Raw genomic sequence first — 89,810 nt, forward strand, 5'->3', positions numbered from 1 at the left:
CGATCGGTTGAAGACGCACGCGCTGCTGGCCGCAGAGGTTCCCGAACGGCTGCCGCAGCTGGTCGCCGAGGCCGATGAGGTTCTGAAGGCGATCGTCACCTTCTAAAGGCTCGTTGGTTCAGGCGGCGCGCGCGCCTGACAGAAAGGCTTCGTGCGTCGGCATCGCCTGGACCCCCCGATGCATCAGGTCGCGCATGCGGCGCAGCGATGCCCGGGTCTCCTCCGCAGGCAGCAGGTCTGCGGCGGGATCGTGATCGTGCGGCTGCAGCCCCTGCCCCAGCATCACCGCCACCCAGCTCGCTTCGCGAAAAAGCTCCCCTGGTTCCAGGATCACGCGGCCGAGGTTCGCGAAGATCTCCATGCGTTGCGCGAGGCTGTCCGGCACGGCCATTCCCCGCATCGTGCGCCAGAACGGAGTGTCGTCGCGCCGCGTCTGCTTGTAGTGGAGGATGACGAAGTCGCGCACCGCCTCCGTCTCACGTCGCATCAGGTCGTTGTAGAGATCGACTTCTGCAGGAACGAAGCCGTTGGCGGGGAACAGCGACATCAACGTGGCGATGCCGCGCTGAATCAGATGGATGCTGGTCGATTCCAGAGGTTCGATGAAGCCCGAGGCAAGACCCAGAGCTACGACGTTGCGGTGCCAGCTTAGCCGCCGCCTGCCCGTGGTGAAGCGCAGCGGGCGCGGGTCGCCAAGTGCGGGGCTGTCGAGCCCATCCAGCAGCGCCCGCGCCGCGCTATCGTCGTCGACGAACGCGCTGCAGTAGACGTGGCCGTTCCCCACGCGGTGCTGAAGCGGAATGCGCCAGCGCCATCCGCCTGCCCCCGCGGTCGCCCGTGTGAACGGCGCGGGCGGCGCGACCGCCTCCGACGGCACGGCCAGCGCGCGATCCATCGGCAGCCAATGCGACCAGTCGAGATACCCGGTGGCCAGCGCCTCCTCGATCAAGAGGCCTCGAAAACCGCTGCAATCGATGAACAGATCACCCTCGATGACGCGAGCGTCGTCGAGCACGAGATGCTTGACGAAGCCGTCCTCCGCGGCGAGCCGCACGTCGACGATCCGCCCCTCGCTCCGCTGGCAGCCTTCCGCCAAGGCGAGCGTGCGCAACAGATCGGCGTAGAGCGCAGCGTCGAAGTGCAACGCATAGGACATCTTCGACAGAACGCTGCGTGGGTCGTCGCTGGGGCGGGTGAAGCGGCTCGCATAGGCCGCCCGGGCCGGAAGCGAATAGTCCGTCAGCCGCCCCTCGCGCAGGCGCAACCAGTGCTGGTGAAACGGAACGCCTGCCAGATCGGCACCGAAACTGCCGAAGGGGTGAAAATAGCGATCGCCAAGCTGGCCCCAGTCGCGAAACTCGATGCCGAGCTTGTAGGTGCCCTGCGTCGCGCGGATCAGTGCGTCCTCGTCGAGGCCAAGCTGCGCGTTCAGTTGCAGGATCGGCGGTATCGTCGCCTCGCCGACGCCGACGGTTCCGATCTCCGACGATTGCACCACCGTGACGGCGAGCCGCTCGCGCGGAAAGCTTCGGCATAGCACGGCTGCCGCCATCCACCCCGCGGTACCCCCTCCGACGATGACGACGCGCCGCACAGTCCTGTCGTTCATGCATTCCCCCCGCACCCGATCTGCGTCGCAACTCCATAGCTGACCCGTTCAAAAAAGGGCGGCCTCGTGCAAGACGCACGCGGCCGCCCAGAGGGGGAGCTTGTGGAGGGATCACCGCAGCAGGAAGCGCAATCGCAGCGAGACACGGCGGTCGTTGATCTGATAGTTTCTCAGATACTGGGTCTGGCCCTGATAGCTGTAGTTGACCGAGTCCGTCAGATTCTGGCCATCGAGGGTGACAGAGATCGCCTTGTTGAGATCGTAGCTGATCGAGGCATCGAGCGTCCCGTAAGATTTGAAATAGATCGGCAGCGTCTGAGCACCCGTCTCGGATACCGAGTCGAGATACTTGCTTCGCCAATTGTAGGCGAGCCGGGCATCGATGCCGTATTTCGAGTAGAGGCCGATGATATTGTAGCTGTTGCGGGACAGATTGATCAGCGGCACGCTGGTCTGCGTGGTGGATCCGATCGAGCCGACCGCGACCGTTCCAGCGTTGCTGTCCGCGAAGGTGTAGTTCGCCTGGACGCCGAGCCCCGACAATGCCCCCGGCAGGAAGTCGAAGAACTTCTGCCCGCCGATCTCGAAGCCGCGCACTCGGCCGCGCGGGACGTTGGTGACGGCGCCGACGTTGAATTGGACCACGCCGACGTTGGGGATCGTCTCGGTCCGCGCAAAGGGGCGGACGTCGATCAGGTCGCGAAGATTTTTCTGGAAGCCGGTGAAGAAGACGTAGCCGGTCTGCGAGAAGTACCATTCGAGCGCGCCATCGTAGGACGTCACTCGCTCCGGCTTCAGGTTCGGGTTGCCCGATACGCTGCCGTTGCCGGCATAGGGATTGGAGACCGCATCATAGGCACCGCCGTTGACCGTCGTCGGGGTCGCCCCCGTACCGGTGTAGTTCGGCGACAGGCTGAAACTGGGGTTCAGCTGCGTGAAGGTGGGACGGAAGATGTTCTTGGAGAAGGCGAAACGAGCTTGCAGCGCCGGGGTCACCTTGAGCCGCAGGTTCACGCTCGGCAACCAGGCATCGTAATCGCGCGACCCGTTGAACGGCTCCACGATCGAGGTGGACGTCGGCGTCGTGCCGCCTGTGGTGCGATAGCTTAGCACCTGGAAGCCCTGGCCGCTCTGGCTCGTGCGGACGTAGCGCAATCCCACGTTGCCGTCGAACCCCATCGTGCCGATGTCGGTCTTGAACGCGGCGCGGAGATAGCCCGAATAATCGTCTTCCGACACGCGGCTCGTCGTCGACTGGGCGGGGTTGTCGAGATCGCCGAAGGCGATCGTCTGCCCGCTGATCTGGCCGATGTGAGCAAAGGCGCTTTCGGGATGAAGCGCGTCGTAGAGGTTCCACTGCAGAATTGGTCCGAACACGCTGTTGGCTCCGGCGCCGCGCAGCAGCGTCGCCTGCCCGGGATTGTTCTCGACGTATTCGGGATGCCCAGCTGCCGTATAGCAGTTCGCTGCGGTAGAGTAATTAGCGCAAGTCCCGCCGATCGTGGTCCAGTTGTTCACGTTCGTATCGCGATTGACGGCGCGTTTGCCGCTGTACCGCACGCCGGCACTGATCGATTTGAGGAAGCTGCCGTCGTCGAAGTCCCACGTCAGGTCGGCCCGCGGGCTGTTGCCGATGGCCGTGTTTCGGACGCGATCCGGCTGCACCGCCGTGAACCCGTAGTTGGCCGGGTTGGCAAAGAAGTCGGAACGCTGACCCGTGACGGGGTCTGTGGCATATTGAGTCGGAAACGATCCGCGGTTGTCGAAGGTGTAGTTGTAGTCGCCGGTGAACACCCCCGCTACGCCGTTGTTGGCGGTAAACGGCGTGAGGTAGAGATTGAGCGAATCCTGATCCACCTTGGCGTCGATATGCTGGTAGTCGAGGACCAGGTGCAGACGATCGCTGACATCCCACTTGACCCCGGTGGTGAAATCCGTGGTCCGCGTCTTGCGATTGGAGCCATAGGTCACAGACAATCCGCCCGGACCGCGCAGCGAGCCTGAGGTGGCGACGCCGTTGTCGACGGTGAAGGTTCCGGTCGGGACCGCATTCTCGTCGGACGAGAAGTACGCGACGCCGGTATCGCGGAACTTGTAGTTGGTGTTCAGGACCTGCGCATAGGCCTCGACGTTGCGCGCCGGACGCCACTGCAGCACGACCGATTCGCTCGCGCGGCGGCGGTCACCTTGCGCGACGTTGAAGCCGCCGCCCTTCTGGACCTGCACGTCCTGCGTTTCGAAGCCCGGCACGAGGCCGGGGCGTGTGGACGATCCGTCCGGCGCGGGATTGTTCGGACCGTGCCAGTAGTAGGGTTCGACCTGATCGAGATCCTGTCGAAAATACGAACGCTGTGCGGACGCGTTGACGAGAAGACCGATTTCGCCGATCCCCGTCTCCCATCGGTTGCTGTACAGGCCGGACACGCCCCACCCGTTCTTCTTGGCAAGATCGTATCGTGTTCCTGACACGGTTGCCGAAAGCACCTGCCCGGACGTGTCGAACGGCTTGCGGGTGCGCAGGTCGATCGTGCCGCCGAGCGACCCTTCGATCATCTCCGCCGACGGATTCTTGTAGACGTCGAGGCGGGAGAGGAGGTCGGGGCCGATTTCGTCGAACGCCAGGCCGACGCCGCCATTGGCGGTGAAGATGTCGTGGCCGTTCAATTCCGTGCGGACGTCGCTCAGCCCCCGGATCGCGACCACGCTGCCTTCGCCGAGGTTGCGCTGGATCTGGATGCCCGAAATGCGCTGGAGCGATTCGGCGACATTGGCATCGGGGAAGCGGCCGATGTCCTGCGCCGTGATCGAATCGACGATCTGCTCCGCGTTGCGCTTCACGGCCTGGGCGCTCGCGAGGCTCTGCCGCAGACCGGAGACGACGATGTCGCCGGCCGTGGCGTCCTGGGGAGCCGCCGCATCCGCCGGTTGCGTTGCCGGCGCCGCCGGCGCCGCATCCTGCGTCGCCTGCGCCTCGGCTGTCGCCGCGGTCAGCGCCACCGCGATGGCGAGCGCCGAACTTACCATCGAGACGCGGTCGTTACCCCTCATTGCCCTCTCCTTTATGCCCGCAAGACACGGATCGTTACAAAGAGGCGTATCACGTATCCTCACATGTGAAAACTGATTTTCTTATATAATGTCCGACGAATGCCATGGGCGTGCATGCGCATCGAGCGGCAGGCAGGCCTTGCAGCCGACAAGAAAGACAAATATGAAAATGCGCTCTCGCAGGGATAACGATGGGAGGGATCGCGCGAATGCCGGGAATAGTCCGCGTCTCGCGTCGAGCGGGGTGACCGGATTGAGCCTGCGCAGGCTGGCCTGGCCACAGCGCTGTCAAACACGGACGAACGTCGATCTGAAAAAGAGGTGGGATCCCGTCTTGATGAAGCGGACGGCGGCACCGGCAAATCGCCGGATCGGTCCGCTGCTCGATGAAACCACGGCAGCGTGAGCCAAGCATCCGCGCAATTCAAATCGGACAAAAGCTTTCAAAGAGGCAAGGGAGGATCACGAGGATGAAGATCAGCAAGCGCGAGTTGCTCGGCGGCGCGGTGAGCGCGACGGTGGCGACGGCGGGGCCGGTTCGCGCGGCCGAGCGGATCATGCCGCGGATCGCACCGGGGCCCTTTGACCCCACGACCACGTCGTTGAGCGACTATGACACCCCGGCATGGTTCCGCGATGCGAAGTTCGGCATCTGGGCGCATTGGGGTCCGCAGGCCGTGCCCGGCCAGGGCGACTGGTACGCGCGCTTCATGTATACGCCCGGACACCCGCACTACGATCATCACGTCAAGACCTACGGCCACCCCTCGGAGAAGGGCTACAAGGACATCCTCCCCTTGTGGACGGCGGAGAAGTTCGATCCCGAGGCGCTGGTGGAGCGCTACCGCGCCGCCGGAGCACGCTACATCGTGTCGATGGGCGTCCATCATGACAATTTCGACCTGTGGCGATCGCGTCATCACCGCTGGAATTCGACGCTGATGGGGCCGAAGCGCGACATCGTCGGCGAGTTGCAGGCGGCGGCGAAGCGGCGAGGACTGCGCTTCGGCGTGTCGGAGCATCTCGGGGCGAGCTACACCTGGTGGCATCCCAACCATCTCTACGACCAGTTCTGGCCCAAGTTGGGCGTAAGCTACGACGGCGCCGATCCGCGCTACGCCGATCTCTACCATGACAACCGCGACGAACCGTTCGTCAACACCCCGGCGTCCTGGTACACCACGAACAAGGCCTATCAGGCGGAATGGCTCGAGCGGATCCGCGATCTGATCGACAGCTATAAGCCCGACCTCATCTATTCCGATGGCGGACTGCCCTTTGGCGACACCGGCCGGCAGATGCTGGCGCACTTCTACAACACCGGGACGAAGCGCGGCGCCGTCGACGTCGTCTACACCTGCAAGAATCTCGGCTCGGGGGAGTTCAGCGACGCGTGGTCGACGCAGGACGTCGAACGCGGCGCGCTGACCGGCATCAATCCCAAGCCGTGGCAGACCGACACGTCGAACGGCGACTGGTTCTACAAGCAGGACGACACCTACAAGTCGGCGGCACAGGTGATCTCGACGCTTGCCGATGTGGTCAGCAAGAACGGCAACCTGCTGCTCAACGTCGTGCTGCTCGGCGACGGCAGCCTTCCGCCGCAGTCCGAACAGCTGCTCGATGACCTTGCCGCATGGATGAAGGTCAATGGCGAGGCGATCCACGGTACGCGTCCCTGGTCGCAGTTCGGCGAGGGACCGACGCAGGGGAGTGAGGGCGCCTTCTCCGAAAAGGCGGACTACGTGGACGGCGACATCCGGTTCACCACTCGCGGCAAGACGCTGTACGCGATCACGCTGACCGAGCCCAAGGGGCGCATCGTCATCGCGTCGCTGGGCGATCGGCCTGGCGTGGCGACGCCGCGCGTCCGCCAGGTCCGCCTGTTGGGGCATCGGGGGGCGGTTCGCCATAGCCAGACGCCGCAAGGGCTGGTGATCGACATGCCTGCCGCGCTGCCGTCGCGTCATGCCAGCGTCGTGGCGATGACCCTTGCCTGATCGCGCACCGGCCCCGCGCGCCGCCACAATCCTGCACCTGCATGCCCTGACGCGCCGCCGCGTCATGACGACGTGCGCATTCGTCGCCGGGGCGACGGTCGTCCCGGGTGCGCCGGCGTCCGCCGCAGCGGTACCCCAAAGCGAGGCTCCGTTGGTCCCGGGTCGGAGCAAGCGGGAGCAACTGCTGTTCGACAGGGGCTGGCAGTTCGCGCTTGGGCATGGCTCCGATCCCGCCCGCGACTTCGGCTTCGGCTTCGGGCAGGCCGGCTTCTCGAAGACGGGCGACTTCGACTTCGCTCAGGTCGGCTTCGACGTGAAGGGCTGGCGGTCGCTCGATCTGCCGCACGACTGGGCCGTCGAACTGCCCTTCGTCCGCGACGAGCAGGGCAGCGGCGATAACCAGCTTCGCTCGCACGGCTTCAAGCCGCTCGGACGACGCTATCCCGAGACGAGCGTCGGCTGGTATCGTCGCGAGTTCGAGATACCGGCGCACGACCGGGGCCGGCGGATCTGGATCGAGTTCGACGGCGCGTTCCGGGATGCGATCGTCTTCGTCAACGGCTGCTTCATCGGGCGGCATGGGGACGGTTACACGTCGTTCCGCTTCGATCTGACCGACTTCCTCCGATATGGGGCGAGCAATGCGATCGCGGTGCGGGTCGATGCCAGCTACGGCGACGGCTGGTTCTACGAAGGGGCCGGCATCTACCGCCACGTCTGGCTGCTGAAGACCGACGCGGTACACCTGACCCGCTGGGACAGTGTCGTCCGCACGACGCTGTCCCACGACGCGGCAGAGCTGGCGCTGTCGGCCAGCGTCGAAAACCACAGCCAGCAGCCGGTGGCGGCGCGGTTGCGCTGGATCGTCCGCGACGGGTCGGGCACGACGGTGGCGACGGCCTCGACGCCCGTTCGAAGTGTCGCGCCGGGTGCGCAGTGCGCGTTCCAGGCCGCTACGGTGATCCGCAACCCGGAGTTGTGGGCGCCCGGCCACCCTGCCTTGTACACGGCGACGGTCAGGGTGGAGGACGACACCGCCATCCTCGACGACGAGGTCGTGACGTTCGGCGTGCGCACGACGCGCTTCACGGCCGACAAGGGGTTCTTCCTCAACGACCGCCCGCTCAAGATCCAGGGGATGTGCAACCATCAGGATCATGCCGGCGTCGGCGTCGCTTTGCCCGACCGATTGCAGGCCTTCCGGCTCGAGGTTATGCAGAGGATGGGGTGCAATGCGATCCGCTCGGCGCACAACATGCCGACCCCCGAACTGGTCGAGGCGTGTGATCGAATGGGACTGATGCTGGTGCCCGAGGCCCGGTGGATGAGCGCGTCGCAGGAGGGGCTTGCCCAGCTCGAGACCATGGTGCGCCGCTACCGCAACGCGCCGTCGGTGATCCTGTGGTCGATCGGCAACGAGGAGAACACGCTGCAGGGCAAGTCGGCGGTGCTCGGGGCGCAGATCGCGCAGACGATGGTCACCAGCTGTCATGCGCTCGATCCGACCCGCATGGTGACCGCGGCGGTCAATGCGGACAACGAGACGGGGCCATCCGCCGCCGTCGACGTCATCGGCTTCAACTATCATCGCGAATTCCCGGACGCCTTCCACGCCCGCCATCCGGGCAGGCCGGTGATCGCCACCGAGGATGCCAGCGACGTGGCCACCCGCGGCGAATATGCGTTCGACAAGAACCGGAACGTCGTCAGCAATTTCGACGGCAAGGAACCCTGGGACAAATCCCCGGAACATTGGTGGCAATTCTACGCCGGGCGGGATTGGGCGGCGGGCGGCTTCGCCTGGACCGGGTTCGATTACCGCGGCGAACCCTCGCCATTCGGTTGGCCCTCGGTCAGTTCTAACTTCGGCGTGGTCGACCTGTGCGGCTTCCCCAAGGACTATTTCCACTATTATCGGGCGTGGTGGAACGCGTCGCCTGCGCTGCATCTGTTCCCGCACTGGACCTGGCCGGGCAGGGAGGGTGAGCAGATGCCGGTCTGGGTCTATTCCAACCTCGATGAGATCGAGCTGGTGCTGAATGGAACGAGCCTGGGCATCAAGCGCGTGCCGCATCTCGGGCACGTCGCCTGGAGCGTGGCTTACGAACCCGGCGTGATCGAGGCGCGGGGGCGGCGGGGCGGCAAGACCATCATGGTCGAGCGACGCGTCACGACCGGACCCGCGCGCTCCCTTCGCTTGACGTGCGACCGGAGCAGCATCAGCGCCGATGGCGAGGACGTCACGGTCATCACCGCCGAATGCCTCGACCATCGCGGGCGGCATATCGACATCGCGCAGGACGTGATCCACTTTCGGGTGAGCGGCGCGGGCACGCTGCTCGGGACCGGCAACGGCGATCCGAATTCGCACAATAGCGGCAAGCAAAGCGATCAGGCGCTGTTCAACGGGCTGGCCCAGGCGATCGTCCAGTCGAACGGCGCTCGCGGCAGCATCGTCGTCGAAGCTTCGACACCCGGCGCCATCCTCCCCGCCCGGCTTGGCGTCCGCACCGTACCCGCTAGACTGCGCCCCCAGCTATGACGGCGACGATCGGCGGCGGCACCGCCGTCGATCACCGGATGGCGACGAGGGAGCTGTAATGACGGTGACGGAGCCGGATCGCCGACATCTGCTGACCGGCCTGGGCCTGTTGTCGCTGACGGCGGCGGCGGCACCATGGCGCGCCCTCGCCGCCGCCGCAATATCCCCGGTGCCGCGGGCGCGCGTCATCATCGACAACGACTTCTCCGGCGACCCCGACGGGCTGTTCCAGCTCGCGCATCACCTCCTCTCGCCGTCTGTCGCAGTTCCGTTCGTAATCGGCTCGCACATCCACGCCGGCGACTTCCTCGATGGCTCCCCGACGCAGGGCGACAATGCGGCGGCGCGCGCGCGGACGCTGATCGCGATGATCGGGAGCGGTCATCATCCGCCGGTATTGGCGGGGCGCAACACCGCTCCTCCGCCCGGCGCACCACCGCAGGCGACCGCGATCACCCGGCGGATCCTCGCCGAGGCATGGCGAAGCGATACCAAGCTACCGCTCGTCTATGCGGCGGGTGCGGGCCTGACCGAACTGGCGGAGGCGGTGCGGATCGACCCGGCGATCGGTCCGCGCATCCGTCTCGTCTGGATCGGTGGGCGGGAGTGGCCCGATCTCACCGGCGGCGTGCCGTGGCGTCGTGACGCCGAATACAATATGACGATCGACGGGGCTGCCGCGCGCACGCTCTTCAACGACAGCACGGTCGAGATCTGGCAGGTGCCGCGCAACGTCTACCGCCAGATGCTCGTCTCGATGGCGGAGTTGCGCGCAGCGCTGCGGCCCGCCGGGGCGGTGGGAGCGTTTCTGCTCGACGCGCTCGAGCAGGTTCGCAGGCACCAGGACGACCGGCTGGGCGAGACGTACATCCTGGGGGATAGTCCACTGGTCACGCTGACCGCGCTGCTCTCGTCATTCGAGCCCGACGCCTCCTCGAGCGACTACGTCATCCGGCCTACGCCGATCTTGAACGAGGATGGCAGCTATACGCGACGAGCCGAAGCCCGCCCTATGCGCGTCTACCGCAGCATCGACGCCAGACTCACCTTTGGTGATTTGTTCGCCAAACTCGCGATCCATCGATGATCATACTTCTATTTCCACAATGTCGAACGTCAGCGTCTTACGGCTACAGCTTTGATCGTCAGCAACCTCCTGCATATGCTACGCGTTGCTGCAACCGCTTGCGAGGATCGCCTCGCGATTGCCTCGCAGGGCCGCCGAGATGGGGAGATTGCCGCCTATAAGCTTTCAGGACAGGATGCATGGCATGTCGATTTGAACGCGACCGCTGATTCGAACGAGGACGGTGCTTTGAGATTTCTTGCGATTTTAGCACTGCTTGCTTCGCCCGGGACAGCGCATCGAAGCAATCATCCGCCGAAGGGGTCGACAGAACAGCGCGCGCTGTTTGAGAAAGGACAGGCGGGACAGAGCGATTTCGAGCAACGGCTTTTCGTCGAAGCCGGCTTTACGCCCCTCGCTGATATGGCGTCAGAGAAGCGAGCGGTCATCAGGGCACTTTTTGAAAGTCCATACAGAATGCTGCCTGTCTCGGGTGTAGAGATTGAGCGGGGAGCCGGTGGCAGCGTTACACTGACGATGATCGGTCGCGCCGGTCCGATCGCGTCTTCCCCCCTGCCAACATCGACATGGTCGCGCCTGATCGGCATGCAAGCAGATCTTTTCGAGCCAAGGCCCTATGTCCCGTGGGATCCGCCCCAGGCAGGCGAGAAGCCCCCCGCGCCGCCACCGATATGTCACGGTTGGACCATTCGCTTTGGCAAGTCCGACGGGCCTGGTCTGGGCAGCGCAAGTTGGGGAACATGCGGCGGCGATGCGCAGTCAGGAGCGGACTTGGCCCGAGAGATAGCGAAGGTAGCAGTTGCGACACGCCCAGACTGCAGGTTCAGCACGACGGATCCATTCGGATCATTCAGCGAATGCTTCTCACCTCATCGGTGACGATGGGCTTTGACGCGGCGGCTACGAAGGAAGGTCGACATCAAATCGGACAGCTGCCATCGAGCGTTAGCAGTCAGGCTGCCCCGCTGCTTAGCGGCTCGCAACCAGTCGTTCTAGGTTGCCTTTTTCCTCGGAGGTCATGTCGGGCGTTGGTCTCAAAGCCTGCAGTCGTTTTGCGTCACTGATTCCGTTGCAAGCTTCTAATTGCTAGCTTCGCCGCAAAAGCGATTTCGACTTACCGCGACCAGCCGTCGCATAGATGACGTTCCACATACGCCCCCGCTCATCATCACGCCGGGCGGTTTGCTTTGGCCAGGTCGGGCCAGCGTTCGAGGATCGCGCTGGTGACGCCGTTGGTCCATCCGAAGCCGTCCTGCACCGGATATTCGCCGCCGCCACCGGGGGTGCGTCGCTCGACGTTGTACTTCTCGAGCATCTTGCCGGTGTCCGCATAGGCCGCCCCGACCGTGCCGATCCAGCGGGATGCTATCTCACGCGCCAGCGTCTCGTGTCCTGCCCGCGCAAGGCCATCGATCGCGACCCATTGCAGCGGCGCCCAGCCGTTGGGTTCGTCCCATTGCAGCGGGGTTCGGACAGTCGTGGTCCGCAATCCGCCCTCTGCCAAAAGCGCGCTTTGAGTTGTCTCAGCTACTCCAGCTGCCTGCGTCGGGGATGCAAGACCGACGAATAGTGGTTGTAGCGTCGCCGCGCTCAGCACCGCCGTCGGCTGCCGGGTCGACAGGTCCCAATCCGCATAGCGCGATTGCGCCTGCTGCCAGAGGTAGCGATCGATGGCCGTCTTGCGGCGGACGGCGCGACCGGTGAAGTCGCGGCTGCAACCGGCATCATCGGCTTGCGCGCACCGTTGCGCGATCCGCCGTTCCATCGCCCAGATCAGGCTGTTGAGATCGATCGGCACGATGTCGGTCGTGTGGATGGTGCCGAGCGACTGCGGATCGCGCAGCCAGCGGGATGAGAAGTCCCAGCCGCTCTCGGCGCCCGCACGCAGATCACGATAGATTGCTGCCGCTGGTCGCCCCTGCGCTTTGGTCGCTACTGCCAGATCCTCGGCGAAGCTCTCGTCACGCGGCGTATCATTGTCGTCGTAATAGCGGTTGAGCTCGGAGCCGTCGGGCATCCTGACGACCCGCAGACATGCCGCCGCCGTCGCGACACAGCCCCTGCCCCGCATCCAATAGGCATATTCGCTCCGCAGGGCACGCAGGCGGCGTGCCTGCACCGCCGGGTCGGCAACCTCCGACAGATCCAGCATCAGCGCATAATAGGGCGGCTGTGACCGGCCGAGATAATAGGTACGGGTGCCGTTGGGGATATGGCCGTAGCGTTCGATCAGATCGGTGAAATTGTCGATCATCGCCTCGACCAGCGGCTGCTGGCCGTCGGCCTTCAGCCCGAGCATCGTGAAATAGCTGTCCCAGTAGTAGATCTCCTGGAAGCGGCCGCCCGGCACGACGTAAGGCTTGGCCAGCGACAGCGCCGAACTGCCCGGTTGGCGCTCGAAGGGCTGCCGGACCAGCTGCGGCCATAAATTGCGCACGTGCTCGCGCAGATCGCCCCGATCGTTTTCGCCGCGCACGACGAAATTGGCGAGGACGAACGCCCGCAGCGCCGCGCCATCGGGTTTGAGCCGGTTGTAGTCGGCAAGGATCGCCGCGGCCGCGCGCTTGGGAACGGCGTCGGCGAACGTCTTGCCGTCGGCGAAGACATGCTGGGTCTGCACGGCGGCGAACAGCGGTCCGTACAGCGTCGCGGGGCTGGGTTCAGCGCCGTGAATCGGTGTCGCGGCGAGCGCCAGCGCCGCCACTGCATAGAGGATCTTGCTCATCGTCGTCCCGTTGAAAGAGACCGGCCGGAGCGAGCGTGACCGCGCCGGCCGGCAGGGGAGGAACGTCAAAAGTGAAAGGCTGCGGCGAAGCGGACCGAACGCCCGACGATCGGGCGGGCGAGGATCACGCCGCTGCCCTGCGTGCCGATCGTCCTGGGATTGCCTTCGGTCAGGCCAATTGCGTTGGTCAGGTTATCGCCGAGAACCTGGAACTGCACCTGGCGGTTCAGATCGAGGGTCAAGCCGGCGTCCAGCTTGTAATAGTGCGGTAGCAGTTGCTGGTTCTGGACGTCGGAGAATCGATCGCCGACATAGCCGATCGTCGCGAACGCGCCGGCCTTTGCCTCCCCGCCGAGCCGCACGTCATAGGCCGGCGTCACCCGCCATTGCCATTTGGCCTGACGCTGAACACGATTGCCGGTCAAGTCGGTCGCACCGCCATCGGTGAAGAAGTCGCGGTATTTCGCGTCCAGATAGGTCGCCGATCCGCCGATCGAGAACCCCGCAAAGGGCCGCACTTGGCCTTCAAGTTCGACGCCCGTCGCCTTGGCGCCACCGATCGACGCGATCGGCGCACCGCTGGTGATGACCGTGGTCGCGAGTCCCTCGAAGCGATTGTGGAACACCGTCGCATACAGGTTGGCGATGCCCGTCGTCACCTTGAGGCCGCCTTCGTAGCTGTCGACGCGCGGCGCGACATCGATGCCGTCACGCAGATTGTCGAAGAACGGGAAGCTGTTGCCGCGGCTGTAGCGGACGAAGACGCCGACCTGACGGGTCAGATCATAATTTGCACCGCCGGTCCATGACCATGCGTCGCCGCGGTAGCGGATCGTCCGAAACGTGCCGTTCAGCCGGGCATCGCCGTTATCGTAGAGCGTCAGGACGTTGCCATCCAAACCGCCGGCGGGCAGCGCGCCGGCCAGATTTTCCAGCGTGCCGTCGACGGAGTGGTGCTGATAGCGGATGCCGCCATCGAGCCGCAGCCGGTCGGTAAGCTGCAATTCGTCGACGGCATATCCAGCGACGTCGTCGCCCTTGTAGTCGGCGTTGACCTTGAAGGTCGAACCGCCGGAGAAGCCGTCGCGGGTGACGATCGCACCGTTGGTCAGCGTCATGTCCAGCCGCCGGGCATTGGGTTCCGCGGTCAACAGCAGCGAATTGCCGAGATTCCAGCGGTCGCGCGACGTGTAATGCGAGTAGTAGACGCCGCCGGTCAGCGTGTTTCGCCCCGCCTTCCATTCGAGGGCGAAGTCGTTGACGAATGCGTTCAGCCTCTTCTGCACGGTCCAGACGCCCGCCTCGACCACAGCTTGGTTCGGCGATACCGCGCCGCCTCCGGTGACGTAGTTCAGAGACCGGATCGTGCCGCCCTTCGCTGCGGCATAGGCGGTGGCACTGACCGGCGCAGCGATCGGCACCAGCCCGGTCGTATCGGCATCGCCCTTCAACCAGCTGGCGCGGTCGCGCACCGAGATGCCGCTGCCGAGATTGTACTCGAAGTTGCCGCCGATGTTGCCGATCCGCGCGCCGCGGCCGTCGGCGAGATCGACCCGGCTGCCGTCGTTCCTGACGGTGATGCGCGTGTCACGCCCCACCAGCGTGCCGGTCCCCGCATCGAAACCTGCATACTGACTGATCTTTTCGCCATTCTGGACGACCGGGATCGGCAACAGCCACTGGCCACGATCGTCGAGGTAACGGCCGAACAACAGGATCGACCCGTCTCCGAAATCGTGCCGGATGTTTGCCGTCAGCTGGCCGCCGCGTTCGGCCTGGAACTGCGCGTCGCGGATACCGCGCGAAACGGCATAATGTCCGCCGATCATGTAGGTCGTGTTGGCGTCGATTGGACCCGACACGTAGCTGTCGGCGCGAAACTCACCGAAGTCGGTCGCGGAGAGCTTGAACAACCCTTCCGGCGTCTGCTTGCCCTCACGCTGCACGACGTTGATCGTCAGGCCGGGCTGGCCGTTCGAGAACAACGCGCCGGTGCCGCCACGGACGGCCTCGACGCGTTGCACCGTCTCGTCGATCCGGATCAGCTGAGTGTTTTCCAGGAAAGACAGCGTCGGAGGCGGGAAGAACGGCACGCCTTCCGTCTGGAAGGTAACATATTCGGCGTCACCGCCCGACGGATAGCCGCGCACGAAGATGTTCGCGCCGGTCTTGCCACCGGACGACTCCGTGCTGACCCCCGGCACAGCCCGAAGAACCTCCGCGGTGCTGGCGGTGCCGAGCCGTTGGGCCAGCGCGCTATCGATCGTCGTCACGGCATAAGCGGCATTCTGGCGGCGTGTCCCGCCACCCGCCGTACCGACGACGACGATGTCTTCCGGCTGGTCGCCCTCGACGGGCGCGGCGTCGGCCGAGGCCACCTGTCCGGCCTGGGCCGGGGGTGACGACGTCGCAGCCGCCTGCGCCGGGGGCGCCGAACGGCCTTCGGCCGTGATCAGGTATGCACCACCGGCGGTCATGCGGTATCGCAGGCCGGAATGCTTCAGCAGCGTCGCCAGTGCACCGTCCATCGTCATCTGGCCGCTGATCGCGCGCGCCTTCTTGCCGCGCACCAGATCGGGTGAAAACAGGATCTGCTGTCCGCTCTGGCGCGACAGCGCGAGCAGGGCGGTGCCGAGGTCCTGTCGCTCGATGCGGATGCCGACCGCCGCCTGCGCCACGGCACCGAACGATGTGCCTGCAATTCCGATTGCCAGCGTCGCCATCATCGCGCCGCGCAGCACCGCCGCCTTCTTCGCCTTCATGCTATCCACCCCTTGTCAGTCGACCCTCCACCGGGATCGATCAGGGGGTAAAGACGCCTGCATTCAAGAAACCCGAACCGACCGGCTAAAAAAAAGTCAGCGCCGATAGCCGATCTCGATCTCTCCCGTTGCGCGCTCATGGATCGTGACAGGAAAACCCGCTGTCAACGCGCCGATGAACGGGGCAACTTCGCCGGTACGGAACGACCCGCTGATCCGCAGCGCGGCCGCGCGCGGATCAGTGATCCTAATGGGCTGCGACCCGTATCGGTTCATCTCGGCGACGGCGGAGGCAAGCGTCTGGTCCGCGAACGTCAGCCGCCCTTCGCTCCAGCTGGCCAGCGCCGCTGCCCCGCCAGGCGTATGCCGGATCGAGACGCCGGTCGGCGAGGCGACCAGCACGTCGTCCACGGTCATGGCGGTGGCAGGTCGACCGGTCCTTGCCGTCGATGCGACGCTCACCTTCCCCTCGATCAAGGCGACCTGTGTCGCGTCGGATTCGAGCCTGACATCGAACTCGGTGCCATGCGCAGTCACCTCCTGCCCTCCGGCCACAACGACGAACGGCCGGCCCTGGTGCTTGGCAACCTCGAACAGAGCCTGACCCCGATCAAGCAGGAGGCGCCGTGCGACCGTATCGTATGCAAGTCGGACGCGGCTGTCGGTGTTGAGGGTCAGCCGCGATCCGTCAGGCAATGTGACGGCCAGGCGCTGACCGACGTCGGTCCGGTAGGTCGGGTTTGGGGCGCTCACGCCAGGACGTCCGTCGCTCGGAACCGTCAGCCAGGCCAGCGGCGCGGCGATGACCGCGCAGGCCGCCGCGGCGAACGCCCAGCGGCGATACGTGCGCTGATATGGCCGATTGCGCACCGCCCGAGCGATCGTCGCATGCCGCAGACCAAGCAGGTCGGGATGGTCGGCCAGCGCGACGGCGCTGCGCCGAGCGTCGTCAACGGCACGCCAAGCCGCCTCATTGGCGGGATCGCTTCGCCATTCCGCGAACGCCTGTCTTGTGGCATCGTCCGCGCTGTCGAGCCGGCCCGCCCAGGCGGCAGCGCTGTCGAAGCGGGGATCAGTCACGACGCATGGCGTCCAGCCGGTCGGCGACATGGGCAAGCGCTCGTGCCTGATGCTTTTCCGCGGCACGTGTAGAAATGCCGAGGGACCGCGCGACGTCGGCCATCCTCCACCCTTCAAGCATCCTCAACACGAACACGTCACGGGTCCTTTCGGGCAGCTCGCCGAGCGCCTGCCGAATGCACTCGGCCGTCTGCTTTCCTTCCAAGACGCGGTCCGGCCAGATATCCGAACCCTCGAGGTCAAGGTCGTCCAGCGGCATGGTATCGCTGTCGACCCTGGTCCTGCTCCGCCGCGCCCGATCGCGCAGGACGTTCGCGGCAGTCACGAATATGAAACTGTCGGGCTCGCGTATGCCCCCTGGCTCGGCCATGCGGCTCAGCCGCAGGAACACTTCCTGGACGAGATCGGGGACATCATGCGACTGCACTACCCGCCGTTGAAAGTAGCGGGTCAGGGGACGGCTGTAGGAGGCGACGAGGTCACGCAGCGCCGACAGACGATGATCGCCATCCGTTTCTTGTTTGTAACCGCCCACCGCCGGCAGGATGATGATCTCGGTGACGAGGTCAAGCCTGCCATACGCAGCACTCGGATGCGGCCGTTCGGCTTCGCCTCCTCGGCTCCTGAGTTCCGCCGTTCGTCCATTATGCAAAACGCAGGCTTGTAGCAGCAGCCCTTACTGGACGAGGCGAGATAGAAGAGGATAGCGGACATGAGCGCGCAAGCTCGCCGCGGAGATCGACGCTCATCTCAAGGAAAGTTGATAGCCTAATTAATAGGGGCACGAGACACTTGCCCTCATGGGCATATGTCGTATCCACAGATCATGAAAAAAACCAAAGGAGCAAGAAGTTGACCGATCATGATCAAGTCGAGCCAGGCGTCAGCACCGTAGAACTCGCAACCGAATTGACTGTCGCATGGCTTAGCAACTCCAATAATCGGGTCAGCGCTGATGACGTTCCCGCCTTTCTGGCCAAGATGCATGAGACGGTGAACGGGTTGACGGCGGGTGGCGCCACGGGCGGTGAAGCCGAACCGGCGCAAGAATACACGCCCGCGACGACGGTCCGCAAGTCGCTCGCTTCGCGCGATCACATCATCTCGATGATCGACGGCAAGCCCTACAAGACCCTGCGGCGCCACCTCGCGACTAACGGCATGACCCCTGACGAATACCGCAGCCGCTACGGCCTCAAGGCTGACTACCCCATCGTCGCTCCGGCATACTCGGAAAGCCGTAGTGCGATGGCCAAGACGATCGGGCTGGGCCGTAAGCCGAAGCAGACCAATGCCGCGAGGGGCGATGGAAAGGCCAAGGCAACGAAGGGGAGCAGCGCCAAGGCGGCGGCCAAGGCTCACCTCGGCGGCAACGAGGACTAACCTCCTGCGTCGGGTTCGTGGGGCTCCGGAGCTTCTGCCGCGTTGAGCGCAGGTGATCATGAGGGAGTGGCGCTGCCATGCGCGCTCGCGAGATGTTCGAAGCACCTCCGAAGCTCCGCTCATGCAAGCCTTGCGGAATATGATGGAATAACGAGCGCCGGCTTGACCTATGGCCAGGATGGGGGATCGGCGAAGGCCGATCCCCTTTTGAGGCGCCAGAGCCAACCTGGGGTGCGCTCACTCGGGATGTCGAGATGACGTTGGCCGACACGTTGCAGACCGAGCCGTGGCAGACCGAGGCCGGCATCGGCAATTGCCACTATGATCGTCAGCTGCTGACCGACCACGCCTGTTGCTAGCCCGCGATGATGATCCCGCTGTTCATCGATATCGTCGGCAAGAACGGCAATCTGCTGCTCAGCATCCCATTATCAGGTCGTGGAGCGCACGACGCCGACGACGGCCGAGGCCTTCTCACAACGATGCTAAATCGAGAATTGTCAGGTGAGGGTGACAGGTTCGATTAGATCCCATCGGTTGCCATAGAGGTCCTCGAAGACCGCCACGATGCCATACGGTTGATGGCGGGGCGGCTCGACGAACCGGATGCCTCGCTGGGAGTAAGCGAGATGGTCACGGGCAAAGTCGTCCGTTTCGAGAAACAGGAACACTCGACCGCCACTCTGATCGCCGATCGCTTCACGTTGCCGGTCACCGACAGCCCGCGCCAGGAGCAGTCCGCTCGCCGCGCCGTGCGGTGCAACCACCACCCACCGTTTCCCGTCTACCAGCGCTATGTCGTCGCGTAGCTCGAAGCCAAGCTTTCCGACGAAGAATTCGATGGCGGTGTCATATTCGTCAACGAGGAGGGTGGTCAGGTTCAGGCGCTGCGACATACGGTGAAAATACCCTAATCCGGATACCGAGCCAACGCCCTGACGTGCGCGCCTGATTGTTATCAGCCAGGGATAGAGTCCGGCTCTTTCATGATGGTTGGTTGAGGTGATGGGAACGTTGATGGGCGATGTCCCCGACCGCAAGACCATCATGAACAGCGATCGCAGCCCTCGACCTGTCCTTGTCGGACGATGAAATCGCAAGGCTGGACGCACCATACATTCTTCCGTGTAGTGGTCGGCTTCTCTTGATTGGGAGATGAGACCCAAAAGACGACATTCTTTCATTCGTCGTCTTGCGCTGCCCATTTTTGGACATCTGTTCATATTCGCCCGCTACCGCGACCGGCGATGGCGGAAATGGCCAGAAGTGGGGCATTTCCAACGTTCGGTTGCGACATTCCGAACGGCAGCTTGTCAGAAGAGGATCCTCGCTCAGCGCTGCTGCGCGCCTCAGACAGCTCGAAAGGCGGACGCAAACAAGGTCATCGGAACTCAAAGCGCATCTATGTAGATGCGCGTCCGGCGGAGACCAGGTGCCGTCTATGGAGAGGGGTGAGAACACGTTCTCGACTTCTCCGTCCCATTGGCATAGCCTCTCCTCAGTAGAAGCGTTCCGTACAACCGCCGACTCAGGGGGGTGAGATGGGCGACGACGCCGAGACGGCCGAGATATTCGGCGGACCTTGGACGATACCGACGATGGAGAATGCCGGCGCAGTGCCGGTGCTCGAAGCCGATCCGCCGAAACGACCGAACGATTTCATCATTATCCCGGGGGCTCCACGCCGCGAGGGGGTCAACGCACCCTCCTCCGCGCCATGGAAGGGCGTGGTGCTGATGAAGTTCACCTTCAGAGGGAACTTGATCCGGGTTGGGACCGGCTTCTTCATCGATCGGCACGTCCTTCTTACCGTGCGACACAACCTCGACCCTGCCAACTTCGACCAAGCCGGATTCTGGCCGGGGTTAGACGCCCAGTCGAACCCCGCCGCACGACCGCTGACGATCAAGGCTAACGCTCGTCACGACCGGCTCGACCTCGCGGTGCTCATCACCGAGGAGGCGGCGGATTGGCACTTCACCGCCAATGCCGCGCCACCCGCACCGCCCGCCAAAGCGACCCTTGCCGGCTACGCGATGCCGTATCCGGACGGTACCCCACAGCTCACGCAAGCGTCCGGCGAGGTTGCATACGGCGGCGGCGACCTGCTCGCCTATAGGATCAACACGAGGCCTGGCGACAGCGGCGCGCCGGTGTTCGACGCGGGAGGCGGAGTGGCGCTCGGGATCCATAGCGACCCGCCGCTCGGCTCGGCGACAATGAACGCCGGGATACGCTTCACGGCCGGCGTGGTGGCCGAGATCCACCGTCTGACTGTGCTTGCACAGTCGCACGCATGAACAGGGAGACGTCGGAATGAGATTTACGATCGCCGCAGTGCTCGCGTCTGCGATTGTTCTCCCTGGATGCACTCAAGGCCTCCCTGGTCTGCGGCCGCTCAGCTACGCCTCCGCCGGCGAGGCACGGATCTTTCTTTCCGAAGAGGCCTGCGTACACGACGAAAACGGCAAGGAGTTCGCCGGGCTACTAGCGGCGGTGGCCACCACCGCAGCCTCAGTGCTGCTGGAGAACTTCGGGACCGCGCTCAAGAATGGTGCGGCGGGTGGCGCCCTGCCAACGGTAACGGCGACACGCAACATGACCTTGGAGCCGGGCCGAATTCCGAGATGCATCACCTTCATCCGCGGATCCTTCGATGCAGGAACGGGGAAGACCCAGAAAGTAGACTGGGAGAGGGCGCTCGGGTTCTCGGCCACGGCACAGCCCGAGATGCAGACGCGGCTCGCCAGCCTACATGTTCCCGACTTGTACCGACTCGACCACTTTATCGAATTTAGGCTCGTCGAGGCACCCGAGCGAAGGGCGCTCACCTACTTTCCCGTCTTTACGCTAGTCGCCAAGTCGCTGGACGGTTCAGCCAAGGGACGGCGCGACCTCTCCATAAACGTGAAGTTTAGTCGGCCCGGTGCGCAGGATGCCGGTGGGCCGGTCCTGCTCGCCGACCGCAACATCGGCCAGCGCTATGTTCTGAAGGTCGATCCGGGCAGCGGACGCGCCGACTACGAGGCGCCCTGGTTCACGTTCCCGAACGGGCTCGTCCCGAAAGAGGTCGTTACCACGGGTGCAGGCGTGGGTACCGATGCCGCGGTCACCGCTACGCTTCACACCGCCGGAGGTATCACGGCGGGCTCAGGTTTGGGAGGCGCGGGCACGAGCCCGCCGCCTGCGACGAGTTCGCAGCTCGTCGACCCTTACTCCACCACCTCCACCGCGATCCCGGTGACGGTGACTGTCACCGTCGTCGAGACCCGACCCACGAACGAGGCGCTCGCCTTCGTCGCGTCGGTCTTCAATGGCGTGCGCCCCCAGATCAGCTCCGCGCTCGGTCCGATCCTGAGTTCAGACGTCGCGGCGACGGAACAGACGGCCGACCTCATGGCGCAGGGCGAATACGCGACCGCTCTTGGCGCCGCCAAGACCGCGCTGATCGCCTATTGCGAGACCGCCAGCACCGCCACCGACGCGGCGGGCCGAAGCGAGCGGCTTACGCGTTCCGCGGCGGCGCGTGCTTCGCAGCTCATGGCCAACTCCGCAGCGATCAAGACCGGCGCTGCCCTGCCCTTCACCTCGATCGTAGTAATCGGCGATGGTACAGTCGACGCGACAAAGGCCGTCGGGTGCACGGCCTGACGCTCGTAAACCATTCCGGCGGAACCTCGCGTCGCGGCCGCGCACGGGTCACTAACTCACGAGCAAGGAACGTCGGGCGTCATTCAGTCAGCCGAATCGGTCCGGAACCGCGTCGAGCCGCCTGAGGCCCTTCGAACCTTCCGCGTTCCTCGCCCAAACCTCCGACGTCGAGCAACCTAGAGTGGTCGGCGTCGCGAGTCACACAACCCGCCGAAGTCCGACTCAGATCAAACCTGGTCAGTTATGCGCACCTACACGCCTCCTGAAAGCTTCCGTTGGTTCAGGTGACATCCTATAGCTGGTCTGGGCCGTTTGCTGACCGGCGGCTTTGTCGGCGGCGATCTCGATACTGAACCTTCAATTGCGGTGATTTCAAGCTGCTTAAAGAGGACAGTAGGCAGGCCGCCGCACATCCCGTCGACGAAACCAATCAGAACGTATAGAGAACTATACCTCGTGAGTCCGTCCTTTGGTGAAACGGTTGACGATCACAGACCATGACGCCTTGAATCGCGTAGAACGCCAGAGAGATGGCGTTAGCGAGGTGAGACAGCTCGTCGTCAGACACATTGTTGAGGCAGAACTCTATTTCGGTTTGGTCGCGGCGGTTCACGCGGATCGTTCGGAAGCCGCCTCCTTGGAACAGCTTCGCAGCCTCGTCCGCGGTCTCTGATCGCACCCGAATCCGCGCGCCGATCAGCCTCTTCGATGGTGGTCTGCCCGGCATGCATGCCTGTATGAAGGCGGTCTTAAAGCCTGAAAGTGATGACGTGGACGGAGTGGTCGATGTCGAGGATGGTCTTCTGCAAGGCTGCCGACGATGGACCGAGCTTCCCAGCCGGATCGATCACGCCTCAACGCCTTCCAGCCGGCCACTCGACCGTCGCCTCCCGGCCCGTGTCGTCCTCCGGGCGCCGTGCTTGGAAAACCGCCGGGCTTCAAGAAGCGGGGACGCGTGGTAGGCTGCGTCGTCCACGTCCCGGAGCACACGCATGCTCGAAACGCTCACCGTCCTACCCAAGCTGATCGACGCGTTCATCGCCGGCGTCGTGGAGTTCTTCTACCGCTTCGTGACGGGGGTCCTGCGGATTGATGCGGCGCCCCTCCGCGCCGCCGTGGCGCTGCAGGCGCGTTCGAAGGCGCTGAGCTCTAGGACCATGCTCTTCCTCAGCGCCTGTGTCTGCAGCGCTGCACGCTTCGTCACTGTCCCGAATCTCGGCCTGCTTCGTCGCGAAGCGGGGATGGGCGCCGTCTTCCCCCTCATCGTGGTCCTCTACGTGCTGTTCGATCTGGCCAGCCTCGCCGCCGCGCAGATCCTGGGTGGTCCTGCGAGCAGCCGGCGTGCCGCGAGATCGCTGATGCGCTACGGCTTCGCCGCATCGCTCGTCTCGACAGGCCTCGTCGCCCTCGTCCTCCAGTGCTTCATCGTTGCGGGCATGATCGACCTGCAGGCGTTCCGCGACTTCGCCGAACGCCGGGGGGCGATCGGCATCGTGGCCCTCGTCGCGGGAATGGTCCTGGTGGCGTGCGCGAGCTGGTATCAACCCGCGGTGATCGCGATGTCCCTTTCGGATCGTCGACGGACATCGACTGGGCGCAAGCGGGGCATCGCCATCGGCACGGGGCTGTCCGCCATCGCCTTCTGCTACCTGCTCTACGGCCTGCAGATCGCATCCGCCCGCGTGGACGGGACGCTGGGCGGCAGGATATCGGCTCGGAACCTCGTCTGCGAGATGGATGACGGCGCCGTCCGGGTGATCGGAGCGATCTTCAACGAAAGGATCAATCCCGCCGCGTTCTCCAGACGCTCGCTCTGGCTACGCATCGCACCGGAGTTCGCCCGCGGCAGCCGAGCCTCGGAGGCGATGAAGGTCGGTCACTTCGACGTCGCGCTGCGGAAGCTGGACGGCGACGTGCTGCTGCTGAAACCCGGCGAAGCGGCCGTGTTCAAGGCGCAGACCACGCTGGATCCGGCCCGTGCGAACCGTATCGGCCGGAGGACGGGGGCCGCGGCCTGCATGCTGACGCCTCGCAGGTTCGACATGCCGGACCTGTTCGACTCCGCGATCGCCGAGATGGACATCCTTCCGCCGAGCGAGGATGCGGAGCCGGCCTTCTACGGCGAGGTGCCGCGTTACGATCCACGCCGCGGGGCGATGCCGCGACTCGATCGGCGCCGCCGATCGGAGACGCCATGACCGCGTCGCCCCCCTCACCGCTCGAGATCCTCTATCGTCAGTAGCTGCAGCCCGCCCACCATCCGCCCGCCTGACGGCTCGAACACGGGGTCGACCGCCAGCCGCATGCCCGAGGCAACGACGTACCGCATGGAGGCGTCGAGTCCTCGTCCGTCAGCAGCGATACGGTCTCGTAGGCCGCCACTTGGACTCCCGCCTCTCGACAGTTGGTCACCTTCCTCGCTAGGCTTAGGGGGTCGGTGCTCGCGAGGACGAAGGCGTCGTCGCCGATCCACGTGCCATCCTGCGCATCCCGAATTACGATCACGGGCGCATCCACGATACCTTAATGAAGGGGGTTCGGACCACGAAGATGCGATCACCTCGAACTCCGTAGGCTTGAGCGGCACGTTCAAGCTTCTGTGCGGCGCCATGATCAACTCCAGGCGTTCGTGCCGCCGTCCGCCGATCGATCGTCGTGGCGGAGCAGGGCCCACTTTTTTTTCGAGCGGGTCATCCTACTCACCGGACAGGTGTGGCTCAGATCGCGCAGATCGCAATCCGGCGCTAACGCTCGAGCGAGGCGACGTGCTCCACGACCGACGCTATGAAGGCCCGGAGGCGATTCAGACGCCTCAGGTCGCGATGATATCCCATCCAGATGTGCCGCATCGGCGGTTCGGTCGGGGTCTCCAGTCGCCGCAGATCCATCATTCCGTCTCCGACGACCCGAGGAAGCGCGGCGATGCCGATTCCATGCGCGCAGGCGCGGCTCTGCACGTTGCGGTTGTTCGATCGCATCACCGGGGTGGCGTTGGGGAAGACGGACTGAAGCCATTCTATGTCGGGGAACCTTCCGGTCGAAGTGTCATGGGTGATCAGTCGGAAACCCGAGCCGTCTCCGGCGATCGGTTCGGGCGCGCCTGCCGCGACGTAGGCGGCATAGGGCAGGTCGGCCAGACGTCGCTGTACGATGTCCGACCCGTCGAACGGCACGATCCTGAACGCGACGTCGGCCTCGCGCTGCGCGAGGTTGAATAGGCGCGTGCCCGTCAGGATCTCTATCTCGACGTGGGGATAGGCCTCGGCGAACCGAGCCATCGCGGGTGGCAGCACGTAGGCGCCGAACCAATCGGCCGAGGACACGCGCAGACGTCCTTCCAGGCGCTGCTCCTCTCCGGCCAGCCGACGCTGCATAGACAACGCCCCCTCCTCCATCTGCTCGGCGAGCGACAGCACCGCGGAGCCTTCCTCGGTGAGGACGAGGCCTTCCGCCGTCCGCTGGAACAGCGTCTGGCCGGTCGCACCCTCCAATGCACGAAGCCGCCTCGCTATCGTCGGATGGCTCACTCCTAGCGCTCGGGACGCGGCCCCGAGCGAGCCTGCCCGCGCCGCGGCGAGGAAGATCCTGACGTCGCTCCATTCCATACCCGACCCCTTACGATTACGTTTGGAAGGAGGACACAATAGTCAGTACCCTGACGTTTTGGAAAGGCCTAGCGCGTGTCATCGGGCGTCGACGTCGCGACCCGGGGAGAACTTGCATGCGCTTCTGGGAAGGAGTTCCGGTCCCCACCGTTCGACGCGGCCACTTCTGGATAGCCGGCGAGCGGTTCGAACTAGACGGGCGAACCTGCCAACGCGCGCCTCTGTTCGCGCAGTGGGAGGCGCCAGAGGTCGTGACGCGGCCCCATCCCGTAGTGCTCGTGCACGGCGGCGGCTACCAGGGCACGGAGTGGCTCGACACGCCGGACGGGCGGCCGGGCTGGGCTCAGCGGCTGGTCGAGGCTGGATACGCCGTCGTCTTGGTGGATCGACCCGGACATGGGAGATCGCCTTATCACGTGGAGACGCTCGGCCCGATGGGCCCGCCCTTTTCCTACGAGTCGGCCCGGAGCATCTACTTTCCGGACGGCGCCGGGGACGCCCATACCCAGTGGCCCCTCGGGCGGGATGACCCGGCAGCGATGGACGCCTTCGTCGCCGGCTATGGTCCCCTTCCCGCCGACCTCGCGGTTTCGCAGGACGTCGATGCGGATCGACTCGCGCGTCTACTCGACCGCGTCGGCCCCGCCGTGCTGCTGACCCATTCGGCGTCGGGACCCGTCGGCTGGACGGTGGCGGATCGGCGGCCGGACCTGGTCGTCGGCATCGTCGCGATCGAACCCATAGGGCCGCCCTTCGCTCGGATCCCGAACATCGGATCGCTCGAATGGGGCCTCGCAGCCGTTCCGATGAACTACGATCCACCGGTATCGACGAAGACCCGGATGCGCGAAGCGGCTCCAGGGAGCCTGTCGCTCCCGAACCTGCGGGATCTGCCGATCGTCGCGGTGACCGCCGAGGCGTCCGCCTTCGCCGCTGCGAGCGCGCCGACGGTCGCCATGCTGCGGGAGGCCGGCGCGGACGCCGAACTGCTGCATCTGCCGGACCATGGCGTCCACGGTAACGGACATGGACTGATCTTCGAGAGGAACTCGGACGACGCGTTGCAGCCCGTGAGGCGCTGGCTCGAGCGGCGCTTCGAGCGAACCGACCAGATGGAAAGAGGAGAATGACGATGGACGTGGGATTCGTTGGTTTGGGGGCCATGGGCGGCGCTATGGCCGCCAATCTCGTCAAGGCGGGGCACCGTGTCCGCGCTTGGAACCGTTCGGGCGATCCGAGCATCGACGGTCTCGAGATGGTGGCCACGCCAAGGGAAGCGTTCCAAGGCGACGCCGTGCTCACCATGCTGTCGGACGATGCGGCGATCCGTGAGGTCCTGCTCGATGGACGGGTGCTGGACGGGGCGCGCGGAAACCTGATCCACGTCGTGACTTCCACGATATCGACGGCGTTCGCCGGCGAACTCGCCGAGATCCACGAGCGAATCGGGCTGGGCTACGTCTCCGCCCCGGTGCTCGGTCGACCGGACGTCGCGAGGGAGGGACAGCTCAACATCCTGACCGGTGGCGCGCAGGACGTGGTGGCGCGCGTCCGCCCCCTGCTGGAGGTTCTCGGCAAAAAGGTCTGGCACATGGGCGACGATCCACGGCACGCAAATGCCGCCAAGATCGCCGCCAACATGATGATCACCATGGCGATCGAAGCGCTCGCCGAAGCGGTGGTGCTGACGGAGAGCGCGGGCCTTTCCCGCGACGCGTTCTTCGATCTTATCCTGAATACGCTGTTCGGCTGCCGTTCCTACCAGAGCTACAGCGCTCACATCGCGCAGGACAGCTACGAGCCCGGCTTCAAGGCGATCCTCGGACTGAAGGATCTCCGGCTCGCGACCGAGATCGCCCGAGGCGCTGGCAGGCGGCTGCCGGTGCTCGACGCCGTGCGCGAACGGATGCGCGACGCGGTCGAGGCCGGCATGGGGGAGCGCGACTGGTCGGCGATGGCCGACTTCACCATCAATCACGCGTGAGGTCTCCATGTCGCTCGTCCACGCCAGCCGTCATCGGAGCGACTGCACGCCCTTCGATCCTTGCCGTCCACATCGCGCGAGCCTTCCGGGCATGCGAATGTCCCCGAGACATGCCGGATCGCGGTCCTGCGGATCGATCCTTTCAGAAGAAGATGATGCGGTCACCATCGCGGCAGCCGAGCGCGGGGGACGCGACGCCGCCTCGCCGGCATCGGGAGGGCGGAACGCGGGGGTCACGGGCATGCCGCGGTCGGTCGGGGGGAAGCCCGTCCGGATGAAGGCTCGCGCGATCCTGAAAGAGGGAGAAGTCGCATGAAGACGTGGCTGGTCACCGGATGCTCGAGCGGGTTCGGCAGCGTTCTGGCGAGCGCGGTCCTCGCTCGCGGCGATCGCCTGGTCGCGACGGCGCGGCGGCCCGAGACGCTTGATCCCCTCGTTCGCCTTCATCCGGACACGGTGCGTGCTGTCGCGCTCGACGTGACCGTTCCGGGACAGGCCGCCGCCGCCGTGCGCGTAGCGCAGCAGGCGTTTGGAGGCCTCGACGTCCTGGTCAACAACGCCGGCTTCGGCTTCGTCGGCGCGATCGAGGAAGGCGAGCCGCACGAATATCGACCGATGTTCGAGGCGAACGTCTTCGGGCTGGTGGAGACGACGCGCGCCGCCCTTCCGGCGCTTCGCGAGAGGCGGGGGCGCGTCGTGAACATCTCCTCCGTCGGAGGGCTCGTCGGCAGGGCTGGCATGGGGTTCTACAACGCGACGAAGTTCGCGGTGGAGGGCCTGTCCGAGGCATTGGCGCAGGAGGTCGAGCCGCTTGGGTTGAGGGTGATCATCGTGGAACCCGGCCCGTTTCGAACCGACTTCCTCGGTCGTTCGATCGGGGAGGCCGCGCGCAGGATCCCCGCCTACGACGCGACCGCCGGCGCCGCGCGCGCCTACCGCGAAGGCAACGATGGCCGTCAGAGCGGCGATCCGACGAAGGCGATCGCGGTGCTGCTCAAGGCCGTCGACGCCGACGACCCGCCGCTGCACCTTCCACTCGGCCAGACCGCCTACGACGCCGCCCGCGCGAAGCTCCTCGCCCTGCTCGCATCGATGGATCGCTGGGAAGCCGACGCGACCGCGACCGGCTTCCCCTGACGCCTTCGGAACCCGCGCTTCACGCACATCCAACGGAGACATCCATGAACATCCTCCAGAAGAGCGCCATGCTCTGCGTCGCCTTCGCAAGCACGGCGCTCGCTCCTCCGAGCGCCATCTCCTTCGCTCGAGGTCCGGCACGGCCCGAGGCCGTCCGCAAGCCGGCCGAGTTCCGTCGGGTGCTCGTAGGGAGGATAACGGTGATCGCTCTCTCCGACGGGTCGGTCACCGTGCCTATGGGAACCTTGCTGAGCATCGGTCCCGATCGGACCGCCGCGGCGTTGCCCCGTCGTGAGGAGGCCGCCGGCTATCCGCTGCCGGTGAACGCCTACCTCGTCCTCGCGGGTGGCAAGCTCGTCCTGGTCGACGCAGGCTGCGGCACCTTCTGCGGCCCGACCGCCGGACGTCTCGTCGAAAGCCTCCGGTCGGCCGGGTATCGCCCGGAGCAGATCGATGAAGTCTACCTTACCCATCTGCATGTCGACCATGTCGGCGGCCTGACGCGCGAGGGCCGCGCCGTCTTCCCCAACGCCGTAGTCCGCACCGATGCCGTCGAGGCGGAATGGTGGTCGAACGCCGCCAACTCCGCGCAGACGCCCGAAGCGGCGAAGGGTACGTTCGACGCGGCGAAGGCGATGCTCGAGCCCTACATCGCGGCCGGACGTTTCCGGCCGTTCGCGAAGGGTGAACCGCTGGTCGAAGGCATCCGAGCGCTGGCGGAGCCAGGCCACACGCCGGGACATTCGGGCTACGTGGTAGGACGCGGTCGGCAGAAGCTCGTCATATGGGGCGATCTGGTGCACGCCGTCGAGGTGCAGCTCGACGATCCGAAGATTACGATCGCCTTCGACAGCGCGCCAGCGCAGGCGGCGGCGACCCGGCAGGGGGAGTTGCGCGATCTAGCTTCGACCGGGGCGCTCGTAGCTGCGGCTCATGTGCCCTTTCCCGGGATCGGCCGCGTCGGGCGGCACGGCTCCACGTTCGCCTGGAAGGCACGACGCTGACGCGTCGCCTCGCCCCCCCGCCCGCGTCCGCGGCCGCTTCGCGATCGCCTCCATTCGATCTCCACGTCACGGAACCGCCTTCGCAAATTGGCAGCGCACCGTCTGATCGAAATCCCAATGGGAATTTAGTCGACGCGCAGATATCCGGCGTCGATTGGTCATGGGACGGGCGCGTCGAACTTGGATCCAGACTTCACGGGCACTGGGAAGATGGGCATTCCTCCCGCCGTCCATCGCATCTCCTGGACTCGGGGCGAGCGTTCCGCGCCGCATCCTGCACCGGCGCGACCGTTCGCGTGGTAGACGATCCAGGTTCGAGCTCCTTCGGCCGCGGTGAAGAAGGCGTTGTGTCCTGGGGCGTAGACTCCGTTCGAGGGCGACTTACGCAGAGCTGACTCCTTGTTCTTCGTCCAGTTCGCCGGCACCATCGGATCCGCTCCCGCTCTGAGACGCAGAAGGCCGATCGCGTAGTCGTCGGACCAGCAGGCGCTTCCGGAGTAGGTGAGGAAGACGTCACCCTTCGGCCCCTTCAGGAACGCCGGCCCCTCCAGTATCTGCCGGCCGCCACGTCGCTCCCACGCCTGGTCGGGACGCGCTATAACCACGGGGGGTTCCGCCAGGGTCCACGGGTTGGCGAGAGGTGCCAGCATGATGACGCTGTCCGTTCCGTCATAGGCCGAGTAGACGAACCAGCGGCGTCCCCTCGCTTCGAACATCGTGCCGTCGATGCCGGGCAGCGGCGTAGCTATGCGGCCGCGGTCGATCCACTGCCCGGACAGGGGATCGGCTCCGTCGTTCTCCAGAACGAAGACGCCCCGGTGGGCGTCGTCGTCATGTCCGGCTTCGGCAGCCGTGTAGTAGATGTACCATCGTCCATCGATGCGGTGCATCTCGGGTGCCCATATCGAAACGGCATTTGGTCCGGAGGGTCGCGGGCGCCAGATCACCACCTCCTGCGCGTCGGCCAGTCGCCCGAGATCCTTGGTCCGGCGGATGGCCAGTCGATCGCCACGCGTCGCCATGAAGTAGAACCATCCCCCCTCCCGAAGAACGAAGGGGTCGGCGCCGGAGGCTAGGATCGGGTTGGTCATTAAGGCCAGCGTGTCGGATGCCGCAGCCGGTCTGACCGCAAGCGCTCCGAGAACTAGCATTATCTTCGTTGGCAATCCCACCGCAACTCCCCCATCATCACGAGCGCTTATCAGCCGGAGCACGACGACACGCTTTCGATGTCTCGACGAATCGATCGCCGACGCTGCCTACGGACGATCCGGCATGCCCTTCCCACGGTCGAGGATTCGTTCAGTCGACCGCATCGGCCGTCGCCGCTTCGAACCTGGTTCGGCCGCCGGACGTGCATGCGCCGTCTGCGACAACAGGTATCATGCCGGGGCGCGGGTCGGCGATCCGCCGGGATCCGACTTCAAGCGCTCGTGAAGCTCCAGCGCGCTCCGCTCGACCCAGCATTCCGCAAGCCGCCGCCCCTCCACGCGCCAGATGGCGATCCCGGAGAACTCGACCGGTCGCTGGTCCGCCGGCAATCCGAACATTCCGTTGTTGAAGCCTCGCGTGACCCAGCGGGAGACCACTCTGTCGCCCGCTGCGCCGGTTATGATTTCCAGATGCTCGTTCGTCGCCCCCCTGACGAGGCGCTGCATCGATTCGACCCAAGCCTTGAAGGCCTCCCGTCCCTCGACCACCTGCCCGGCCGTAGTGATGCGGTAGTCCTCGGTCATAAGCTCGTCGATGGCCGCGAGATCGTGCGGAGGTGCCCAGACCCGCTCGAAGAACTCCCGTATCAGCCCTTCAGGATTACTCATCGTCAGACCGTTCCCTTCGTCTCTCCGACTGCATCGCTCGACCCTGTCGACGCTCGTCCGCCACTGAATGCCGCACCGTGGGCGATCCCTTCCGCGCGGCCTTCGCGGCGGCTCGCGCCCAAGAGGCCTGCATACGACGTCCGAGGGTCCTTATAGGAGTACGGGGGGGCCATGCCTGTCAAGAAGCGAACCGCTTCTGCATGAAGATGCGAGCGATGCCTGCGGGACTGTCGTCCAGCGTGCCGAAGGCAGAGTAGCCGAGCTTCTCGTAGAAAGCGCGGGCTTGGAACGTCAGGGTGGTTAGCCAGGATCCGACGCAGCCGCGGCTTCGGGCGACCGCTTCCGCGCTCGTCATCAGTCTCGAACCGACGCCAGCGCCCCTGAGGGTTTCCGGCACGACGAGGTGATCCACGGTCAGCCATTGATAGACGGTCCTTCCGTAGAGGCCACCGACCGTTCGTCCGGCAGCGTCGTGGATCAGGATCGCAAGCGGATCGGGGTCCGCCGGATGGCCCCTGTCGGCATTGAATGCCATCAGGGGCTCGAGGATCGCATACCGATCGATGTCCGTCGGCGTCTCACGGATTCCCAGGGTGTAGCGCATTCATGGACCTTCGTGGCTGTCGATGAGACCCGTCGTTCGTCGCTCCGATCGCGTATGGACCGATCGTGGATGTTCGAGCGGGGGGCGTCGTCGGCGACGAACGTCGTCCTCCGCGGATTGCGTCGTCGTTCCGAAGGGTGTTCGATCTTCAAGCATTGTCGTGCCGACGACGTCGCCCGACGACCCTAGAGGCTTTCGGTCGTCGTGGACGCGTGCCCCTCCTCATCAGATGATGTCAGTCGAGCCGATCGGCTCCTCGTCGCAAGCAGGTGCGGCGAGCCCATGCTTCGTGAGCAGCGCGTGAACGTCGGCGTCTCGTCCACGAAACGCGCGGAAGCTTTCCGAAGCCGGACGGCTCGCGCCCCGTGCGAGAACCTCGGCTCGGAACGCGTCGCCGACGGATCGGTCGACAAGCCCCGCTTCCGAGAACTTCTGGAAGCCGTCCGCGGCCAGCACCTCCGCCCATAGATAGCTGTAGTAGCCGGCCGCATACCCTCCTGCGAAGATATGCGAGAATGAATGCGGAAACCGATGCCACCGCGGAGGCCTGATGACGGCGACTTCATCGCGAACCGCCTCGACGACCACCACCGGATCATTTCCCATCGTGCCGAGATGAAGAAGCAGGTCGAAGATGCCGAATTCGACCTGACGCAGAATGAACATGCCCGACTGGAACCCCCTCGCCCTCTCCATGCCGTCGAACAGGTCTCGGGGGAGCGCCTCGCCGGTCGCGTGGTGACCGGACATGCCCGTCAGCACCTCGCGATCCCACGCGAAATCCTCCATGATCTGGCTGGGCAGCTCGACGGCGTCCCATTCGAATCCCGTCGTGCCCGCGATGCTCGGACGATCGACGCGGGTGAACAGATGATGGAGGCAGTGTCCCGTCTCGTGGAGAAGCGTCAGGACGTCCCGGTGCGAAAGCAGCGACGGCGCGGCGTCGCTGAGGGGCGCGAAGTTGCAGACCATGTAGGCCACCGGCACGCCGACGGCGTCGCCGTCGTCGAGGCGGGGTCGCGCCGGGGCCATCCAGGCTCCACCGCGCTTCCCGGCCCGGGCGTGAAGATCGAGGTAGAGGCCGGCGACGACCGTTCCGTCTTCGTCCGCCACGTCGAAGTAGCGCGCGTCCTCGTGCCACAGCGACACGTCGCGACGCTCAGCCAGACGGATGCCGAACAGTCGACGGAGCAGCGTCTGCCATCCGTCCAGGACGCGTTCCAACGGAAAGAAGGCGCGTATGGCCTGTTCGTCGACCGCGTAGCGCGAGCGGCGCAGGCGTTCCGAAGCGAAGCCGACGTCCCAGGGCTGAAGGTCTCGGATTCCCAGTTCGCGTGCCGCGAAGCCGCACAGCTCGTCCATCTCTCGCTCGGCCGCGGGACGCGCACGACTGGCGAGATCGCGGAGGAACGCGAGTATCTGCCCGGCGTCGTCCGCCATCTTGGTTGCGAGAGACAGGCCGACGGGGTCGTCGAAGCCCAGCAGCCGCGCCGCTTGGTGCCGTAGTTCGAGAATGCGGGCGATCCGGCTCGAGTTGTCGAACCGGCCCGCCGTGGGACCCTGGTCCGACGCGCGGGTGCCGAAGGCCTCGTACACGCGCGCCCTCAGGCGGCGATCCTCCGCGAAGGTCAGTATGGCGGCTACGCTGGGCTGTTGGAGCGTCACCAGCCAGCCGCTCTTTCCCTGCGTCTCCGCGGCATCCCGCAGCATGGCGCGATCGGATGGGGAAAGTCCGGCGAGAAGCCCCTCGTCGGCCACCAGTTCGGACCAGGCGTCAGTGGCGTCAAGCACGGCGCTGCCGAATTCCGTCGACAGGCGGGACAGCTCGACGGAGACTTCGGCGTAGCGCGACTTCGCCTCCGGCTCCAGGGATACGCCAGCCAGCCGGAAGTCGCGGAGCGCATGCTCCACAGCAACCCGGTCCGCCGTCGGGAGGTCGGCGAAGTCTGCGGAGCGGGACAGATCGACCAGCAGATCGAACAGTTCGCGGTTCTGCTTGATCCGCATGTCCGCCTCGACCAGCCTCTCCTGCCCGGCGGCGTGCGCCTCGCGGAGGGCCGGCGTGTCTACCACCGCGTGGAGGTGGTAGACCGCGGACCAGAGCGCCTCGATCGATGCGGCGGCGCGCTCCAGCGGCATCCAGACCTCGCCGAAGGCCGTCGGCCGATCGCGGGTCAAGGCGTCGACGACGGCCTCCTGTTCCGCTATCGCGGCGTCGAGCAGCGGGCCGATCGTTGCGGGTGTGAGCGCCTCGAAGACGGGCAGTCGGGTCGGCAGGGGCAGTGCTTCGGACGACATCGTCACTCTCTTCTCCATCGGTGGGACCACGACAATCGGTATCGGACCAGTTCCGGTGCGGAAACCGGCGCGCTCAGGTCGTGACCGGAGCTCCCGGTTCTGCGGCGATGGCATGGGGCGTGTGGCCGGCGAGGAACCGTTCCGCCTCGAGCGCGGCCATGCACCCCATGCCGGCGGACGTCACGGCCTGCCGGAACTGCCTGTCCTGGACGTCGCCCGCCGCGAAGACGCCGGCGACGCTCGTCGCGGTCGAGCCGGGAGCGACCAGGATGTAGCCCTCGTCGTCCATCGCGAGCTGCCTCCTGAAGAGTCCGGTCGCAGGATCATGGCCGATCGCCACGAAGAGGCCGTCGGCCGCCAGGTCGCGCAGGCGTCCGTCCCGTCGGTCGCGCAGCTTGAGTCCGGTGACGACCCTGCCGTCGCCGAGCACCTCCGCCACCTCCGCGTGCCAGATCGGCTCTATCAGGGGATTGGCCCGCAGGCGCGCTTGGTTGGTCCGATCGGCACGCAACGCGCCGCGGCGGTGGATCAGATAGACCTTTGCGGCGAAGTTGGTGAGGTACAGCGCTTCCTCCACCGCCGTGTTGCCCCCGCCGACCACGGCGACCGTCCGGCCTCGATAGAAGAAGCCGTCGCACGTCGCGCAGGCCGACACGCCTGCTCCGCGATACCGCGTCTCGGTGTCCAGCCCCAGCCACCGCGCCGACGCGCCCGTCGCGATCACCACGGCGTCGCCGGTGTAGCGCGATCCGTCGTCCCCCACGGCGACGAACGGCTTCGCGGTCAGATCGACCTCGACGATCGTGTCGGACACAACCTGCGTCCCGACATGCGCGACCTGCGCGCGCATGCGGGCCATGAGGTCCGGTCCCATCACGCTTACGTCGCCGGGCCAGTTCTCCACGTCTGTCGTGATGGTGAGCTGCCCCCCGGGCTGGAGGCCCTCGATCAGCAGAGGCTCCAACGCGGCGCGGGCAGCATAGATGGCGGCCGTGTATCCCGCTGGACCCGAGCCGATGATCAGCACCTTGCTGTGTCGATCCACCCTCATTCCTTCCATCTCCTCACCTCCCGTCTTTCTTCTGCAGGCAGACAGCGTCTATTCCACCTCGGGACTCGTACGCTCGCCGCGCGTCCGATCGGAGCACGCACCGCATCGACCGTCCGCCGCGGGACGCGTCGGGACGGCACGAGGCCGTCGCCGGATCCACGATGGACGACGAGGTTTGGCGAGCCGGAAGCGTCCGTCCCGCCGATCGAGGCCGCTCGAGGATCGTCCTCGAGTTCCCCGGTCGCGCAGCGCGCCTGGAGCAGGCTGCCCGTCGCGCGAGATCATCGCTCCGAGACGCGCGTCCGGACGCGATCGCCTTCCGAAACCCGACCGGCAGTCTCCTCGTGCGGCTCCTCACGGAGTGGGGGTCAGCAGCGTGGCGATGCGTTCGGCCGCCGGCTGCCAGAGAAGTCCTCGCTCCGCCAGCCATTCGTCGTCGTAGTAGGTGCAGGCGTAGCGTTCGCCGCTGTCGCACAGAAGGGTCACCACGCTTCCCGTCTCGCCCGCGGCGACCATCTCACGGATTATCGCGGCGCAAGCGACGAGGTTTGTTCCGGTCGACCCGCCGACCCGGCGGCCGAGCCGCTGCGAGAGCGCCCGCATCGCCCCGAGGCTCTCTTCGTCCTCGACCGCGATCATGCGGTCTATCACCGACGGCAGGAAGCTCGGCTCGACCCTCGGACGGCCGATCCCCTCGACGCAGGACGCACGGTCGTCGGGCAGAGCCGTGATCGCCGGATCTTCGTAGTGGCGATGGAAGACGGAGTTGACCGGATCGGCTACGCACAGGCGCGTTGCGTGACGCTGGTAGCTGATGAAGCGGCCGATCGTGGCGGAGGTGCCACCGGTCCCCGCACCGCATACGATCCAGCTCGGCACGGGATGCTCCTCGCGCGCCATCTGCGCGAACAGCGATTCCGCGATGTTGTTGTTGCCTCGCCAGTCCGTCGCCCGCTCAGCGAACGTGAACTGATCCAGGAAGTATCCACCCGTCTCGCGCTCCAGTCGATAGGCGACCTCGTAGACGGTCCGCGGATCGTCGACGGGATGGATCTCCCCTCCGTAGAAGCGGATGGCGTCCAGCTTGGGTGTGGCCGTGCTGACGGGAACCACCGCGATGAACCGCAGTCCCAGCATGCGCGCGACGTACGCCTCGCTTACGGCGGTCGACCCTGAAGACGCCTCGATCACGCAGGTGTCCGGACCGAGCCGCCCGCTGCAAAGCGCATACAGGAAGAGCGAACGTGCCAGGCGATGCTTCAGACTGCCGGTGGGGTGCGAGCTCTCGTCCTTGAGGTAGAGGGTCACGCCGGGATGTCTCGGCAGATCGAGACGGATGAGGTGGGTGTCGGCCGATCGATTGTAGTCGGCCTCGATCCGCCGGACCATCTCGGCACGCCACGCGCGATCCCTTCCCCCGCTCATGCGCATGGGGTCCGTTCCCTCTGCGAAGGACATCCGGACGTCGTCGCGGACGGAACCCGCGCCGCATCCACTCCTGCCGCCGGTCGGCGGATCGCTTAGGACGCTCCGCTCGTCGCCCCGTGGCGTCGTGGCGTGTTCCTCGCCGGCCTGCTGGTCCAGCGCGTCGTCGTGATCGAGCATTTCATCCTCCCGAGATAGGATCACCAGTCGTCGATAGCGGACTAGGCCGTTCCGCCGACGACCATGCCGTCGATGCGCACCGTCGGCTGCCCCACGCACACGGGGACGTTCTGGCCGTCCTTTCCGCAGACGCCGTCGGCGAGCTCCAGATCGTTCCCGACCATCGACACGTGCCGTAGCGCCTCGTGCCCGAGGCCGATCAAGGTCGCTCCCTGGATGGGCGCGGTCACCCGGCCGTCCTCTATGAGGTAGGCTTCGGTGGCGGAGAAGTTGAACTGACCGCTGGTGATGTCGACGGTGCCGCCGCCGAACTGAGGCGCATAGATGCCGTGCCTGATGGAGCGGACGATGTCTTCCGGATCCGCCTCCCCCGCCGCGAGATAGGTGTTGGTCATGCGCGGCATGGGAAGGTGGGCGTAGCTCTGGCGCCGACCGTTGCCCGAAGGCGCCCGCCCCATCAAGTGAGCGCTCGTCCGGTCCTGCATGAGCCCCACCAGCCGCCCCCTGTCGATCAGGAGGTTGCAAGCGCTCGGCACTCCCTCGTCGTCGACGTTGAGCGATCCGCGACGTTGCGGCAGCGTGCCGTCGTCGATGACCGTGACCCCCTCGGCCGCGACCGACGACCCCATGAGGTCGGCGAACACCGAGGTCCGCTTGCGGTGCGCGTCGGCCTCGAGGCCGTGGCCGACCGCCTCGTGCAGCAGGATACCGGGAAAGCCGTTGCCGAGCACCACCGACATCACGCCCGACGGTGCGGGACGCGCATCTAGGTTCACGATCGCGATGCGGACCGCGGTGCGGACAGCCCGGTCGAGCCGATCGGGAAGAAGGTCGACGAGGTCGAGGCGTCCGCCCTCGACCCCGTTCCCCGTCGCCCGGCGCGCTCCCACCTGAGCGGTCACCGTGACGATGAGCTGCACGAGCGGGCGGACGTCGCCGCCCACGCTGCCGTCGCTGCCGGCCACGACGATGCTGGTGTGCGACACCTGAAGCTGCGCCGACACCTGGACGACGCGCGGATCGGCCTCGCGGCAGCGGCGATCGACCTCCTGGAGCAGGCGGATCTTGTCGGCCGTGCCCATGCCCTCGAGCGGATTGTCGGGCGTGTACAGCAGCGGACGGCGCGGATCGGACGGCACGCCGACGCCGCCATGCCGCGCGGCGTCGTCTCCATGCAGCAGCATGCTGCGGACCGTTCCCGTCGCCGCATCGATCGCGTCCGACATCATCGCGGCGGAATGGGCGAAGGCGGTCTGCTCCCCGCTGATCGCGCGCGCGCCGACGCCCTGCGTGATCGCGAAGCTGCCGGCGGCGACCCTGCCGTCGTCCAGGCTCCAGCTCTCGTTCTGACCCGCCTGGAAGTACAGGTCGGCGTAGCTGGCCCCGTTCCCGAGAAGCCCGTCGAGCGCGGTCTCGAGCGACCGCCGCGTCAGCCCGGATGGTGCGAGCAGCTGACGCTCGGCGATGGCCAGCGCGTCTTCCTGCGACAGGCTCTGATAGGTGGACATGGAATTCTCCGTACGTTCCGGCTCAGCGACCTGAGATGCGCATCTGCTCGATCAGCACCGAGCCTGAACGCGTCGAGCCGCTGCGGTGGACGTCTCCGCCGATGGCCACGATGCCTCGCAGCATGGTCGGCAGATCTCCCGCGATCGTGATGTCCTGGACCGGGTAGGCGACCTCGCCGCCCTCGATCCAGAAGCCCGCCGCCGCCTTGGAGTAGGTCCCGGAGACAGGGTCTACCGCGCCTCCGATCAGTTCGGTCACCCAGAGCCCGCGGCCGAGCTGCCGCTGCAGGGCTCCAAGTTCCGCCGCGCCAATGCGGCTGGTGAGATGCAGGTTGCGTGGTCCGTCGGCGCTACCGGTCGGAGCGAGGCCCAGCTTTCGCGCATAGAGACAGGGCAGGAACAGCCCCGCCACGTTCCCGCCGTCGATCACCTTCCGCGGGCGGCTCTCCACCCCCTCGCCGTCGCAGGTGCCGCTCGCCAGGCCGTATGGTTCCAGCGGGTCCTCGTCGAGATCGACGTGCGACGCCAGCGCCGCCATGCCGAGTCCACCGGAGAGGAAGGTCGTCCCCCTCGCCTGCGCACGGCCGCCGAGTGCGCCGACGATCTCGTTCACCAGGCTCGATGCGATGGTCGCATCGAACAGCACCGGGCAGCGCTGGGTCGGCAGCGTGCGGCCGCCGAGCTTGCGCACCGCCCGCTCGACCGCCGCGTCGCCGATCGCCATCGCAGACGCAAGCCGGCACGAACGCCTGTCGGTGCTCGACCAGCCGTCCTGCGTCATGGTTCCGTCGCGTTCGGCGATCGCGGTACACCACGCGTCCTGTCGAGACGTGGCGAGCGATCTCACGAAGTCCCGGCCTATCGCGATCGCCCCGGTCGCATCGGTGCTCGCCACTCCCGCCCCGCCGGATCGCACGCCGGATCCGCGCGACAGCGCCGCCTGCTCGACGGCCTGCGCCATGCGGCCGAGATCCTGCGCCGTCAGACCGGAGGGTGCGAACATCTGCGGCGACGGCGCGCCGCGCGCAAGCCATCCGTCCGCCGCCGGCGCCGCTTCCGGATCCGGTTCGACGGTGCGGGCGATCGCGATCGCCCTTTCGGCCGCCAGATCGACCGCCGCCTTCGTGAGGGCGGACGTCGTCGCGGTTCCGGTGCGACCGCCCTCGAACACCTTGATGGTGACCGACTGCGCGCCCTCGCGCACCGCCTGCTCGAGCGAGCCGGCCCGGACGCGCATGACGATGCCGGCCGTCTCGCCGGCCGACGCCACCACGTCGGATGCGCCGAGCGCCAGCGCCCGATCCGCCGCGTCGCGCGCGACCTGCGCCATCCGCTCGGCGGTATGCATCAGGTAGCCGGTATGCCCTGTCGCCATGGTCATGGCGCCACCCGCGGCGATGCCACGTCCCGATCGGTCAGGTGGATCGACGCAGGACCCGTCACGCTGCTTGCATCGCGCTCGAGGGAGCGGCGGCGGACGTGATCTGCCGCAGAAGCGCTTCGCGGCCGAGCTGGTACATTCGCACGTACGCTTCCTGCCGCCGCTCGTTGCGACGATCGAGATCCGAAGGGTTCGCGGCGGCGAATTGGCTCAGCGCCTGACCGAACGCCTGCTGATACGCGTCTGAGGGCGGCTGTCCCGGAAGGTCCGCACTGCCGTCGCCATCGGCGGCCCTCGCGACCTCGCCCGCATGCGCCAGCATGAGCTCGCGGCGCTCCGCGGACGCGGCCTCCTTCTCCTCGTCCCAGTCGAGGGCGACGTCGATCTCGGTGAAAAGCAGTTCCTTCCAGGCGAGGATCATGTCGGCGGCGGCGCCAGGGACCGCATCGAGACTCCATGCCGCGGCCGCGGCCACGCCGATCGCCGCCGCGGCGATCGGACCTTCATCTGGGATAGCGGAGAGCGCGTAGCGCACGCGCCGCCATTCGCCCCGATCGACGGCGTCCCCCGCCGCGTCGCGACGGTGCAGGGCGCCGACGGCTTCGCCATCTAGGCGTCTCGCCGGATCGCAGACCAGCCGGGCGGCGCCCGACTGAGGATCGGACCAGAGCCAATCCATCCAGCCCACGGTGATCCGCCTGGTGCCATGTCCGGGAACGAGGTTGCCCGCCAGCTGACGCCAATGGTCGGCGTCGCCGATCGCGAGGAACATGGCGAGGTTCACGAAGGCGACGTCCAGCCCATGGGTCGCCGCGAACGCGACGACGTCGTCCGAGGGCCACGAAAACGACGGCAGCACGTCGGAGCCGCCCGGCTGCTCGGCCTCAGCCACGAGGCCGAGCAGCCGGGTCTTCTGCGCATCGTTCACTTGGCAGCCTCGATCGCGGATTCGAGTGCGGCAGCGAGCTTCGAGCGGCTCATGCTGCCGGTGAAGCGCTCGACCACCTCGCCGCGGTTGAAGATCATGAAGGTGGGGACCCCCATGATGCCCTGCGCGTGGCGCGTATCGGGATTGGCGTCGATGTCGAGGAGATAGACGTCCGCCTCGCCGTCGTATTCGCGGGCCAGGTCCTCGACGGCCGGCGCCATCGCCTTGCACGGGCCGCACCAGGTCGCGGTGAAGTCCACCAGAACCGGGATGTCGGATTCGAGGACCTTCTGCGCGAAGGTCGCATCGGTCACTGCCTGAATGTTCGCCATGATGTGTTTCCTATGTCTGGGGATTGAGGGCGTCGGACGTCCGTCTCAGCGTTCGACGAGCGTCAGCAGGCCGGCACGTAGTTCGGCCGCCCGGTGCTGCATCCGACGCTGGCGTTCGTCGCTCCACGCCGAGTTGCGTGCGAAGTCGCTTTCGCTGAGACCGATCGGGTTCTCGCTCATGTAGCGCTGCTGCCTGGCGGCGAACGCGGCGTCGTCCTCGTCGGGTTCGCGACGGTTCTGCCGCGCGTGCGCGATGCCGAAGGCGGCCCAGGTCTCCTCGAAGCGCTGATGGTCGTCGACCGTCCAGCCGCTCGCCACGATCGCGTCGATCATCGCCATTCCGTTGATCCAGCTCTGCGCCACGTCCGCGATCGCGCCGGGGGTTTCGGACAGGTCCCACATCGAGGCGGCGATCGCCTCGACGACCTGCGTGGACGCATCCGAGGAGATCGCGGAGGCGAACCGGCGCCGGGCGGCGCGCCACTCGGCGGCGGCGAAACGTCCGCCATCCCTGACGTGCCGATGCATCGCCATGACCTCCTCGGCTGCGAGCACGTCCTCCTCGCGGGTCAGCCTCGCGCGCATGGAGGAGGGAGCATCAGCCCAGAGCCACAGGAGCCAGTCCAGCGCAGCGCCGGTCGCGACCTGTGGGACGGCGAGGAAGCCGGTGACGAATTCGTCGCGTCCCTCCTCCACGGCCCTCGCCAGGCCGCCTGCCAGCAGCGCGGTGGCGGCTGACATGCCGCGTCCGTCCGCCCAGTCCAGGAGCGCCGCGCTGCGCGATCCGTCGACCAGCAGATGCGCACCTGCGGCGTCGGTCCGATGGGCGGCTTCAGTCATGGTCATCCTTCAGGCCTCGATTTCGCTTTGGTAGTTGCCGACTGTCGCCCAGCCATCCGCGATGGTCAGTTGGTGGGTGTGATATGATGCGACCCGATCGGTGTGGGCGATGGTGATCAGCGTCGTGCCGGGCATCCGTCTCGTGATGGCGTCGAACATCGCCGCCTCGGTCGTCGGGTCGAGCGAGCTGGTCGCCTCGTCCAGGAACAGGAAGTCGGGCTTGCGGAGCAGAGCTCGCGCCAGCACGACGCGCTGCTGCTCGCCGGGCGAAAGCGTCTTTGCCCAGGATCGAGCCTCGCCGATCCGATCCGCCAGCCCTTCGAGCCGCGCCGCCTTCAACGCCCGCGTGTATGCGTCGTCGGAGAACTCGGCGGAGGGCTCGGGATAGCTCAGCAGTTCGGCCAGCGTCCCATTGGGAAGGTAGGGCTTCTGCGGCAGGAACATCACCGACCGGCCGGCCGGCTGCGACACGCATCCCGACCCGAAGGGCCATATTCCGGCCATGACCCGGAAGAAGGTGCTCTTCCCGGCCCCGGACATTCCTCGCACCAGCCACCTCTCGCCTTCGCCGATCGTCAGACGAGGCAGCGAGAACAGCTTCGTACCGTCGCTGGAAGAGACGATCAGGTCGGCGACCTCGAATGCTGAGCCGCTCTCCTGGATGCGTACGATGCCGGAACTCGTCAGCCGGTTCAGCGATCCGTCCATGAGCCTGATGCGTTGCGCGGCCGACCGCAGCAGCGCGAAGGTGTCGTAGCTGCTCGAGAAGGCGCCGAGCGCCTGATAGACCGCGCCGAACGCCGCGCCTGCGATCGCGAGATCGCCGACCTTCATCCTGCCGTCCAGCACCATCGGGAACAGGACGACGGTAGGCGTCACGGTCGTCAACAGCGTGAAGAGTCCCCTTAGGCCGTAGAGCGACGACACGGCTCCCGTCAGTGGCCACCAGTTGCGTTGGATCAGCGCGTAGTCGTGCCGGGCGCGGGCATCCTCGTTGGCCTGCCCGCCGCCGAGGACGATCTGCTCCGCGAACTCGCGCGCCTGACCCATGTCGTGACGGAACCCCGCTTCGAGGCGCTGCCGCACTACCTCGAGACGGGTGTAGATGCGCCCGACCAGGTGTGCGCTGATCGTCGCCGTCACCGCGATGGCGATCGCGAGCAGGTACAGGGCCTTCGGCACGACCACCGTCCCGACCATCGGGAGATCGACGGGCGTAGGGGACGCCAGCAGCCATAGCTGGCCGGAATAGAGGAAGAATGCCGTCACCGTTCCGACGATCAACGGCGCGAACTGGATCAGGTACATCGCGAAGTTGTAGACATCCTCCTGCACCCGCTGCTCCGGATGGTCGATCTGATGGTCGGGAGACGGGGAGTAGAGCCGCGAGCCGCCAAGCCATCTGCCGAGCAGGTCCACGGTCAACGCGGTCCGGATGCGGAGGCGCAGCGCATTCGCCAGCGCTTGGGACAGACCGAGATGGACGGCCGTCAGGACTATGCAGACGACAGCCACCCCAAGGGCGGCGAGCACGGCGGAGCGGTCGTGGGCGACGAGGCCGTTCGTGACCTCGGCGAGCGCCTTGATGAAGCGCACCTGCACGACCGATCCGACCATCCCGCCGCCTAGGACCAGTATCCACAGCGACGCGGCGATCCACGGGTCGCGCCGCATGTGGAACCCGAGCAGACGGAACATGTAGCCGACGTCGGCCCACACGCCCCGCCTCGCCGTCTCGGGAGGCGGCTCGCTCCTGACGACGGCGTCGGCGCCGAGGTCTGCCACGCTCGGCATGGTCAGCGACGCGACCGCGGAAGAGCCGTCGTCAGGACCAGCCGGAACTCGCGCCCGACGCCCTGATAGAGGTTGTTGGCGACCAGCGGCGTGAGGATGTTGAACCGGTCGAAGAGGTTGTTGACCGTGAGATTGAGCTTCAAAGGTCCCGTCTTGTAGCCGATGGCCGCATCGAAGCGGAGGTAGTCCTGTGGAAATGCCGGGTAGGTCGTCACGCCGGTGGTGAAGTTCGTCAGGACGAGATTGACCCCCTTCTGGTAGTTTCCGCCGGCGCCGACGTCGATCTCCCCGTCTCCGACCTTGAAGCTCTTCAGCAGCCACGCGTTGGCCTGGTACTTCGGTGCCGAGATCAGGGGTACATCGATCCTCGACGTCGCATAGGCGAAGCCGCTCTGCAGGAACAACGTGGGCGTGATCTTCCCGCTTTGATTGATCTCGAAGCCCTCGGACTTCTGGCCCGGACCGATCAGCGAGAAGGCGGGGTTCGCAGGATTGAAGAACGGCTGGTTGTTGCTCGACTTGCGGAAGTAGTCGGCGGTCAGCGACATCCGCCCATCGAACAGCTCCAGCTTGACGCCAGCCTCGTGGCCGGTGCTGATGCTGGGCGGGAAGGGCACTCCGGCCGCTACCAGAACGTTGAGCCGTGGCGGCGTGATGGCCTTCTGGTAGGTGTAGTAGATCGACGCCCAGTCCGTGGCGCTCAGCACCAGACCGCCCGTCGGCAGCAGCTTGCTGATCCTCTGCTCGCCGTTGTTGTTGATGATCGTGGGCGTGAAGATGAACTGCTGCCTGCTATCGAGGTCGAACCAGGTCTGCCTCAGGCTCAGGAGCGCATGCAGCGGACCCCAGGCGATCTGATCCTGCACGACGACGCCGTAATCCTTTCGGCTTGCGAGAAGCGTGTTGCGGCCGAAGGTCGTGCTGTCCGGCAGCGTTGCGAGCACCGGAGCCGGCTGGAGCGGAACGAACGTGTTCGTTGACCGTGCCAGCTGATCGGCGTTCTGCCATGCATAGTCGAACGCGACGATGATCTGCTGCGTCACCGGCCCGGTGGCTAGCTTGGCGTAGATGTCGGTAGAGGAGCTGAACTGCTTGTTCTTGGAGAAGCTGGCGTTGCCGGAGATCGTATCCTGCAGTTGCGGCAGACCGATGTTGTTCTTGCCCTGATACAGCAGATTCTGCAGCGTCTGCTCCGCATATTGGTATCGCAGGCGGGAACGTAGGCGGAGCGTGAAGTGGTCCGAGCTCGCTAGGTCGCGCTCCACGCTCAGGTTCTGTGCGAGAGACTTGACGCGGTAGTAGTCGTTCTCGTTTGAGAACGCCGTCACCGGCTTGACGGTGTTCGTGGCGAGGTCGTCGTAGAAGAGCTTCCCGTAGACGATCCGCGTGTCGTAGAACTGCGAGCTCGCGTCTATCTTCCAGCCGTGATCGCGATATGCGAAGATCGCGCCCGCGACATACGAGTGCGGAGACCGGCCGCCGTTGTTCTGCCGATCCGCATGCTCGGCCAGACCCACGAGTCGCCAGTAGAGACGATCCTCCTCGGAGATCGCGCCGCCGACGTCTACGGAACCGCGCGTGTACCGGTTGCTGCCGCCGCCGATGTCGAACTGCTGATCGCTGATGCCGAGCGCGCGCTTGGGATTGAAGTTGACGAGCCCACCGGCGACCGCGGTTCCGGTGAGGACCGAGGACGGCCCCTTCAGCACCTCGATGGATTCCACGTCGATCGTCGGCGCGTCGCCACCGACCGCGGAGTTGCGCAGGCCGCTCGTAAATGAGGCGCCTTGGGTCGTATCGCCACGCGAGCCGACCTGGCTGGGAGGACCGGGCGTATAGGTGACGCCCGGAAGATTGCGCAGCGCCTCGCTCACCGACGTGGTGTTCTGCGAAGCCAGCACCTCCTGCGTCACCGACACGATGGTGCCGGGCGTGTCCTTGAGCGGCGTGTCCGAGCGGGTCAGGAGGTTGGAATCCTCCTTGCGGATGGCATCGCGCACTCCGGTCACGATGATGTCCGACGAGTTGCCGCCCCTCCGCGCGATGCGGATCTGGCCGTTGCCTGCCGTTTCGACGTACCAGTCGCTGCCTGCCAGCGCCTGCCTCAGAGCCTGCGCGAGCGTCAGCTTGCCTCGGATGGCCTTGATGGGTTCGTGGAGCGACGCGTCGCCCGGCTCGGCGAACGACACGTCCGCCCCCGCCGCATGGGCGACGGCCTGGATCGCCGCCGCTCGTACCGAGGCGGGTATGTCGAACTGGTATCGCGCCACCGTCTGGGCGGACGCCTGTTCGACTCCGCCCAGAACCAGCGCGACGGCTGCATATGATGCTCCCCACCTCATTCCGCACCGCTCCTGTCCGTTTGCCCCGGCCTCCAAGCCGATGGGACGTAATCTCGGCCAAGTCCGCCGCTGTCGCCTCGACGACCTCAACGTCTCGCGAAATGGGTTCTGTTCCACCACTGCAGGTTTTTCAAGGTAATAAATTCGCCTTATGATAATTTAAGGCGAATTTCTTTTGCAGTGCGCCGAGCGCTGCCTTGGTGCCTGCTGCTAGGCCTTCCCGCCTGCCGCCCATCGTTCTATCCCCTGCGACCAGGACGGGCGACCCGGAGCTTATCGTTCGGACCGAGATTAACGCGGAGATGACGTGCACGAATTCGATCTCATCGACGTCAGGATCCTGTCGATCATCCAGACTGACGCGAACACCACCATCAAGGAGGTGGCCGAACAGGTGGGCCTCTCCATGAACGCATGCTGGAAGAGGATGAAGGTCTTCGAGGAGAAGGGTGTGATTAAGGGACGCGTCACTCTGATCGACGCTCGATCCATGGGTTTTAACCTCGTCGCCTTCGTGAATATCAAGGCGGCCGAACATTCGGAGGAGTGGAACGAGACTTTCAAGGAGGCCGTGCTAAGCATTCCTCAGGTCATCGAGTTCTACAGACTTTCCGGTAGCGTCGATTACATCATCAAGGTTCTACTCCCCAACATCGAAGGTTTCGAAACGTTCTACAAGCTTCTCACGAAGAAGGTCAGGATCTCCGAGGTTTCGACGTCCTTCGCCGTGAGCGAATTCCGCAACACCAGTGCCGTTCCGCTACCCCTTCCTCTGGAAAGCGGATGATATTCCTCGAGGATAGAGGGTTCGAGCCCATGGAACCTCCGAATGGAGCTTCGTAGGCAGCTTCTCCGGTGACGGCACACCTAAGATGCGCCAGCATTCTGGCTGCATCGCCTGATCGTCAGGGACTTCGAGGCGGCTGAGAGGCGATGATGACAGACCTGAGCCTCCGTCGGAGCAGTAACGGGTCACCGAGAGACAATCCATCGCCGTGCTTCCGCCCTTTCCCGACGCGACGGCCCCTCTTGATAGCGGCGGACGCCGGCGCAGTGCGCAGTGCGCAGCAAGGGATAGAGGAGTTCAGCCCTCGTCGGGGCGACGGGCGGGCGAGAGGCGCGCTCTGAGGAACCGCGACATCAAGATGTTGGCCTCGTCGGTTTCCGGTATCGCCATGTAGGCCCAGAAGGCGTGCGGCAGGCCGTCGAAGATCACGAGCCTCGCGTCGACGCCTCGCTCCAGGAGCTTGCGGGCGAAGATTGAGGTGGGGCTTAGCAGGATGTCACGCGTGCTCGTCACCAGCAGGGTCGGCGGAAAACGTGACACGTCGCCCTTGAGAGGCGACAGGATCGGATCGTCCACCGAAGTCGTGCCTACATAGGAGGCGACGCTCTCCCTCATCGTCTTCGCGCCACCCGGAAGCGGCATCCACGATTCGGAATCACCACTCGTGCTCAGGTCGGCGCTGCCGGAGAAGTAGCCGAGGGCGGCTGGCATCGGCCGCTTCATCATGCCGAGACGACTTAGAAGCTGCCCGCTGAGCGCCGCGCCCGCCGACGTGCCATAGACCGCGATGCCTGACGCGCCATGCGTCCTCTCCAAGTTCTGGTAGACCGCAAGCGCGTCGTCGAGAGCCGCCGGATAGGGATGCTCCGGCGCGAGCCGGTACAACACGGCGACGACCGGGATGCCGGTCATCGCGGCGATCGGTATGGTTTCGGTCAAGGATCCGGAATCGGCCTGGAAGCCGCCGCCATGCAGGTTGAGCAGTACGGGACCGTCACCGAGCGTCTTGACGCCTTTTGGAAGCAGGATGCGCACGGCCACCCCGGCGATCGAGGAATTCTCGACGCGGACTTGGTGGCGCTTGGCGAGCTCGGCGCCCATGCCCGCCTGAAGATCGGCGACGAACCGTCGCTGCGCCTCCAGGGGCGGCGTGGGATCGGGTGACGGAGCCGCGGCCATCGCCGCCGCCATCGCACGTCCTTCCGGACTGAGCGTGTTCGGAAGATCCCAGTTGGCGAGGTTCCTGCCGGCGGGGCGTCCGGTATCCGCGGTCGCCGCTCCCCTTGCCGCCGCCGCGACCATGGCTGCCATCATGGCCCTGTGCATCAGATAGCGGATCCTGGACGGCATAGCTTCAACTCCGTTCCTGCATGAAGGGCGGTTCGTCCGGCGCCGGTACGTCGCGGCTCCCAAGACGCCATCCAGGCCAGGCGAGCAAGACGGCGATCGCCGCGAGCGCGGCCATGCTGAGATAGGCGGTGGACACGCCGCGCTGCCACAGGACACCCGCGCCGGCGGTCGTGGCGGCCAGCGCCAGACCCAGCAGAACCGCATTCAGACCCTGCGCCGCCGCGCTAGAGGCGAGCGGCACGCGGCTGGCGATGACCAGCATCGTGCCCAGTATGGCTCCCGTCGCGGTCACCCCCTGCAGAAGCTGCACCACGAACAGGAGCGATGCCGAAGGGTCGCCGGCCATCACGAGCCACCGGACGATCGAAACGCAGCCGGCCAGCCAGATGAGCATGCCGGGGTCCCTGCGGCCCAGCAGCTTCGATCCGAACCAGAAGGCGACGATCTCGGCGCTGACCGCAATCGCCTGGAGCATGCCGATGACGCCCGTCGAGATGCCGCGCTCCGCCCATTGGATAGGACCGAAGCTGGTCAGCACGCCGTGGCTCGCCATCACGAGCGAAGCCGCGACGACGAGCCGCATCAACGTAAGGTCGCCTACCACCTGCCGCCAGCTTCCCGCAGCGAGCCCGGCCTCATCCGCCGCGGTCCGGTCGGACGGAAGCGCCAGGGTCACCAGAGCGGGCAGGATGAGCAGTGCGGCGACGAGCCATGGTAGCGCCGCGATCCCGGTCAGACCGAACGCCCAGCCTGCTCCGGCGCTCGACGCCACCGCCCCGATCGAACCCCAGACGCGAAGCCTGCCGAAGTCCAGTCCGTCACGCCGCACGGCCATGACCGCATAGGCGTCGGTCAGCACCGGTATCTGATCCCAAGTGGTCGAGAAGGCGACGACGATCAGGACGCGGCCGAGGTGATCCGGCTGGCGGAGCAGCAGCGTTATCAGCGCGGCGGAGCCGAGCGCGGTGAACGCGATGGCGCTGCGTACCCGACCTGTTCGGCCCGCCCAGGCAGAGAACGGCGCCACCGTCACCAGCCGCAGCATGAGGGGGATCGCCATCAGTATGCCGATCTCACCCGCGGTTGCGCCCGTGGCGGAAAGCCACAGCGGCAGGAAGCCGAAGAAGCCGAAGTGAAGGTAGACCGCGAGATAGAGGCCGGAGATCCTCGTGGATAGACCAGGTCGCGGCAGAAGGCCGCTAGCCGCCCCTGGCGGCAGGATGTCGGACGGGGAGGACGAGGGGGTCATGAGCCGCTCCTGCGGGCATCGGAGGCGGCGGTCAGCTCGTCCCTGAACTTCGGATGGGCGATCGCGATCAGCGCCCTTCGCCGCTCGACCAGCGATTTGCCTCGCAAGTCGGCAACTCCGAACTCCGTCACGACGATGTGGACGTCGTTGCGCGGCGTCGTCACGGGGCCCGAGAGACGCGGCACGATTCGGGAGAGCGTACCGCCCGCCGCTGTCGAGTGGCAGGCTATTATGGATCTGCCTCCCTCGGAGGCTCCGGCGCCGCGGACGAAATCCAGCTGCCCGCCCGCCGCGCTGAACTGACGGCCGTTCATCCCCTCCGAGTTGCAAGCGCCGTGGAGATCGACCTCGAGCGTGGCGTTGATGGACGTCATCTTCGGGTTGCGGGCGATCACGGCGAAATCGTTGACGTAGTCGACGGGATGGGCTTCGGCATCCGGATTGCCGTCGAGGAACCGATAGAACCCGCCGTCCCCCATGGCGAAGGTGAAGACTGTCCTGCCCGGACGTTCCCGCTTGCGACTGTTGTCGACGACGCCGGCCTGCATCAGCGACGCGAGGCCGGGCGTCATGAGTTCCGAATGAACGCCCAGGTGGCGATGCCCATGCAACGCCGCGCAGACCGCTTCCGGCACCGCGCCGATCCCCATCTGAAGGCAGGCGCCGTCGTCGATCAGACCGGCGACGAGCGCGGCGATCGCCTCGTCCTCCGGGCGGCGCGGCGTCGAGGGCATCTCCGGCAGAGGCTGGTCGTGTTCGACGATGGCCGTCACCGCGGAGAGCGGGATCGTACCGTGGCGACCCGTGCGCGGCATGTGGCGATTGACCTCGACGATCACGCGGGCGCATGATCCCGCCACCCCGTGCGCGTAGTCGACGTTGGTGCCGAGGCTGAAGTCGCCATTCTCGTCGGGTGGCGCGACCTGCGTGATCAGGGTGTCGACGCCCACCTCGTCGCGAAGCATGCGTGGCACGCGGCTGAACGCCACCGGGATCAGATCGACGTCCGGATCGCCCTTCTCCGCCGCGTCCCGGTCGATGGCGCGCTCCACCGCGCTGTGGAACAGGCTCATCGGCCGCAGCCGATGACGCAGTTCGCGCCGCAGCACCGTGCGACCCGCGAGCGACGTGGACAACAGATAGTAGAGGCTCGCTCCGTCGATGCCCCCCGCTTCCGCTCGCGCCGCGAGGGCATGGAGGATCGCGGGCGGCTGCGCGACGCCGAGAGCCATGCAGATGCGGGCGCCGTCGGGGATCGACGCGACCGCCCGATCCGCAGACATCAGCCGCTTCCTGTATGCGGCGGTGGCCCGGATCACCGGCCAGCCTCCGCTAGGACGGCAGCGTCGGGCGAGCGTGCGGCGCCAAGCCCCAGCAGATCGATGAAGGTGGCGGTGACGCCGTTGGTCCAGCCGAAGCCGATCTGGGGGACGTATTCGCCACCGCCTCCGCCCGTGCGACACTCCACGTCGTACTTCTCGTGGATCCAGCCGCTGCGCCTGAATTCGGCATCCACCGTGCCGACCCAGCGGGTCGCGATCGTGTCCGCGAGACGACGGTGGCCGTAGCGGCGCAGACCGGCGAACGCGATCCACTGCAACGGCGCCCAGCCGTTCGGCCAATCCCACTGCTCGCCGGTCTCCACGAGGGTGGTGCGCAGGCCGCCCTCGGCGAGAAGCCCCTCGGCCGTCGCGCGCGCGACCTGCGCCGCCTGCGTCCGGCTGGCGAGACCCGTGAACAGCGGCATGAGCGTGGCGGCCGTGAGCGGCGCACGCCGTTCGACGGCGTCGAGGTCGAAGTCGCAGAAGTGACCGTCGTCGTGCCAGAGCCAGCGATGCACCGCCGTCCGGCGACGCCGCGCCGCGCCGCCGAAGTGGGCCGCGATCCCGTCCTCGCACAGCGCCTCGGCGAGCTCCGCGATCGTCCGTTCCATGCCGTAGAGGCAGGCGTTGAGATCGACCGGTACGATCCGGGGCGTGCGGATGCTCTCCAGGCCGCGCCCCGCGGCGAACCAGCGCGACGAGAAGTCCCAACCGCTCTCCGCGCCCGCACGCAGCCCCCGGAACACGTCGGCATGATCCCTCCCGGATCGGGCGGCGGCGCTCACGTCCTCCAGATAGGACTCGTCGCGGGGCGTGGCACGATCGTCCCAGTAGCGGTTCAGGATCGCGCCATCCGGCATCCGGACGATCCGCTTCACGCCTTCGGCCGCCCCGGGATCGGCCGCTCCGTCCATCCAGAACGCATGCTCGATCAGGAGTGCGTCCAGCCGACGGCGCAACGCTCCGGGCCGCGCGTCCGGCACGAGCTTCAGCATCGCGTAGTAGAGCGGCGGCTGCGAGCGGCTGAGATAGTAGCTGCGCGTCCCGTTCGGGATGCGACCATAGGTCGTCAGGAGTTCCCCGAACGCCTCGACCGTCTCGGCTGCGATCCGTTCGAACCCGTCGCGTATCAGACCGAGGATAGTGAAGTAGCTGTCCCAGTAGTAGAGTTCGGCGAACCGACCGCCGGGAACCGGGTGGACCCCCGTCACGGGAAGCAGCGATCCGCCGGCGGCCTGAGCTCCGCCGTCATGGCATAGATCGGGCCAGACGGACCGTAGGTAGCCACGCAGATCCCTCTCGCCATGGGCGGCGTGCACCCGTGCCGCCGCCGGGAGGCGGAAGTTCTCCGCGACGAAGCGGCGCAGCGGCGCCTCGCCCGGGGGAAGCTCCGAGAACGCCTCCCGTATCTCGTGCGGCGCGCGAAGCGGCACGGCGTCTACGAACGTCTTGCCGTCTTCGAATATCCGGGCGAGCTGGACCTCGACGAGTAGCGGACCGTAGAGCTCCGCCGGCGACGCGACGTCCGGCGAGGCTCCGCGTCGCCGGCTTCCCGAAACGGAGCGGAGCGCCGGTCCGGACGCGTCTCGCACGAGGGGGGGCTCATTCGCGAGAAGGGTGGACATCGCCGACCTACCAGTGGAAGCGCAGCTGTGCGCCGTAGGTCCGCGGCTCGCCGTAGGTGTAGGTCACCGTTCCGCCACCGACGTTGTACAGATCCTGCAGTCCCGTCGCGAACGTGTTGTTCGTCGCGTTCGCCATGAACAGCGTGAAGTCCAGATTGCTGCCGGCGATGCCCTGCAGCCCCGCGCGTGCGGACAGGGTGTCGTAAGCCGGCAGATAGGCGACGCGAGCCAGATTGTTCTGCGCGGTCGAGAAGCGGCTCTGATAGGCCCAGTTCGCCGAAAGGGCGATCGTGCCGGCGCCACCGAGGTCCGTCCGGTAGGCGGCGCCCAGCGTGACCTTGTCCTTGGGCGTGTACGGGAACGCCGCCCCCGCCAGGATCGCGCCGGCCGTGGCGTCGCTGACCTCCGTGTATCTCGCGTCCGTGTGGGAATAGCTGCCGTTGAGGGCCAGGCCCCGTAACGGCTCGATGCCCGCAGTGACTTCGACGCCCTGGATCCGACCGCGCGCGGCGGTGCGCGTCACGTTGAGGATGGTGCCCCCGATCGCCTCCTGAGTCGTGCGCTGGATGTCCGTGTAGATGCCGCGATAGGCGGCGACGTTGAAGCGCGTCGGCACGCCGGCGATGCGCAGCTGGCTCTTCACGCCGATCTCGACGTCCTCCAGCTTCTCGGGTGGGAATGTTCGAAAGGGCGAACCGACGGGAACCGGACCGTTGACCCCGCCCGCCTTGAAGGCGTCGCGTGCCGTCACGTAGGCGTGGACGCCATCGGCGAAGGCGTAGTCGAGCGAGGCGTTGTAGCTCGTGTAGTCGAACTTGCCCGTACCGCTCGTCGCGGGAAGCACGAAGATCTGCGTGAAGGTCGACGTCTCGTCCCACGTGTGCCGCAGCCCACCGGTAAGGCTGAGGCCGGGCAGCAGGCCCGCCTTGCCGAGGTCGACGGTCGCCTGCCCGAAGACCGCGTGGCTGCGCGAACGATTGTCGACGATCGCGCGCACCGGACCGACGGCGGCCGTCAGCGGATACTGGATGACGTATAGCCCCTGGTCGCGACGCAGGCCCGACCGATCGTAGTAGCCGCCGACGCTGAAGTTGACCGCGTCGCGCCATAGGCGGCCTTGGAGCTGCAGCTCCTCGGTGAAGTATGTCGGCGCCTGCGTCGGCGCACCGACCGCGCTGGTCTGGCCGCTGATGGACAGCGGCGTCGCATCGTAGTCGTAGGCGTACCGATAGGTGAGCTCGGAATAGCTGGCGACGTTCTTCAGCGTCAGCGCGTCGTTCAGCGCCACCGTCGCGTGGTTGATCACCTGCCAGTAGTCGGTCCGCGCGAACTCGTCGATGTCGTACGCGACGCGACGCGGACCCAGCGCCTGCTGTTCCGCCAGCGCGCCGCCGAAACCGGGAAGAAGCAGCGCGGCGGGCGCCGCCGGCGCGCCGAGCGACGGATCGAGCTGCTGCAGCACAGTGCCCGGACCGTTGTTGTCGGAATGATGGTAGCGCGCGACGGTGTAGAGCTCGACTCCTTCGATCGGCCGCAAGGTCAGGCTGGCGCGGATGCTCTGATAGCTGAGGTTGTCGTAGTCCTTGCCACGGAAGTACGGGCCGACGTCCTTCGTGTAGCCGTCGCGGCGTCCGACCTCGCCGGCCACGCGGAGCAGGACCTTGTCGGCGACGATCGGCAGGTTGGCGGCGAATTCCGCGCGGACGTCGCGCAGGTTGCCGTATTCGAGCTGGACGTATCCCTCCTGCCGGTTCGTCGGCCGCGCCGGCTCGAACAGGATGTTGCCGCCGGTCGCGTTCTTTCCGAACAGCGTTCCCTGCGGCCCCGCGAGGACCTGCACGTTGGCGAGATCGTAGAAGGTGCCGACGCGCCCGTCGATGCCGACGAGGGCCGGAACCTCGGCGAAGTAGTTGATGACGCCCGGCACCGAGCCGAACGCCGGCCCCTGCCCCCGCAGCGCGAAGAACGCGAACTCGCCTGGGTAGCCGCCGGTGATGCTGATCAGGGACGGGGTGAAGTTGGCGAGCTCGGTACGGTTGACGATCCGCGCATCGGCCAGCTTCTCGGGCGTGAAGGCGGTGACGGAGAGCGGCACGTCCTGCAGCCGCTCCTGACGACGCCGCGCCGTCACGACGACGTCGCCCAGGCTGGTGGAGGACGCGGCGTCGGCCTCCTCTGGAATCGCGTCGCCGGCTTCCGAAGCGGACGCCCTGCCGTCCGCCGGCGTGAGCGGAGGCAGCGGAGGCTGCGGCGACTGCTGCGCGATGGTAGGCGTCGCCAGCAGGACCGCCGCGACGCCCGCGGTGCAACGTAAAGCCGGTCTCATCTGCATCCTCCCCTGACCACCGCGTTCTCCGCGGCCTACTGATCCTGCAATCTTGCAGAATGGTATCGATGTCAATAAGCGTCGTATCAAGCTTCCTTTGGCTTTTGCTACGAGCCACGGACGTGATGTGATCGATAGCAGAGGCAGGAAGCATGGTTCCCCCACCCGAATTCGCCGCCTGGGTCAGTCCTGCGGCCGGATTGCAGTTCGACGAGGTGATTCGACGGCCGGCGGAACCGCCGAGGAGCTTGGAGGATCGCCGGCGCCACTACGATTCCATCAACGCTCTGCGGCTGGAGGAGGCGCTGGGCGCCTATCCTGCGTCCGTGGTCCGGCGCTTGATCGGCGGGGTGCCGGTGCACGACGTCCGACCGACGGGTGCAGACCGATCCGGCACGCTGATCTGCCTGCACGGCGGCGCGTTCCTGTGGGGCGCTGGAGCCGGCGCCGCGCTTGAGGCGGTACCGGTTGCCGCGGCGACGGGCATGCGGGTGGTCGCGGTCGACTACCGCCTAGCCCCCGAGCATCCGTTTCCCGCCGCGGTCGACGACGCGCTCGCGGTCCATGCCGCGCTGCTTGCCGAGACGGAGGGGCCGATCGGCGTCTACGGCTGCTCGGCGGGAGCGTATCTGACCGCGCAGCTGGTCGCCCGCCTTATCGCGGAGGGGCGGCCGTCGCCGCAGGCTGTCGCGATGCTGCATGGCTCGGGGCTCGAGGTCGGCGGCGATTCGCTTGCCTTGGCGGGGCAGTTGAACGGCCATGCCGGCGCGGCCGACATCCATCGAATGCACGACCTTCCCTATTTCGCGGGGAGCGATCCGGCCGATCCCCTCGTCTTCCCGGGCGACCATCCGGCGATGCTAGCGGCATTCCCGCCGACGCTGCTCATAACCGGCACGCGCGACTTCGCCGCCAGCAGCGCTTCGGTCATGCACAGACGGCTCCTATCAGCCGGCGTGGACGCGCGTTTCGTGATGTTCGACGGTCTATGGCACGCGCACCACGTCGATACGACCCTACCCGAGTCGCAGGAGGTCTATGGTCTCATGGCGGCACACTTCGACGATCATATGCGCCGCGACTAGACGACGCAGGCGGTGCTCTCGCGGACGATCAGTTCCACCGGCAGGAGGTCCGGCGACGCGAAGTCGTCCGGGCGCTCTATGAGGGCGAGCACCGCCTCGCCGAGCATTCTGCCGGCCTGCGACCAGTCCTGACGGATCGACGTGAGGCGTGGTCGGTTGTTGGCGGCTACGGCTATGTCGTCGAAGCCCGTCACCGCGACATCCTCTGGTACGCGGCGCCCCGCCTCGAGCAGGGCGTCGGCGGCGCCTGCCGCGATGAAGTCGCTGGCGGCAATTATGCCGTCGAAGGCGAGACCGTCGGACAGCAGCCGCCGCACGGCCGCGGCGCCCTCCAGTCGAGAGAAGTCGCAGGGCACGACGGCGGCGATCATGGCGGGGGTCGTCGCGACGACGTCGCGTACGCCTTCCAGCCGCGCGGCGACTTCGGGATGGTCCCCGTCCCCCAGGAAGATCAGCCGTCTACGCCCGGTGTCGACCAGATGCCGCGCGCTGAGCCTTCCGCCGGACCTGTTGTCGCTGCCGATCACGACCATGCCGCTGTTCGGCAGACGCTCGCCCCATGCGACCATGGGCAGACCCTGGGCGGCGACTATCCGCGCGCGCTCGCCCCCGACGCCCTGGCCCACCATGACGATGCCGTCCGCGTCGACGACCTGCCCGTCCAGGAAGTGGTCGCTCGACGTCACGAGCATCGCCTGCCCCGCGGGAGTCAGCGTCTCGAGAAGGCCGCCGATGATCGCGAGGATCAGCGGATCCGAGATCGGCCGATCGCCCGCCACCAGGCGCTCGATCACCAGCGCTATCGTCCGGCTCCGTCGGGTCCGAAGGGCCCGCGCCGCGACGTTCATGCGATAGCCCGCCTCGCGCGCCACCTCGACGATGCGCTCGCGCAGTTCGGGACGGACGAGTTCGCTGCCGCTCAGGGCGCGCGATACGGTGATCTTGGACACGCCCGCCAGATCCGCGATGGTCGCCATGGTCGGCCGCTGGGTCGCACTCGGCTTGGGAGGGAATCTCGCGCTCACGCCGTTCGGAAGTAGCGTGCGACGCGGCCGCCGAGCAGGCGGAACGATGCCGCGACTTCCGGTCGGGTCGCAGGCAGGAACATGAAGCCGTGCGGCAGGTCGGGCAGCCGCTGGACGCCGACGTCGTTGCCCGCCCGGGCGAGCGCCAGCGCGTAGGACTCGCCGTCGTCGCGCAGGGGGTCGTTCTCGACCGTCAAGATCATGGCGGGGGCGAGGTTCGCCAGGTCGCCGGCGCGAAGCGGAGATAGCCGCGGATCGTCGAGCGGGGTGTGGCCGGCATACGCTCCGATGCACTCCTCCAGGAACGACCTGCTCATGCCCGGCACGGTATCGATGGACGGCTGCTCGAGGCGGAGGTCCGTCGGCGGATGCACGAGGAGTTGGAACAACGGCTGTTCCCCGCGCTCGTCCCGCAGGACGAGCGTCAGCGCCGCCGCGAGATTGGCCCCCGCGCTTTCACCGCCGATAGCCGCGCGTCGCGGATCGCAGCCGAGCGCATCGGCCTCCGACCGCACCCAGCGCCAAGCCGTCATCACGTCTTCGAGGGCGGCCGGAAACGGATGCTCCGGCGCGAGGCGATAGTCGACCGCCACGATGACGCAGCCCGCCGCCGCGCACATCTGACGGCAGCACGCGTCATGCGTTTCGAGGTCGCCGAGAACCCAGCCGCCGCCATGCAGGAACATCAGGATCGGCGGGCGGACCCCCGCCTTGCCTATTGGCCGGTAGAGCCGCAACGGCACGCCGCCTGCTCGATGGTCCTCGGCGTTCACATCGGGCGCCGGGAGCGCGCTGCCCTCGGCAGCCATGGCCTCGCGGAGCGCAGGCAGATCGCGCAATGTTGGTTCGGATCCGACCACGTCTCAAGTCCTCATGTCTGTTGACATCGATACCACAGAGACGGTGAATGGCGAGCGGATTGTTGCGGTAGCGCCGAAAACGGTCGGGCCGGCGGCTGATCGGACGGACCTTCGGCATGGCGTCCAGCCTGTCGCCATTCGCTCTCGTCGGGACCGGGACGCGAGAAAGCTGCCTCATGTGGCTCAGCTGGCCGTATCGAAGGCCTGACGTGCGGCTTCGATGTCGGCCTGACTGCGATCGGCCCAGCGGACCAAAACGTCGAGAGGTTCGAGGATCGTCTGGCCGAGGGGCGTCAGCCGATACTCGACGCTGGGCGGCTTCGTGGGGAACACCGTGCGCGCGACCAGCCCGTCGCGTTCCAGGTCGCGGAACGTCTGGGTCAGCATGCGCTTCGAGATATCCGGGACCGTCCGCTGAACGGCGCTGAAGCGGTGTGGGCCAGCCGCTAGCGTACCGAGGATCAACGTCGACCACTTGTCCCCGATCCGGTCGAGCACGTCGCGCACCGGACAATCGACGGCGGACACCCCGTGCCGAAGCCGATCGCCAAGATCAGCCGCCGGGCGGACGGCGGGTAACTTCCGCCTCACCCTGACCCAAATTTCTGCCTCCTTCACGCCTCGGATGTCTCACATAGTCACCCTGTGCCCACAGCCAACCAGACCTACAGCGCACCGAGGCTGCACTGCTTCACCCGGTCGCTCGAGGACTTCCACGTCCTCAACGACACCGCGAAGATGGACAAACGCCGCCGGGCCCGCTTGCTGCGATCAGGCTCGACCGTGGAACGGCGCCTGCCAGAGAGGCCCTAGGCGCCTGCCCCGATGCATGCTCAGTGGATCCCGGTGGACCTAGAGACGAGGCCGTTCACCGGGTCGGCGGACGATCGGACGGCGCTGGAGACGGCAGCGGCAATCATAGCCGTCAACGCCGCCTCGGCGCGCTGCCGCATCGCATCGTCCGTGGAGGAGAGTTCGCGACGCAGCCATGCCGGCGTCCGCTTCAGAACGTCTCCGACGAGGACCACCAGTTCGTTTTCGACCATTTCTGCCGATGCGGCGAATCTGCGGACTTCGCAAGACGCTGTATTCGACGGAACACTCGCACCGATCGCCGGTCCCGCATTGACGTGAAACAGACATCTTCCATACGACGCGCCTTCAGAAGCGGGGAGCGGTGATGGAAGCGGTGGTTCTATGCTGGGTCGTCAGCGGCGTCATCGCCGGCGTGATTGGCGGCCGCCGGGGGCTCAGCACCCCCGGAATGCTTCTTTGCGGTCTTCTTCTCGGACCTCTTGGGATCGTCATGGCCGTGATCCTGCAACCAAGCAAAGAAGCCCGCGACCAGGCGCTCCTACGGTCGGGGGGCGTTCGTTGTCCCGAATGTCGCGAGGCGATTCGCGGCGATGCACAAAGATGCCCGAACTGCCGGAGCGTCCTGCAGGCTGAAGCGATGGATGTGGCGAGGTCGGAAGCCCGCGACCACATCGAGGCGAACCAAGAGGCAGACCGCCGCCGTGTGGCGACGACCATCAAGGTTGTCGCCTCTGCTCTCGCAGTATGCGTGGCTTGGGCGGTGCTCGCAATGGTCGTCACACGCCCATAGGCAGGTCGCGAACGCGAAGCGGTCAAGGCCCAGCATCCTCAAGCCAGGATCGAGGGCCTGTCCTAGCTGAGCTTCGCGTAGGAGCTAGCGAACGCCGGCTCGTGCGAGTTCGCGTGACATCCGCCCGCTCAGCCAGCAGCCGTACATGACGAAGTCGGCGGCGAGGCTCCAGAGCGGATACCGGAAGGTCGCAGGGCGGTTCCTCTCCACGAGCAGATGAGCCGCCCACGCGAACAGATACCCGCCGAGCGGCATGAGCAGCAGGAGCCGCCACCGTCCGGTCGTCAGGCCTGCGATCAGGCAGGCCAAGACCAGCGTGGTCCCCGCATAGTGCAGCGCGCGAGTGACAGGCCTACTATGCTCGCGCAGGTAGTAGGGCCAGAAGTCCGCGAAGGTTGCGATGCGCATCGTCGTCGATCCGTCCGATCCAGATGGAGGGCCGCCGATCATGCCGAAGCGGCGCAACGCCCGCAATCGGCATCCGGCAAGTCGGCATCCTCAGGTGCCTCATGTGGGAGCTCGCCTGGGGCTCCGCGCGTGTAGGTCTTCTTCGGCTTGGCATCGTTTGCTCGGCGGCGCATAGACCTGCGGCCGTCACGGTGCGGTTGATCTGCCCGTCGTGAGTAACGACGTGGCGAAGAGCTCTGCGGCGGACGCTGGCGCCGCCGTTTCCGCTAGCCGGCTTCCCACCACGCCGAGGCAGCCGGCATTTCGATCCCGTCGATATCCGCGAGCCGAATGGGGTCTACTCCATGCATGCGAAACCCGCGAGGTTCGCTATGCAGGAGCCTCAATCCGTTCACGAACGCCGGGTGCTGCGCGAGCCCGGTCCTGCAGGCTCATCCTGGTCGGCATGGTGACCGCGGTTGTCATGCGGCGGAAGCCGAGAACCCGGATGGTCGAACCCTTGCGATGCCGGCCGGACCGCGCATCCTGACGGTCGACGGCGGTTGGCGACGGGCTGCGGAAATGACCATCAGCTGAAGACGCTCCTCGCAGAGTTCGGGAATGGTTTCGGATCCGAACTTTGAGGAAGCGCTCGTGCGCCCCCGGAAGCGTAGGGTCAGCGGCAGTCCGGAACGAGCGCGTCATGCCGGAGGCCTCGGACACGGATATGGCGGCCTACGAGTTCGGATCCATGACCCTTGCCGCGTTCGGCGGATACCACGAACAGACCGTGAAGGACCATCGCCGCATCCGGCATGCCCATGATGCACCCGAAAGCGTAGTAGCGCCACGCGGCCTGCGTGCGAGGTTATGACCGGAGACGATGGAGGCGGCGGGGTCGACGCGGCGGCTGGAACCCCGCCACCCCTCGGTAGGCGACACGACCATGCGGCTAGGCGAATCCGCCAGACATTCACGCTTCCGCTAGACTTGGCCAGTAATGCTACCATTATCGATGGGACGATATTGAGGAACCTCGGGTGGCCACCAATCAAGCCGGCGTCGAATCGCCTGACGACGAGTCGATCTTCCAGAGCAAGCTGCCGCTGAAAGAGAAGCTGGACCGCGCCAGGACCGAACTGCTCGACCTTTCGGCCCGGAACAGACTGCTCAACATGCCGCGGTCGTCCAAGGGATCGCGCGCGGTCGAGATCGTCGACGAGGTCAGCGCCGAGGTGTTCCGGCTGCTCGTCAGGGAGGGCCGACCGTTCACCTTCCTGGCCGGGAAGGCGGCTGCGGCGGAGACGTCGATGGATGATGCGGAGGACGCCGACGAGATCCGGGATCTCGCCCAGCCGGAGGACGACGTGGCCGACGAGCGGGGCGTCCAGTCGCGTCACGCCGACACGCGGCTCCAGACGCGGCTGACGCCGAAGGGGCTGCAGAAGCGCCTCCTCGAACTCTACTTCGATGCCCGGACGCTCGAGGAGGAGCAGGGCGTCAACATCCTGTATCTGACCCTGGGCGCGTTGAAGTGGATCGACCCCCAGAACGCCGCCAACATCCGCTACGCGCCGCTGGTGCTGGTCCCCGTCAGCCTCGAGCGGGGCAACGCCGGCGAGAAGTTCAAGCTGCGCGTGCGCCAGGACGACTACGCCTCGAACCTCTCGCTCGAGGCGTTCCTGGACCGGACGCAGGGCATACGTCTCCCGGTGTTCGAGGCGGGCGACGGCTTCAACGTCGCTGCTTACTTCGAGGAGATAGCGGACGCGGTTGCCGCGAAGCCCGGATGGGAGGTGCTGCCGGACAGCATGGTCCTCGGCTTCTTCTCGTTCGCGAAGTTCCTGATGTATCGCGATCTCGATCCGGCCAACTGGCCGGCCGGCGGCCGGATCACCGACCGTCCCCTGGTCCGCGGCCTGCTGGCCGAGGGCTTCGAGGGCTCCGGCGACATGATCCCGGAGGATGCGAACATCGATCCGTTCATCCCGCCGGCGGAGATGCTGCACATCCTGGACAGCGACAGCTCGCAGGCGCTCGCCATCCACGAGGTGCGCCGTGGCCGCGACATGGTGATCCAGGGGCCGCCGGGCACGGGCAAGAGCCAGACGATCGCGAACATCGTCGCGTCGGCCGTGGCGGATGGTAAGACCGTCCTGTTCGTCGCCGAGAAGATGGCCGCGCTCGAGGTCGTCAAGCGACGCCTCGACGCGACCGGAGTCGGCGACGCCTGCCTCGAGCTGCACAGCAGCAAGGCGAACAAGCGGGGACTGCTCGAGGAGCTGCGGCGCACGTGGGAGCTCGGCTCTCCGAAGGGGCAGGACGCGGGCACGCTCAACGCCAGGCTCCTGACGGCGCGGGATCGCCTCAACGCCCACGCCCGCCGCATGCATGAGCCACACTCGAAGTCCGGGCTCACCCCGTATCAGGTCGTCGGGCAGCTCAGCCGGCTGCGCCTCGACGGCGAGAGGCCGTCGGACGTCAGGCTGGACGACGCGGAGCGGTGGTCCGCCGACGACTTCGCCGAACGGCACGACGTCGTGTCGGAGCTCGTCGCCCGCATCGGCGTGATCGGGCGGCCCGACGACCACCTGTGGCGGGGCGTCGGTCTCGCCTCGATCGTCCCGACGGACGTCGAACGGCTGGTCGAGCGCCTGCGGACGCTCGCGGACGAGCTGTCGACGATAGACGACGATCAGGCCCGGCTGGCCGAACGGCTCGAGGCCGCGAGACCGCAGCAAATGGCCGACGCCGATCCTCTGATCGCGTTGGCCATGCGTGTCGCGACGGCGCCGGACCTCGCTCCCGCCGCGCTCGCCAGTCCCGCGTGGGACGTGGAGGCGCCTGCCGTCGCGGCCCTGCTCGAGCACGGACTGCGCTTCCGGCATCTCCGCTCCGAACTCGCGGAGGCGATGACGCCGGCGGCGTGGGACGCCGACCTCGGCGAGACGATGGAGGCGCTTGCGCTCTTGCCCCCGACGTTCGGCGCGTCCGCGTTCGAGGACCTGCGGTCGGCGGCCGAAACGCTGCCGCGGCTGCTTGCGGAGGCCGCGTCGCTCGCCAGGCTCGTGGGTCGGGACGCCCCGACGGACGCCGCGGCCATCGACCGCCTCGTCCTCGTCGCCGAACGCGTCTCGGCCGCGCCGGACGCGAGCGCGGAGGCCTTCGCGTCCGACCTCTGGGACGACGGCGTGGAGCGTGCGGGCGACGTCGCGCTCGCCGTCGCGGAACTGGAGGCCGCGCGAGGGACGGTTGGCGGCGGACTGACCGACGCCGCCTGGAATCTCGACCTCTCGCATGCGCGTGGCGTGCTCGCCTCGCATGGCACGAGCTTCACGAGGTTCTTCAGCGGCGAATGGCGCCGGGCGAACAAGCTCGTCCGGTCCGTCCTCTCCCGCCCCGACGCCGGTCCCGACGAGGTCCTGTCCCTCCTGGACGCGCTGGCGCGCGGCCAGGCGGCCAAGCGCAGCCTCGTCGCCGAGGCGACGTTCGCGGCGAGCGCCTTCGGCGCCGACTGGAGGGGCGAGCGCTCCGCGTCGGCTCCGCTGCTCGCGCTCGTCGAGTGGATGAGGTCGCTGCGCGGCCTCGGCGCCGAACCGCGCATCATCGCCGCACGACGTCCCGACCGCGCCGGCATCGGCAGCAAGGCCGCCGCGACTGCGCGATCGCTCGAGGACGCCACGGCCCTGCTCGACCGGATGTGGCACGACATCGGGGATTTCCGGCAGGGCCTCTTCGCGGACGCGCCCGATGCCCTGCACGCGAACCTTCCGTCGATCGCCGCCACGACGTCTCGGCTGCATCGGGCGGACGTCGCGTCGTCCGCCCTCTTCCGCGTCGCTCCGGACGACCTCGAGGAACGCCGCCGCCTCCTCCGTCAGCTTGACGCTGGCCAGCGGATGCTGCGCCTCGTCGAGGAGGGCGCGCCCCTTGGCCGAGCCGCCTTCGACGCGGCATGGCTCGGCGTGGAGACCGATTGGGACGCGCTGACGAACGCCGTTCGGTGGATCGAAGGGAATGCCGACATCCGCCTGCTCGCGAGTCGTCTTGTCGATCGGACCGCGCCTGCGACGTTGGCGAGGTCCGTGACGGCGGCGCGATGGGACTTTCTGGAGCGGTTCGCCGCGGAGGTGGGCTTCCTGCGCCTCGATGCGGCATATGCCCTCGGCCAGGCGGATCCCTCGCTGCTCGACATCCGTGATCTGCACGCGCGGCTGACGGCATGGATCGCCGGCGGCGAGCAGCTCTCGCAATGGGTGTTCTACCGCGACCGCGCGGAGCAGGGGAAGGCGCTCGGCTGTGGCGACGTCGTCGCGAGGCTCGCGGACGGACGGCTCGAACCTGCCCTCGGGGTCGCCGGGTTCGAGATGGCCTACTACGAGGCGGTGTATGCCGACCTCGTCGACGCCCAGCCCGAGCTGGGCCGCTTCGATGGCACGCTCCACGGCCGTCTCGCGCGCGAGTTCGCCGAGATGGACGGGCAGCGCATCGTCGCGGCGAGCCTGGAGGTGGCGCGGGCCCACCATGGTCGGGTGCCCGCCCGCGACGGAGGCGCGGCCGGTCCCCTCGGGGTTCTTCGATCGGAAATCGCGCGCAAGCGCGGCCACATGCCGATCCGCAGGCTGATGGAGAACGCCGGTCCCGCCGTGCAGGCGCTGAAGCCCGTGTTCATGATGAGCCCGCTCTCGGTCGCGCAGTTCCTCGCCCCCGGCGCCTTCGAATTCGACCTGCTGGTCATGGACGAGGCGAGCCAGATCCAGCCGGTAGACGCGCTCGGAGCGGTCGCCCGTGCGAAGCAGGTGGTCGTGGTGGGCGATCCCAAGCAGCTCCCGCCGACCGCCTTCTTCTCCAAGATGACGAGCGGAGGCTCGGACGAGGAGGAGGATGCCGGTGGGCGCGTCGCCGACATCGAGAGCATCCTCGGCCTCTTCACGGCGCGGGGACTTCCGATGCGGATGCTGCGGTGGCACTATCGCAGCAAGCACCAGTCGCTGATCGCGGTCAGCAACCGCCAGTTCTACGAGAACAAGCTCTTCATCGTGCCCAGCCCCTACACTGCGGAAGCGGGCATGGGCCTTCGCTTCCATCACATTCCGCAGGGCATCTTCGATGCCGGCGCGACCCGGACCAACATGGTCGAGGCGAGGATCGTGGCCCAGGCCATCGTCACCCACGCCAGGGAGCACGGCGACCTGTCGCTCGGGGTGGCGGCGTTCTCCGCGGCGCAGCGCCGCGCCATCCTGGATCAGCTTGAACTGCTGCGGCGCAACCTCGCACCCGAGGTCGAAGCCTTCTTCCAGGCGCACCATTCCGAGCCGTTCTTCGTCAAGAACCTGGAGAACGTCCAGGGGGACGAGCGGGACGTGATCTTCATCTCGGTCGGCTACGGCTCGACGGTCCCCGGCGGCCGGGTGCCGATGCGCTTCGGGCCCCTCGGATCGGACGGCGGCGAGCGGCGGCTCAACGTCCTCATCAGCCGGGCGAAGCAGCGCTGCGAGGTCTTCGCGTCGATGACGGACGAGGACATCGATCCCGACTTCGCGGCGACCCGCAAGGGCGTCCTCGCCTTCCGCATATTCCTGCACTTCGCACGCACCGGAAAGATGACCCTGGCGGAGAGCACGGGGCGCGATCACGACAGCGTCTTCGAGGAGCAGATCGCTAGGGCGCTCCAAGAGAAAGGGTATCAGGTCCACCGCCAGGTCGGCCTCGCCGGCTTCTTCATCGACCTCGCCGTCGCCGACGCGGACCGCCCGGGGCGGTATCTTCTAGGGATCGAATGCGACGGCGCGTCGTACCACGACGCGCGGTCCGCCCGCGACCGCGACAGGCTGCGCCAGTCGGTGCTCGAGAGCCATGGATGGTCGATCCACCGCGTCTGGAGCACCGACTGGTTCCAGCGTCCGAACGAGCAGCTGGAGCTCATCATTGCGCGCATCGAGGCGGCGAAGCTCGAGCACGACGCCTTGGCGGCCGGGCGAAAGGCGCATCGGGCGGTGCCTTACGACATCGTCGCGATCGAACGCGAGGACGTGACCGAGATCGGTCTCGCCGCCGCGGAAGAGCCGAAGCCCCCCCGCCTCTACGAGGAGGCCGTCGTCTCTCGGCCCGACCACATCGTCTGCGACATCCACGAGGCTCCGCGTGGCATCATCTCCGCGCTCGCCGAGAAGGTGGTGGACGTCGAGGGGCCGGTGCACGTCGACGAGGTGGTCGGCCGCATCCGCAGCGCCTGGGGCCTGAAGCGCGCAGGCGGCCGGATCCACGAAGCCGTCGAGATCGCCGTCGAGGTCTCGGTCAGAACCGGCCGGCTGCGACGCGACGGGGATTTCCTGTCGCTGCCGGATCGGCAGCCCAGAATCCGCGACCGGAGCGCGGTCACGTCCCTGACCCTGCGCCGCTGCGAGGCGCTCCCGCCTGCGGAGATCGAGCTCGCGGTGCTCGACGTCGTTCGGACGAACTTCGGAGCGACGGACGAGCAGATCGGCCTCGCGGTCTCCCGGGCGATCGGCTTCAAGTCGACCAGCGGGCAGCTTCGCGAACTCATCTCAGGGATCACCGCGGCGGCGATCGGCAAGAAGTGGCTGGAACGCCGGAACGGCATGCTGGTCGAGGGGCCCCAGGCGCCCGTCGCCCCGAAGCCCGTCCGACCGCCCTCCCCGCTGCTGGATCTGATAGCTCAGGGCGAGCACGAGGCGCTCGAGTTCAAGGAGACGCTCCGATGGGACGTCGCCCTGCAGGCGCCGAACAGGAAGCTCGAGGACGTCGTCGTCAAGACGCTCGCCGGGTTCGCGAACCGGGTGGGTGGAACGCTTCTCGTCGGCGTGGCCGACGACGGGACGATCCAGGGCTTGGAGCGCGACTTCGCCGCCCTCGGCGGCACGCAGGACAAGATGCAGCTGCACCTGACCAACCTAGTGACGAACCACTTCGGACAGGCGTATCGCGCCTCCCGGGTTCGGATCGGCTTTCCCGAGGAGGACGGCAAGGTCGTGTGCCGCATCGACGTCGAGCCTTCGCCTTCGGCGGTCTTCGTGAAGTTGGTCGACGCGCGCGGTCAGTCCTGCGAGCGTTTCTACGTCCGCTCCGGCAACTCGACGCAGGACCTCAGCCCAAGCGAGACGGCGGCCTACATCAGGGGCCACTTCAATGCCTGAGGACATCGTCCGCACCCCACCGGAGCTCTTGGCCGAAGACCTCGGCCGCCCGATCGACGTTCACGGCACCTTTTGAGGCATGGTCCGGCGGCATGCGGCGGCCGGCCCGTCACCTGCCTGGGATATTCACCGCGGCTCGCCTCGACTCGGCCGATCATGTCACCTCGGCATTGGCCTTCGGGAGGTGTTCGACGTCCAACGTCGATGTCCATCACGGCGCCCGAAAAGAACCGCTCGATCCCGATCGCGGATTGATCGCGTTAACACTCTGGGCGTAGAGCAGACGGGTTCGCCAGCAGGCGGACCGAGGCGTGACAACCTCGTCGGTAAGTAGCCGTAAGCCCGGCCCGAACCAGTTTCGGCCGGGAAGCGGGCGTGCATGTCCAGGGTCTTCGGGCCTAAAGACGCTCGCGCCTGTCTTACCGCAGGTTGTCACCTCCCGGCTCACGGGCCGGCATCGCCTCGTTTTCAATGTGAGGCGGTGCCGCCGGCTGGGAGAGCCGACCGGCAGCGCCCGCGGATGGGGATCCGGCGTGGGCTTGTTCGACGACTCCCGCAGCAGGCGGCTGACGATCATCGGCGTCTCGACGGCGACGTCCGAAACCTGGCCGCTCGCCGCATGCGGCACCTCTGGCGTTGGCTCGCCCTGCGACGACGAGCAGCTTGGCGACCGTCAGATCGTAAACAACCGGCATCGCGGACGACTCCTGGGCGGAGCGCTTTCCGAAGTCCGCGGGAGCCCGCGCGCTCGCCAGCCACGGGCCGCGAAGGGCGATCGGCGGCATAGACGTCCCGGGCACATAATCGCCTCTGCGGCGGGCGTCTGCGTGACCGGCGCTGCTCGTTCCCTACCTCCACCACCTGACGATCGACACCCTGCCCTGCACCCCGACCATGAGCGATCTCGAGCCAGAGGATCGCGGTCCGAACCCGCGGGCTGGATGGTCGGCGGCACGGTCTCAGCAATCTCTCCGGCCTCTCGGCGCCGCACGTCCGTTCGGTGTCGGGACGATCGACTGAGCGGCCGAGGCGGCGGACCCCAGCGCGTCGGCGGCGCCGTGAGCGGCCCCTTCCGGGCACGCTCCCCGCCCCTGGCTCTCGCCACCCACTGATAGAACCGGACGTCCACCAAACGGACATGCGGCGCCGGGATGCCTTCCGGCGGTCGAAGACGCACGTCCATCGAACACGAGGAAAGAACATGATGACCAGGATTACGGCCATGAGCGCTCTGGCGCTGCTCGCCGCCTGCGGATCGGCGTCGGTCGCCGAACGCGACGCCGCCGCGCAGACGGGGGCGGCCGCCAAGCCGTTGACGATAGCGGGTCTGCGGATCGGCATGTCCGCGCCCGAGGGGCAGGCGACGCTCGTCCGCGACGGATGGAACGTCCGGACGTCGGCCGGCGAGGACTGGGCGGCGACGGTAGACCGCGAGACGAAGCGACAGCGGAACGTCTTCCCCATCGAGGAGCCCAAGAACGGTATCGAGGCGCTGAACGCGCGGAAGGGCGACGAGGCGCTGATCGTGGAATTCCAGCCGACGCCCGGCGGCGACGTCGTCAAGTCGGTGAAGTATGCCGCTCCGGCCGCCGGCAGGACTCCGGTGCAGATCGCGGCGGAGATGACGAAGCGCTACGGGGGTCCTGGCTCGTCGAGGGTCGGCTCGCCTACCTACGAGGGAAATTGGTGCAGCGGCGGCGACCCCTGTCGTACGGTATTGGGCAATCGGCACGCGAACCTTCAGGCAAAGCTTGACGACTACGGCAAGCTCAACCTCACGCTCTTGCAGGGCATCGAGGCCGATGAGGCATGGCAGGCCTCGATCAAGCGTGCCGCCGGTAGCCGCGGCCCGGCGAAATCCTCTTTCTAGGGCAGTAGGGCGCCTACCAGAATCGAGAGTCGACGGGCGGCGGCGGATGTTTGAGCGCTATCGATCGTTTCGCGGCCGCCCGCCGGCGTTGCTTCTCGGCGTTAGTCGACGTCCCGCTTCCATCGGGTGGAGTCGGAAGGTGGACCGCGTCGACGGCATCGACGGCGCCCGCTCGGACCTGTTCCCGATCCCCCGTCAGGGGACCGGCGGACGTTCGATCGCGGCGTGCGGGCGGCTTAGCCTCGCGGCGCCCCCCTGCCTGCCACGTCTCCACCGCGTCACCGGATACCTCGCCCCCGTCGAGGCGGAGCCAAAGCGGCAGGCCCGCGTCTTGCAAGCTGCGCCGTCTAAGGCTGGTCCTCCAGCAGTCACCGTGATCGGGAACGGCCGTCCGCGCGGATCCGTCCACATGGACGGCCGACGGGATCGTCCGTCCAATAGAAGGACGGCGCCGCCAGCTCGGGGTGCTGAGACATCCTGTCGCTTGCCGCGAACGCCTCCTCGAGAGATCTCTTTAGAACCGCATCGCGATGGTGCCCTGCACCGTGCGGCGATTGCCGTACCAGCACCAGCCATAGTCCAGATAGCAGGTCGTGACGTACTTCTTGTCGAAGAGATTGGCTGCGTTCAGGCTAAGCGTCGTCCCTTCGAGCCGCGGCAGCAACTTACCAAGATCGTAGCGCATCTGGGCGTCGAACAGCGTGAAGCCCGGCGTCCTCTGACGCGTCGCAACCGGATTGAAGGCGGCATCGTAGATCGTGCCGGCATAGATGCTGTCCACGTGTCGAACGGCACCGCCAATTGCGAAGCCCGCGAGACCACCGTCGTTCGGGGCCCATTCGAGGTTGGCGGACGTCCCACCACGCCCGACGCCGAGGATGCCGTCGCCGACGTTGGCGGGGTTGGCGTCGGCGATGTTGCGCACCCTCTGGCGACTGAAGGCCAGCCTCGCGTTGAAGCCGTACGGCAGCGGCGCGGTTGCTTCGGCTTCGACGCCCTGCGACCGGTATTTGCCGCCCTGTGTCGAGATCTGAGTGACCGGATTGGTGACGATGATGTTGCTCTGGTCGATCCTGAACCAGGCAGCCGTCACGAGGATGGCAGTGCCCGGCACCGTGTATTTCGCACCCGCCTCGATCTGCTTGCCCTCCGTAGGCTTGGCCACCTGCAGCGGTCCCGTCTGGGAGGCGCGGAAGGTGCCATTGGGTTCGAAGGAGGTGGAGTAGCTGACATAGGGCGCCAGGCCGAACGAGGTCGCATACAGGGCGCCGACACGGTAGGTGAACTTCGCGTTTTCGACGGACGCCGTCTGCGGTGCGGAACGCACGCCGGCCCAATCCTGACGACCGCTCAGCAGCAGGCGCAGCCCTCCGATCGAAACCTGATCCTGAGCATAGACGCCTGCCTGATCGGACCGCGGCCTCGCAGTGTTGACACCGAAGTTGTTGGGCACGTCCTCGGGCCGCCGCGGCACGACCATCGTCCCGTATACGGGAGCATAGCCGTTCAGCACCGTGCCGGATCCGAACGCGTTTACCGTGCTGGCTCTGCCCGTCTGATAATCAAGGCCGAACAGAAGATCGTGCTTGAGCGCTCCGGTTTGCACGCGTCCGCGCAGCTGGTTGTCGAACACCCAGGAGTCGGCACGCTCGCGCGTCGAGTAGGAGGAGCGGCTGAACAGCGCCGTGTTGCCGGTGGGATCGGCCAAAGCGCCGTTGGCGTAGACTATGCCGAGGCTGGACGTTGCATGCTGATAGCGCCCCGAGGCGCGGATGCTCCAGTCGGGGTTGATGGTGTGGGTGAGGATGTATGTCGCCGACGCCTGCTCGCGCTTGAAGAAGTTGTCGGGTTCACCGAAGTCGCGGCTGGTCGGCAATCTGCCGTTCGGGTTTGGCAGGAACGTGCCCGATGCGGGGAATACGCTGTAGCTGCCGTTCTGAGGATCATGCGAATAGGCGGCCAGCAGCGTCAGCTGCGTGGCGTGATCCGCGTTGATTGTGACCGCGCCGTTGATAGTCTGGCGCTCGCGTCGGCTGAAGTCCTGCTGAGTGCGCGCGCCGTTCGCGCTGCCGTAGAGGCGCCAGAGCACCGACGACCCGGCTCTGCCTCCGACGTCGACGTCGGCACGATACAGGTCGTATGTGCCGTATGTCCCCGAGACCGCGCCGTACAAGTCCTGGTCGAGCGGCAGCTTGCTGGACAGAGCCACCAGCCCGCCTGGCCCGGACTGGCCGTAGAGGACAGACGCCGGCCCCTTGACCACCTCGATGCGATCGAGCCGCGAGACGTCGATCTGCGGCGTCAGGTATCCCGCACCACCGATGAGCTTGAGGCCGTCGAGGAATTGCGGGGCGTCGAAGCCACGCAGCTTGAACTGGTCGTAGACCTCGGCGCTTGAGCCACGCTGCTCCGTCGTCACGCCCGCGACGAACCGCAGCGCCTGGTTGAGGTTGGCGAGGCCGAGCTTGGCGATCTCCTCGGAGCTTATGACGCTGATCGACTGCGGAGTCTCGGCGATCGGCAGGTCGCTCTTCGTCCCCGAGGAGGCCACGCCGACAGGCTTGGCGCCGGTCACCACGATGTCGGTCGCCGACGAACCCGCGGTCTGCGGCTCATCAGGATCCGAAGCTGCCCAGGACGCCGCAGACGGCAGCAGCAGCGCGCCGGCGATGCCGCTCAACAATACGGTTCGAAAACGACGTTGCATGTAGGTCGACCCCCAATTCGACGGCCTCCTTATTGATCATGCGACCCATTCGCAACAATTGATTGGTCGAGCGATATGGCGGAACCCGTCGCTAGGAGCCCCTTGTCTGCTGAGGGGCTGGCCCGTGGCCTGCCTCGACATCGTCCAAGAGGATCCGATCACCGGATCGGGACAGTCGCTCGAGGCCCGCCCGGTTGCTGGAATAGCGGGATCGACTGGCGGCCGCTTCGCAAGGGACCGTCGGACCTGCAGACTAACTTCAGGACGACCGCCGCCTGAGGGCAGGTCGTTCCAACCGAGTCATGCAGTGCGCCCGATGGCGGCGGTTTCGCATGTGTTGGCACCCCTTTTCGCGACCGACATGCTGCTCCTCGTCAACGTCCTGCGTGCCGTGCTGCTGCTCGTGCTCGCCTTCCACTACGACCGGCGCGTCCAGCGCCAGATGCCTGCTGTGCGCGGGCATCGGACGAAGGACAGCCACCGTTCAACTATTTCCGATGACGTTGCGACCGATCTGCCCATGAACTAGATCGACGTAGGTCAGGAACCTTTGCGATGGTCGCGTCGACTACTTATGAGACGCGCCATCGATTTCCAGCTTCGAGCTTCCGCCGCGTAAGCGATATATGGCCGTTATCTTGCTACCGGCGACGTCATATGCGACGGCGTCGTATGACCAGCAGCAGTCCTTCGGTATTTCACCACCCCAACTGCCGGCCGAGTTGAAGTATTCGATGAATAGCAACCGTCCAGTGGACGTGAAACCGCTTTCTATTTTGAAGCTAACGCCATTGGCGCTCAGCTTCTTTCCGTATGCGCTGAGCCAGGAGGCTTTGTCGCTCGCGATCTGCCGGCCGTCTTCTGAAACCTTCACGTCATCGCTGAGCAGATCCGCATAGGCCTTGACGTCCTTCCTTTCTATGGCTTCCACCAGCTTCCGACCTAGGGTGTCCTGCCCTGGCAGCGGGGGAGGCGGCGGAACCTGGCACAGGGCGGATGAAGCGGCGATCAGGCAATACGTCGCGGCTGCGGCTTTGAAAAACATGACGTCATATCTCCGATGCCATCTTCCTGCGCGACGAACGCTTGTGATGGCGATTATCTTCCAATGGAGAATAAGGCTCTTCGTCGCCAACGCTAGCTATCGATCTCCCCTTCCTCCGCGTAGGCCCTCTCGGCGCGATCGAGCCAAGCGTTGATCTTCTTCACGGTGCCGTTCCTCGGATCTCTTCCATCCCGTAGATCGAAAACGAGATTGGGGTCGTGCGCCGCGAGTCTGCCGAAGCGGGTCGGCGCCATGCGCGTGCGTCTTAGGAATTTGTCGATGCGACCGATGAGCATTGCGTCCTCCGAATCTCTGTTCCCTTTATGTTCCTTCTTTGAATCCTACTTGTCCATAGGGATGTTCCTACGGTAGAACGGTGCATGAGCATCACGACGCGCCAGGCATTGGAGCAGCTCGCCCTGACCCGCAGGGTCAGCCTAGCATCCCTTTCGAAGATGCTGGGACGGAACACGGCATATGTTCAGCAGTACATCACGCGCGGAACGCCAGCCGTCTTGGCCGAAGACGATCGGCGACGGTTGGCGGACTTCTTCGGGGTCGATGCATCCGTATTAGGATCATCCTCGAACGCGCATTCGACCTCTGAAGTAGTGCCCGTTCAGCGCATTCAGGTCGAGGCCTCCGCAGGATATGGCAGCGTGGCCGATGCAGACATCTCAGGCGCCAGCTACAGCTTTGACCGCAAATGGATCCAAAGCGTGTGCAGTTCGAATATCGATTTTCTGTCCATAATCAGGGTGCGCGGCGACTCCATGACTCCGACGCTTGTGGACGGAGACGACATTCTTGTCGATAGGTCGCCTGCCGCTTGCAAAGTCAGGGATGGCATCTTCGTCTTTCGATGGGACGATACCTTGATGGTCAAGCGCCTCGCGCCCGCACCGACCTCCAGAACGTGCACGATAAGCAGCGACAATCCGGCCTATCCCACGTGGCCCAACTGCGCAGTGGATGACATCGACCTTGTGGGTCGCGTCGTCTGGGTCGGCCGCCGCCTTCGATAACCTGGACCGCGACACTCATTTTGTAGGACACGTGTAGGATATTCCCTGCGACATAGGATGCAGTCGGCAAGCGGGAACAGCCTTCCGCCTCGCCGGCTGGTCAACACCTAGAACGTCAGGAATTTATCATGGTACCTATCGTCGTAATTGGTAAGCCGGAAGAAACCGTCAGCGGCGGCTTCACCATCAACGCTCCCGTGTCACCCTCGTCCGGTCCGCCGGGCGGAACGAACGTCGCCCCGCTTATGCAGCAGAACCAGGCTGCAGCAGCGAAAAGCGTCACGGTCGAAAGTGACGCGCAGGACGAAGACATCGTTGTCATCGCACGCAAGATCAAGGACACCGTCAATCGCGTAATGGTGCAGATGACCGCCCGAATGGGTCGAAGCCTTCCCCTCCCTTGCATCCCTGCTCAGGATGGTGCCGTTATTCGGGCCATGGTTGGCAGTCTCGTTTTCAATGTCACGACGAAGAACTACGGAGAAGGACGTGCGGGTGAAAACCTCAGCGGCGCTGGCACCAGCAATATTCCCGTCAATATCAACAATTCATACCTTAAGGATTACGCCAAGCTTGATGGCGGCATCATGTATCTCGTTCTTCATGAAGTCGGACATTCGTTCAAGGCTTCGCGAGATTTCGGGAAGGCGCAGTGGGAGTCGTGGTATAATAGCACTGGCAAGGCCAGTGGTCTCACTGGAGAAGCTCTGTCGGCCGCCTATGCGAATTCCGCGCAGTTCGCGTTGAACGAAGCGCGGGCCAACACGATCGCGAAGGCGATCGCGGATATGATGGCGAACGAAGACAAGATCAATTTCACGCCGACGCATGGGTATGCAACGTGCTGATCAGCGAAGCGCTGCCTCAGAGCTTGTAATGAAATCGAACGGATCGGCTTCTTGAGCCGATCCGTTCAAACTCGATGATCGCCGCGACTAAACGGCCGCAGCAGCATCGTGAACCCTCTGGATGGGGATCTATAATGAGAGAGCATAGGGACCTTATCGCCTTCTGCGTGCTGGTTTGCGCAATCTGCTACCTGGCCACGGTTGCGGCGGCACTCGCGTGGGAAGGGAAATATATCGAGGCGCTCGGCTTCGGGGGAATAACGACGGGCCTCGTTGGAGTGCTTGGGGCTCTCAGGCCCAAGGGATACGCCACGGACATCGAGACTTCGAACACGTCGAAGGAATGACTGATCGACGCTGTCGCCATTCTCACCTCCAAACGATCCTACGGACATCGCGGCGGCATGTTCATGTCACGGTGGTAGCCAAGTGTTCAGTGGCAGTGATATCCGTGGGGTCGATTTCCCGTTTGCCGCTCACCACCGCCGCATGCCCCCGGTCGACTCGATTGACGGCGACAGACAGGGTGAGAGCGACATCAGGATGGGTCGTCGAAGGTGCGGCCTCTCCCACCGTCGCCCGCTTCAGTGGGACCGGATGGTTTTCAGACCTTCGGGAAAAGGATCACCGATCGACGATCGAAGTACCATAAGGAGGTTTCTGGTATCGTCGCGCCGCTGCTTATGCTGCTGGGGTCTAACACGTACGTCGATAGCGGCTGCTCTGGATCTGAGTCGATGATCCTCAGGCCGCGTGGATCATGCTGCAGAACGAGCCATTGCTCAGTCGGGTATTGCGACCATACGATTGCGCAGGCGATGTCTTCTTGGCCAAGGTGCGCAATGAGCTTCTCCCAGAATCTCGCGTGATATCGAAACTTCCTGTTCGCGAATGGCTCGAAGACATCAGGAAATCCAGGAAGCTCCCCTGCTACTTTGAAAACCATCTTCCTGAGGTCATTCTTGCCGATGCGGTTCCACGCGGTCGAGGGCCAGCTTCGCTTTGGCAATGCCGAGCAGCACGAGATGAAGACCCTTCTGGCTTCATGCTCGCTTTCCAGTCCGTCCGACCACCCGGCCTGCGCGAGCCCGTTGATGACGGCGTATATGCCGCAGAAACCATCGAAGCTGCCCCGGAGGCGAACCTTGCGGCCGTTGGCCCGCAGTGCTCGAACGCTCGAGCGAGGCGGTTCCGCGGGACGAGGTTCGTCGGGAGGAACGTCTTCATGCATGCGTCCAGTTCCATCAGTTCGCGAGCATAGAACACATGCTGCGGGTCACTTCTTCTCGTTTCTACAGCACTTCAGGCCATATTCGCATATCTCCCGGTGCCCGCAGACCTCTGATCGATCCTTGCTCGACGTCAATACTGGGCCGAACGAAGCTTCAGAGTTTTGTGAGGTCCGCCTCATGGATCACCGTGGCCTCTGGAGCGGCAATGCCGCATGCTCTGACCGTTGGTGTCGAGCCGCGTTCGCGCCGACACGTCGTTGGCGCGACGATTCGCGGTCTTTCCACCGTTCGCTATTTGGCTGCGCGCAAGGCAGACCTCTCCACCGTCATGACGACGCAGCCGCCGAAGTCGCAGTCGATCAGTGCAGTTGAGAGCGTTTTGAAGTAGGGGGCGGGGAAGCGGCCAGCCGAAATCCCACGCTGATCATCGGGGCGCCGCATATCGAATGGAGCACAGCTCGAAAGTCACCAGGCTTCTCTCTGCCGCTGCCACGTTCGACGGAGTACCCACCCAGCCCGGTGACGAGCGGGACGTCCGGTCCTGCGTCCACGCACCTTTCCGACTCCCGTCCAGATAGGCGATCCATGTCGGACAAGAGCTCGCCGGCGTTGCCCTCAAGGTCGAAGATGCCGTCCGAGGTAGGAGGTCCGCTGGCGACAACCTGCACCGTGGCCTCGCGAACGCTTTCGCGTGGGTCAGATCGCACCAGAGCCGCAGCTCCTGTCCTCTCCCAGGACGACCATAGACGCGGCTGCGCTGTCCTCGCGGCGATCTGCCACTCTATGAGCGTCGGCAATCGGTAGGCCGCGTTGGCGGCGTGGTTCAGCCAGGTGATGTAGCATGCCACGTGCTTCGCGCTGACGCCCGTGACCGGGAAGCCATCTCGAATGCGCGGATCGCGAGCGCTCTGCACCTCGTGGTCTGCGTCCGAGGATGTCTGCGGCATCGGACAGCCCGCTTGGTCGACCGATTGCAGATACTGCTTCCATGTCACTTCTCGGGTTGAGAGAGCAAAATCGGTAAAAGGAGGGGCATCGTGGCGAAACGGCACCATCTGCGGGAGGTCTGGACCATGATCCTGCGGTTGCATGATCTTCGCCTCCACGCAGGACGAGATGATGCTCCCCAGTATCAGAGCGGGCGCGGCGTAGACGCAATGCTTCCTCATCGTCGCAGATTAACTCCGATAGGCGGTTCAAACGCCAGACGACCCCATCTTCGCTCCGCATCAGCCGGAACGGGGTGGTCATGCGCCACTACTCCGTATCAGCGCTTGGTTGGTAGATGGTGATGCTGAGCACGTCGGTCCTCTCGCCGGCGGGATTGCGACCGGCACCGACGACTGCGATCACGAGGCGGTCGGCGAACTCGCCGACCCGGTATTCCCACCTCATCGGGGGCAGGTCGTATGGGGCGCTGCCGTCATATGCGGCCGACACGTTGCCGAGGGGGAAGCCGAGGCGGGCGGCATCGGAGCGCAGATCGTCCATCCGATACCAGAGGCGGTCCTCGAAGGCGGCGTCGCCGGCGCGAACCTTTCCATCCTCAAGGATGCCTGGTTCGCCTCCGATGATGACCTTCGTGATCATGCGCTGATCGCGGCATGCCGCCGACAGCAGGCCGGGCGGCACTCCGTCCCAGTTCGCCCTGCAGTCGTAGGGCTCGATGCGGATGCCGGTCGTCGGCTCGTGGCTTCCGGAGCTCGTCCTCGTTGAGGGCCCCGGGTCCAGCGACGAGCGCGTGACCGCCTTGGCCGCATGGACCAGCTCCAGGGCGACGCCGATCACCTGACCGGGGCTTGCCGACAGCCAGTCGTCACGGTTCGGCCTCGAACTTCGGCCGCTTGGTTCACCACCGCGCTTTTCGGCACTGGCCGCGACCTGCGATGACGACGCCGCTGACCGCTTCGAAGCAATTTGCGATTCTGAGCGACCAGCCCGACCCGAGACGATGACGGCGGGTGACTTCGTGTCCTTCCGAACTGCCTCGTCGTCCGTCGAAGCCGGCGACGTCACATGGGAGACGTCCGGCACGAACGACGGGCGTCCCGCGCACGCGGAGGGGAGGAACGCCGCGAGCGCCAAGGCGACGAACCTGCATTCCGAAATGCTGCTCTTCACGTCTCGACCTTCCCTCCATGCGCCTGTCTGACCACGCTGACGGCCTGCTCTCCGGCCTCGACGTGCAGCGGCGTCGTCTTCAGCCTTCGCCGACCGCGAGGGGCGCGCCGTTCTGAGGCCACGTGATGCGTATGCGCCTCGTCTGCCGTTTCATGGGACCACCATTGGGTCCAGGCGCATATCGCGCCCTTTCGATGGCGATCGAACAGGCCTTCGCGTCGAGTTCGGGCGTGCCGCTCGCCTCGATCACCTGACACCGTTCCACCCTGCCCGTCTCGTCGACCTGCACCTGCAGTCCGGTGTGTGACGAGCGTTCGTTCGGCCGTTTCGCCCCACGCTCGACGTTGTCGGCGAGAGCCTGACAGACGAGCGGATCGACTTCGACAAGCCTGCCGCGTCCGTCCTTGAGCTTGCAGGGAAGCTGTGCCGCCCGTGCCGGTGCCCTGACGGACGACGGCACCGCCCCGATCAGAGTGCTCGCGGGCGTGGTGCGCGGCGACCAGGTGCTCTGTAGCGCGAAGAAGCGGGTGCCGTTCCACATCGCCAGAGCGGGCACGCCTCCGACGTCCGGGATGAACGTGAGCGCGTCGCGATCGCGACCGGCGAACTGTCTCGAACACGCCGGCACGGCCCCCGCGTACGAGCCGCAGAGCCGGGCGATCTCGGGCGGAGGTATCAGCCCGAGCGTCGCGGCTTCGTCTACGCGCGCGTAGACCACGAATCGTCGGCCGTCATGGAGCACGGCGACGACATCCCGCCTGCCGTCCGGCTGCCGGACGATCGCCGCCGTGTCCGAGAGGCCGTCGCCGTCGAAGTCGCCGGAAACCGGCGGAGCCTCCGTCGTGGCCGAGATGACGGCCAGCAGTCCAAACGCTATCATGAGCCCCTCCAGGCTGCCATGAGTAGCGCCCGGTCGTTAAGGGCGGCTTACCTGGCAGGCGGCAGAGGCCACGGAAGCGATTCGGCCGCTCTCGGACTTCGCGGCGCCCGCCGCCGCGCAAGAACGGGGTTAAAGGTTCCTGAGTTTGGCTGCATGCCCCGCGCCAGGGAGGACCGGGCCTCTGAGGGGGTGACATCGAACGCGCACGTCCGTGGCGTCATACATCGCTTGAGCATATCTCGCGCCGACGCCATACGCTGCAAGGCTCCGTAATCCTGCTGCGAAAAGCTCGGCGCCGTCGCTAAAAGTGTTTCCGTATTCGCAGCCTATCTCGCCGATTTTCTTGAGGCCGGAGGCGGTTGACCACGCCACATCGTCGGTGCCGTCTTGCACGGCTCGTGATGACTTTCGGAGTTCCTGAAGGCCGCGACCGCACTGACCCGCGCGAGGAATGTAGCCGCCAAGCCTTCTACCGCGCCGCCCCGTATTTGTCGGTCTGCCGCCTCCCAACCAGCATTCCGCTCTCCAGCCGAGCACACAGCGCCGCGTAGTAGTCGGTGAGGAAGCCGTCGTCGTCGCCGTCGTCAGGCAGCCCCGCCTTGCGCCGGATTGTCGCCGCGACCGCGGTCCGTGCAAGCCCGTCGCGGCCGCGGATCACGTCTTCCAGGGCCTGGAGCTCGAATTCGCCATACAGTCGCAAGGCGGCCTCGGGAAACGCTCGGCGCGGCCGGTCGTCGACCATCGCAAGGTCGGCGGCGAGCGCGTGCGCCCCGGTCTGCACCACCCAAGTTCCTGCCACCAGATCGCCGATGCGCAGGCGATCGCGGTTGAACAGCGGAAAGAACAGGAAGATGCCCGTCCAGAGCAGCGCAAAGATTGTCAGGAACGCATCGGCCGTCCCCATCGCCGCCTGCGCCCCGAGAAAGGAGAGTGGCAGGAACACCTCGATCTCGCGCATCGCGTTGCGCGCCAGCACGGCGCCACCGGTCAGCCTCGCCCCATCCCGCGCGATGACGCGCAGGCCCATCAGCCGCTTGCCCGGAGTCGCGCCGCGCCCGCTCGTCTCGAACAGCACGAACCAGCCGTTGCGCAGGCAGAAGGCGCCGATCAGCCACAGGATGCCGGCGAGCTCCGCACGCGCCGCGACGGCGAACGCGAACAACCCCAGCGAGGCCGCGACCAGCACGCACAGCATCAGCACGACGTCGATAAGGAACGCGGAGGCGCGCGTCCCCGCGCCGCCCAGCTCCAGCTGCAGGTCGACGCCCTCCGGCGTCACGAAGCCGCGGCGCAGCGTCGCTGGACCGTCTTGCCGCGGACTATTGCGAAGCGCGCGCCGCATGCCGCCTCCCGATCCCGTAGTAGTAGACCAGCCACACCGCCAGCATCGCCAGGCCGATGGCCGCGCGCGAGGCGTCGCGCGTGACCACCTGTCGGCCGATCCCCTCCAATATCGCGGCGACGGCGAGCATCAGCACGACGCCGGCCACCGCGACCGCAGCGGTACGCCCCGCCTGCACCAGCGCCGCCATCCGCGACTGCCCGCCGGGGAAGGCGATGGCCGTGCCGATCCGCATCCCCGCCGCGCCCGAGACGATGATCGCGAACATCTCGGTCGTGCCGTGAATCGCCAGCCAGGCGAGGAAGTTCGGCCCCAGTCCCTTACTGGCGAACACCGCGATCATCGCCCCCAGCATCAGCCCGTTGTAGAGGATCAGCAGCGCGGTCGGCACGACGAAGGCGAACCCGAGGGCGAACGCGAAGATTGCGATTTGCGCATTGTGGTTGAACAGGAAGCCGGCGAAGGTCCCCAGCCCGTCGCTCTGGGTCTTGTAGAGCGTCGCGCGCAGCGCCTCGGGCGACGCGGTCGGATCGCGGCCGCCCGCCAGCGCTTCGGGGATGATCCCGTAGTACCAGCTAGGGTCCGACCGCACGAGCCAGTAGGCGGCGATCGCGCCCAGCACGGTCAGCACCGCCATCACCACCGTCTCGCGCCACAGCGAGGCGACCGCCGCCGGCCAGCCATGGGTGAAGAAGTGCCGCACGTCGCGCCATGCCGAACCGGACACGCCATACAGCTGGAAGTAGGCGCGCGCGCACAGCTGCTCGAGGTAGTCGACCACCGCGCGGTCGAGCGACGTCTCGCGCGCGACCGACAGCGACGACAGCGTCGTGCGATACAGCAGCGGCAAGGCGAGCAGGTCGTCTTCGGACAGCGCGCGCACCGACCGCTTCTCGATCCGCCTCAGCAGGACGTCGAGCCTCGCCCAGTCTGCCTCGTGCGCCGCGCGGAAGCGGCTGGCGTTGAGCAGCGGCGGCGCCGCCTCGACGAACGCGCTCACGACAGGCCCCTCCGCTTGAGGTCGACGTAGCCTTCGACGAGCCGCTCGGCGACCTGGTCGTGCCGGCTTTCGACGACGTGGACCCCCATGTGGCGCAGGCGCAGCAGCACCAGCCGCCGGTCGCGGAGCAGCGCCGCGGCCGTCACCGCGCGCGTGACGTCGGCGGGCACGGCGGGCGGCGCCTCGACGATCGTCTCCAGCTCGTCGTCGCGCAGAACCACGACCAGCACCAGATGGGTCTTCAGGAGCCGCGCCGCCGCACGGACCAGGAAGTCCGCGGAGGTCGGATCGGTGAATTCGGTGAACAGGACGATCATCGAACGTCTCGTCAGCTTGGCGGCCAGCGTCGTCAGCGCGAACGTGTAGTTTGTCTCGTCGCCGCTGTAGTCGATCCCCGCCGCGAGCAGCTGGAGTTCGGGAAAGGCCCCCGATCCGCCGATGAAGCCGCTGGCGACGCGCGGACGCGAGTCGAAGGCGTGGAGCGCGACCCGGTCGCCGAGCTTCAGCGCCAGCCAGCCGGTCAGCAGTGCCGCGGAGATCGCCCGGTCGATCCGCGGGATGCCGCCGACCGGTTCGGACATCTGCCGCCCGGCGTCGATCGCGAAGACGATCTGGCTGTTGCGTTCGGCCTGGTAGTCCTTGGCGTAGAGCCTGCGATGCCGCGCGGACTGCTTCCAGTCGATCGCTCGCCGGTCCATGCCCGTGCGGAACTCGACAAGGGCGTCGAAATCGGTGCCGTCGCCTCGGTCGGTCTGCGCCAGCAGTCCCTGCACCGCGTGGCGCTGGAACACCTGCGCGCCCTGTTCGCGGATCGCCTCGACGTCAGGCAGGATCGGCAGCGCGCGCGCGCCGTCGATGCGCCGCTGTCGCCAGATCAGGCCCAGAGGCCCCGCCCAACGCACCCAGACCGTCTCGAAGCTCGCGGTCCCCCGGCGCAGCGGCGTCAGCGACAGAGCGGCGGCGCCTCTGCCCCGATCGAGCGGCACGTCCAGCCGCGGCCCGTCCGGAAACGTCACCAGCGGATCGCGCGTCACCGCCACCTGCACCGCGGCCGGCGGACGCCCGCCTGCGACCGACACCGCGACAGGCATGCTCGCCGTCACCCCAACCGGCGTCGACGGCGGCAGCGCCACGACCACGTTCACCCGCGCACGTCCCAGCAGCGCGTCGGCCGCCGCCAGCGCCACCACCGCGAGCGGCCAGCCGAGCCCCGCATACCAGGACGCCGGAAACAGCAGAGCGACCAGCAGCGCCAGCGGCGCTCCGATCGCCGCCGCCAGCACCGCGATGCGGGTCGGATAGATCAACGCGGCGCCTCGATGGTGTCGATGATCCGCGCGACCACGTCCTCGATCGCGCGGCCGCCGATCTCGGCGGCGGGCGACAGGATCAGTCGGTGGCGCAGCAGCGCCGGCGCCAGCGCCTTCACGTCGTCGGGGATGACGAAGTCCCGTCCGTCGAGCGCCGCGCGCGCCCTTGCCGCGCCCGCCAGCATCGCACCCGAGCGCGGCGAGGCGCCGCTGTCCAGATCGGCGACGTCGCGCGTGCCGCGGATCAGCGCGACGATGTAGTCGATCACCTCGTTGACCAGCCGGACGCTCGCCACCGTCGCCACCGCGGCGTCGATCGTCGCCGCATCGGCGCGCGTCTCGACGCCCCAGTCCGCCGGCGACATCGCCGCCTGTCGCGCCCCATGGCCCGCGACGATCCGGCGTTCCTCGTCGGCGGAGGGATAGGCCACGATCTGCTTGAACAGGAAGCGGTCGAGCTGCGCCTCGGGCAGCGGATAGACGCCCTGCTGTTCGATCGGGTTCTGCGTCGCGACGACGGTGAAGCGGCTGCTGAGCGGCAGGCTGTCGCCATCGATGGTGACGGTGCGTTCCTGCATCGCCTCCAGCAGCGCGGCCTGCGTCTTTGGCGAGGTGCGGTTGATCTCGTCCGCCAGCAGAAGCTCGGTGAAGATCGGCCCGCGCGTCAGCGAGAAGGTCGAGCTCTGGAAGTTGAACAGATTGGCGCCGACGATGTCACCGGGCATCAGGTCCGGCGTGAACTGGATGCGGCCGAAATCGAGGCCGAGGGTGCGCGCGAAGCTGTGCGCGAGCAGCGTCTTGGCGGTGCCCGGCGGGCCTTCCAGCAGGATATGCCCGCCCGCGAACAGCGCGACAAGCATCAGGTCGACGGTGGCGTCGTGGCCGACGACCGCCTTGCCGACTTCGGCGCGGATGGCCTGTCCCAGCGCCTGGACCTCGTTGACCGTCACCGCGTCTTCTCCTGTTGCCATTGATGCAGCGCCTGCGCGCTGGCGAGCATGTCCGCCGCGTGTTCTGCGGCGATCGCGTCGGCGACCAGCGTGGTGAACCGCGTCGATCCCTGCAGACGGTCAAGATAGGCGTCGGCCTCCGCGTCGCTCAGCCCCGGTGGCACGCCGAAGATCGCCCGTGCGCGCTCGCGGAGCAGCGCGGCGTAGCGCGGGCCGAGACCACCTTCGTGACCCGCCTTGCGCACGATCGTCGCGCTGTTGTCGATCAGCGCGGTCTTGCCGAACGCGATCGCGCGAGCCGGCGGCTGCACAGGGCCGAAGCGGATGAGCGCCTGCCATCCGACCAGTGCCAGCGCGACCACCGACGCCAACGTCATCGCCAGGAACGGCGGTTCGAAAGCGAGCTTCAGCGGACTGCGGCCACGGCCGAGGCCGTTCAGCGTCACGTCGAAGGCGATGCCGGTGGCTCCGGTCGAGTTGACGAAGTCGAGCAGGTCCAGCCCGGCGCGCGCGCGTTCAAGACGGCGGATGCCGTTGTTGTCGAGGAGGTCGGGATCGGAAAGGATGTAGACCGGGCTCTGACCGATCTGTCCCAGCACGATGCCGCCGGCGTCGTCGGTGACGAGCGGCGTCAGGGCGGGCGAACGGACCACCTGCAGGGGCCGCGGCGCCGCGACCGAGAGCGACGCCGGCGCCCAGCGCACCGCATGCAACGGCCGGCCGCCGCTAGGATGGCGGGTCACGACCATGGGGGTCGCCGGCGCCAGCGTGCCCGCCGGGTCGGACGCGGGCAGCAGGCCGACGACGTCCACCCATCCCGCCACGTCCCGGTCCGGGGTCGTCGCCCATTTGGGCAGCACGATCAAGGTCGCGCGACCTCGGCGGGCGGCCATCAGCCTGCTCATGTCGACCGTGCCGTGTTCGGGCGTGGCGACCACCAGATCCTCGGTCCTCCACTCGCCCTCCGCGCGGATCAGCCGTGGGTTGCGCCCGGTCGCGCGCGCCAGGTCGACGATCCCCGCGAAGCCGGTGGCGGCGTTGGAGAGCGCGTGCGTGCCGCCGTTGCGCCCGGAGCGGAGATCTGGCGCATAGGCGCCGAGCAGCAGCGATCCCGCGAAGCCGACAATGCCGATGACGAGCATCAGCGCGACCGTCAGCGGCGAAAGGACGCTGCCCGCGCTTCGGCTCGATCCGCCGCCCGACGCGCCTATCGCGAGCTCGCTCATGGCCGCCACCGCTGCGGGAGGGCAAGGTCGGCGTAGGCCCCGCGCGCGACCTGCCATTCCTCCCGGCCGATCGGGCGCCCGCCGAACAGGCTGCGCTCGACCAGACCGGCAATTTGCGCGAACAGCGGGCGGACCGCGGCCGGCAGCAGCGCCGCCGCGGCGAGTTCGCGGCTGGTCAGCGACGGGCGCCGTAGTGCCGGCCTCCGACGCGCGATGTCCTCGATCGAGTGGAACAGCAGGTGATGGATCGCCTCGGCGAAGCGGCCCTCGCCCGCCAGCCGATCCGCCGCGTTGAGCCAGGCACGTGCAGGCGCTTCGTCCGGCGTCCAGACCTGATCGACCGCGTCCTGCGTCGTCTCGCGCCGCCGGCGTGCGGGCAGGCGCCATTCGCGCGACCGGATTCGCACGACGATCATCGAGATCACCGCAACCGCGATTCCGGCGAGCAGCATCCAGAGCAGGATGCGCGCGTAGGGCGCATCGGGCATCAGGCCGGTCAGCCGGCGAAGGAACCGGACGATCGGGCGGAACAGCTCGGCGAGCCAGCGCGCCACCGTACGCAGCCACGCGGGCGGCTCGGGCGGCGGCGGCGGCCGCGTCAGCGCGAACTGGATCGAGGGATCGGCGCGCAACGCGGCATGGGCGCTCGCCAGCCGGTCGGCACCCGCCGTCACACCCTGTGCTGAAGCCCCTATCGTGCCCTCCCAGCGACGCTCCGCTGCCCCGTGGCAGACTGTAGCCGGATCGACTGCACGCGCAATCCGCTAACCGCCGCTTTGGTCGGAGAAGATCGGGCTGGACACCGCGGGGGCGCCTTGCCACCTTCCGAGGACGGAGCCGGGAGGGGGATCTTTATGGCGAGTCAGTCTGTCGGCAGGTCACGCCGCGCCCTGTCGGTCGGCGGCGTTTTCGGCCGCAGCTTCGGCATCATCAAGGACAATCCGATCGCGACGCTGGGCGTAGCGTTTATTCTGATGGCGCTGCCGCAACTGGTGCTGAGTCAGTTCGCGGGGCGTAACTGGATGTTGGAGAAGCTGCAGGGCGGCGCCTACGCGCTGTTCGGCGTGTACGGCATCATCGTCGGCGTGCTTTGGCTCGTCGCCAGCGGCGCGCTGGTCCAGGCGGCGGTTGCGCACGACCAGGGCCGGCGGGCTGACCTCGCGGAAACCCTGCAGGTCGGCGTGCGGCGCTTTCTTCCTCTGTTCGCGGTCTACCTGCTGTTTCTCCTCGGCGTATGGGCCGCCAGCATCCTCCTCCTGGTGCCGGGCATCATGCTCGCCGTGATGTGGTCCGTCAGCCTGCCCGTGATCGTCGCGGAGCGGCCTGGCGTGTTCGGCGCCTTCGGACGCAGCCGCCATCTGACGAAGGGCGCACGTTGGCACGTCTTCGGCATCCTGCTGCTGGCCCTCGTCTTCTACATGCTCGCCTCCGCGATGGTCGGCGTGGTCAGCGTGGCGGGCTATGGCAGCTTCGGCGCGATGACCGGCGGCGGGCAGCTCCGCGCGATGCCTGCGCCGTCGCTGTTCCTGCAGCTTCTCCAGTCGGTCGTCACCACCGTGTCGCTGACCTGGTTCACGCTCGTCGGCGCCTCGCTCTTCATCGAGCTGCGCCACTGGAAGGACGGTCCCGACGTCGATCGCCTTACCGAGATCTTCGCCTGACGGGGACGATCGTACGCCGCACCACGACGACGGCGGCCGTCTCTTGGACGCGACCGATCTATATGGCCGACCGGCCATCGTATTCGCCTTCCGCCGGCGGAGGGCGGTAACAGCGTCACGGCGCTGGACGTCTGAGCGCCGGCACGGCAGGCCTCGTCCCCACCGGCGGTTCCTGCGGTTCGAAGCGCAGCTCCGGTCGGCGGTCGCCGCCGCTGGGTCGCGGCGACGGATCGCGACCCAGCGGTTTGCAGGTGGCATTCCGGAGTCGTCGGGCCAGGCGCCGGGGGAGGACCTGACGTGCGCCTCGAAGAGTCCGAACTGGAGCAGCCCAAGCCCCCCCACCCCCCGAACCGTCGACGTGGCCGCATCGTTGGGGCGGAGCCACGCCCTGCGTCTACGAACCGACCGGCCCGGCGAGTTGGATCGGGTGGACGTCCTCCACGAGACGGAAGAAGGTGGCGCCCATGGCGTCGGCGGCCTCGAGCTGGACATCGGCCTCCGTTGGCAGCAGCGGATGTCGGACCAGGTCTCCCACAACCCAGCTCCTAGTCGACGCGACGGGGTCGCGAAGGGCAGGACGTATCCTCAGTCCGGTATTCCAAGTCAGCCGGATGCCGGGCAGGTCGGCTTCGAGGCGCAGTCGCCCGTATCGGGCGACGACGCTCACGTGCTCCCCGTCGAGGTGGCCCCACAGCGTCACGTGGCGACCGCAGCCGACGCCTTCCTTGCGCTCGGCCAGCATGGTCTCGACGACCTCGCCCACGGTGCGCCCCGCGGCGAGGATCGCGTGCTCCGCGACGGCTTCGATCTCGAGGAAGGCCCCCTGCCGGTCCAGCCGAGCCTTGGCGTTACGGCGGGCCGTCTGCGCCTTTCGGAGCCTCCCGACGTCTTGACAGGCCTCCTTCGCCGACCTGCCTTCGACGAGCTCGACGTAGGGCTGGAGGAGGTCGTCCAGCAGCCGCATCCGGACCCAAAAGCCACGGTCGGCCAACGGTTGAGGTCGGCCGAAGCCTGCCGGAGCGAAGCGCACCGACAGCAGCTCCATCGGGAGCCGGCCGCGCGCGATCTTCGCGCGGACCGCCGCCTCGACGATCCCCAGCCGCTCGATGCCCGGCTCGTCGGCGACGGCGAGGAAGACGTGCATCATCACGTCTCGGGAGAGGGCGTCGAGATCCACCCGGCCCCCGGACATGGGAAAATGTCCGCCGGACTGATTTCGGATGGTCAGGACGGTCGTGCCGACGTCGACGTCCACCGCGAGGTCGTAGCGGTTGGACGGGCTCCAGTGCTCCTCCGCGACGAAGTCGGCGGGCGTGGGGGCGCGGACGTCGGGATCGCGCAGATCCGCCAGGCGGCGGCCGACGAGGATTGAAAGACGCTCGACCTCCGCCTCCGTCAAAGTCCGCTTGCCTATGGTCATGAGGGTCCCTTCCGCCGAGCTTTCGCGAGTTTCGTCTATTCCTGCTTAGTCCGCTCAGCCGATCCTATGGTTCCAAGGGCCATTCCGAGGAGGGTCTGTCCGTCCTCGAAAGGGGCGATCCGAGCTCAGACTTCGTGCTTTCGGGTAACAATGCGGTTGGCGACGAACGTGTCCTCAGGGGCGGGTACAAGTCTGCCGATGTGCTTCGGGTCGGAGCTCCCGAAAGCGATGACTTCGTCGAGTGGTCGCCTAAGGCGCGACCATCGGCGCAGACCGTGGTTCCTCCCCTCTCCGCCGTCCAGGTCGAGGACGCTGCCAGCTACAGGTGTGCGCCCTCGGGCAGGTACTGGAGGGCCCGCAGGATCTCGACGGCCTCGGTTGCCTCGTTGAACATCCCGACGCGGATCGCAGGCCCGATCTGGATCAGCACGCCATGGCGCTTGCTGACCCACGCCTTCTTGACGTGCATGAACCGGTTCCCCTCGCGTGCGAGCATCTGGGCGAGCTTGGGGCTGAAGACGCGATGGATACCGGGCTCCATCCTGTCGCCGAAAACCATGGACGCCCGCTCCTTGTGGACCAACAGCCTCGCGGCGCGGCGGCCACGTCCCGGATACCAGCCAAGCTGCACCCACTGGACGTCGAACGTGTAGGCGGCCGCCCTCGCCAGCGCCGTGGCGTAGGCAGCCGACCGTTCGGCCCGGGTGAGGACGCGCGGATCGAAGCCGGGTGGCTCGAAGCCCGCCAGCCAGTCCGAAAGGATCGCCGCCTCCATGCCCATGTCGCGCCGCGGCTCGTTGGCGCGGCGACATCGGAGATCCTCTTCGACGCTGATCCTGCCGCAGTCCGAGCGTACGTCCGGAGCCATGGTGACGGTGAGGATCTGCGAGTCCCGCCAGACCATCTCGGCGCTCCATTCCCGCCTCGCGCCGCTCTCGTCCCGGTCTACGCCGCGGATGGTCCAAGCCGGTCCCCAGCCCCTTCCCTCTCCTGCTTCGAGCGCCGCGAGGACACGACGCAGCCCGACTGCGGCCACGCTGCTGGTCCGCCTGCTCAGGTGGTTGCACCACGTCGTCACTCGCGGTCTCCGCGCCAACCGCGAAGAACTAGTTCGCGGACGTCGCGACGGCGGGGAGCGGCGTCGCGAGCTACGGGGTCGGACGGTCGGTGGGACTGGGCGCTACCTGTGCGGGGTAGGCAAGCCGCTGATAGTAGTCTTTCAAACCGCCGCATCCTGGCGCTCCCATGGTAAAAGAAACCGATATGCGTCTCGATCCGCCCCTATCGCCAAGACGATCGAAGGCCGCTTGGCTGAACCGGCACACCACTTGAGATGACAAGGGATAATTTTGACGTGCCTTGAAAGCATTGGAGCGCCGATATGCCATCCCCAGAAGGAGCGTGGCCAATGCTTTCGAGGATCGAGTTTCACCGTGTGCGGACCACCTTAGTTGGTCAAGATACAGGCAACTTGGTTGTGACAACGGTTCGAAAGCGACCGTCAAGCATGCCTTCTCCGCACGACAAAGTTATGCGAAAACAAGAGGATGCGATCTGGCCAGGTATTCGCCATTGGCGAACGTGTCACTATAATCAGGCCACTGTGCCAATGACAAAGTGCCGGAGTGTTTGTGAGAACACGATGGTGGGTCCGCCGGGGCTCGAACCCGGGACCTCTCGATTAAAAGTCGCTTGCTCTACCGACTGAGCTACGGACCCCCGCCATCGATCCGGCGCACCTAAGCGCGGGGGCGCGGTCGGTCAACTGCATGTGCCAATTGTCTTACGCTGCGCCCGACCGGCGCCCCCCGCCAGTCGGGCGCGATCGCCGCCAGCGGCGCCAGCACGAAGCTGCGCGCAGCGAGCGCCTCGTGCGGCACGCGAAGCCGGGGTTCGCGCCAGACGCCGCCCGACCAGAGCAGGATATCGAGGTCGATCACCCGCGCCCCCCAGCGGCGGCCGCGTCGCCGCCCGAAGGACGCCTCGATCCGCTTGAGCCGGGCGAGCAGCATCGGCGGCGGCGCGTCGCTGGCGATCAGCACCGCGGCATTGGCGAATCGGCGGATCGACGGACCCAGCGGCGCCGATGCGATTACCGGCGACACCGCGACGATGCCGCCGATCGCATCGATCGCCGCCGCCACCTCCGCCGCCGGGCCGCCGTGCCGCCCGCGCCGGTTCGACCCGATCCCGATCGCATAGATTGCCGTCGTCATGGCGGGGCTTTAGGCGAAAGCGATGACCTTCGATACGCTTGCCCCCGCCCCGCCGGCG

Annotated in this window: 69 protein-coding genes and 1 tRNA gene (1 of these 70 cut by a window edge); 22 read left to right on the forward strand and 48 right to left on the reverse strand. The window is 66.6% G+C overall.

Going from position 1 to position 89,810, the window contains the following annotated elements:
• Nucleotides 1-106, forward strand: partial view of a zinc-binding alcohol dehydrogenase family protein gene (locus tag BW41_RS16225; protein ID WP_200870451.1) — the 3' portion only. 908 nt of this gene lie to the left of the window's left edge; the window shows 106 of its 1,014 coding nt (coding positions 909-1,014); the start codon falls outside the window, past its left edge; it ends in the stop codon at nucleotides 104-106.
• A gap of 12 nt (nucleotides 107-118) precedes the next feature.
• On the opposite strand, the gene BW41_RS16230 is transcribed toward BW41_RS16225, so the two are convergent.
• A complete protein-coding gene (locus tag BW41_RS16230) occupies nucleotides 119-1,609 on the reverse strand; it encodes a tryptophan halogenase family protein (RefSeq protein ID WP_037535616.1) in 1,491 nt (496 codons plus the stop codon).
• A gap of 111 nt (nucleotides 1,610-1,720) precedes the next feature.
• Complete coding sequence (locus tag BW41_RS16235) at nucleotides 1,721-4,606, reverse strand: TonB-dependent receptor (RefSeq protein WP_235199802.1); 2,886 nt, start codon at nucleotides 4,604-4,606, stop codon at nucleotides 1,721-1,723.
• Nucleotides 4,607-5,127: 521 nt separating this feature from the next.
• On the opposite strand from BW41_RS16235, the gene BW41_RS16240 reads away from it, so the two are divergent.
• The 4 genes from BW41_RS16240 (at nucleotide 5,128) to BW41_RS21095 (ending at nucleotide 11,165) form a co-directional block, all read left to right on the forward strand.
• A complete protein-coding gene (locus tag BW41_RS16240) occupies nucleotides 5,128-6,657 on the forward strand; it encodes an alpha-L-fucosidase (RefSeq protein WP_037535620.1) in 1,530 nt (509 codons plus the stop codon).
• 151 nt (nucleotides 6,658-6,808) lie between these two features.
• On the forward strand, nucleotides 6,809-9,199 hold the full coding sequence (galA, locus tag BW41_RS16245; protein WP_235199803.1) for a beta-galactosidase GalA: 2,391 nt from the start codon (nucleotides 6,809-6,811) through the stop codon (nucleotides 9,197-9,199).
• 58 nt (nucleotides 9,200-9,257) lie between these two features.
• On the forward strand, nucleotides 9,258-10,286 hold the full coding sequence (locus tag BW41_RS16250) for a nucleoside hydrolase (RefSeq protein WP_037535624.1): 1,029 nt from the start codon (nucleotides 9,258-9,260) through the stop codon (nucleotides 10,284-10,286).
• Nucleotides 10,287-10,337: 51 nt separating this feature from the next.
• Nucleotides 10,338-11,165 carry a hypothetical protein gene (locus BW41_RS21095; protein ID WP_152542365.1) on the forward strand — a complete coding sequence of 276 codons (828 nt, stop codon included), beginning with the start codon at nucleotides 10,338-10,340 and terminating at the stop codon, nucleotides 11,163-11,165.
• A gap of 289 nt (nucleotides 11,166-11,454) precedes the next feature.
• Here the strand turns inward: BW41_RS21095 and treF are convergent, their stop codons facing one another.
• The 4 genes from treF to BW41_RS16270 all read right to left on the reverse strand — a co-directional run bounded on the left by treF (nucleotide 11,455) and on the right by BW41_RS16270 (nucleotide 17,505).
• Nucleotides 11,455-13,011 carry an alpha,alpha-trehalase TreF gene (gene treF, locus BW41_RS16255; RefSeq protein ID WP_037535626.1) on the reverse strand — a complete coding sequence of 519 codons (1,557 nt, stop codon included), beginning with the start codon at nucleotides 13,009-13,011 and terminating at the stop codon, nucleotides 11,455-11,457.
• Nucleotides 13,012-13,076: 65 nt separating this feature from the next.
• On the reverse strand, nucleotides 13,077-15,752 hold the full coding sequence (locus tag BW41_RS16260) for a TonB-dependent receptor domain-containing protein (protein ID WP_235199804.1): 2,676 nt from the start codon (nucleotides 15,750-15,752) through the stop codon (nucleotides 13,077-13,079).
• A 117-nt stretch (nucleotides 15,753-15,869) separates the two neighbouring features.
• Nucleotides 15,870-16,883, reverse strand: a complete 1,014-nt coding sequence (locus tag BW41_RS20200) for a FecR family protein (RefSeq protein WP_051583589.1) — start codon at nucleotides 16,881-16,883, stop codon at nucleotides 15,870-15,872.
• Nucleotides 16,846-17,505 (reverse strand): RNA polymerase sigma factor, encoded by a 660-nt coding sequence (locus BW41_RS16270; protein ID WP_235199805.1) that lies wholly within the window; start codon nucleotides 17,503-17,505, stop codon nucleotides 16,846-16,848. Before BW41_RS16270 ends, BW41_RS20200 begins: the two co-directional genes overlap by 38 nt.
• 200 nt (nucleotides 17,506-17,705) lie before the next feature.
• Between BW41_RS16270 and BW41_RS16275 the strand changes: the two genes are divergently transcribed.
• Nucleotides 17,706-18,236, forward strand: coding sequence for a MucR family transcriptional regulator (locus BW41_RS16275; protein WP_037535627.1), 531 nt, complete (start codon nucleotides 17,706-17,708; stop codon nucleotides 18,234-18,236).
• Between the two features lie 500 nt (nucleotides 18,237-18,736).
• On the opposite strand, the gene BW41_RS16280 is transcribed toward BW41_RS16275, so the two are convergent.
• Nucleotides 18,737-19,132: a VOC family protein gene (locus BW41_RS16280; protein WP_037535628.1), complete on the reverse strand. Its 396-nt coding sequence runs from the start codon at nucleotides 19,130-19,132 to the stop codon at nucleotides 18,737-18,739.
• A gap of 645 nt (nucleotides 19,133-19,777) precedes the next feature.
• On the opposite strand from BW41_RS16280, the gene BW41_RS16285 reads away from it, so the two are divergent.
• From BW41_RS16285 to BW41_RS16305, 3 genes are all read left to right on the forward strand, one after another.
• The gene (locus BW41_RS16285) at nucleotides 19,778-20,536 is read left to right on the forward strand and encodes a trypsin-like serine peptidase (RefSeq protein ID WP_037535629.1); all 759 of its coding nucleotides are present in this window, start codon (nucleotides 19,778-19,780) and stop codon (nucleotides 20,534-20,536) included.
• Nucleotides 20,537-20,552: 16 nt separating this feature from the next.
• Nucleotides 20,553-21,887 (forward strand): hypothetical protein, encoded by a 1,335-nt coding sequence (locus tag BW41_RS16290; protein ID WP_152542367.1) that lies wholly within the window; start codon nucleotides 20,553-20,555, stop codon nucleotides 21,885-21,887.
• Nucleotides 21,888-22,879: 992 nt separating this feature from the next.
• The gene (locus tag BW41_RS16305) at nucleotides 22,880-24,085 is read left to right on the forward strand and encodes a hypothetical protein (protein WP_037535633.1); all 1,206 of its coding nucleotides are present in this window, start codon (nucleotides 22,880-22,882) and stop codon (nucleotides 24,083-24,085) included.
• A gap of 546 nt (nucleotides 24,086-24,631) precedes the next feature.
• On the opposite strand, the gene BW41_RS16310 is transcribed toward BW41_RS16305, so the two are convergent.
• Nucleotides 24,632-25,492, reverse strand: coding sequence for a LysR family transcriptional regulator (locus BW41_RS16310; protein WP_037535634.1), 861 nt, complete (start codon nucleotides 25,490-25,492; stop codon nucleotides 24,632-24,634).
• Between the two features lie 116 nt (nucleotides 25,493-25,608).
• Here BW41_RS16310 and BW41_RS16315 point away from each other — a divergent pair, with 116 nt between their 5' ends.
• From BW41_RS16315 to BW41_RS16330, 4 genes are all read left to right on the forward strand, one after another.
• Nucleotides 25,609-26,622, forward strand: coding sequence for an alpha/beta fold hydrolase (locus tag BW41_RS16315; protein ID WP_037535635.1), 1,014 nt, complete (start codon nucleotides 25,609-25,611; stop codon nucleotides 26,620-26,622).
• 2 nt (nucleotides 26,623-26,624) lie between these two features.
• A complete protein-coding gene (locus tag BW41_RS16320) occupies nucleotides 26,625-27,476 on the forward strand; it encodes an NAD(P)-dependent oxidoreductase (protein ID WP_037535636.1) in 852 nt (283 codons plus the stop codon).
• 312 nt (nucleotides 27,477-27,788) lie between these two features.
• Complete coding sequence (locus tag BW41_RS16325) at nucleotides 27,789-28,613, forward strand: oxidoreductase (protein ID WP_037535637.1); 825 nt, start codon at nucleotides 27,789-27,791, stop codon at nucleotides 28,611-28,613.
• A gap of 44 nt (nucleotides 28,614-28,657) precedes the next feature.
• Nucleotides 28,658-29,617 (forward strand): MBL fold metallo-hydrolase, encoded by a 960-nt coding sequence (locus BW41_RS16330; RefSeq protein ID WP_037535638.1) that lies wholly within the window; start codon nucleotides 28,658-28,660, stop codon nucleotides 29,615-29,617.
• Nucleotides 29,618-29,775: 158 nt separating this feature from the next.
• On the opposite strand, the gene BW41_RS16335 is transcribed toward BW41_RS16330, so the two are convergent.
• The 13 genes from BW41_RS16335 to BW41_RS16395 all read right to left on the reverse strand — a co-directional run bounded on the left by BW41_RS16335 (nucleotide 29,776) and on the right by BW41_RS16395 (nucleotide 46,120).
• A complete protein-coding gene (locus BW41_RS16335; protein WP_235199807.1) occupies nucleotides 29,776-30,831 on the reverse strand; it encodes a glycoside hydrolase family 43 protein in 1,056 nt (351 codons plus the stop codon).
• 168 nt (nucleotides 30,832-30,999) lie between these two features.
• A complete protein-coding gene (locus BW41_RS16340) occupies nucleotides 31,000-31,437 on the reverse strand; it encodes an ester cyclase (protein WP_037535641.1) in 438 nt (145 codons plus the stop codon).
• 178 nt (nucleotides 31,438-31,615) lie between these two features.
• On the reverse strand, nucleotides 31,616-32,041 hold the full coding sequence (locus BW41_RS16345; RefSeq protein ID WP_200870452.1) for a GNAT family N-acetyltransferase: 426 nt from the start codon (nucleotides 32,039-32,041) through the stop codon (nucleotides 31,616-31,618).
• 225 nt (nucleotides 32,042-32,266) lie between these two features.
• Complete coding sequence (locus BW41_RS16350) at nucleotides 32,267-34,339, reverse strand: M3 family metallopeptidase (RefSeq protein WP_051583620.1); 2,073 nt, start codon at nucleotides 34,337-34,339, stop codon at nucleotides 32,267-32,269.
• Nucleotides 34,340-34,412: 73 nt separating this feature from the next.
• Nucleotides 34,413-35,390: a thioredoxin-disulfide reductase gene (gene trxB, locus BW41_RS16355; protein WP_037535642.1), complete on the reverse strand. Its 978-nt coding sequence runs from the start codon at nucleotides 35,388-35,390 to the stop codon at nucleotides 34,413-34,415.
• Nucleotides 35,391-35,744: 354 nt separating this feature from the next.
• Complete coding sequence (locus tag BW41_RS16360) at nucleotides 35,745-36,815, reverse strand: PLP-dependent cysteine synthase family protein (RefSeq protein WP_037535769.1); 1,071 nt, start codon at nucleotides 36,813-36,815, stop codon at nucleotides 35,745-35,747.
• 221 nt (nucleotides 36,816-37,036) lie between these two features.
• On the reverse strand, nucleotides 37,037-38,503 hold the full coding sequence (tldD, locus tag BW41_RS16365) for a metalloprotease TldD (RefSeq protein WP_037535644.1): 1,467 nt from the start codon (nucleotides 38,501-38,503) through the stop codon (nucleotides 37,037-37,039).
• 22 nt (nucleotides 38,504-38,525) lie between these two features.
• Entirely contained in the window at nucleotides 38,526-39,884 is a 1,359-nt protein-coding gene (locus tag BW41_RS16370) for a TldD/PmbA family protein (RefSeq protein WP_081793156.1), read from the reverse strand.
• Nucleotides 39,885-39,942: 58 nt separating this feature from the next.
• A complete protein-coding gene (locus BW41_RS16375; protein ID WP_037535646.1) occupies nucleotides 39,943-40,812 on the reverse strand; it encodes a hypothetical protein in 870 nt (289 codons plus the stop codon).
• Nucleotides 40,809-41,144, reverse strand: a complete 336-nt coding sequence (trxA, locus tag BW41_RS16380) for a thioredoxin (RefSeq protein ID WP_037535647.1) — start codon at nucleotides 41,142-41,144, stop codon at nucleotides 40,809-40,811. Before trxA ends, BW41_RS16375 begins: the two co-directional genes overlap by 4 nt.
• A gap of 45 nt (nucleotides 41,145-41,189) precedes the next feature.
• Nucleotides 41,190-41,990, reverse strand: a complete 801-nt coding sequence (locus tag BW41_RS16385) for a hypothetical protein (protein WP_152542368.1) — start codon at nucleotides 41,988-41,990, stop codon at nucleotides 41,190-41,192.
• Between the two features lie 3 nt (nucleotides 41,991-41,993).
• The gene (locus BW41_RS16390; protein WP_161773144.1) at nucleotides 41,994-43,769 is read right to left on the reverse strand and encodes an ABC transporter ATP-binding protein/permease; all 1,776 of its coding nucleotides are present in this window, start codon (nucleotides 43,767-43,769) and stop codon (nucleotides 41,994-41,996) included.
• Nucleotides 43,770-43,780: 11 nt separating this feature from the next.
• A complete protein-coding gene (locus BW41_RS16395) occupies nucleotides 43,781-46,120 on the reverse strand; it encodes a TonB-dependent receptor (protein WP_081793157.1) in 2,340 nt (779 codons plus the stop codon).
• Nucleotides 46,121-46,427: 307 nt separating this feature from the next.
• Between BW41_RS16395 and BW41_RS16400 the strand changes: the two genes are divergently transcribed.
• Nucleotides 46,428-46,907 (forward strand): Lrp/AsnC family transcriptional regulator, encoded by a 480-nt coding sequence (locus BW41_RS16400; protein WP_037535653.1) that lies wholly within the window; start codon nucleotides 46,428-46,430, stop codon nucleotides 46,905-46,907.
• A gap of 297 nt (nucleotides 46,908-47,204) precedes the next feature.
• Here the strand turns inward: BW41_RS16400 and BW41_RS16405 are convergent, their stop codons facing one another.
• Genes BW41_RS16405 through BW41_RS16425 form a run of 5 tightly spaced genes read right to left on the reverse strand, consistent with a single transcriptional unit; the run spans nucleotide 47,205 to nucleotide 54,779 of the window.
• Nucleotides 47,205-48,257, reverse strand: a complete 1,053-nt coding sequence (locus tag BW41_RS16405; protein ID WP_161773145.1) for an alpha/beta hydrolase — start codon at nucleotides 48,255-48,257, stop codon at nucleotides 47,205-47,207.
• A 4-nt stretch (nucleotides 48,258-48,261) separates the two neighbouring features.
• Nucleotides 48,262-49,506: an MFS transporter gene (locus BW41_RS16410; RefSeq protein WP_081793159.1), complete on the reverse strand. Its 1,245-nt coding sequence runs from the start codon at nucleotides 49,504-49,506 to the stop codon at nucleotides 48,262-48,264.
• Entirely contained in the window at nucleotides 49,503-50,789 is a 1,287-nt protein-coding gene (locus BW41_RS16415) for an acetyl-CoA hydrolase/transferase family protein (RefSeq protein WP_051583603.1), read from the reverse strand. The genes BW41_RS16410 and BW41_RS16415 overlap by 4 nt, the downstream gene beginning before the upstream one ends.
• Nucleotides 50,790-50,821: 32 nt before the next feature.
• Nucleotides 50,822-52,453 (reverse strand): trehalase family glycosidase, encoded by a 1,632-nt coding sequence (locus BW41_RS16420; protein WP_081793160.1) that lies wholly within the window; start codon nucleotides 52,451-52,453, stop codon nucleotides 50,822-50,824.
• 7 nt (nucleotides 52,454-52,460) lie between these two features.
• Nucleotides 52,461-54,779, reverse strand: coding sequence for a TonB-dependent receptor (locus BW41_RS16425; RefSeq protein WP_161773146.1), 2,319 nt, complete (start codon nucleotides 54,777-54,779; stop codon nucleotides 52,461-52,463).
• Nucleotides 54,780-54,931: 152 nt separating this feature from the next.
• On the opposite strand from BW41_RS16425, the gene BW41_RS16430 reads away from it, so the two are divergent.
• Nucleotides 54,932-55,864, forward strand: a complete 933-nt coding sequence (locus BW41_RS16430) for an alpha/beta hydrolase fold domain-containing protein (RefSeq protein ID WP_081793161.1) — start codon at nucleotides 54,932-54,934, stop codon at nucleotides 55,862-55,864.
• On the opposite strand, the gene BW41_RS16435 is transcribed toward BW41_RS16430, so the two are convergent.
• From BW41_RS16435 to BW41_RS16455, 5 genes are all read right to left on the reverse strand, one after another.
• Nucleotides 55,861-56,841 carry a substrate-binding domain-containing protein gene (locus tag BW41_RS16435; RefSeq protein WP_037535661.1) on the reverse strand — a complete coding sequence of 327 codons (981 nt, stop codon included), beginning with the start codon at nucleotides 56,839-56,841 and terminating at the stop codon, nucleotides 55,861-55,863. The genes BW41_RS16430 and BW41_RS16435 overlap by 4 nt on opposite strands.
• Before the next feature lie 44 nt (nucleotides 56,842-56,885).
• Nucleotides 56,886-57,749 carry an alpha/beta hydrolase gene (locus BW41_RS16440; RefSeq protein ID WP_152542370.1) on the reverse strand — a complete coding sequence of 288 codons (864 nt, stop codon included), beginning with the start codon at nucleotides 57,747-57,749 and terminating at the stop codon, nucleotides 56,886-56,888.
• A 183-nt stretch (nucleotides 57,750-57,932) separates the two neighbouring features.
• The gene (locus BW41_RS16445) at nucleotides 57,933-58,256 is read right to left on the reverse strand and encodes a winged helix-turn-helix transcriptional regulator (RefSeq protein ID WP_235199808.1); all 324 of its coding nucleotides are present in this window, start codon (nucleotides 58,254-58,256) and stop codon (nucleotides 57,933-57,935) included.
• A 326-nt stretch (nucleotides 58,257-58,582) separates the two neighbouring features.
• Nucleotides 58,583-58,795 (reverse strand): hypothetical protein, encoded by a 213-nt coding sequence (locus BW41_RS21650; protein WP_037535663.1) that lies wholly within the window; start codon nucleotides 58,793-58,795, stop codon nucleotides 58,583-58,585.
• A gap of 644 nt (nucleotides 58,796-59,439) precedes the next feature.
• Nucleotides 59,440-59,763 (reverse strand): DUF962 domain-containing protein, encoded by a 324-nt coding sequence (locus BW41_RS16455; protein ID WP_037535666.1) that lies wholly within the window; start codon nucleotides 59,761-59,763, stop codon nucleotides 59,440-59,442.
• A 1,019-nt stretch (nucleotides 59,764-60,782) separates the two neighbouring features.
• On the opposite strand from BW41_RS16455, the gene BW41_RS16460 reads away from it, so the two are divergent.
• On the forward strand, nucleotides 60,783-66,899 hold the full coding sequence (locus BW41_RS16460) for a DUF3320 domain-containing protein (protein ID WP_152542371.1): 6,117 nt from the start codon (nucleotides 60,783-60,785) through the stop codon (nucleotides 66,897-66,899).
• 1,201 nt (nucleotides 66,900-68,100) lie between these two features.
• Nucleotides 68,101-68,769, forward strand: coding sequence for a hypothetical protein (locus tag BW41_RS16465; RefSeq protein ID WP_152542373.1), 669 nt, complete (start codon nucleotides 68,101-68,103; stop codon nucleotides 68,767-68,769).
• 514 nt (nucleotides 68,770-69,283) lie between these two features.
• On the opposite strand, the gene BW41_RS16470 is transcribed toward BW41_RS16465, so the two are convergent.
• A complete protein-coding gene (locus tag BW41_RS16470) occupies nucleotides 69,284-71,476 on the reverse strand; it encodes a TonB-dependent siderophore receptor (protein WP_037535669.1) in 2,193 nt (730 codons plus the stop codon).
• Nucleotides 71,477-71,792: 316 nt separating this feature from the next.
• On the opposite strand from BW41_RS16470, the gene BW41_RS16475 reads away from it, so the two are divergent.
• A complete protein-coding gene (locus BW41_RS16475; protein WP_037535671.1) occupies nucleotides 71,793-72,005 on the forward strand; it encodes a hypothetical protein in 213 nt (70 codons plus the stop codon).
• A 39-nt stretch (nucleotides 72,006-72,044) separates the two neighbouring features.
• On the opposite strand, the gene BW41_RS16480 is transcribed toward BW41_RS16475, so the two are convergent.
• Both BW41_RS16480 and BW41_RS16485 read right to left on the reverse strand, forming a co-directional pair.
• Nucleotides 72,045-72,521 (reverse strand): nuclear transport factor 2 family protein, encoded by a 477-nt coding sequence (locus BW41_RS16480; protein WP_037535673.1) that lies wholly within the window; start codon nucleotides 72,519-72,521, stop codon nucleotides 72,045-72,047.
• Nucleotides 72,522-72,613: 92 nt separating this feature from the next.
• A complete protein-coding gene (locus BW41_RS16485; protein WP_037535674.1) occupies nucleotides 72,614-72,817 on the reverse strand; it encodes a hypothetical protein in 204 nt (67 codons plus the stop codon).
• Between the two features lie 84 nt (nucleotides 72,818-72,901).
• On the opposite strand from BW41_RS16485, the gene BW41_RS16490 reads away from it, so the two are divergent.
• Together BW41_RS16490 and BW41_RS21100 are read left to right on the forward strand one after the other, a co-directional pair.
• On the forward strand, nucleotides 72,902-73,546 hold the full coding sequence (locus BW41_RS16490) for a S24 family peptidase (RefSeq protein ID WP_037535676.1): 645 nt from the start codon (nucleotides 72,902-72,904) through the stop codon (nucleotides 73,544-73,546).
• A 128-nt stretch (nucleotides 73,547-73,674) separates the two neighbouring features.
• Complete coding sequence (locus BW41_RS21100) at nucleotides 73,675-74,394, forward strand: hypothetical protein (protein WP_152542374.1); 720 nt, start codon at nucleotides 73,675-73,677, stop codon at nucleotides 74,392-74,394.
• A gap of 604 nt (nucleotides 74,395-74,998) precedes the next feature.
• On the opposite strand, the gene BW41_RS21105 is transcribed toward BW41_RS21100, so the two are convergent.
• Nucleotides 74,999-75,625 (reverse strand): hypothetical protein, encoded by a 627-nt coding sequence (locus BW41_RS21105; protein ID WP_152542376.1) that lies wholly within the window; start codon nucleotides 75,623-75,625, stop codon nucleotides 74,999-75,001.
• Between the two features lie 35 nt (nucleotides 75,626-75,660).
• Between BW41_RS21105 and BW41_RS21655 the strand changes: the two genes are divergently transcribed.
• On the forward strand, nucleotides 75,661-76,014 hold the full coding sequence (locus BW41_RS21655) for a hypothetical protein (RefSeq protein WP_200870454.1): 354 nt from the start codon (nucleotides 75,661-75,663) through the stop codon (nucleotides 76,012-76,014).
• On the opposite strand, the gene BW41_RS22100 is transcribed toward BW41_RS21655, so the two are convergent.
• The 9 genes from BW41_RS22100 to BW41_RS16550 form a co-directional block, all read right to left on the reverse strand.
• Entirely contained in the window at nucleotides 75,986-76,795 is an 810-nt protein-coding gene (locus BW41_RS22100) for an SUMF1/EgtB/PvdO family nonheme iron enzyme (protein WP_037535681.1), read from the reverse strand. The genes BW41_RS21655 and BW41_RS22100 overlap by 29 nt on opposite strands.
• Before the next feature lie 88 nt (nucleotides 76,796-76,883).
• Nucleotides 76,884-77,747, reverse strand: a complete 864-nt coding sequence (locus BW41_RS21110; RefSeq protein WP_152542377.1) for a hypothetical protein — start codon at nucleotides 77,745-77,747, stop codon at nucleotides 76,884-76,886.
• 79 nt (nucleotides 77,748-77,826) lie between these two features.
• A complete protein-coding gene (locus BW41_RS16520; protein ID WP_037535687.1) occupies nucleotides 77,827-78,627 on the reverse strand; it encodes a TonB family protein in 801 nt (266 codons plus the stop codon).
• A 469-nt stretch (nucleotides 78,628-79,096) separates the two neighbouring features.
• Nucleotides 79,097-79,969 carry an RDD family protein gene (locus BW41_RS16525; protein ID WP_037535690.1) on the reverse strand — a complete coding sequence of 291 codons (873 nt, stop codon included), beginning with the start codon at nucleotides 79,967-79,969 and terminating at the stop codon, nucleotides 79,097-79,099.
• Nucleotides 79,947-80,969 carry a stage II sporulation protein M gene (locus tag BW41_RS16530; protein WP_037535691.1) on the reverse strand — a complete coding sequence of 341 codons (1,023 nt, stop codon included), beginning with the start codon at nucleotides 80,967-80,969 and terminating at the stop codon, nucleotides 79,947-79,949. Before BW41_RS16530 ends, BW41_RS16525 begins: the two co-directional genes overlap by 23 nt.
• Entirely contained in the window at nucleotides 80,966-82,276 is a 1,311-nt protein-coding gene (locus tag BW41_RS16535) for a DUF58 domain-containing protein (protein WP_037535694.1), read from the reverse strand. Before BW41_RS16535 ends, BW41_RS16530 begins: the two co-directional genes overlap by 4 nt.
• Nucleotides 82,273-83,229 carry an AAA family ATPase gene (locus BW41_RS16540; protein WP_037535695.1) on the reverse strand — a complete coding sequence of 319 codons (957 nt, stop codon included), beginning with the start codon at nucleotides 83,227-83,229 and terminating at the stop codon, nucleotides 82,273-82,275. Before BW41_RS16540 ends, BW41_RS16535 begins: the two co-directional genes overlap by 4 nt.
• Entirely contained in the window at nucleotides 83,226-84,455 is a 1,230-nt protein-coding gene (locus BW41_RS16545; RefSeq protein WP_037535697.1) for a hypothetical protein, read from the reverse strand. Before BW41_RS16545 ends, BW41_RS16540 begins: the two co-directional genes overlap by 4 nt.
• Entirely contained in the window at nucleotides 84,452-85,129 is a 678-nt protein-coding gene (locus BW41_RS16550) for a DUF4129 domain-containing protein (protein WP_235199809.1), read from the reverse strand. The genes BW41_RS16545 and BW41_RS16550 overlap by 4 nt, the downstream gene beginning before the upstream one ends.
• 180 nt (nucleotides 85,130-85,309) lie before the next feature.
• Here BW41_RS16550 and BW41_RS16555 point away from each other — a divergent pair, with 180 nt between their 5' ends.
• Nucleotides 85,310-86,116: a hypothetical protein gene (locus tag BW41_RS16555; protein ID WP_037535701.1), complete on the forward strand. Its 807-nt coding sequence runs from the start codon at nucleotides 85,310-85,312 to the stop codon at nucleotides 86,114-86,116.
• A gap of 394 nt (nucleotides 86,117-86,510) precedes the next feature.
• On the opposite strand, the gene BW41_RS16560 is transcribed toward BW41_RS16555, so the two are convergent.
• The 4 genes from BW41_RS16560 to folK all read right to left on the reverse strand — a co-directional run bounded on the left by BW41_RS16560 (nucleotide 86,511) and on the right by folK (nucleotide 89,752).
• Nucleotides 86,511-87,536, reverse strand: a complete 1,026-nt coding sequence (locus tag BW41_RS16560) for a hypothetical protein (RefSeq protein WP_152542379.1) — start codon at nucleotides 87,534-87,536, stop codon at nucleotides 86,511-86,513.
• Between the two features lie 319 nt (nucleotides 87,537-87,855).
• Nucleotides 87,856-88,614 carry a hypothetical protein gene (locus tag BW41_RS16565; protein ID WP_037535705.1) on the reverse strand — a complete coding sequence of 253 codons (759 nt, stop codon included), beginning with the start codon at nucleotides 88,612-88,614 and terminating at the stop codon, nucleotides 87,856-87,858.
• Nucleotides 88,615-89,179: 565 nt separating this feature from the next.
• Nucleotides 89,180-89,255: transfer RNA gene (locus BW41_RS16570), tRNA-Lys, on the reverse strand.
• Nucleotides 89,256-89,275: 20 nt separating this feature from the next.
• Nucleotides 89,276-89,752 (reverse strand): 2-amino-4-hydroxy-6-hydroxymethyldihydropteridine diphosphokinase, encoded by a 477-nt coding sequence (folK, locus tag BW41_RS16575; protein ID WP_037535707.1) that lies wholly within the window; start codon nucleotides 89,750-89,752, stop codon nucleotides 89,276-89,278.
• Nucleotides 89,753-89,810: the final 58 nt, after the last annotated feature.

Origin of the sequence: Sphingomonas sp. RIT328 (assembly GCF_000632225.1) — a bacterium.
GTDB classification, from domain to species: domain Bacteria; phylum Pseudomonadota; class Alphaproteobacteria; order Sphingomonadales; family Sphingomonadaceae; genus Sphingomonas; species Sphingomonas kyungheensis.

Bases quoted from the DNA above. Each gene is read 5' to 3' on its own strand.
- BW41_RS16330 (WP_037535638.1), top strand. From the start codon at position 28,658: ATGAACATCCTCCAGAAGAGCGCCATGCTCTGCGTCGCCTTCGCAAGC.
- BW41_RS16280 (WP_037535628.1), bottom strand. From the start codon at position 19,132: ATGTCGCAGCGCCTGAACCTGACCACCCTCCTCGTTGACGAATATGAC.
- BW41_RS16385 (WP_152542368.1), bottom strand. From the start codon at position 41,990: ATGACCATGACTGAAGCCGCCCATCGGACCGACGCCGCAGGTGCGCAT.
- BW41_RS16525 (WP_037535690.1), bottom strand. From the start codon at position 79,969: ATGCGGCGCGCGCTTCGCAATAGTCCGCGGCAAGACGGTCCAGCGACG.
- BW41_RS16250 (WP_037535624.1), top strand. From the start codon at position 9,258: ATGACGGTGACGGAGCCGGATCGCCGACATCTGCTGACCGGCCTGGGC.
- BW41_RS16555 (WP_037535701.1), top strand. From the start codon at position 85,310: ATGGCGAGTCAGTCTGTCGGCAGGTCACGCCGCGCCCTGTCGGTCGGC.
- BW41_RS16310 (WP_037535634.1), bottom strand. From the start codon at position 25,492: ATGGAATGGAGCGACGTCAGGATCTTCCTCGCCGCGGCGCGGGCAGGC.
- BW41_RS16285 (WP_037535629.1), top strand. From the start codon at position 19,778: ATGGGCGACGACGCCGAGACGGCCGAGATATTCGGCGGACCTTGGACG.
- BW41_RS16395 (WP_081793157.1), bottom strand. From the start codon at position 46,120: ATGAGGTGGGGAGCATCATATGCAGCCGTCGCGCTGGTTCTGGGCGGA.
- BW41_RS16490 (WP_037535676.1), top strand. From the start codon at position 72,902: ATGAGCATCACGACGCGCCAGGCATTGGAGCAGCTCGCCCTGACCCGC.
- BW41_RS16425 (WP_161773146.1), bottom strand. From the start codon at position 54,779: ATGAGACCGGCTTTACGTTGCACCGCGGGCGTCGCGGCGGTCCTGCTG.
- trxA (WP_037535647.1), bottom strand. From the start codon at position 41,144: ATGGCGAACATTCAGGCAGTGACCGATGCGACCTTCGCGCAGAAGGTC.
- BW41_RS16405 (WP_161773145.1), bottom strand. From the start codon at position 48,257: ATGCCGTCCAGGATCCGCTATCTGATGCACAGGGCCATGATGGCAGCC.
- BW41_RS16350 (WP_051583620.1), bottom strand. From the start codon at position 34,339: ATGTCGTCCGAAGCACTGCCCCTGCCGACCCGACTGCCCGTCTTCGAG.
- BW41_RS16415 (WP_051583603.1), bottom strand. From the start codon at position 50,789: ATGTCTGCGGATCGGGCGGTCGCGTCGATCCCCGACGGCGCCCGCATC.
- BW41_RS16430 (WP_081793161.1), top strand. From the start codon at position 54,932: ATGGTTCCCCCACCCGAATTCGCCGCCTGGGTCAGTCCTGCGGCCGGA.
- BW41_RS21650 (WP_037535663.1), bottom strand. From the start codon at position 58,795: ATGGTCGAAAACGAACTGGTGGTCCTCGTCGGAGACGTTCTGAAGCGG.
- BW41_RS21100 (WP_152542374.1), top strand. From the start codon at position 73,675: ATGGTACCTATCGTCGTAATTGGTAAGCCGGAAGAAACCGTCAGCGGC.
- trxB (WP_037535642.1), bottom strand. From the start codon at position 35,390: ATGAGGGTGGATCGACACAGCAAGGTGCTGATCATCGGCTCGGGTCCA.
- BW41_RS16475 (WP_037535671.1), top strand. From the start codon at position 71,793: ATGGCGGCGGTTTCGCATGTGTTGGCACCCCTTTTCGCGACCGACATG.
- BW41_RS16290 (WP_152542367.1), top strand. From the start codon at position 20,553: ATGAGATTTACGATCGCCGCAGTGCTCGCGTCTGCGATTGTTCTCCCT.
- BW41_RS20200 (WP_051583589.1), bottom strand. From the start codon at position 16,883: ATGTCGCCGACCGGCTGGACGCCATGCGTCGTGACTGATCCCCGCTTC.
- folK (WP_037535707.1), bottom strand. From the start codon at position 89,752: ATGACGACGGCAATCTATGCGATCGGGATCGGGTCGAACCGGCGCGGG.
- BW41_RS16520 (WP_037535687.1), bottom strand. From the start codon at position 78,627: ATGATAGCGTTTGGACTGCTGGCCGTCATCTCGGCCACGACGGAGGCT.
- BW41_RS21105 (WP_152542376.1), bottom strand. From the start codon at position 75,625: ATGCATGAAGACGTTCCTCCCGACGAACCTCGTCCCGCGGAACCGCCT.
- BW41_RS16315 (WP_037535635.1), top strand. From the start codon at position 25,609: ATGCGCTTCTGGGAAGGAGTTCCGGTCCCCACCGTTCGACGCGGCCAC.
- BW41_RS16360 (WP_037535769.1), bottom strand. From the start codon at position 36,815: ATGAGCGGGGGAAGGGATCGCGCGTGGCGTGCCGAGATGGTCCGGCGG.
- BW41_RS16230 (WP_037535616.1), bottom strand. From the start codon at position 1,609: ATGAACGACAGGACTGTGCGGCGCGTCGTCATCGTCGGAGGGGGTACC.
- BW41_RS21655 (WP_200870454.1), top strand. From the start codon at position 75,661: ATGCTGCGGGTCACTTCTTCTCGTTTCTACAGCACTTCAGGCCATATT.
- BW41_RS16470 (WP_037535669.1), bottom strand. From the start codon at position 71,476: ATGCAACGTCGTTTTCGAACCGTATTGTTGAGCGGCATCGCCGGCGCG.
- BW41_RS16545 (WP_037535697.1), bottom strand. From the start codon at position 84,455: ATGAGCGAGCTCGCGATAGGCGCGTCGGGCGGCGGATCGAGCCGAAGC.
- BW41_RS16325 (WP_037535637.1), top strand. From the start codon at position 27,789: ATGAAGACGTGGCTGGTCACCGGATGCTCGAGCGGGTTCGGCAGCGTT.
- BW41_RS16305 (WP_037535633.1), top strand. From the start codon at position 22,880: ATGCTCGAAACGCTCACCGTCCTACCCAAGCTGATCGACGCGTTCATC.
- BW41_RS16240 (WP_037535620.1), top strand. From the start codon at position 5,128: ATGAAGATCAGCAAGCGCGAGTTGCTCGGCGGCGCGGTGAGCGCGACG.
- BW41_RS16320 (WP_037535636.1), top strand. From the start codon at position 26,625: ATGGACGTGGGATTCGTTGGTTTGGGGGCCATGGGCGGCGCTATGGCC.
- BW41_RS16560 (WP_152542379.1), bottom strand. From the start codon at position 87,536: ATGACCATAGGCAAGCGGACTTTGACGGAGGCGGAGGTCGAGCGTCTT.
- BW41_RS16370 (WP_081793156.1), bottom strand. From the start codon at position 39,884: ATGACCATGGCGACAGGGCATACCGGCTACCTGATGCATACCGCCGAG.
- BW41_RS16465 (WP_152542373.1), top strand. From the start codon at position 68,101: ATGATGACCAGGATTACGGCCATGAGCGCTCTGGCGCTGCTCGCCGCC.
- BW41_RS16485 (WP_037535674.1), bottom strand. From the start codon at position 72,817: ATGCTCATCGGTCGCATCGACAAATTCCTAAGACGCACGCGCATGGCG.
- BW41_RS22100 (WP_037535681.1), bottom strand. From the start codon at position 76,795: ATGAGGAAGCATTGCGTCTACGCCGCGCCCGCTCTGATACTGGGGAGC.
- BW41_RS16455 (WP_037535666.1), bottom strand. From the start codon at position 59,763: ATGCGCATCGCAACCTTCGCGGACTTCTGGCCCTACTACCTGCGCGAG.
- tldD (WP_037535644.1), bottom strand. From the start codon at position 38,503: ATGTCCACCTATCAGAGCCTGTCGCAGGAAGACGCGCTGGCCATCGCC.
- BW41_RS16480 (WP_037535673.1), bottom strand. From the start codon at position 72,521: ATGTTTTTCAAAGCCGCAGCCGCGACGTATTGCCTGATCGCCGCTTCA.
- BW41_RS16345 (WP_200870452.1), bottom strand. From the start codon at position 32,041: ATGCGCTACACCCTGGGAATCCGTGAGACGCCGACGGACATCGATCGG.
- BW41_RS16410 (WP_081793159.1), bottom strand. From the start codon at position 49,506: ATGACCCCCTCGTCCTCCCCGTCCGACATCCTGCCGCCAGGGGCGGCT.
- treF (WP_037535626.1), bottom strand. From the start codon at position 13,011: ATGAGCAAGATCCTCTATGCAGTGGCGGCGCTGGCGCTCGCCGCGACA.
- BW41_RS16420 (WP_081793160.1), bottom strand. From the start codon at position 52,453: ATGTCCACCCTTCTCGCGAATGAGCCCCCCCTCGTGCGAGACGCGTCC.
- BW41_RS16340 (WP_037535641.1), bottom strand. From the start codon at position 31,437: ATGAGTAATCCTGAAGGGCTGATACGGGAGTTCTTCGAGCGGGTCTGG.
- BW41_RS16435 (WP_037535661.1), bottom strand. From the start codon at position 56,841: ATGGCGACCATCGCGGATCTGGCGGGCGTGTCCAAGATCACCGTATCG.